The organism is Kitasatospora sp. NPDC029367, from assembly GCF_055569135.1.
This window is the reverse complement of sequence record NZ_JBVHYH010000026.1, coordinates 1-105,077: the sequence shown is the minus strand read 5'-3', so window position 1 is coordinate 105,077 and position 105,077 is coordinate 1. Positions and strand designations below refer to the sequence as shown.

The following is a 105,077-nucleotide window of genomic DNA, read 5'->3' as shown; positions in this document are numbered from 1 at the left end:
AGCAGGGACGTAGGGAACCCCCCCCCCCCCCCCCCCCACCCCCCCTCCCCCCCCCCCCCCCCCCCCCCCCCCCCCCCCCCCCCCCCCCCCCCCCCACAGCCGTTCTCGGCGCCGCCCGGAGGACTCGGCTGTCGGACCTGCTCTCCGGCCGTCGAACTGATCCGTCCCTGGCTGAACCAGTCCTGGCGGCCCGGGGGAGGTTGCGGCGGAGTACCGTGGGAGACAACCAAGGACATTCCGCACACCGGCATCAGCGCCGACGTCGCCCTGGGTCGTGACGGGTCCCTCGTGGACCGGACGGGCGGCTTCGCATGATGCCGATCGCTTTCCCCACCTCTTCTTCTCCCGGGCCGTGGTCGGTGCCCGGCATTCCGCTGTTGCCACGGCTGGAACTCGAGCCGACGATGTCGCGGGAAGGCGTTTTCGACGGGGCTTGGTGGCCCCGCTCGAACCACGTGCTCGCCGAACTGCCGGACCTGATCACCGCACTCGGCGCCCACTTCGGGCGCATCGTTCGGGTCGGCCTCGACACCACGGCCTGGGACGGCGTGCCCCGGTCCATCGAGGCGAACGGCGTGACGATCAAGATCAACTGGTTCACCGGCAGCGACGCGACGATCAGCGTCACTCGGGGTCTCCAGGACCACTTCCTGCTGCTGGTGGTGCCGCCCGGCACCGCCCCGGCGACGGCGGCCTCGGCGATGGCCGGCGCCTCGGCGACCGGGAACCACACCCCGGCCGCGGAACTCCTGTTCGGCTGACCGACGGCCGTCCGGCCCGCAGGTCGAGGTGCCGTCGAAAAGAATTTCCGCGGAGGGCGATGAGTTCTCGACGCGACTCCGGTCTACCCCTGTGAAAGCGGCGACGCGACCACGGAGGAGACACCGAGATGACCGAGACGACCACGAACCTGGGCGAGCTGACCATCACCCGCGAACTGCCGGGGACGCCGGCGGAGGTGTTCCGGGCGTACGTCGAGCCGGAGCAGTTCGTGCGGTTCTGGGGCCCGGTGGGCACCCACGTGCCGCTGGAGACGGTGACCATCGAGCCGGTGGTGGGCGGGCGTTACGACAGCACCATGGTGATCGAGGCGACCGGTGACCGGTACCCGTTGAAGGCGCGGATCACCGAGATCCGGCCGGACGAGTCGTTCACGATGGCGGTGGACGGAACGGGCATGCGCTCCACCCTGACCTTCGCCGACCTGGGGGGCGGCCGGACCAGGGTGGTGCTGCACCAGACCGACGTGCCGGCGATGTTCCTCGGGCCGCAGGCGGAGGCGGGGCTCAACTCCAGCTTCGACCGGCTGGTCGAGCACCTGGCCGACCTGGGCTGAGGGGGTCGTTCCACGGGTGCCGACCCGGTCCTCCCCCGAGGGGCCGGGGCGGCACCCTGGTCTTTCAGCTGGTGGCGTCCTGCGGGTACCAGCGGAGTTCGACGGTGTTGCCGTCCGGGTCCTGGACGTAGAGGGAGGTGGCGGTGCCGCGGGCGCCGTAGCGGGGGCCGGGGCCGTCGAGGACGGTGAAGACGCCGGAGTCGACGACCTCCTGCCAGTCGAGGGGTTCGACGGTGAGGCAGATGTGGTCGACGTTGGACTCGTGGCGGGGGCGGTGGAAGAGGTCGATGATCGTCGCGCCGTTGACCCGGACGGAGGGGAAGGAGACCTTGCCGGCCCGCCATTCGTCGACCCGGACGGGCTCCAGACCGAGCAGGCCGGTGTAGAAGGCGAGCGACCGCTCGATGTCGGCGACGTTGAGGACCAGGTGGTCGAGGGCGACGACGCGCATGGTGATCGGCTCCGGTGGTGTGGGTTCTCGTTCGGTGACGGGTTCAACGATCCTCCGGCCGGGGGTGATCATCAATGGCGGATCACCGTACGATCGTTGAGTCGGACTAAACGATGCTGGGTGCGGAGGGGCGGGGCGGCATGCTGGAGCGGCTGGAGACCGAGGTCTTCCTCGCCCTCGCGGAGGAACTGCACTTCGGCCGGACCGGCGAGCTGCTGGGCCTGACCACCGGGCGGGTCAGCCAGGTGGTGCGGAAGCTGGAACGGCGGATCGGCGCGCCGCTGTTCGAGCGGACCAGCCGATCCGTCCGGCTCACCCCGGTCGGGCGGCAACTGGCCGCGGACCTCGGGCCGGTGGTGGCCGCGATGGAGGAGGCGGTGCGCCGGGCGGTGGACGCCGGGCGCGGGGTGACGGGCGAGCTGCGGGTGGCGTTCCTCGGGGAGTCGACGGCGCCGGTGCTGCTCAGGGCGGTCGCGCTGTTCGGCGAGCGGCACCCGGACTGCTGGGTCGACGTCCGGGAGGTGCAGCTCTCCAACTCCCGTTCCAGCCTGGAGGACGGCTCGATCGACATCCTGGTCGCCTCCTACCCCTTCGACGGCATGTCGCTCGGGCCCGTCCTGCTCAGGGAGCAGCGCGTCCTGGCGGTGTCGGCCGGGCACCCGCTGGCCGCCGAGGCCTCGGTGTCGCTGGAGGTCCTCGGGGACCACCCGGTGGTGCAGTACCCGGCGGTCACCTCGGTCGGCTTCAAGCGCGACCGCACCCCCGACCGCACCCCGTCCGGCCGCCCCGTCCCCAAGGGCCCGTCCGGCAGCACCTTCTCCGAGATGCTCAGCCTGGTCGCGATGGGCCGCGGCGTCCTGCCGGTCGGCCAGTACTGCCGCCAGTACTACCCGCGCCCCGACCTCGCCTACGTCCCGATCCACGACGCCCCGCCGATCGAGCGCGGACCGGTCTGGCTGCCGGCCAACACCACCGAACGCGTCCGTGAGTTCATCCGGGCGACGGCCGAGGTGGCCGCCGCGGCCGGGAGTTAGGGCGCCCGGCGTCAGGAGGCAGGGCGCTCGGCGTCAGGAGATCGCGCGGAGGCGGGCCGGGGCCGGCTGGGTCAGTTGCTGGAGGTGGGCGGCGGTCCCGGGGTCGGCGGGGTGAAGGACGAGGAGCTGCTGGGCGTCGGCGGGGAGCTCCAGGGTCTCGCGGTGGAGGCGGAGTTCGGGGCCGGCCGGGTGCTGGAGGCGGAGCGGGCCGCGGCGGGGGACGAGCTGGTTGCCGAGGCGGCGGGTGAACTCGGGGCCGGCGACGGGGGCGAGTTCGGTGCTGAGCCACTCGGAGTTCTCGACGGTGGGGCCGAGCCAGAGGTCGAAGGCCTGCTCGTCGGCGACGTCGTCCCAGTCGGGGAAGAGGGTGCGGGCGCGGGGGTCGGTGAAGACGTAGCGGGTGAGGTTGGGGGCGGGGTGGTCGAGGAGGCCGGCGGCGCCGAGGACGGCGGCGTAGCCGGGGGTGTGGGCGAGGATGTCGCCGAGGCGGTTGGTGACGGCGGCGATGCCCGGTTCGAGGAGGCGGAGGGTCTCGCGGACGGTGGGGCGGACCTCGCGGCTGGGCGGCGCGGGGCGGACGTGGCCGCGGCAGGCGCCGCCGGTGATCTTGGCGAGGTAGCGCAGGTGGGTGCGTTCGGCCGGGTCGAGGCTGAGGGCGTCGGCGAGGGTGTTGACCACGGCGGTGGAGGGGTTGCGGTCCCGGCCCTGTTCGAGTCGGGTCAGGTACTCGACGCTGATGCCCGCGCGGAGGGCGAGGTCGGAGCGGCGCAGTCCGGGTGAGCGGCGGCGGCCGTGGTCGGGCAGACCGAAGGTCTCCGGTTGGATGCTGTCGCGCTTGGCGCGGATGAAGTCCCCCAGTGGTGTGCCCATATGACGAGCCTACGGGCGAGCGAGGTGCGGAGGGTGGCCCTGCGGGGGCCAGCCTGGGCACGGCCTGGCTGGGTCTGCCGGACGGGCGGATGGTGGTGGGCATGGAGAACGACAGCATGGAGTACCGGAGGCTCGGCGGCACCGAACTGGTGGTCAGCCGGATCGCGCTCGGCTGCATGGGCTTCGGCGGCAGCGGCCGCGGCCACAGCCCCTGGGCGCTGGACGAGGACGCGGCGGCGCCGATCTTCCGGCGGGCCGTGGAGCTCGGCATCACCCTCTGGGACACCGCCAACGTGTACGGCGGCGGCGCCTCGGAGGAGCTGGTCGGCCGCGCGGTGCGGCGCTACACCCGGCGCGAGGACGTCGTCCTGGCGACCAAGGCGGGGCTGCCGATGCACGACGGCCCGGGCGGTTCGGGGCTGTCCCGGCGGGCGATCCTGGAGCAGGTCGACGGTTCGCTCGCCCGGCTGGGCACCGACCACCTGGACCTGTTCCAACTGCACCGCTTCGATCCGGCGACCCCGGTGGAGGAGACGGTGGCAGCGCTGGCCGAGGTGGTGGCGGCGGGGAAGGTCCGGTACGTGGGCGCCTCCTCGATGTGGGCGTGGCGGTTCGCGAAGCTCCAGCACGCGGCGGCCCGGGCGGGCGGCCCGGCCTTCGTGTCGATGCAGCACCAGTACAGCCTGGTGCAGCGGGAGGAGGAGCGGGAGATGTTCCCGCTGCTCGCCGACCAGGGGGTGGGCAGCCTGGTGTGGTGCCCGCTGGCCTCGGGGCGGCTGGCCCGACCGTACGGGCTGGCGACGGCCCGTTCGGCGGGGGACGCGGTGGCCGGGCGGTTCTTCGGGGACGTGGACCGGCCGATCGTGGACGCGGTGGAGTCGGTGGCCGCCGCGCGCGGGGTGCCGATGGCGCGGGTCGCGCTGGCCTGGGTGCTGGGCAATCCGCTGGTCACCGCCCCGGTCGTGGGCGCGACCCGGCCGGGGCACCTGGACGACGCGGTGGCCGCGCTGGGCGTGCGGCTCGACGCGGCCGAACGCGCGGCGCTGGAGGGCTCGTACACGCCGCGGCTGCCGACCGGCTTCTGAGCGTGGTCAGCCGACCTCGTCCGGTCCGGTGAAGTCCGGCGGGGTGTAGCCAGGGCCGGTGAAGTCGGGCGGGGTGAAGGCGGCCGGGCGGGGGCTCCGGCCCTGGGGGTCGGTGATGCCGTCGGGGCCGGGGCTGGTGAAGGCCGGCGGGCTGTAGCCGGGGCTGGTGAAGTCGGGGCGGGTGGGTTCCCGGCCGGTCGAGTCGGGGCCGGTGGAGTCCGGGCCGGTGAAATCGGGGCTGGTGAAGTCCGGGCTGGTGTAGCCGGGGGCCGGGCGGCCCGCGACGGCGGGCAGGTGGTCGTGGAGGTAGGGCAGCAGGCCGCGTTCGCGCAGGGCGGTGCGCCACTCCGCGCGGGCGGCGCCGAGTTCGGCGGCCAGCTCGGGGTCGGTGCCGGCCGGGACGGCGGCGGCGCCGTCCCGCAAGGCGGTGAGCAGCAGGCCTATGATGCCGACGGCCATGGCGGCGACCCCGGCGGCGAGCGCGACCCAGCCGGCGGTGACCATCGCGCGGGCGAGCGCGAGGCCGGAGTCGGCGGCGCGCATCAGGTAGCCGACGAGCAGCAGGACGAGTGCGGCGGCCCAGGCGAGGATCGGGGTGAGCACGGTGAGCACGGGGAACAGCCCGGCGCCGCCGTCGCCGGAGCGCAGCTGGCTGAGCAGGCCGGGGGCGTACGGTTCGACGTCGGCCGGCGGCGGGGGCGTGGCGCGCAGGGTCTCGCGCAGCGCGGTGTAGTGGGCGTACTCGGTGGCGGCGGCGGTGTTGATGGCGTCGGCGTCGCGCAGGGCGAGGACGCGGAGCTGGTCGGTGCCGAGGGCGCCGGGGGCGCGCAGGGCGGTGAGGACGGTGCGGTCGCGCAGGGCTTCGGCGAGGAGGCGCTCGTACTCCGGGCGGTCCTCGGCTAGCAGCGGCGGGGGGTTGGACATGGGGACCCCGTTCATGCGGACCCCCGGCCCGGTGGCGAGGACGCGGGACCGCATCGAGGACGCGGGACACCCTCAGGGCGCCGGGGCGGGCGCGGAGGCGGGCCGCCGGACGGGCGGCCGGGTGTGGTGTGCCTCATGGTAGGGGCGGGTGTGCCCGTGCTGACAGTCGGTTTCCGGAATTTCGCGCCCCGGCCTGCGCGCGCGTGGGGGCGCGAGCGCTGGGAACAACTGTTCCAGTGGGGCCGACGATTGTCAGGTCGTCAGGTCGTCAGGTCCTCAGGCCATCAGAGCGTCACGTCGTCAGGGTCGTCGGAGTCGTCAGATCGGCAGCCGTGCGACCAGCAGCCGGCCCTCCATGGTGACCCCGCCGTCCATCGCCACCGCCAGGTCGTCCGCGTACACGTACGGCCCCGGGATGTGCGGCGGCTGCCCGTCGTCCGCGTGCACGGCGCCGGTGAGGTACGGGATCGGGCTGTGCCCGTGCACGACCCGGGTGCCGCCGAAGGTGTCCAGCAGCTCATGGACGGCCGTCGGCCCGGCGTCGCCGCGGAAGGCGAAGCGCTTGGTGAAGCGGCGGAAGCAGTCCCACCACTCGTCCACGCCGCCGTCGGCGAGCAGGCTGTGCACCGCGTCGTTGACGTCCGGGATGGACTCGCCGTACTCCAGGTACGCCGTGGTGTCGGAGTGCAGCAGCAGGTGGCCGTCCTCCAGGCCCATGGCGGGCAGCCGGGAGAGCCAGCTGATGTGGTGGGCCTCCAGCCGGTCCAGGTCGCTCTGCTGGCCGCCGTTGAGCCGCCAGGCGGCGAGGAAGGAGGCGGTGCCGGCGGTGGACTGGACGGGCTCGTCGCCGTACTTGGCGGCGCCGAGGAAGAGCAGTTCGTGATTGCCCATCAGGGCGCGGCAGTAGCCGCCGGCCGCGGCGGCCTCCGCGGCGAGCTGCATGACCAGGTCGATGACGCCGATGCCGTCCGGGCCGCGGTCGGTGAAGTCGCCGAGGAACCAGATCCGGGCGCGGCCGGCGGACCAGTGGCCGCCGTCGTCGATCAGGCCCTGGTGGTGGAGTTCGGCGCGCAGCTCCTCGAGGTAGCCGTGCACGTCGCCGACGACGTAGACCGGGCCGGGGGGCTCGCCGGGGCCGGGGGCCGGGTACGGGTAGGTCGGCGCGGCGGGGTCGGGCAGCGGCGGGCCGAGCTCGATCGTCGGCGGGTCGTCGCGGTCGGTGAGCTGGTCGCCGAACTGGTCGCCGAGTTGGTCGCCGAGTTGGTCGCCGAGCTGGTCCGTGAGCTGGAGGGCCGGGGAGGGCTGGTCGGGCAGGGTGGGCTCGTAGCCGCCGTGGTCCTGCGGCTCGTAACCGCCGTGGTCCTGGGGCTCGTAGCCGGTCCGGTCCTGCTGGTCGTAGCCGCCTTCGTAGCCGACCTGGCCGTGGTGCCGGCCCTGGTCGTGGTGCTGCTCCTGGCTGTGGTGCTGCTCCTGGCCGGGCCCCTGGGCGTGCACGGTGTGGCCGTGCCCCTGGCCGTCGTGCCAGTGCTGTTCCAGGTAGCGGGCCCCGCCGTAGCCGCTGTAGGTCTCCGCTTCGTACGGGGTGCCCTGGTAGCCCGGGGCGGGTTCGGGTTCGTAGTAGGTGCCGTACGGCAGCACGTCGAGGTCCGGCTGGTGGCGGGGGCCTGAGTGGGGGTGCTCAGGTCCGGGGAAGCGGTCCTCGGGTGTCATTCGCCCATCATAGGAAGACCACTCTCCCGCCGTCGTCACCTGGTGGGTATCCAATCCTCCGGAGCGTCAGCCGGGCGGTCCCGCAGGGTCCGTTTTGCCCCGGCTCGGTAGGGTCTCGTGGGTTTTTCGTGGGCGTACCGGCGGTTGTTCGTCGCCCTCCCGCCCACTGCGCTACACCTCGCCCGGGGGGCGCGGCGGGCTGACGGTGGTGCGCGGACTCCGGCGCTGGGAGGAGGCGCGGACGATCAGCTCGGTCGGCATCAGGGTGCCGGGGGGCGGGCCGTTTCCGGCGGTGCGGAAGCGCGGCGGGAAGAGCCGGGCGATGTCCACGCCCGTCCCGGAGTCGACCCCTTCGATGGCGTCGATGAGGAGGTTGACCACGGTGGTGCCGATCTTGCGCGGCTTGAGCGAGAGGGTGGTGATCGGCGGCTCGGTGGCCGCGTAGACGTCGCTCTCGCTGCAGGTGACCAGCAGCAGGTCGTCCGGCACCCGCAGGCCGTACCGGCGGGCGGCGGCCAGCAGGTCGGTGCCGTTGGGGTCGAACAGGCCGTACACCGCGTCCGGGCGGTCCGGCCGGGCGAGCAGCCGGTCGGCGGCTACGGCGCCGGCGGCCGGGTCGTGCGCGGGGTAGGCCTCGTACACCGGCTCCTGGCCGACCTTGGCGCACCAGCCGAGGTAGGCCTCGGTGGAGAGCCGGGTGTAGGTGTCGGTGCTGGTGCCGGTGAGCAGGCCGATCCGGCGGGCGCCGGCCTCGGAGAGGTGGTCGAGGATGCCGAGCACGGCGGCCTCGTGGTCGTTGTCGACCCAGGCGGTGACCGGGCAGTTGCCGGGCTTGCCGTCGCTGACCACCGGCACGCCGGACCGGTACAGCTCGCTGACCAGCGGGTCCTGGTCGGGCGGGTCGATCACCACGGTGCCGTCCAGGGCGATGTTGCCCCAGACGTCGTGGCGGGAGGAGGCGGGCAGCACGACCAGCGCGTAGCCGCGGCCGAGGGCGGCGCTGGTGGCGGCCCGGGCCATCTCGGCGAAGTAGGCGAACTCGGTGAAGGTGAAGGGTTCTTCGCCGTACGTCGTGACGGTCAGCCCGATCAGGCCGGACCGTCCGGTGCGCAGGGTGCGGGCTGCGGCCGAGGGGCGGTAGCCGAGGCGCTCGGCGACCTCGCGCACCCGGCTGCGGGTCTCGTCGGGCAGGCGGCCCTTTCCGTTCAGCGCATCGGAGACGGTGGTGATCGACACTCCGGCGGCTGCTGCCACATCCCGGATGCCGGCCCGCTCCAGACGCCGTGAGGTGGTGGGACGCCGACCGCTCTGGTTGGCTGCTGCTGTCATGGCGGACCGATCGTATGGCTCCTGACAAGGGTCTGTGACCGGCGCATCGGGAGCCTTTGGAGATACGTTTCTCCATGAGTGAGCCGGGGTGCGCCCCTTCGATCCCCTCCCGAATCCAGCCGTCTTACCTCTGACATGTGCCAAAGGAACCGGGCAGAATGGCTGATCTGCGCCTGTAACCCGTCCGGGCATCTCACTCCTACGGGTGAGGGCGGTCGGTATCGTGCAAGGCACCCGACCGGGGTTGGTCCGGGCGCGCTCCGGGATTCCCGGGGGCGCGGCCAGGTTCCGCGGTACGGCGGCGATCCCGACCGTGCGAGGGCGGGCGGACCGGCAGAGAAGACGAAGGAGTACGACCGTGAGCAGTGGTACCTCAGCGCCGGGCCCGCGCCTGCGCCCGAGCCTGGACGGCATCCCCACCTACAAGCCCGGCAAGCCGGCCGGCGCCGACGCCTACAAGCTGTCCTCGAACGAGAACCCGAACAACCCGCTGCCCGGCGTCCTGGAGGCGGCGGTCGCGGCGGCCGGCTCCTTCAACCGCTACCCGGACATGGGCGTCAGCGAGCTGACCGCCGTCCTCGCCGAGCGCTTCGGCGTGCCCGCCGAGCACATCGCCCTCGGCACCGGCTCGGTCGGCGTCGCCCAGTCGCTGGTGCTCGCCACGGCCGGCCCGGGCGACGAGGTGATCTTCGCCTGGCGCTCCTTCGAGGCCTACCCGATCATCACCCAGATCGCCGGCGCGACGCCCGTCCCGGTCCCGCTCAAGGACAACGGCGACCACGACCTGGACGCGATGCTCGCCGCCGTCACCCCGGCCACCCGGCTGGTCTTCGTCTGCAACCCCAACAACCCCACCGGCAACGTGATCCACCGCGCCGAGCTGGAGCGTTTCCTGGACGCCGTCCCCGGTGACGTCCTGGTCGTCGTCGACGAGGCGTACATCGAGTTCATCCGCGACGCCGAGGTGCCCAACGGCATCGACCTCTACCGCGACCGCCCCAACGTCTGCGTGCTGCGCACCTTCTCCAAGGCGTACGGTCTGGCGGGCCTGCGGGTCGGCTTCGCGATCGCCCACGAGCCGGTCGCCAACGCGCTGCGCAAGACCGCCGTCCCGTTCGGCGTCAGCCAGCTCGCCCAGGACGCCGCGGTCGCCTCGCTGCGCGCCGAGGAGGCGCTGCTGGAGCGGGTCGAGGCGCTGGTCGCCGAGCGCACCCGGGTCGTCGCCGGGCTGCGCGCCCAGGGCTGGGACGTCCCGGACTCGCAGGCCAACTTCGTCTGGCTCGGGCTCGGCGAGCGCTCGCAGGACTTCGCGGCGGCCTGCGCCGCGGCCGGGGTGATCGTCCGGCCGTTCCCGGAGGGCGTGCGGATCTCGATCGGCGAGACCGAGGGCAACTCGATCTTCCTGACGGTGGCGGAGGCCTTCCGCAAGGAGATCGACGGCTGAGGTCGGGTCGGGGCGGGTCGGGGCGGGTCGGGGCCCGGCCGAGGTCGGGCTGCGGTTCTGCCGGTCCGCTTTCGGTCCTCATCCGGTCCGCTGCCGGTCCTCTTCCGGTCCGCGGGGGCGCGCTCCGGGCGGGGTGCGCCCCCGCGGCGTCTGTGTGGGGGGAGTCCCGGGGCGAGGCGGGTGCGGTGCCGGCCTGAGGGCTGTCTGAGGAAGCCCTCCCGGATGGCCGGGGATTGCTGGGAGGGCGCTGGGAGTTCGGCCAACGATCGCCCACGCCCCCGCCAAGCCGTCCGCGCGGGCCGGGGGATATGGCAGATATGTCCGGATCCGGCCGGTCAGTCTTCTCCCAGCCGCCGCCCAGGGCAGCGCAAGAGCACCCGGCGAAGCTGTCCGCCATGAAGGTGCTCCCACGGCGGCGCGGTGCCGTCCTCGTCAACTCCGCGCTCGGCGTGGCCCTGCTGGGCGGTGTGGCCCTGGTGTACGCCACGCTCGACGGCAGCGGCGGCACGGCCGCCGCCAAGCCGGTCGCCCGTACCGCGACTGTCACCAAGGGAACGGTCCTGGCCACGGTGTCCGGAACCGGCACCCTGGCCTCCCCGACCGACGCCGCCCAGGACTTCGCCACGGGCGGGCGGCTCACCGCGGTCAAGGTCGCGGTCGGCGACGCCGTCAAGAAGGGCCAGGTGCTGGCGACGGTCGACACCACGGCGGCCCAGCAGCAGGTGGACGCCGCCCAGGCCGCGCTCACCACGGCGAACGCCAACCTCACCAAGGCCCAGGCAGGCGTCACCACGACGACCACCGAGCCGCTGCCCGGGGCCACACCCCCGGCGAGCGGCGGCAGCGGTTCCGGTGGGGGCCGCGGGGCGGGCGGGAGCAGTACGCCCGCCCCGCAGACCACCACCATCACCACCACCAAGGTCGACGACGCGGCCGTCGCCCAGGCCCAGCAGCAGGTCGCCACCGCGCAGACCACCCTCACCAACGCCCAGGCGGCGCTGGCCGGGACAACGCTCACCGCCTCGGTGGACGGCACGGTCGCCTCAATCTCGGCGAAGGTCGGGGACGCGGTGGGCGCCACGGCCTCCGGCTCGTCCTCCTCCTCCACCGCCAAGTCCACCGGCAGCAGCGCGAGTTCGGGATCGCCCAGCGGCTTCATCGTGCTGACCAACCCGACCGGGATGCAGGTCACCGCCAACTTCTCCGAGCTGGACTCGCTCAAGTTGAAGAAGGGCGAGGCCGCCACCGTCACGCTGAACGCCCAGTCCGACACCAAGCTCAACGCGACCGTCCTGTCGGTCAGTTCGCTGCCGTCGAGCTCCTCCTCCGGGGGCGCGGCCGGTGGCTCCGCCGTCCAGTACGCGGCCACCCTGCAGCTCAACGGGGACACCAGCACGCTGCGCACCGGTCTCAGCGCGACCGTCCAGGTGATCACCGGCGAGGCGGACAACGCGCTCTCGCTGCCGACCTCGGCGCTGTCCGGCACCGGCAGCTCGCGGACCGCCACGGTGGTGCACGAGGGCGGGGCCACCGAGCGGGTCGACGTCGGCGTGGGCGTCGAGGGGGACAGCACCGTGCAGGTGGTCTCCGGCCTCAAGGAGGGCGACAAGGTCCAACTCCCCACCACCAGCGGCAACAACGGCTTCCCGAACGGCTCCTTCCCGGGCCTGGGCGGCGGCGGTGGCGGCGGTGGCCGGGGTGGCAACGGCGGCGCGGTCGGCATCCCGGGCGGGACCGGCGGCGGTGCCGGCGGTGCGGGTGGCGCCGGCCGCGGCGGTAAGGGCTGAGCATGCAGCACGTCATCGACAGGCGCGTCCCCGCGAAACCCGTGCCGGTGATCCGGATCAGCCGGCTCACCAAGTCGTACGGGCACGGCGACGCCACCGTGCACGCCCTGCGCGGCCCGTCCCGGCCCGGGACGGACGAACCGGCCGGCGTCGACCTGGACATCGAACAGGGCGACTACGTCGCCGTGATGGGCAGTTCGGGCTCCGGCAAGTCCACCCTGATGAACATCCTCGGCTGCCTCGATATCCCCACCTCCGGCCGCTACCTGCTGGACGGCACCGACGTCGGCCACCTCGACGAGCAGCAGCTCGCACTGGTCCGCAACCGCAAGATCGGCTTCGTCTTCCAGTCCTTCAACCTGGTGCCGCGCACCACCGCCCTCGCCCAGGTCGAGCTGCCGCTCGCCTACGCGGGCGTCCGGGCGGCGGAGCGCCGCCGGCGGGCGATGGCCGCGCTGTCCCTGGTCGGCCTCGGCGAGCGGGCCGGGCACAAGCCCAACCAGCTCTCCGGCGGCCAGCAGCAGCGCGTCGCGGTGGCCCGGGCGCTGGTCACGGCGCCCGCGATGCTGCTCGCCGACGAACCCACCGGCAACCTGGACAGCCGCTCCACGGAGGAGGTGCTGGGCCTGATCGACGGGCTCAACGCCACCGGCCGTACGGTCGTCCTGATCACCCACGAGGACGAGGTCGCCCAGCACGCCAAGCGGGTGCTGCGCCTGGTCGACGGGCAGATCGTCAGCGACGTCCGGCAGGCGCCGGTCGACGGGCCCCCGCCCGCGCTGCGCCGGACGGGAGTACCGGCGTGATCCTCTGGCAAACGCTCCGCTTCGCGGTCGGCGGCCTGGCCGCCAACAAGGTGCGCTCCGCGCTCACCATGCTCGGGGTGCTGATCGGTGTCGCCTCGGTGATCCTGCTGCTGGCGGTCGGCAACGGCTCCTCCCAGGCGGTGAAGGACTCGATCACTTCGCTCGGCACCAACTCCCTTACGGTCAGCGCCGGTTCGGCGGCCGGCGGGTCGCGGGCCACCTCCTCGGTGAAGAAGCTGACGGTCGCCGACGCCAAGGCGCTGGCGAGCGCCACGGACTCGTCGGCGATCAAGTCCGTCGCTCCGGTGGTCACGACGAGCGCGACGGCGCTGTACGGGAACATCTCGTACAGCCCGGGCTCGGTCGTCGGCACGTACCCCGCGTACTTCGAGACCTCCAACCAGAAGGTCGCGCACGGCGACTACTTCACCGCCGACGACGTGCTCGGCTCGCGCAAGGTCGCGGTGCTCGGCGCCACGACGGCCAAGCAGCTGTTCGACACCGAGGACCCGGTCGGGAAGAAGATCGTGCTCGGCGGGACGCCGTTCACGGTGGTGGGCGTGCTGGCCGCCAAGGGCGGCAGCGGGTTCACCGACCCGGACGACGTGGTGATCGCTCCGCTGCCGACCGTGCAGAACGCCTTCACCGGATTCGGGGCGGTCAACCAGATCCTGGTGCAGGCGTCGTCCGCCGACACCACGACGGCGGCGCAGTCGGAGATCACCCGGGTGCTGCTCGGGACGCACGCGATCACCGACCCGACCAAGGCCGACTTCCGGATCACCAACCAGGCGTCGCTGCTCACCGCGCGGGAGAGCACGACCAAGACCTTCACCGTGCTGCTCGGCGCGGTGGCGGCGATCTCGCTGCTGGTCGGCGGGATCGGCATCACCAACATCATGCTGGTGACGGTGACCGAGCGGACCAGGGAGATCGGCATCCGCAAGGCGCTCGGCGCGCCCCGGGCCGTCATCCTCGGGCAGTTCCTGACCGAATCGACGCTGCTGTCGGTGATCGGGGCCGGGTTGGGCGTGGCGGCGGGGATCGTCGGCTCGCACTTCAGCATCGTCGGCATCAAGCCGGTGGTCATCCCCGAGTCCGTACTGGGCGCCTTCGGCATCGCCGTCGCCATCGGACTGTTCTTCGGCAGCTACCCCGCCAACCGGGCCGCCTCGCTGCGGCCGATCGACGCCCTCCGGCACGAGTAGGAGCACTTCTTCGATGGAGCACGACGAACAGGTCGCCCTGCTGGCCACCCCGCCGGACGCGCGGGACGTCTTCGCGGAGCTGGCGGCGCCGCCGAGGCGGAAGCTGCCGTGGCTGTCGCTCGTCCTCGCGGGCGGCGTGATCGCCACGGGGGCGTTCGCGGGCGGGGTCTGGTACCAGCAGGGGCAGGGCGGTTCCAGCGGTGCCAAGCCCTCGGCGCGGGCCGCTTCGGCGGCCGGGCCGGGCGCTGGCTCGGCGGCGGGCGGCTACGGGCAGGGCGGCTACGGACAGGGCGGCGGGCGCCGGGGCGGGCAGGGGCAGGGTCAGGGTCAGGGTCAGGGCGGTGGTCAGGGCGGTGGTCAGGGCGGCTTCGCGCGCGGCACCGTCAAGGCCGTCGACGGCTCGACGGTGTACCTGACCGACGCCAACGGCAACACGATCAAGGTGACGACGGGGGACTCGACCAAGGTCCAGCTCAACAAGCAGGGCAAGGTCGCCGACCTCCAGCCCGGCCAGAGCGTGACCGTGGTCGGGACGCCCGACTCCAGCGGCGGGTACAACGCCACCCAGCTCGTCGAGGGCGCCGCTACCGGCGGCTTCGGCGGCGGCGGAGGTGGCGGTGGTGGCGGCGGCTTCGGTGGAGGCGCGCCCAAGAGCCCGTCCGGCGGCTGACCCGGAAACCGTCGGACGACCGCTTCGCCCCGCTGGCCCCATCCAGCGGGGCGAAGCCCTGCCGGGGCCTGACCCGCAGGAGCAGCACCCGCGAGGCCCTCGCCCTGGGGCCTGGGGGTGGGTCCAGCCCCACCCCAGGTGTGGGGCCAGACCCGTGTTGTGTCTTCCGCCGTCTCCGTAGATTCGTTCTCACCACGACACGGAGGACAGAACAATGGCGACCACGGCGACCGCGAACCTCGGCAACTCCGGTACCGACGAGGCCTTTTCGACCGCGAAGAAGTGCCTCACGCTCTTCGGCGCGATCGGTGTGATCACCCTCGCGACCGTTGCCGTGATGGCGTCCACCGGGCACGCGACCACCCCGTTCATGTGGATCCGCGGGATCATCTTCCCCGCCCTCGCCCCGGTGCTCCTGCGGATCACCGCCCGCGCCGCCGGCGGCGACTACAAGGCCTTCGACCGGATCCGGACCATCTCCACCGTGATGCCGCTCGCCGTCCTCGGCGTCGACCTCATCCCCGGGATCTGCCCGGCCTGGTACGCCGTCCTCCAGGGCCTCTCCGCCCTGGCGGTCCTCCCCATCGCCTTCCTCACCCGCACCAAGGCCATGGCCACCGCCTTCCCCAAGCCGTGACCCCCGAGCCCCGCGCGGGGACCCCGCTGCCCCTCGGTGGACGAGCTCACCACCCAGGGGCTGCCCTTCCAGCGCCGCTTCGGTTTCACCGACGCAGGCCACAAGCACGGCCGTTGGATCGACACCGTCCTGATGCAACGCCCCGTCGGCTGATCCGAACCCGGGGTGTCAGAGCTCCGATCAGGACTCGCCGGTGCCGGACTCACGAACGGCCCGCTCCCAGAGGTCCAGCCCGGCCCGGAGCAGTTCGCGCACGGCCGCGGTCTCCTCGTCCGTCCAGGCGCCCCCGTCGTTGTCCTCGCCCCCGCCCTGGCCGGCGGTCGGATCGAGGGCGTCACCAGGTCAGCCATGCAGGGTCTCCCGTGGTTTCGCGACTCCACCCGCCGCCTTGCACAGGAAGTCGGCCCGGCCGACTTCCTGTGTCGACTCTTCGCTCGATGCTCGAACGCTTCGACCGCTGGGGAAGATCCTCAATTCCAGGTCGGGAATATCTGCGGTGCGGCGTGGACAGGGGTCGGCGGGCCGCCCTAGCGTCGTCGGCAGCAGATGGGGAAGTGCCCGACCTGAGAAGGGGTCAGCATGGCCGAGCAACCGCAACTGACAAGGCTCACCGGCAAGTTCGACGGTCCGACCTGTGATGACGACGACTGCCCCAATGTGTATGCCACCGACCGTGAGACCTTCGTGGTCCAGGGTGACCACTTCGCGGGCCTGAAGGTGCCGGCCGGGGAGTCTGCCGTCGAGATCCCGCGGCAGGTCCTGGAGGAGGCCGTCCGTGCTCTTGGATGGTGAGCAGTGGAGGGCGCACTTCGACCGGTACCGGCGTGAAGCGTTCCGCCTCGAAGTACAGCCCACCTACACGATGCCCAAGGAGGCCGAGAGCCTTTCCCGCTTCCTTCGCGGGGAGCCGAAGCCGGTCGATCACAACACCGCGTGGCACCAACGCGTGCGTGGCTTCGTCGCTTCGGGGCGTGCGATCGGGCGGGTCCGGGTGGTCCGTCGGCCCCTGACGGATTACCAGCGGTACCAGTTCGCTTGGGGGATCCCCGGGAACATCGAGGCAGGTGAGGACATTCGAATCCTGGATGCGACGGACCGGGATTTCGGGCTGCCGGACCGGGACTGGTGGCTGTTCGACGAGTCCTCGGCGGTCCACCTCAATTTTCGCCCGGACGGGACCCAGATCAATCGGGAGCTGGTCACCGGCGACATGCGACAGTACCAGGAGTGGAAGGGAATCGCCCTCGATCATTCCGTGCCCTTCGCCGAGTACCTGAAAGAGCATGGGTGATCCTCGATCCCGACCAGCTCGGCAGATCGAAGTCGGATCTGGCCGAAACGCTGAGAAGGCTCCGCCTGGAGGCCGGTCTCACAGGAGACCGGCTTTCGGTGCGTTGTGGCATGTCCCAGAGCAAGATCAGCAAGATCGAGACCGGAAGGGTGACTCCGAGCCTGGTCGACGTGGAGCTCATCCTCAGGGCGCTCGACGTGCCTGTCGCCGTCCTCCAGGAGGTTTCCGCGCTGGCGCGAACCGCGAACACCGAATGGCAGGGCAAGCGCGCTTCCTGGCGGCGAGGCGTCGAGAAGCGTCAGGCCGAACTGCTGTCGCTGGAGAGAGACGCGACAGAGCTGCGGTACTTCCTGCCGGCGATGATCACCGGCCTGCTGGCGACGCCCGAGTACATCCGGGCGAGCCTGAGTCATTCTCCGGGCGACAGGGCGGTCGTCACGAGCCGGAAGCTGGAGCGCCAAATGGTGCTCCATGACGAATCGAAGTCGTTCACTTTCCTGCTGACGGAACAGGCGGTGAACTGGGCTCTGGTTCCTCCCCTGGAAATGGCTGTTCAAATAGACCGCCTGGTGTCACTTTCCCGTCTTCGGGCGGTTCGGATCGGCGTGATCCCGTACGGAACACCTCTCGCCCGTGGTCCGATGAACACCTTCACGATGTACGACGACCGCCTCGTCACCATGGAGTCGTTCACTGGGCGGATGGTGTTCCGGGATTCGCGAGACCTACTGCACTATCGTGAGATCTTCGCGGCGTTCGAGGCCTGTGCGCTATTCGGTGACCCCGCCCGGGTCCAGCTGTGCGAATGGGCGGGGCGTTATCGGGAGGAATCCAGAGATCTTTAGTCAGTATCGGGAATATTGGTGAACGGCTGCCCGGAATTCTCGTAACGTGCTCCTTGCTGGTCGGAGAATTCATTCGCTGGAGGGAATGCAGATGGGAAAGCACGGCGGAGGATCGGGCGGGGACGGCCCGGGTAAGGCCGGTGGGGGCAGCGGCGGCGGGCACTCCGGCAAGCCGGACACCGCGCCGCACGACGGACAGCGGGACGCCCCGCCCAAGAATCTGCCCAAGCCGTCGAAGCCGTAGGGGACGTCATGACGTGGGACGAACTGACCGACGCGCTCCGGGAGTCCGGAGCGCTGTCGTCCGCCTGGGAGAAGACGTTCCGCACCACCCCGCGTGAGCTGTTCACGCCGGACCGGGTGCTGCACGGGGGAAGGTGGGTCGATCGCGCCGAACAGCCCGATCAGTGGGTTGAGTTGGTTGCCTCGGATCTGGCTCTCGTGACGCAGGTCTACGACGGGACGGACACTCCGTCGTCGTCCAGTTCCATGCCCACCGTGGTCGCGCAGATGCTCCGGCACCTGGACGTGGACGAGGGCATGCGGGTCCTGGAGGTGGGCACCGGCACCGGCTGGACAGCGGGCCTGCTGTCCCGCCAGGTCGGCGCGGAGAACGTGACCAGCGTCGAGCTGGATCCGGACCTCGCACGCCGGGCCCGGCACCGGCTGCATGCCGCTGGCCTGCGGTCCACGGTGATCGCCGGTGACGGCACACTCGGCCATCCCGAGGGCGCCCCGTTCGACCGGGTGCACTTCACTGCGGCCGTCCAGCGGCTTCCGTCGGCGATCATCGACCAGACGGCCCCCGGCGGGGTCATCCTGGTGCCGTACGGCACGCCGCTCTGCAACGGCGCGTTGCTGCGGCTCACGGTGGCGGAGGACGGGCGGTCGGCCAGTGGCCAGTTCGTCGAGGACGTCTCGTTCATGTGGGTGCGCGACCAGCGCCCCGACAGCGGCGAGTTCGACATCGGGGACATCCGGCGCGGCGCATCCGGGATCGACCCGGCTGCCGTGGCCGAGCAGACCCATGCCGCGTTCGCCATCGGGCTGCGGATGCCGGACCTGTTCCGCCAGGACGTATGGGCCGGCTACGACCGGTTCGGCACCGGCCGGGCAGAGGTCTGGGACGGCACCTCCTATGCCCACTGCCGCTTCGCCGACTGGGCCGGCCCGCACGCCGTGTCGCAGTCCGGCCCACGGAGCCTGTGGGACGAGGTAACGGCGGCGCACGGCTGGTGGGTCCGTCACGGCAAGCCCGACCTCACCCGGCTGGGCATGACCGTGACCGTGTCCGGCGAACACCACCCGTGGTTGGACGAGCCGGGCAACGTCCTCCACTGACCCCGATCGGGCGGGCCGACTGCTCACGGATGAGGGGGTTCACGGGCCGGCCGCGCGCGCTGCGGCCGGCCCGCTGGATGAAGGGTGAGTGCATGTAGAAGATCTCATCGGGGCTCTGGCGGGTGATCAGGGGACGATGCAGTGGCGGAGGTTCTGGTTCTGGCACTCGAGTTCATGGTCGGCGTGACCGGCATCGTCCGTCACGAGGACGGGCGGGCATGACGGACGGCCGGGGTGCGGCCGCCTCCCCTGGCAGGGGGAGGGGGCCGGGCCGTGGGGACGATGTGTCGGGCGCCCGCGTGCCGGGACCGTGGAGGCATGAAGACGACCGTCCTCCGCCCCGCCGCTTACGCCGCCGCCGTCTGGGCCGCCGCGTTCTCCCTCGTCCACCTCTACTGGTTGTTCGGCGGTCGGATCGGCCTGCCGTCCGGGCTGTCGGTCACCGGGAACACCCCGCTGCTGATCATCGACATTCTTGCCATCCCGGGGTGTGCCGTCGCGGCGGTGGTCGCGCTGGCGATCGTCCGGCCGTGGGGCGGGCGGCTGTCGGCCCGACTGCTCGGGGCCGTGCTCTGGGGCATCACGGCCGTCCTGCTGGTGCACTCGCTGCCGTCCGTGCCGGACTGGCTGGCGCTCGCCACCAGCTCCCGGACGACGGCCGACTTCGACGCGATGGGCCGGTTCGCGACGCTGCTCTACGAGCCCTTCTTCCTGGCCGGCGGGCTGCTGTTCGGCCTCGCCACCCTCGGCCGTCGCCGGGGCTGAGGGGGCACGCGCAGCTGGTGATCACTCATGGGGCCACGTCGGCTGGGTCCGCCGGCCGGGTGCCTGCGCCATGGGACCAGTCTTGGCCCCTTGGTTTCTGACGTAGGAAAAGCTACGTTGCGTTCATTCCTCTGCTCGCGGTCTCGCGGCAGGAGAATCCTATTTTCGCAGCTAGATTGCCGAGGATCATTGCCATAGACCTGCCGGGGATGCAACGAGCTGGGCCGCCTTTCGTTGCAATGGAATGACGGTGGACGCTATCTTGAGCGCAGAGACCACCGATCCCCGAAGGAGGCCGCGATGCCGGGCGGCAGGCTCACCCAGCAGGAACGCCAGCAGATCGCGCTGGGACTGGCCGACGGCCTCGCGTACGCGGAGATCGCCAGGCGGCTCGACCGGCCGACCTCGACCGTCACCCGTGAGGTGATGCGCAACGGCGGCCCCGGCACCTACCGCGCCGACCTGGCCCACCGCGCCACCGGGCACCGCGCCCAGCGCCGGCGGCAGGCCGCGCCCCAGGGGCCGAGCACCACCCCGCAGCCGCACGGCCGGGACGCCGAGGCGGTGCACGCCTACGAGGAGGTGTTCACCTCCGTCCTGATGCAGTCCGGCATGCCACGGATGACGTCCCGGGTGCTGGCCTGCCTCTACATCACCGACGCGGGCAGCCTCACCGCCGCCGAGCTGGTCGAGCGCCTCCAGGTCAGCCCGGCGACCATCTCCAAGTCGATCGCCTTCCTGGAGAGCCAGGGCATGGTGACCCGGGAGCGCGACGAACGGCGCCGCGAGCGCTACTTCGTGGACGACGACATCTGGTACCGCTCGATGATGGTCAGCGCCCAGGCCACCGCCCAGCTCGTCGACACCGCCCGGGAGGGCGTCGGCATCCTCGGCAGCGGGACCCCGGCGGGCAACCGGCTGGAGAACATCGCCCGCTTCCTGGACTTCGTCTCCGAGTCGATCGCCCGCGCCGCCGAGCAGGGTCGCGAGGTGCTGCACGCGAAGCCGTTGGGCGGGGAGGCGGCGGAGAACGCCGAGTGAGCGGCGGCCCCGGCCCGGGCCTCAGTACCCGATGGCCTCGCGCAGCAGCAGCACGGTGCCCCGGGAGAAGAGGGTCGGCGCGTTGAGGACCAGCAGCTGGTTGACGGCGCTCGGTTGGCCGTAGGCGGCCCGCGAGCGGGTGTCCTCCAGTGGGAGCACGTGCTCCTCCAACCGCCGCAGGGCGGTCGGCAGGTCGGGGACCACCTTCTGGGCGCCGACGACCCAGATCGCCTCCCCCGCGCCGCCGGCGTTGCCGGGCAGCTGGCTGCCGCTGGCCGAGGCGATCACCAGGGAGCCGGTCTCGGTGAGCGCGGCGACGCTGCCGACCGCGACGTCGGGGGCGGCGAGCAGGTGCCGGATGCCGTCCGCCTCGGTGGTCCGGTCCATCGCCGTCACCCGGGACCTGACGGACCGGCAGCGACTGCCGTCGTTGAGGTCCTCGTCGATGCCGGACAGCCGGAGCGTCTCGCTGGCCGCGGTGAGGACGGTGGCGTCCGGCCGGACCAGCTCCCGGACCCGGGCCCGGGCCGCGGCGGCGTCGTCCAGGAGCTCGACGGCGAAGCCCCGCGCCGCGAGGGCGGCGGCAGCCCGCTCCAGGCGTTCCGTGTCCGCGGGGGCGTCGAAGCCCGCACCCGCCGCCGCGCCCCCGGCCGGTCGGTGGCCGTCGCGCATCGTCACCGCATCGGTGAACTCGGCTTGCGGGGCCTGGATCTCGACCAGGTCGGTGGTGCTCCGGAAGTCGTTCACGGTGGTTCTCCTTCGTACCGTTCGGTTGCGTCTGCCGGGTACGACCGAACGGCACGCCGGAACGTGAGGTGGCGGGGCGGCTGTCACATTCCGCTGCGCTGTGCAGTCGTAGGAGTGACGGAACGGACCGGAGGCGGGTGGGGCCATGGACGTGGACATGGACGTGAACGGGGACGGGGACGTGAACGTGAACGGGGACGTGGACGGGGACGTGGACGGGGACGTGGACGTGGACGTGAACGGGGACGTGGACGCGGGCGGGGAGATGGACGACGACGACCTGAGCGTGATCATGAGCGAGCGGCGGCGGCTGACCAACCTGGCGTACCGGATGCTCGGCTCCCTCGCCGACGCCGAGGACGTCGTGCAGGAGACCTGCGCCCGCTGGTACGCGATGCCGACGGAGCGGCGGCAGGCCGTCGCCTCGCCCGCCGGCTGGCTGACCACCGTCGCCAGCCGGATCTGCCTCACCCAGCTCGGCTCCGCCCGCGCCCGGCGGGAGCGCTACGTGGGCGAGTGGCTGCCCGAGCCGCTGCCCGGACACCGGGAGGGGGCCGACGGCGCGGCGGCGGACCCGGCGAACCCGGCGGACCCGGCGGACCGGATCACCCTCGACGAGTCGGTGAACATGGCCTTCCTCGTCGTCCTGGAGACCATGACGCCCGCCGAGCGGGTGGCGTTCATCCTCCACGACGTCTTCCAGTACCCGTTCGCCGAGGTGGCCGCCGTCGTCGGCCGCTCGGCGGCGGCCTGCCGACAGCTGGCCGCCTCGGCCCGCCGCCGGATCCGCGCGGCGCAGGCGCCGGTGGCGCCGACGGGCGTGCAGGCGGGCCTCGTCCGGGAGTTCAAGCGGGCCTGGGAGGCGAAGGACGTCAGGTCGCTGATGGACCTGCTCGACCCGGAGGCCACCGTGATCGCCGACGGCGGGGGCCTGGCCGGCGCCCTGTTGGAGCCGCTCCTCGGCAGTGAGCGGATCGCCCGCGCCTACGCCGGCTCCGCCGGGCTCGTCGGCGGCCGGACGCTGCGGGAGCGCACCGTCAACGGCCTGCCGGGCCTGGTCGTCGAGCAGGACGGCGTCACCGACACGGTGATCGCCTTCCGGACCACCGGGCACCGGATCTCCCACATCTGGGTGGTGCGCAACCCGGAGAAGCTCCGCCCGTGGCAGGGGTGACGCGGGTCACGTCCGGGGGTGTCACACGGCGCCCGGCTACCTGGTCCTAGAGAACGACAACGGCAAGGAAGCACCGAAACCGAGGGAGCACACCGTGGAAGCCCGACTGAACCCCTTCGCCAACCCGGTGATGACCAAGTTCTCCAAGCACCTGATCGCCGCGAACAAGCAGCTCGCCGACACGTCGCTGCCGTACGCGACCCAGGAGTTGGTGCGGCTGCGCGCCAGCCAGATCAACGGCTGCGGGTTCTGCGTCGACATGCACTTCAAGGACGCCGTGCACGCGGGGGAGGAGGCGACCAGGCTGAACCTGGTGGCGGCCTGGCGCGAGGCCACCGTCTTCACCGACGCCGAGCGGGCCGCCCTGGAGCTGGCGGAGCAGGGCAGCCGGCTCGCCGACGGGGGCGGGGTGACGGACGAGGCGTGGGAGAACGCGGCGAAGCACTACGACGAGGAGCAGCTCGCGGCGCTGGTCTGCGTCATCGCGCTGATCAACGCCTTCAACCGGGGCAACGTCATGATCCGCCAGCCCGCCGGCGACTACCGGCCGGGCCAGTTCGGCCAGCACTGAGCGGGGCCCGCGCGGGCGGTCGGACGGCACTCCGTCCGGCCGCCCGGCGTCCTTCGGGGCCGCTGGGGCCGCTGGGGCCGCTGGGGGGCGGGCGAGGGCGGGCGGGGCGTGGCCGGCCCGTACGCACACCACCGAGCCCCGTCCCTGGGGGCTTGTCGCCGCAAAACCGACCGTTAAGGTGTTAATCCAACATTCATCCATGCCGCGTAGCCTCCGGGGGCTAGCCTCATGCTGAACGTCATCGTCCGACCGGGAGGCGAAACCCCCGTGCAAGGCACTGTCACCACACCGGGCGGCCCCGCCGTGGCCGGGGGCCAGGGCGAGGCCTTCCTCCTCGTCGTGGACGACGAGCCGAACATCCGCGAACTGCTCGCAGCCTCGCTGCGGTTCTCCGGATTCCGGGTCGCCTCCGCCGCGAGCGGGACGGAAGCGCTGGAGCTGATCGCCGTCGAACGTCCGGACCTGGTGGTCCTCGACGTGATGCTGCCCGACCTCGACGGCTTCACCGTCGTCGAGAAGCTGCGCGAGCGCACCAACCGGGGCCAGATAGCCGGGCCCGCGCACGGGCACCCGGGCGACCACCTGCCGGTGCTGTTCCTCACCGCCAAGGACGGCGTCGGCGACAAGGTGCAGGGCCTGGCCGCGGGCGCGGACGACTACGTCACCAAGCCGTTCAGCCTGGAGGAGCTGATCGCCCGGATCCGGGCGATCCTGCGCCGGGCCGGCGGCCCCGCCGAGGACGGGCGCCTGCTGGTGGCCGACCTCAGCCTCGACCCGGTCGCCCACGAGGTGACCAGGGCCGGCACCCCGGTCGCGCTCTCCCCGACCGAGTTCAAGCTGCTGCACTACCTGATGGCCAACGTCGGCCGGGTGGTGTCCAAGGCGCAGATCCTCGACCACGTCTGGGCCTACGACTTCGGCGGCGACCTCTCCATCGTCGAGTCGTACATCTCCTACCTGCGCCGCAAGCTCGACTCCGGCCCGGCGCACGGCCCCAAGCTGATCCACACCGTGCGCGGCATCGGCTACGCGCTGCGCCGCCCCCCGCAGGGCTGACCGGTCCCGGCCGTGTTCACCCGCTTCACCTCCCGGTTGTCCCTGCGCGCCCGGCTCCTGGTCCTCGCCCTCGTGCTGGTGACCACCGGGCTCGTGGTCAGCGACACCTTCGTGCTGGGCGCCGTCCGGGCCCAGCTGGTGGAGCAGCTGGACGAGCAACTCCAGCGCTACGGCGTGCCGTTGTCCCGCAAGGCGCCGATGCAGGTGAGCACCCCGGGCAGCAGCAAGCCGGTCCTCTCGGGGCGCCGGATCAGCCTGCCCAGCCAGTACCTGGTGCAGTGGCTGTCCGCGGACGGCAAGGTCCAGAACTCGCTCCGCCAGCCCGTCTCGGACAGCGACCCGGCTCCCCAACTCGGCGGCCTGGACCCGACCCGGACCGCCCCGGACTCCCCCTTCGACCTGCCCGACCAGCGCGGCCACCACAGCTGGCGGGTCCTGGTGCTGCCGATCCAGGCCCCGCGCACGCCGACCCCCGGGCCCGGCGTGTTCGCCTCCCCGGTCGGCACCCCGACCTACGTCATGGTCGCCGTCTCCCGCGAGGACGTCGACGCCACCACGGCCCGCCTCGGCACCTCCTTCCTGGCCATCGGTGGCGGCGTCCTGCTGCTCATCGCCGCGCTCGGCTTCTTCGCCGTCCGGGCCGGACTGCGGCCGCTGCGGCGGATCGAGGAGGGCGCCGCCCGGATCGCGGCCGGCGAACTGTCGCACCGGATGCCGGAACTCTCCCCCGGCACCGAGGTCGGACGGCTGTCCGTCGCGCTCAACGGCATGCTCACCCAGATCGAGGCGGCCTTCGCGGCCCGCGCCGAGTCCGAGGCCCGGATGCGGCGCTTCGTCGCCGACGCCTCGCACGAACTGCGCACCCCGCTGGCCGGCATCCGCGGCTTCGCCGAGCTGTACCGGATGGGCGCGCTGCCCACCGGGGCGGACGTCACCCGGACCATGAGCCGGATCGAGAGCGAGGCCGTCCGGATGGGCACCCTGGTCGAGGACCTGCTGGTGCTCGCCCGGCTCGACGAGGAACGCCCGCTCGACCTCGCCCCGATGGACCTGCGCACCCTCGCCGCCGACGCCCTGCACGACCTCACCGCGCTCGACCCCAGCCGCCCGGTCGCCCTCACCGGCCCGGCCGGCAGCGGCGCGCCCGGCGCGGCGCCCGTCCTCGGCGACGAGGCGCGGCTGCGGCAGGTGGTCACCAACCTGGTCGGCAACGCCGTCAAGCACACCCCGCCCGGCACCCCGGTGCGGATCGGGGTCGGCGGCGGCGCCGACGGGGTCTGCCTGCTGGAGGTCGCCGACGCCGGGCCGGGCCTCACCGAGGAGCAGGCCCAGCGGGTCTTCGACCGCTTCTACCGGGTCGACGCCTCCCGCAGCCGCGACAACGGCGGCGGCGGCGGACTCGGCCTCGCCATCGCCACCGCCCTCACCCGCGCCCACGGCGGCACCCTCACCCTGGACACCGCCCCGGGCGCGGGCGCCACCTTCCGGGTCGAACTGCCCGCCGACGGCGACCGCGCTTCCTGAGTCCTCGTCGGCTCGTCGCCTCGTCGGCTCGTCGATTCCGCTGCGAACCCAGCCGGCATGGAGAGTAAAGAATCCGTATGCCTATGATCGGCGCTGTCCGAGCGTCAGAAGGCGCCCGGACAAGGGCATTTGCCGTCCTTTCCGACCCGAAAGGGGTCATTGTGCATTTCCGCCGTTCGCTGGTTTCGGCCGCCCTCGTAGCAGCCGTGATCTCGCCCGCAGCCATGCTCCCCGCGGCACCCGCGTTCGCGGAGTCGGCTCCGACGGCGCAGACCCAGAACGACACCGGTTCGATCGCGGCCCTGGAGAAGGCCGCCGCCGACGCGGCCAAGGCCTACCAGCAGGCCAAGGCGACCCAGGCCGACATCGCCGCCAAGCTCGAGACCTTCGACCCGGCGCCCTACCTCGCCAAGCACCGCGAGGCGCAGGCCGCCGCCAAGAAGGCCACCGAGGCCCGGACCGCTGCCGAGGACGACCTCCACAAGGCCATGTCCGTCTACGACAAGGCCTCGGCCGCCGAGCGCGAGAAGGCCCGGCAGGACCTGCTGAAGGCGATGGACAAGGCCAACGCCGCCATCGCCGCCGAGCAGCAGGCCCAGACTGCCGCCGCGGCCGCCGGCACGGCCGCGGACGACGCCAGGGTCGACCTCTTCCGCAGGATCAACGAGGCCAACAAGGCGGTCGACGCCGCCCTCGCCGCGAAGAACGACGCCGACAAGGCCCTCGCCGACGCCAGGGCCGCGGCCGAGAAGCCGACCGACAAGCCTACGGAGAAGCCGGCCGAGAAGCCGACGGACAAGCCGGCTGAGAAGCCGACCGACAAGCCCGCCGAGAAGCCCGCCGGGAAGCCCGCCGACCAGGGCGCCCAGCAGCCCGGCACCGTCACCCCGGCCACCGACACCACCTCGACCACCGACAAGTCGGCCGCGGCGTCCACCACTTCGACCACTTCGACCACTTCGGCCACGCAGACGACGACCGCCAACACCGGTACGACGCCCGCCGCCACCACCGGCTCGGCCACCGAGCTCGCCGAGACCGGCTCCAACCCGGCCACCCCGTACCTCGCCCTCGGCGCGGCCACCGCCATCAGCCTCGGCGCCGCCGCCCTCTACGTCTCGCGCCGCAAGGGCACCCGCCCCACCTCCTGACCCACCCGGTTCGCGCCCGCTCGGGAGGAGGCCGCGAACTCGCCGCACCCCGAACCGCAGGGCAGGCCCTCTCCCGGCCCGCCCTGCGGTTTCGCGTTTCCACACCCCAAACGCCCCGTTCGGGTGAACCGGGAACCATTCACCCACTCGGCCCTCCGGTCGTGTGCGACCGTGCAGCCGTCGCTTGTGCGGGCTCGCACGGGCTGATCACACTGGACGGGAAAAGAGGTGTCTCGTGAGCGCGTTAGTTACCGAGGTGGCCGTCGTGAACCTGGACCAGGTGCTGTGGCAAGCGTGGAAGTCCATGGATGTGCCCGAGGGCTTCCGCGCGGAGATCATCGAGGGGACGATCACCTTGTCACCCACTGGCGGAGCTCGTCATTTCACTGTCAACAGGCGGCTGGGCAGGGCTCTCCACGACTTTCTGAGCGGCACCGGCTACGGGCCGGCGCAGGACGGCAACGTGATTGCCGATCTGAAGGTGTTCATCCCGGACGTCTTCGTGGCGCCCGAGGACGTCGACGAGATCGAGCATCCGGAGGGCTTGGGGGTGCTGGCTTCGGGTGTGCCGATGGTGGTCGAGACCGTTTCGCCGGGCGCCGAGGCACGCAAGCGCGACCACGTCCTCAAACGTCGCGCGTACGCCCGTGCCGGTATTCCGGTGTACGTGATCATCGACGACTACGACGAGGGCGGCGTCGTGACCGTCCTGACCAGCCCTGACCCCGGCCGCCGGGAGTACGCCTCGTCGGTCCGTGTCCCGTACGGCAAGGAGGCCGTGATCCCCGAGGGCCCCGCCAAGGGCTTCGTGATCGGCCCCGACATCACCGGAGAGCCCCGTGGTTGACCAGACGTCCGTCTCCTTCAAGCGGGACCTCTCCGAGTGGCGGATCGCCCTCGTCGCCTGGCGGTTGCTGATCCTCCAGGCGGCGGATCCGGCGGTGGGGGCGGGGATGCACGAGCACTCCACCTACCGGGCGCACCCGTGGCGGCGGATCGAGCACACCCTGGGGAGCGGGCGACGGCTGTTCTACCAGGACGCGGACACCCTGCGCCGCGAGGTCGCCCGGCTGAACCGGGCGCACAAGCGGATCCGCGGCACGCTGCCGGACGGCCGGGCGTACGACGCCCGGGACCCGGCGACCAGGGTGTGGGTGCTGCTGACGCTGTTCGAGTGCGTGGCCGCCATGCGGCGGCTCGGCGGCGACCCGTACGACGCCGACCAACTGGAGCTGGCCTACCGGGAGTTCAGGGAGGCGATCGCGGCCTTCGAGCTGCCGGAGGAGGAACTCCCGAAGACCGCCGCCGACCTGCCTGGCTACTTCGCCCGGTACACCGCCGAGAAGCTGGAGTTCACCGAGGCCGCCCGCTACCTCCTGGAGGACGTCCTGCGCGAGGCGCCCCGCCCGCGCCGGCTGTGGTTCCTCGGGGACGCCGGGTGGCGGGTGCTGCGGGTCGTCGTCGCCGCGGCGATCCGGGAGCTCACGGTGGCCGACCTGCCGCCGACCGTGCGGGAGCGGCTCGGCCTGGTCCGGACCCGGCGGGGCGCCCTGCTGTCGGTGCTGCTGCACCGTGGCGCCGGGATCGTCGTGCCGCGCCTCCCGGAGCGGATGCGCTACCGCTCCCCGGAGGAGCGGGTGGCCCCGCCGCGCCGGCTTCGGCCGCAGCGCCGGGACGCGCGCGGCTCCCGGGTGGACCGGTTCTTCCGCGAGGTGCTCGACCAGACCGGGGACGGCGTGATCACCGTGCACGACCTGCGGGCGATGGCCCACAACGTGTGCTGGCAGCTGGAGTTGGACGAGGCCGCGGAGGCCCGGGTGTACGCGGCCTTCGACGGGTGGTGGGAGCAGCTGCGGGCGGCGATGGACGCCGACGGGGACGGCGAGGTGAGCCGGGAGGAGTTCGTGGCGGCGACCCTGGCGGGCTGCGACCGGGACGACGCGTACCTGGAGCGGGGGCTGCTGCCCGCCCTGCGGGCGGTGTTCACCGCGGCCGACACCGACGGCAGCGGCTTCCTGGAGTTCGACGAGTACCGCGCGGTGTTCGGCGGCCCACGGGTGCACCCGGCCGAGCTGTCGCACGGGTTCCGCCAGTTGGACACGGACGGGGACGGGCGGATCACGGTGGAGGAATTCGTGGGGGGCTTCACCGAGTTCTTCACCGCCCGGGCCGACTCCACCTCGGGCGCCCAGCTCCTCGGCCGCCCGTAGCCGGCCGCCCGTAGCCGGCCGGGGGCCGAGAGGCAGCGCCCCGCACGCCCAACACGCCCCGCTCGCGATGGCGAGCGGGGCGTACCGCTGTCAAGCGCCGGTTCGGCCAAGAGCGACGCGCCGTCCGCCCACTCGTTCGTTGCCCCGGCCCCGGCCGGTCCGCAGACTGTGCGCACCGCCTTCGCAAACCGTGACGCACCGCACAGGAGTGTCAACCCCACCCCACCTGCCGTTCGCCCGTAAGGATGGTGGATACTGTGCTTGTGAACGTGTTCACGTTCACAAGCGGACAAGCTTGCACGGGTGTGCGACGGTCTACGGCTATAGATGAGGTTTGTCCGGAACATGCCCTGGAAAAGGGCCGGTTGGGAGAGAGGGCGACGTGGAACTGGCAATCGCTCACGAGACGATCGCGCGATGGCAATTCGGAGTCACCACCGTCTACCACTTCCTCTTCGTACCGCTCACCATCAGCCTGGCCGCGATCGTGGCCGGGCTGGAGACCGCCTGGGTGCGTACGAACAAGGAGAAGTACTTCCACGCGACGAAGTTCTGGGGAAAGCTCTTCCTCATCAACATCGCGATGGGCGTCGTCACCGGAATCGTCCAGGAATTCCAGTTCGGCATGAACTGGTCCGACTACTCCCGCTTCGTCGGTGACGTCTTCGGCGCCCCGCTCGCGATGGAGGCGCTGATCGCCTTCTTCTTCGAGTCCACCTTCATCGGCCTGTGGATCTTCGGCTGGGACAAGCTGCCGAAGAAGATCCACTGCGCCTGCATGTGGATGGTCGCCCTGGGCACCGTGCTCTCCGCCTACTTCATCCTGGCCGCCAACTCCTGGATGCAGCACCCGGTCGGCTACTCGATCGACCCGGTCACCGGCAAGGCGCAGCTCACCGACATCGCCAAGGTGCTGTTCCAGAACACCACCCTCACCGTCGTCTTCCATACCCTGACCGCCGCCTTCCTCACCGGCGCCGCCTTCATGGTCGGCATCTCCTCCTTCCACCTCTGGAAGGCCAAGCGCAAGCCAGAGGGCGTCGACCCCAAGAAGACCGCCGTGATGCGCACCTCGCTGCGGCTCGGCCTGGTCCTCGCCGTGGTCTTCGGCGCCGGCACCGCGCTCAGCGGCGACACCCTCGGCAAGGTCATGTTCGAGCAGCAGCCGATGAAGATGGCCGCCGCCGAGGCGCTCTGGGACACCCAGTCGCCCGCGCCGTTCTCGATCTTCGCGGTCGGCGACGTCAGCAAGGGCCACAACTCGGTCGCACTGGAGGTCCCCGGGATACTCTCCTTCCTCGCCCACAACGACTTCAGCTCCTCCGTGCCCGGCATCAACGACACCGCGGCCGCCGAGGCCGCCGCGCACGGCGGCGACCCCAAGAGCTACATCCCGAGCGTCTTCGTGACGTACTGGGGCTTCCGGTTCATGATCGGCTTCGGGATGACCTCCTTCGTGGCCGCCCTGATCGGCCTCTGGACCACCCGCCGGAAGTTCCTGCTGCGCCCCGAGTTCCGCACCGGCGACACCGAGGTGCCCCGGCTGATGCTCACCCCGTCCCGGGAGATGGGCCCGCTGCTCACCAGGTGGAGCTGGCGGATCGGCATCCTGACCATGGGCTTCCCGCTGATCGCCAACAGCTTCGGCTGGATCTTCACCGAGATGGGCCGCCAGCCCTGGGCCGTCTTCGGCCTGATGACCACCGCGAGCGCCGTCTCCCCGAACGTGAGTGTCGGCACCCAGATCGGCGCGCTGGCCACCTTCACCACGCTGTACGCGATCCTCGCCGTCGTCGAGGTCCGGCTGCTGGTCAAGTACGCCAAGGCAGGCCCGGTGGTGACCGAGCAGCCCCCGGCCAAGGACCCGACGCTGCGCGGCCCGTCCGCGGACGAGGACGCCGACAAGCCGCTCGCCTTCGCGTACTGACGTGCACCCCAGGGGATTTGAGGATCTGACATGCAACTCCACGACGTCTGGTTCGTGCTGATCGCGGTCCTGTGGATCGGCTACTTCTTCCTGGAGGGCTTCGACTTCGGGATCGGCGTCCTCACCAAGCCGCTCGCCCGCGACACCGCCGAGCGGCGGGTGCTGATCAACACCATCGGTCCGGTCTGGGACGGCAACGAGGTCTGGCTGCTGACCGCCGGCGGCGCCACCTTCGCCGCCTTCCCGGACTGGTACGCGACCCTGTTCAGCGGCTTCTACATCCCGCTGCTGGCCATCCTGGTCTGCCTGATCGTCCGCGGCGTGGCCTTCGAGTACCGGGCCAAGCGCGACGGCGCCCGGTGGCAGCGCAACTGGGAGGAGGCCATCTTCTGGACCTCCCTCCTCCCCGCCTTCCTGTGGGGCGTGGTCTTCGCCAACATCGTCCGCGGCGTGGACATCGACGCGCAGAAGAACTACGTCGGCGGCCTCGCCGACCTGCTCAGCCCGTACGCGCTGCTCGGCGGGCTGGTGACGCTCACCCTGTTCACCTTCCACGGCGCGGTGTTCGCGGCGCTCAAGACCGTCGGCGAGATCCGCGAGCGGGCCCGCCGGGCCGCCCGGTACGCGGGCCTGGCCGCCGCCGTCCTCGCCCTCGCCTTCCTGGTCTGGACCCAGGCGGACAGCGGCAACGGACGCAGCCTGGCCGCCCTGGTGGTCGCCGTGCTCGCCCTGGTCGGCGCCCTGGCGGCCAACCAACTCGGCCGCGAGGGCTGGGCGTTCGTCCTCTCCGGGGCGACCATCGTGGCCGCTGTGGCGATGCTCTTCCTGGCGCTCTTCCCGAACGTCATGCCGTCCACGCTCAACCCGGACTGGAGCCTGACCGTGACCAACGCGGCCTCCTCGCCGTACACGCTCAAGCTGATGACCATCGTGGCCGCCGTGTTCACCCCGCTGGTGCTGCTCTACCAGGGCTGGACCTACTGGGTGTTCCGCAAGCGGATCGGGGTCCAGCACATCCCCGGCCACCAGGCCGGCCACCAGCCCGCCGCCCCGCTCGACCAGGCCTGACGCCGTGCAGCCGGTCGACCCGCGCCTGCTCGCGCACGCCCGTACCACCCGGGCCTTCCTCGCCGGATCCGTGCTCCTCGGCGGGGCCGGCGCGGCCCTGGTGGTCGCCCAGGCGGGCCTGATCGCCGAGATCGTGGTCCGTGCCTTCCAGCGCGGGGCCGGCCTCGGCGAACTGACCACCTCGCTGGTCCTGCTCGCCCTGACCGCCGTCGGCCGCGGGCTGGTCGGCTGGCTCACCGAACTCACCGCGCACCGGTCCGTCGCCCGGGTGAAGTCCACCCTGCGGCGCCGGCTGCTCGACCACGCCACCGCGCTCGGCCCGTCCTACCTGGCGGGCCGGCGCACCGGCGAACTCACCACCCTCGCCACCCGCGGCATCGACGCCCTCGACGACTACTTCGCCCGCTACCTGCCGCAGCTCGCGCTCGCCGTGGTCGTGCCGGTGATCGTGCTGCTGCGGATCGTCGGCGCCGACCTCACCTCCGCCGCGATCATCGCCGGGACACTGCCGCTCATCCCGCTGTTCATGGTGCTCATCGGGATGGCCACCCAGTCCCGGATGGACCGGCAGTGGAACACCCTGGCCCGGCTCTCCCACCACTTCCTGGACGTGGTCGCCGGCCTGCCCACCCTCAAGGTGTTCAACCGGGCCCGCACCCAGGCCGCCACCATCGCCCGGATCACCGCCGACTACCGCAGGGCCACCCTGCGCACCCTGCGGATCGCCTTCATCTCCTCCTTCGCCCTGGAACTGCTCTCCACCCTGTCCGTCGCCCTGGTCGCGGTCACCGTCGGCTTCCGGCTGGTCGACGGCACCCTGGACCTGGAGACCGGGCTGCTGATCCTGGTCCTCGCCCCCGAGGTGTACTTCCCGATCCGCCAGGTCGGCGCGCTCTACCACTCCAGCGTCGAGGGGCTCACCGCCGCCGACGAGATCTTCCGGGTGCTGGAGACCCCGCTGCCCGCCGCCGGCACCCGCCCCGCCCCCGACCTCAGCGGCGCCGTGATCACCGCCGAGGGCCTGACCGTACGCCACCCCGGCCGCGCCCGGCCCGCCCTGGACGGCGCCGCACTCACCCTGCGCCCCGGCTCCAGCACCGCCCTCACCGGGCCCAGCGGAGCCGGCAAGTCCACCCTGCTGGCCGTCCTGCTCGGCCTCACCACCCCCGAGGCCGGCCGCGTCCGGATCACCGCCGCCGACGGCAGCACCCACGACCTCGCCGAACTGGAGCCGGACAGCTGGCGGCGGCAGATCGCCTGGGTGCCCCAGCGCCCCCACCTGTTCGCCGGGACGATCGCCGACAACCTGCGGCTGCACCGGCCCGAGGCCCCCGACGAGCAGCTGTGGACGGCGCTGCGGGCCGCCCACGCGCTCGACTTCGTCACCGACCTGGACGCCGAACTGGGGGAGGACGGCGCCGGGCTCTCGGCCGGCCAGCGCCAGCGCCTCGCCCTCGCCCGGGTGCTGCTCGCCGACGACCGGCCGCTGGTGCTCCTCGACGAGCCCACCGCCCACCTGGACGGCGACTCCGAGGCGGCCGTCGTGGCCGCCGTCCGGACCCTCGCCGAGGACCCGGCGCGCACCGTGCTGGTGGTCGCCCACCGGCCGGCGCTGCTGGCCGTCGCCGAGCAGCGGATCCGGCTGGCCGGCCCCGCCGCCGTCGAGGCCGAGCTCCCGGGCCCGGTCGAGCCGCTCACCCACACCGGCCGGCCCACCCCCGCCCCCGCCGTGCCCGAGGAGCCCGAGGCCGAGCCCGCCGCCCCCCGGCTGGCGCTGTCCGTGCTGCTCGGCGCGCTCGCCCTGGGCAGCGCCGTCGCCCTGATGGCCACCTCCGGCTACCTCATCTCCCGGGCCTCCCAACTGCCCCCGGTGCTCCACCTGATGATGGCCGTCACCTCCGTCCGGGCCTTCGGCATCGGCCGCAGCGTCTTCCGCTACGCCGAACGGCTGGTCTCCCACGACGCGGTGCTGCGCACCCTCGGCACCCTGCGGGCCGCCGTGTACCGCCGGCTGACCGTGCTCGCCCCCGCCGGGCTGCCCGCCTTCCGGCGCGGCGACCTGCTCTCCCGGCTGGTCGCCGACGTCGACGCGATCCAGGACCACCACCTGCGCTGGCGGCTGCCCGCCGCCGTCGCGGCCGTGGTCGCGCTCGCCTCGGCCGTCGCGATGGGCGCCTTCCTGCCCGCCGCCGGGCTGGTGCTCGGCCTCGGGCTGCTGCTCGCCGGGGTGCTGGTGCCCGCGCTGACCGCCCGCTGGTCGGCCGGTGCCGAGCGGCGCCAGGCCCCCGCCCGGGGGCGCCTGGCCACCGCCGTGGTGGACGGGCTCACCGGCACCGCCGAACTCACCGTGGCCGGCGCGCTGCCCGCCCGGCTGGCCGCCGTCCGCAGCGCCGACGCGGCCCTGACCGGCCTCGCCGCCCGCTCCGCCGCCACCACCGCGCTCGGCACCGGGCTGATCGCCCTGCTCACCGGACTGACCGTGGTCGCCGCGGCCGCCGTCGGCATCCAGGGGGTGCGCGACGGCGCGCTGGCCCCGGTCTGCCTGGCCGTCGTGGTGCTCACCCCGCTGGCCGCCTTCGAGGCCGTCACCGGGATGCCGCTCGCCGTCCAGGCCCGCCAGCGCAGCCGCGCCGCCCGGGCCCGGCTGGACGAGGTGCTGACCGCGCCGCCGGTGGTGGCGGAACCCGCCGAACCGGCCGCGCTGCCCGAGCGGCCGCTGCCCGTCGCGGTGCGCGGGCTGACCGTACGGCACCCCGGACAGGCCGTGGACGCGCTCACCGGCGTCGACCTCGACCTCACGCCCGGCCGCCGGATCGCCGTGGTCGGCCCCTCCGGCTCCGGCAAGACCACCCTCGCCCAGGCGCTGCTGCGCTTCCTGGAGCCCGGTGCCGGGTCCGTCACCTTCGCCGCCGGTCGTCCACAGGCTGTGGACAGCCGTGCGCTCGCGGGCGAGGACGTCCGCCGGGTGATCGGCCTCTGTGCCCAGGACGCCCACGTCTTCGACAGCTCGCTGCGCGAGAACCTGCGGCTCGCCCGCCCCGACGCGGAGGAGGCGGAGCTGCGCGCCGCCCTCGCCGCCGCCCGCCTGCTGGACTGGACCGAGGGCCTGCCGGAGGGCCTGGACACCATGGTCGGCGAGCACGGCGCCCGCCTCTCCGGCGGCCAGCGCCAGCGCCTCGCGCTCGCCCGGGCGCTGCTCGCCGACTTCCCCGTGCTGGTCCTGGACGAGCCCGCCGAGCACCTCGACCTGCCCACCGCCGACGCCCTCACCGCCGACCTGCTGGCCGCCACCGCGGGCCGCACCACCGTGCTGATCACCCACCGGCTGGCCGGGCTGGACGACGCCACCGTGGACGAGGTGCTGGTGCTGGAGGCCGGCCGGGTGGCCGAGCGCGGCCGCTGGTCCGAGCTGCTCGCCGATCCGGACGGGCGGCTGCGCGCGCTGTGGCGCCGGGAGCGGGAGGCGGACGGGCTGCTGGAGCCGGTGGGGCCGCTGGAGACGGTGGCGCCGCTGGAGGCCGTGGGGCACTGATGGCCGCATCGTCCCTCGGCTGAAAACCGTACAAAAGTAGGCTTTCTCCATGGACCCCACGCCGGATCTCCCCGAGGCCGCCCCCGAGCCCACCCCCCACCGGGTGCCCGAGATCGCCTCGCTCGGGCTGGACACCCTGGTCACCGAGGTCGCGGAACGGCTGCAGTCCGCCGCCGCCGTCACCGACCGGATGCAGCGCCTGCTGGAGGCGGTGGTCTCCATCGGGGCCGGACTCGACCTGCACGCCACCCTGCACCGGATCGCCACCGGCGCCGCCGAACTCGTCGACGCCCGGTACGCGGCCCTCGGCGTGATCGCCCCCGGCGGGCACGGCCTGGCCGACTTCATCCACGTCGGCATCGACGACGGCACCGCCGCCGAGATCGGCGAACTGCCCACCGGCCGCGGCATCCTCGGCGCGCTCATCGACCGCCCCGAACCGCTGCGGCTCGCCGACCTCGGCGCCGACCCGCGCTCCTCCGGCTTCCCGCCGCACCACCCGCAGATGAAGACCTTCCTGGGCGTGCCGATCCGGGTCCGCGAGGAGGTCTTCGGCAACCTCTACCTCACCGAGAAGAAGGGCGGCGGCGCCTTCACCCCCGAGGACGAACAGGTCGTGCACGCGCTCGCCGCGGCCGCCGGGGTCGCCATCGAGAACTCCCGGCTGTACGAGGAGGGCCGCCGCCGGGAACGCTGGATCGCCGGTGCCGCGGCCGTCACCACCGCGCTGCTCTCCACCGAGCAGGCCGAGGGCGCGCTCACCGTCGCCGCCGAACAGGTACGGGAGTTGGCGGGCGCCGCGCTCGGCATGATCCTGCTGCCCACCGGTCCGGCCGGCCCGCCCGGCTCCTCGGCGGACGGGGACGGGCAGATGCGGGTCGCCCACGCCTCCGGCGAGGCCGCCGAGTTCGTCCGCGGCGAACTGCTGCCCAAGGACAGCTTCGCCGCCCAGCTGCTGGAGGGCGACAGCGTCCACCTCGACGACATGTCCAGCGACCCCACCGTGGTGATGCGGCTCGCCCGCAGCTTCGGCCCGTCCCTGGCCGTGCCCATGGTCGCCGCCGGGCGGGTGCTCGGCGGGCTCTGCGTCTGGCGCTCGCGCGGCGCCCTGCCCTTCACCGACTCCGAGAAGCAGCTCGCCGAGACCTTCGCCTCCCAGGCCGCGCTCGCCCTGCGGCTCGCCGAGGGCCAGCGCGACCAGCAGCGGCTGGCCGTCTTCCAGGACCGCGACCGGATCGCCCGCGACCTCCACGACCTCGTCATCCAGCGGCTGTTCGCCACCGGGATGATGCTGGAGAGCGCCGCCCGCCGGTCCGTCGTCCCCGAGGTCAAGGTGGGCATCGGCAGGGCGGTCGACGAACTGGACGCCACCATTCAGGAGGTCCGCACCACCATCTACGCGCTCCAGCACGACAACCACGGCGACGCCCCCGACACCCTGCGCACCCGGGTCCTGCGCGAGGCCAGCCAGGCCGCCGCCGCCCTCGGCTTCAAGCCCTCGGTGAGTTTCGTCGGCCCGGTCGAGAGCCTGGTCGGCGAGAACACCGGCCGTCAACTCCTCGCGGCCCTGCGGGAGATGCTCTCCAACACGGCCCGGCACGCCCGTGCCTCCCGGGTCGGCGTCGAGGTCGACGCGACCGTCCACCTGGACGACGCCGGACGGCCCGTCGGCGGTGACCCCGAGTCGCTGGACCGGGGCGGGCGGCCCGGCGTGCTGCTGACCGTCACCGACGACGGCGTCGGCATCCCCCAGGGCGGCCGGCGCAGCGGACTGCTCAACCTCACCCGGCGCGCCGAGGCCCTCGGCGGCGCCGCCTGGCACGAGCGCGGCCCCTACCGGAAGGGCGCCGTGGTCCGCTGGACGGCCCGGCTCTGACCGCCGTTCCGGTACCAACCGGTGAAAGCTGAACGAGGGAGAACTTCCCGACCAACGGCGCAAGTTGTGAACGTTCTGGGCTTTCGGCGGTTCCGTGTGCACACATAGCTTGGCACCGTCCCGGAGGGGAAACCGGACGGAGGGGGCAGTGGACGGTTCCGGCCGCGGTCACACCGCAGCAGGGGCGAGCCGAGGGGGGTTCCGGACCGAGCGTGCAGCGGACGGGCGCTACCGCTGGCAGCTGAAGGCACCCAACGGCCGGGTGGTGGCGATCACCGCCGCGCTCTTCGAGACGCCCGGCGAGGCCGAGCGGGGCTTCGACGGACTGCGGGCCGGCGCCGAGGGACTGACCGCGCGGATCACCCATGTCCGCGACGGACTCGGCTGGATCTGGGTCGTCCCCGGCACGCGCAGCCTGCCCGAGGTGCGCTCCAGTCGCGCGTACGAACGGTACGCGACGTGCCAGAACGCCTTCCGTCGCTTCGTCGTGCTGCTCGCCAAGCAGCCCCCGCGCGAGGCGGCCGTCCACGAGCCGCCCGTCCGCCAGGCGCCCGGCCGCGAGGGAACCGTCCGTGACGCGCCCGGCCGTGACGGGTCCGCGCGTAAACTCCCCGGGAGAGCAGTGTCGTTGAGACGCCCCGATGGCAGCTGAGCGGCGCGGGCCGCGACTGCTGATCGTGCCCGCGGCCGACCGCTGCGTGGGCTGGGCGCTGCGCTCCGCCAACGGGCGGCCGCTCGGCGTCGGCGTGCGGACGTACCGCAGCGAGGAGGAACTCGCCGACGCGGTGCGCGAACTGATCATCGAACGGGCCGCGCTGCGCTGCTCGACCGTCCAGGCCGAGGGCCGCCAGTGGGTCTGGTCCGCCCACCTGCCGGTGCGCACCACCCGGCCGGGCGCGGCCCCCGCCGTCCCGGTCGCCCGCAGCGCCCGCGGCTACCTGCGGCGCGACCAGTGCCAGGCGGGTGTCGAGGGCTTCCTGGCCGGACTCCAGTGGGTCGGGCAGGAGTGGCGACGGTCCGGCCGTGACGGCCGCTGGCCGCTGTAGCCTCCGGTCTGCTCCGTTCCAGGCAGTTCCGTTTCAGGCCGTTCCGCTTCGTGCTGTCCCGGTGAAGCGCAGGTTTCCGGCAACACCCCGAGCCGCCTCCTGGAGAAGAACGTCGACCGGGTTCGTAGCCCCTGTTCCGCCCCTGTCACAGCGGCGTTGACCAGTGCCTAAACCTCGTCGAACCGATGAGTCGACATTCCCCGCCCGGCCCCGACGGCCCTTCCGACGGAACCTCCCGGCCGGACAGGATCGGCACTGCCGGAGCGGCCGCAGCAGACACGGCCCCCGGCCCCGGACTCCCCCCGGAGCACGGGTTCACGCGATGGACGTCTCTCCCTCGGAGGAAGAGGAACATGCGTAAGACCGCTGCCAAGCTGCTCACCGTCGCCGCCCTGGCGACCTCCCTGGTCACCGTCGTCAGCGGCTCGGCCCTGGCCGACCCGACCGTCACCCCGGCCGCCCAGGACATCGTCGGCGTCGGCTCGGACACCACCCAGGCCGTGCTGAACCAGTTCTCCACCGACTACAACGCCCACCTGGGCGCCGGCTCCACCCAGCCGCACCTGTACAGCTGGGACGCGACCGGTTCCTCGCCGATCACCACCAAGACCGGCGCGACCTCGATCGCCCGCCCGAACGGCTCCGGCGCCGGCATCTCGGCCCTCAAGAACAACACCAGCGCGACCGTGGACTTCGCCCGTTCCTCGCGCGGCCCGCAGTCGACCGACCCGAACACCTTCGACTTCGTCGCCTACGCGACGGACGCGGTGTCCTGGGCCGCGCCGAACAACGGCGACGCGCCGGCCAACCTGACGACGCAGAACCTCAAGGACATCTTCAACTGCAACATCACCACCTGGGACCAGATCGACCCCAGCCTGCCCAGCAACACCATCAAGCCCTACCTGCCGCAGGCCAACTCCGGCACCCGGTCGTTCTTCCTCTCCGCGCTCGGCATCACCACCATCAAGCCGTGCGTCACCGAGGGCGTCCAGGAGAACCAGGGCAGCGACACCGCCCTGTCCGACCCCGACGCGCTGGTCCCCTATTCCGTCGCCCACTACATCGGCCAGGTGTACTACGGCCGGGGCAGCGGCTCCGACGTCCAGGGCCCGCTGACCGTCCGCAGCATCGACAACACCGCGCCGGTCGACACCACCAACAAGGTGATCAGCAGCGACTTCGCCGCCACCTCCTACGCCCGCACCGTCTACAACGTGGTCCGTGACGCGGAGTGGAAGGCGACCGACGCCCACGGCGCCGCGCTGCGCAACATCTTCGGCACCACCGGCTGGGTCTGCACCAACGCCACCGCGAAGGCGGACCTCAAGAGCTTCGGCTTCCTGCCGCTCAACGCCGGTGCCTGCGGCAGCACCATCCACTCCTGATCACACCCCGCACGATCCGACGGCCACGGGCCCGCCGCCCGTGGCCGTCGGCCGTCGGTCGTCAGGAGCCGGCGGCGTGCCCGTCGCTTGACCACCGGTCACCACCGCACCGTCCCACCTCTCCCAGGGAGTTCGACATGGCAAGAACCGGCGTCCGTCTCGCCGCCACCGGGACCGCCGTGGTCCTCGCGATCACCGGATTCTGCGGTGTGGCCGCGGCCGACACCACGGCCACCACCACCGCGCCCACCGGCAGCGCCGTGGTCACGGTCGACCAGCAGTTCCTGGCCAAGAGCCTGCTCGGCGGCATCGCCGTCGTCCCGTTGACGCCGGCCACGGCGGACGTCACGAACAACGTCGTGACCAGTACCTTCCCGGTGACGGGCGGCGTCGCCAACATCCCGTCGTTCTCCGGCCAGGTGCAGCTCGGCGGCGGACTGCTCTTCGTCAACCTGACCAACGGCAAGACCGTCACCTTCAAGCAGCTCGGCTTCAAGGTCCGTGACTGGCACGTCTCGGCGGTCCCGAACGGCGCCACCGCGCCGGTGGCCCTGCTGGACCCGCTGGGCGACACCCAGGTCGGCCGCACCGGCACCACCCAGACGCTCTCGGCGTCCGACCTGCAGCTGGACGCGGCCGGCGCCCAGTACCTCGACGGCGCGCTGGGCACCACGTACTTCACGGGCGGCCAGTCGCTCGGCTCCTTCACGCTGACCTACACCCCCGGCAGCTGATCCGGCTCCTCGCCGGACGACCCGGACGCCCCCGGTGATGCCGGACGATCTCGGTGATCCCGGACGCCCCCGGTGATCCCGGGTGCCCAGCGGGCCCGCTCCTCGGCGCGGGCCCGCTCCTGTGCAAGGGGAGCGCCCAACTCCGTTCCAGCGGAGCCGCGTTGTGTTCTCGTACATCCTGTCGACCGGATCCGGACACGTCCGGCTGGCCGAATGGGTGGGTACTGGGGGTGCCCGGCCGTCGGCATGCCCGATCCCACCTTGCGCCGCGTGCTGGGCGGCGCGGATCCGCACGGAGGTGCCCGCCATGAGAATCCGATTGCCCGACCGGAGGGATCCGGGGAGATGGCGCCGCCGACTTCCGGCGATCGCGCTGGTGTGGTCGGTGGTGGTGGCGCTGGGCGTGGTGCCGATCGGCCTGGGCGCCGGACCGCAGGCGGTGGCGGAGTCCTCCACCGTGACCGTACCGGGGCCCAAGGTGCTCGACCCGGTGACCGGGACGCGCGGCAGGGCCGGCAAGATCACGGTCTCGCAGACGAAGAACCTGGTCAACCAGGTGGTGCAGGTCTCCTGGAGCGGCTTCACCCCCACCAGGACCACCAGCGGCCAACAGGTCACCCTGGCGCGGGTCGGCGAGGCCAAGTACCTCTACCCCGTGCGGATCTACGAGTGCCGCGGCACCACTCCGAAGGTGACCGACTGCTACAACAGCTCGCTGTACGGCGGTGACGCGAAGGCGGGCTTCCAACAGACCCTGCCGCCCGGGTCGAGCACCGCGCCCGACTTCCCGAGCAACATGGCGATCGCACCGACCGGTGCGGACGGCACCGGTGCCGCGAACATCGAGCTCTACACCCAGGCCCAGGCCCCGACGCTCGGCTGCGACGACACCCACCCGTGCTCCCTCGTGGTGGAGGCGAACTACGGCGGCGACAGCCTCGGCCGGACCACCCCGACGGCCTCCGTCGACTGCCTCAACCACTCGTTGGACAGCTCGAGTTCGCTCGCGAGCGACGCGGCGCTGTTCAGCTACGCGGCCAACGGCATGTCGAGCGGTGAGCAGTGCGCGTGGGAGAACGGCATCGTGATCCCGCTGTCCTTCGCTCCGGTGGCCCAGGCCTGTGCGTCGCAGAACGGTTCGTTCGACGCGGAGGGCCTGGAGATGTTCAACCGGGCCATGCAGCAGTGGCGTGCGGGCCTGTGCCTGAGCGATTCGCCGCTGGCGGTCCGGTACGTGTCGGCCGGCGGTGAGCCGCAGGCCCGTTCGCGCTTCCTCGGCGGGTCGACGGACGTGGCGCTGACCGCACGGGCGGACGGTTCGCCACCGGCCCGGCCCTATGTGTACGCGCCGCTGGCGACCTCGGGCATCTCGGTGGTGTTCTCGGTGGACGACCAGGACACCGGCCGGCAGATCCGCGACATGAAGCTCGACGCGCGGCTGATGGCCAAGCTGCTCACCCAGTCCTACGCGCCCCGCGGCGGCGTGGTCACCTCGGTGAAGGGCAATCCGACCTGCCTGTTCGCGGATCCCGAGTTCCTCCAGCTGAACCAGCTGCCGGCGACCTCGGGGCTCAAGTGGCCCAGGTTCTGCGACATGTTCGACTTCAGCCCGACCGTGGTGGGCGGGACGACCGACCTGACGTACCAGCTGACCTCGTGGATCGCCTCGGACCCGGACGCCGCCCGCTTCCTGGACGGCGAGTCCGACCCGTGGGGCATGCACGTGAACACCTACTACCTCCGGCCGGCCTTCTCCGGCTACCCGGTCGACTCCTTCTCCCGGCAGGACTCCTCCGGGATCGTCGGCAGCAAGGTCGACGCCTACCAGCACCTGATGCAGTACGAGTGGAACCCGGTCACCAGCGGACTGGGCCAGGTCGCGCGAGGGTTCCTCCAGAACAAGGCGACCTGCGTCAACCCGGGCCTCAACGGCACCGGCGGGCACGACCAGTGCGCGCCGGTGGACGTCGGGCAGCGGATGCTGATCGCGATCATGGACACCGGCCAGGCCAAGGCCTACTCCCTCCCCGAGGCCCAGTTGCTCAACCCGGCCGGCGCCTTCGTCTCCCCGGGGACCACCGGCTTCCAGGCCGCCGTCGCCGACATGACCGTCGACGCCTCGACGGGCGTGCAGTCGCTGCCGTACGGAATCGCCGACACGGCGTACTCCCGCGACCAGCGGGCCTACCCGCTGACCACCGTGCAGTACGCGATGGTGCCGACCCAGGGCGTCCCGGCCGGCAAGGCCGCCGCGATCACCACCTTCCTGCGGACCACCACGACCAGCGGCCAGGTCTACGGCACCGAGCCGGGCCACCTGGCGCCGGGCTTCCTGGCGCTCACCAGCGCCCAGCGGGCCCAGGCGGCCGACGCCGCCACCCACGTGGAGGCGCAGGACGCCAAGCTGCCCGGCAACCAGGCCGCGCCGCCGAACCCGCCGGCCGTCACCCCCGGCGACGGGGGCACCGGTGGGGGAACCCCGGCGGAGGGCCCGGGCTCGGGCTCGGCGGGCGGCACCACCCCGGTCAGCGCCGGAACCGACAACGGCACGAGCGGTGGCGGCCTCGGTGGGGCCTCGACCGGCGGCCTCGGGGAGGGCGCCGCGACCACCGGGGGCACCGCCGCGGCCGCGGCCGCCGCCGGGGGCAAGACCCCGGGCGCCTCGCCGAGCACGCCCGGCAAGTCGCTGAGCGCCGCGCCCGTCGCGGCCGGGACGCCGGCGGCGGACCGCTCCGGCACCGCCCGCCTGCTGCTTCCGATCGCGCTGATCGGCGGCCTGGTGCTGCTGGTCGGCGGGCCGGCGGCGCTGATCCTGGGCGGGACACCGGCCGGGGAGCGGACGCTGGCGGGGCTGCGGAGCGGCTGGTCGCGGCTTCGCCGTCGGCCCTGACGGCCGGGGCGCGCTCCAGCGGCCGTCGCTCCAGCCGTCGTCCCACCAGCCGCCGTCGCGCCCCGCGTTGATCGTCGCCGCCCAGGGTGGCCGGAACGGATCCGGCCACCTTGGGGGGGTCAACTCCGGCACGGAACTGGCTCGTTGGGGCCTCGTACACGCGTCCGACCCGGGGTGGACACCTCCGGATGGCCGAATGGGTACGCACCGGAACCGTGGCCAACTGGCCCTCCCCGCAACGACTTCGCGCCGCCGGGCGCCACCACAGTCACTACAGCCACGTCGCGCCACCGTCCAGTCCGGGCGTCGCCCGGCCATCCGCACCCGAGCACGGAGAGCAGAGCATGACAGCCGCCGCCGAGCCCGCGGCCTCGTCCGCCGGGGCCCCGGGCAGACCCGACCGCGGAGCCGACACCGACGTTCCGCGCACCATCACCGCCCCCGCGACCCCCGGCGACCGGGTGTTCCGCGGGGTACTGCGGGTGGCCGGGCTCTCGGTGTTCGCGATCATGGGCCTGATCGCGTTCTTCCTGCTGCTGCGCGGCTCGGACGCGCTGCGCGCCGTGGGCTGGTCCTTCCTGACCGAGCAGAAGTGGCAGACCGCCGCGCACACCTTCGGCATCGCCGCCGTCCTGCCGAACGGCCTGCTGATCGCCGTGATCGCCCTGGTCATCGCCGTCCCGGTGGCGCTCTCGACGGCGATCTTCATCTCCGAGTACGCGCCGGTCCGGCTGCGCGCCTCGCTGGTCTCGCTGATCGACCTGATGGCGGCGATCCCGAGCATCATCTACGGCCTGTGGGGGCTGTTCTTCCTCCAGCCGCGGATCATCGGTTTCAGCCGCTGGCTCTCCAACCACCTCGGGGACACGATCCCCTTCCTCAAGGTGCGCACCGGCGACATCGGGACCTCCTACACCTCTTCCACGTTCATCGCGGGCGTCGTCGTCTCGCTGATGATCATCCCGATCGTCACCTCGCTCAGCCGGGAGGTCTTCTCCCAGGCCCCGCAGGGCGAGCGGGAGGGCGCCTACGCGCTCGGCTCGACCCGGTGGGGGATGGTGCGCACGGTGGTGCTGCCGTTCGGCCGTGGCGGCGTGATCGGCGCGGTCATGCTGGGCTTCGGCCGGGCGATGGGCGAGACGATCGCGGTCGCGCTGATCATCTCCCCGAACTTCAAGGCCATCAGCCACATCCTGGAGAACGGCGCCAACTCGATCTCGGCGCTCATCGCGCTGCGCTTCGGCGAGTCGGACGCGCTCTCGCTCTCCGCGCTGATGGCGGCCGGCCTGGTGCTGTTCGCGCTGACCCTGCTGGTCAACGTGGCGGCCGGCTTCGTGATCAACCGGTCCCGCTCCGGGGCCTCGACCGCGGACTGAGGCGGCGCACGGACATGACCGGTCCCGCTGAGACCCCTGCCGCACTCCAGGCGGCGACGCCTGCCGCACCCCGGGCTGCGACCCCCGCCGGGCCCCCGGCCGAGACCCTGTCGAAGGGAACGACCCGATGACCACGCTCGACCTGCCTCCGGCCGCCGCCGCGCCGGGGCCCGCCGTCCCGGGGCCCGCCGTTGCCGGGCCCGCCGCGCCCGCGGCCGGTCCGGTGGAGCCGCGCCCGGAGAAGCGGGTGAAGCTCGGCGGCGCCACCCGCGAGGACGTGTTCACCGTGGCCGGCTCGTCGATCGGCTCGCTGGCCCTGAACTGGACGCTGTACGAGCGGGTGCTGCCGTTCAGCGGCGCCTTCGGCTTCCTGGTCTGCTGGTACCTGCTCTTCCTGGCCGCCTACTTCACGCTCGGCCGGCTCCAGTGGGGCCCGTTGCTGGTGCGCGAGCGCCTGGTCTCCGTGGTGGCGTGGAGCGCCGGCCTGCTGGTGCTGGCGCTCATCGTCGACCAGGTCGGCTACCTGGCGGTGCGCGGCTTCGAGGCCGCCCAGCACCTCAACTTCTTCACCGAGTCGATGGAGCGCACCGCCGCGCTCTCCCCGATCACCTCCGGCGGCGCGCTGAACGCGATCGTCGGCTCGCTCGAACAGGTCGGCCTGGCCACCCTGTTCGCCGTACCGCTGGGCATCGCCGCGGCGATCTTCATGTCCGAGGTCGGCGGCCGGATGGCCAAGCCGGTGCGGACCCTGGTGGAGGCGATGACGGCACTGCCGTCGATCGTCGCCGGCCTGTTCGTGCTCGGCATCGTGATCCTGACGCTCGGCTTCGACAAGAGCGGCTTCGCGGCCTCGCTCGCCCTCACGGTGATGATGATGCCGATCGTCACCCGGGCCGCCGAGGTGGTCATCCGGCTGGTGCCCGGCACCCTGCGCGAGGCCTCGTACGCGCTGGGCGGCAGCCAGTGGCGGACGGTGTGGAACGTCGTCCTGCCGACCGCCCGGCCCGGTCTGGTCACGGCGGTCGTGCTCGGGGTGGCGCGCGGCATCGGGGAGACCTCGCCGGTGCTGCTGACCTCGGGCTTCACCCCGCAGTTCAACGCCGACCCGTTCCACGAGCACCAGGTGTCGCTGCCCCTGTACGTCTGGAACTACGTCAAGCAGCCCTACCCCGAGATGGTCGCCCGGGCCTTCGCGGCGGGGCTGACCCTGATGGCGCTGGTGCTGGTCCTCTTCGTCACGGCGCGGGTGCTCGGCGGCCGTCGCCCCGGTGAGCTGACCCGTGGTCAGCGGCGCCGGATCGACCGGGAGGCGCGGCGGTCCGAGAGCGCCGCCCGGGCCGCCCGGGCCGGGGCCCAACCGCTCGTCGTCCAACCGCCCGTCGTCCAACTGCCCGTGGCCCAACCGCCCGCTGCCCACCCTCCCGTCGCACTGCCCGGGAACAGCTGATGAACCGTCCGACCACCCTCCGTACCAGAGGAGTTCTCATGTCATGGGAGGCCGCAAGGCGCTCCGTGGCCCGTGTCCTGGCGTGCCTGTCCGCGCTGCTGCTCGCCGCGGGCACCCTGTTGTTCGGGCAGGCCGCACCGGCCTTCGCCGCCTCGGTCGCGCTGAGTGCCGACGGCTCCAGCTGGGCCGGCCCGGCCATCGACCAGTGGCGCCAGGACGTCGGGCCGCAGGGCATCCAGATCAGCTTCAACCCGGTGGGGTCGGCGGCCGGCCGGACCGCCTGGAGCAACGGGCAGGACGACTTCACCGCCTCGGACGTGCCGTTCCGCAGCACCGAGGACACCGGCCTCAACTCCGGTGCCCGCACCAGCGGTCAGGGCACCAGGGAGAACCCGGTCTACGGCTTCTCGTACGTGCCGATCACCGCGGGCGGCACGACCTTCATGTACAACCTGGTGGTCGGCGGCAAGCAGGTCCGCGACCTGCGGCTGTCCCCGCAGACCATCGTGGACATCTTCACCAACAAGATCACCAACTGGAACGACCAGAAGATCACCGCCGACTACGGCAAGCCGCTGCCCAACCTGCCGATCACCCCGGTGGTCCGCTCGGACGGCTCCGGCGCCACCGCGCAGTTCACCCGCTGGATGGAGCACACCCACAAGGACCAGTGGGACGCCTACTGCTCCTCGGTCAACGGCACCACCTGCGGTGACTACACCGAGTTCTTCCCGCCGTCCGGCCGGATGGTCGCCCAGAACGGCTCCGACGTCGTCGCCGGCTACATCAAGGCCGCGGCCGGCCTGGGCACCATCGGCTACGACGAGTACGCCTTCGCCAAGCGCAGCAACTGGCCGGTCGTGAAGGTGCTCAACCAGGCCGGCTACTACTCGCTGCCGACCGCCTCCAATGTGGCCATCGCGCTCACCGCCGCCAAGATCCGCGGCGTGGACGACGACACCCCGGCGTCCGACCCGAACTACCTCCAGCAGAACCTCGACGGCGTCTACACCATGGACGACCCGCGCTCGTACCCGATCTCCAGCTACAGCTACGTGATCGTGCCGCGGGCCGGCGCCGCGCTGCCCCCGCCGGGCCGGTTCAACAACGACAAGGGCGCCGCGCTCAGCCGCTTCCTCGCCTACGTGCTCTGCGAGGGCCAGGGCGAGGCCGACGGCCTCGGCTACTCGCCGATCCCGCGCGGCCTGGTCAAGGGCGGGCTGCTGCAGACCAAGTCGATCCCCGGCAACGCCAGCCCGGTCAACCCGGACACCCTGGCCAACTGCGCCAACCCGACCTTCAACTCGGCCGGTGAGCTGACCGTCCTCAAGAACGCCCCGCAGCCGAGCCCCTGCGACAAGCAGGGCGCCCCGCTGGACTGCACCGTCCAGAACGGCCAGGCGGTCAAGGCCGGTTCGGGCGGCTCCGGTGGTTCCGGCGGTTCCGGTGGCACCGGCGGCGCGGCCGGCGGCTCCGGTGGAACGGGCGGCTCCGGCCACGGCACCGGCGGGAACGGCGGCACCGGTGGCAGCGGTGACGCGGCCGGCACCGGCGGCGCCGCGGCCGCGGGCGGCGACCCGAACGCCGCCGCGGTCGGCGACCCCGCCGCGGGCGACGGCTCCGCCGACGTGGTCGACCCGCAGACCGGCCAGGTGGTCGCGCGCGGCCGGGGCGGCGCCACCGAGGTCGCGGCCAACGTGGTCGAGGTGAGCGGCCGGCCCGAGGACTGGACGCTGTCCTCGCTGACCGCCGTCGAGCTGCTCGCCGTCGTCCTCGTCCCGCCGCTGCTCGGCCGCCGGCTGCTGCGCCGGCGCAAGGGCTCGGGCGGTGCCTCGTGACGGCACCGGTCCTGGAGAAGCCGCTCGTCCTGCCGCCGCCCGCGGTCGGGGCGCCCCCGGCCCGGCCCGCCGCCGTCACCCCCGCCCGGCGCCGCTTCCTCCAGGGCGCCTGGGCGGCCAGTCTGGCGGCCGCGCTGGTGCTGGGCTTCGTCGGCTTCCTGTTCACGCTCTCGCACGTCCAGGAGCGGCACTACCAGTCGACGGCGTACAAGACCTTCCAGGACCAGCTGGCCCGGGCCGTCGCCCCGACCGGCGCGGCCGCCGACGGCGACCCGGTGGCGCTGGTGGACATCCCGGCGATCGGCCTGCACCAGGCCGTGGTGGTCGAGGGCACCACCGGCCGGGACCTGATGCGCGGCCCCGGCCACCGCCGGGACACTGCACTGCCCGGCCAGAGCGGGGTGGCGGTGCTGTTCGGGCGCGGCGCGACCTTCGGCGCGCCGTTCGCCCGGCTGGCCGGGCTGCGGGTCGGCGACCGGATCGAAACCACCACCGGGCAGGGCAAGTTCACCTACGTGGTCAACGTGTACGGCGACGGCGACCACCCGATCACCGACCCGGCCCGCAACCGGCTGGTCCTGGTCACCGGTGACTCCGACTGGATCCCCGGCTCCACCGTGATGGTCGGCGCCCGGCTGGAGGGCGATCCGCAGCAGAACCCCGGCGGCCGCTCCGCCACCGTCGCCTACGACAAGGCGCTGGCCGCGGACAAGGGCGCGCTGGCCACGCTCCAGCTCTGGTCGCTCGCACTGCTCTGCGCGGCGACCGGGGCGCTGCTGCTGGCCCGGTACTGGCGCCGCTCGACCGCCTACCTGAGCGCCGCGCCGGTGGTCGGCGCCCTGCTCTGGGCGGTCTACGAGAACGCCGCCGCCCTGCTGCCCAACCTCTACTGACGCGCGCCCGGAGGACGTACCGATGACCGACACCGCCGACATCGCCGACAGCACGCACCAGCCGCACGACGCGGCGGTCGACCCGGCCGCCGACACCCTCACCCTCCCGCCGGTCCCGGCCCCTTTGGTCGGCCCGGCCCAGGGCCCCGGCGGGGTGCTCGCCGGGCTGGAGACCCGGGATGTCTCCGCCTGGTTCGGCAGCCGCAAGGTGCTGGAGCGGGTCTCCCTGGCGATGCCGGCCGGCGAGGTCACCGCGCTGATCGGCCCGTCCGGCTGCGGCAAGTCCACCTACCTGCGGATCCTCAACCGGATGCACGAGATGGTGCGCGGCGCCGCCCTGGCCGGCGAGGTGCTGCTGGACGGGGACGACGTCTACCGGCCCGGCCGGCGCCCCGCCGAGGTGCGGCGCCGGATCGGCATGGTGTTCCAGCGGCCCAACCCGTTCCCGGCGATGTCCATCCAGGACAACGTCTCCAGCGGGCTCAAGCTGGCCGGGATCAAGGTCTCCAAGGAGGAGCGCCGGGACCTGGTGGAGACCAGCCTGCGCCGCGCCGGACTGTGGGACGAGGTGGCCACCCGGCTGCACGCCCCCGGCGGCTCCCTCTCCGGCGGCCAGCAGCAACGCCTGTGCATCGCACGGTCGTTGGCCGTCTCGCCGGACATCCTGCTGATGGACGAGCCGTGCTCCGCGCTCGACCCGACCTCCACCCGCCGGGTCGAGGAGACCATCGCCGAACTGCGCGGGCGGCTCACCATCGTGATCGTCACCCACAACATGCAGCAGGCCCAGCGGGTCTCCCAGCGCTGCGCGTTCTTCCTCGCCACCCACGACACCCCGGGCCGGATCGTCGAGGCCGGGCCGACCGAGCAGCTCTTCGGCAGCCCGCGCGACCAGCGGACCTCCGACTACGTCAACGGCCGCTTCGGATAGGTCAGTTACCGGCCGGAGTCGGCGATCAGCCGCTCCAGCACCGCCGCGACGCCGTCCTCCTCGTTGCTCACCGTGTGCAGCGGCACCGCCGCCAGCACCTGCGGGTGCGCGTTGGCGACGGCGTACGCGGTGCCGGCCCAGGCCAGCATCTCCAGGTCGTTCGGCATGTCGCCGAAGGCCACCACCTCGGCCCGGTCGATGCCGTGCTCGGCGCACCAACGGGCCAGCGTGCTGGCCTTGGTGATGCCGGGCGCGCTGATCTCCAGCAGGGAGATCGGCGCGGAGCGGGTGATCTCCGCCAGGTGCCCGGCGGCCGTCCGGGCCTCGGCGAGGAAGGTGTCCGGGTCGAGGTCGGGGTGCTTGGCCAGCAGCTTGAACAGGCCCCGCACCGGGCCGCCGTCCGCCAGCAGTTCCTCGGCCGGGCCGACCGCCCGCACCTCGTCGTCGCCCCACATCAGCACCTCGTACCCGGGCTCCCGGGCCCAGCCGTCCGCGTACTCGAAGGCGAAGGCGGTGCCGGGCAGCTTGGCCCGCAGCGCCTCGACCACGGCCAGCGAGGTCGGCGCCGAGATGGGGAAGTACTCGATCAGCTCGCCGCCGCGCCGTACGTCCACGATCGCGCCGCCGTTGGAGCAGATCGCCACCCCGTGACCGCCGATGTGCGGGCTCACCTGCTGCATCCAGCGCGGCGGCCGGCCGGTCACGAACACCACCTGCACCCCGGCCGCCTCGGCCGCCGCCAGGGCCGCGGCGGTGCGATCGCTGACGGTACCGCCGGAGCACAGCAGGGTGCCGTCCAGGTCGGTGGCGATGAGGCGGGGAGCGGTGCGGGGTTCGGTCACCGGTCCATCTTCGCCCATCGCCGCCGCCCGGTCACCGCCGCGGGGCCACCGCCGCCGGCCCCGGTGGCCCTGACCGTAAGGACGGGTTCCGGCCCTTCCTGCGCCGCTTTCCGGCCGATCCGCCCCCGCCCGGGGTGTCGCGGCGGGCCGACGGGCAGGAACCCCCTGGTCACCCCGTCGGCAGGAAGAGCCATGCCCACTCGCCAGCTCCGTGACGAGCCGCCCCCGACCCTCCCTTCCCCGGATCCCCCCGCCGCCTCCCGCGAGCCGGTGCTGCTCGGCGAAGTGCTGTTCCACACCCTCGCCGAGCTCGCCCGCCGCACCCCGGACCAGGCCCCGGCCTTCCCGGCCCAACGCACCCGCCCCCACCCCTGACCGCCTCCCACCGTCACGTGGGTCTCGATGCCGGTCCGCCAGTGACCTGTCGGCCACTGGCGGACGGATTGCTCCACGTGGGTCGGCGGCGCGAACCACGGGGAGGGCGGTCCGACTCAGCGGAGCTGGGCGAGGCCCTCGGTGGCGATCTTCTCGAAGACGGCGAGGTCGTTGGCGAAGATCGAGTCCGGGACGGGCCAGTGGATCACCAGCTCGGTGATGCCCAGCTCCTGGTAGGTGCCGGCGAAGTCCACGAAGGCGTCCAGCGACTGGAGCGGCTTCTCCGCGGTCGAGCCCTGGAGCAGCATCTTCTCCAGCGTGGCGACGTCGCGGCCGGTCGCCTCGCAGGCCGCCGTCAGCTTTCCGATCTGCTGCGTGATGACGGCGGGGGCCTGCTCGACCGGCACGTCCGCCGGGCCCTTCGGGTCCCCGTACGTCACCCAGCCTTGTCCGTACTCGGCCGCCAGCCGCATCCCGCGCGGGCCGGCGGCGGCCACGTAGAACGGGACCCGCGGGGTCTGCACGCAGCCGGGGATGTTCCGCGCCTCGACCGCCGAGTAGTACGTGCCCTCGCGGGTGGTGGCGTCCTCGCGCAGCAGCTCGTCCAGCAGCGGCAGGAACTCGCCGAACCGGTCCGCCCGCTCCTTCGGCGACCACGCCTCCTGCCCCATCGCCGTCGCGTCGAACCCGACCCCGCCGGCCCCGATCCCCAGCGTGATCCGCCCGCCGGACACGTCGTCCAGCGTGATCAACTCCTTCGCCAGCGTCACAGGGTGGCGAAAGTTCGGCGAGGTTACGAGCGTGCCGAGCCGCAGGCGCTCGGTAGCGGTCGCGGCGGCTGTCAGCGTCGGGATCGACCCGAACCACGGCTCGTCCCGGAAGGACCGCCAGGAGAGGTGGTCGTAGGTGTACGCAGCGTGGAATCCGAGGTCCTCGGCCCGCCGCCAGATCTTCTGCCCCTCGGCCCACCGGTGGATGGGGAGGATAACGGTACTCAAGCGCATGCAACGACGATACGCGCGCATTTCGGCGGACCTTCGGACCGCTCGCGCAACGGTAAAGGGGAGATCGGCTAGCGTGGCGCCGTGGGCACGATGAGCAGGCGAGAACTGGCCGCGCTGGTCGAGGAGGCGACGGTCGACACCTACGACGAGCACGAGGAGGTGTCGGCTCTGTTCGCCGCCGTCGAGGAGAACCTGGCGGTGCCGTTCAGCACCTCGGTGCTGGGCGTCGAGGTGACCGTGAGCGGCGTCGACCTCTCGCGGGACGGAAGAGTCGTCGCCCTGTGCACCCGCGGTGGATTCCGGCAGGCGATCGGACTCCTGGATCTTCCGTTGCCGGACCTGGCGCCGGACGGAGCGGAGTGGGTCGAGGCATATCGCCATTACTGGGCGCAGTGAGCGTCGGAACCTTCAAGACCGAGAGAGCTCTCATGACTGTCGCTGTACGGAGCGAGGACGAGGCGTCGTTGCGGCGCCTGATCGAGCGAAGTTCCGAACTGAAGGGCGAACTCGTCGCCTTCGCCCAGAGCGCGCGGTTCGACCGGTGGTTGACGCCCCTCCTCCTGGAGGCCGCCGGGCCTCAGCGGCAGTTGGGGGAAGGCGATGCGATCCGGATCGTCGACAACTTCATTCTGCGGTACCGCTTGCCGGACGGTTCTACCGTGGTGGACCGGTTCGTGGCCGGACGACGGGGCTTGACCGAGGCAGATCGGGAGATGCTGCTCGGCTGGCGTGACCCGGTCGAGGGCGTCTTCGAGATCCGGCGCAAGGACGGGGACGCCGTCGTTCTGCTGAACCTGGTCGACGACCTGGAGTACCGCACCTACTCGAACGTCGGGCGGGCGGCCTTCCGCGGAGTGTCCAAGGGAGGCTTCCTCCTCGCCTGCGTGGTGCCCGTGCACTCGGCGGACGGGGCGTGGCTGATCTCCGGGGCGATGTCGTCCTACCCGAAGTCCAGCGTCACCGAGATCGCCCGGGCGGCACTCCAACTGGCCACCAGCCAACCTGAACTGGTCTTCCGCAACCCCGAGAAGATCGAGCAGGGATGGGAGTCGATGCGGGAGGACCGGGCCGCGTTCGTCGAGTTCTGTGGCAGCGACGAACTGGCCCTTCCCCCTGCCGAAGTCGAGGACCGGCTCAACGCCTACTACCGGCACCGGCAGGAGGCCGCCGTCGCCGAGCATCCCGACCGGGCCCGGGGCAGGCGGCTCCCCGGCCTGGCCTTCCCGGCCTTCGAACTGCCGCGAGGGCTCGCCGAATCGGACACGGTCGGCGTCATCTACGACGAAGTGGACGGGCTCAACTTCTACCCGGACTACGGGATGCTGCGGGACCTCTTCGCCGATCCGGCCCTCCCTGGCCGCAGGCAGCACCAGGACCTGCTGCGCGTGTACCTGCGCGAGGAGTCGATTGCACCGCTGCCGCTCCGCCGCCTGGCCGCCGCCCACCCGGAGACCGTCGACGAGGTGTTCCGGAAGCTGCTGCGGAAGCCCGGATTCACCTGGGACGAGCACGGCGAGGAGCTGCTGCGCCGGCGCAAGCCCTGGTACTACGAGCAGGAGCTCCGCCCGGGCGTTTCCGTGATCGGCGAGCGCCTCAGCGAACTCGCCGCCGGCACCGGACGGCAGAAGTTCACCAGAGCACGGCGCGTGGCCTCCGATCACTCGTAGGGATGAATTAGTGACTCATCAGGGGCTATTTGCATAAGGTGCAAGATGCTGTGCGGCTTATGCAAACTCCTCCGCCGGCACTGCTGCCGCTCCTGCGCACCCCGTTCCAGGGGGAGATGCTGGCCTGGCTGTATCTGCATCCGCAGGAAGAGACCTCACTTGCCGACATTGCCGCACGCTTCGGGGTCTCGACCGCAACCGCCAGCCGCGAGGCGGACCGGCTGGTTGAGGCCGAACTGATCACAGAGCGACGGCTCGGAAACCTCCGGCTGCTGCGGGCCAACGCCACCGGGCGGCTGGCAGGCCCACTGACCGAGCTGTTCGCCCTCACCTACGGTCCGATCGCCGTGCTCGGAGATCTGCTGCTACCGCTCGCCGGCGTAGAGGAAGCCCACATCTACGGCTCCTGGGCCGCCCGTTACACCGGGGAGGGCGGCGGGGTACCCAACGACGTCGATGTCCTTGTGGTGGGTACCCCCGACGAGGACGAGCTGTACGAGGCTGCACGCAAGGCGGAACGTCTGCTCGACCGAGACGTCAACGTTCACCGGATCTCGTCGGCCCGCTGGCACGAGCCGGGCACGGACCCGTTCCTCACGGGCGTCAGAAGTCGGCCGACGGTTCAGCTCGAAGCGTTCGAAAGGAAGCACAAGGGATGAAGTGGCAGCAGGGCCGCGCCGCAGTCGAAAGCATGTTGGCGCGCAAGGAACTGGAGCGCGTACCCGCGAGCCGGGAGCAGGCCGACAACCTGCTGGCCCAAGCGTCGAACCACCTCAAGGCAGCAGAGGCGGTCGCTTCCTTCGATGCGATCGGCGCCTACCAACTGCTGTACGACGCAGCGCGGAAGGCGCTGGTCGCGGTCTTGGAGAACCAGGGGTTGCGACCGACCAGCCGAGGGGGCACATCGCGGTCCTGGAAGCGGTCAGTGCACAGCTCGATCCACCTCTTGGGGCGACTCTCAGGCCCTTCGACCGCATGCGCCGACGTCGGAACCAGGCGGAGTACGCGGATCTGGACGCACCCGAGATCGAAGCCCAGGACGTGGCCAACGATGTCCCGAAGGTGAAGGCGATCACCGAGCTTGCTCAGCGCGTCCTGGACGAGATGAGCCCTTTCTGACGCACTGCGGTCACCGATCGAGTCGATCAGATCCGAGTTCCTCGGCCTGCCGCCAGATCTTCTGCCCCTCGGCCCACCGGTGGATGGGGAGGATCACTGTGCTGAGACGCATGGCATCGACCCTAGCCGGATGACATCCCGTTCGTCCCAGTCGCGAGGCTGAGCCGAACGCCGTGCGACGTGCCCAGCGGGTGGGGCGGGTGGGGCGGGTCGAGGGCGGCGAGGCGGGAGAGCGGGACGGGGAGCGAACGCTCCTCGCACCAGGCGAGCAGGATGGCGATCGGCACGCCCCGTTCACGTCGGGCGCGCCACACCAGCTGCGGCAGGTCGTCCGGCCGGGTGTCCGAGGCGCGCCGGAGGAACCAGCGCCGGCCGGTCGCCAGACCGGCCCGCAGGGCCACGACCTCGCGGTGGACCAGGGCCAGCGCGTCGGCCGGGAGCGGAGCGAGCCCGAGCGGGGCGCGGACCGCGGCGTCCGCGAGCGCGGCGGCGGTGACCAGGCCCTCGGGGCGGCCGCCGGCCAGCAGGACCTCGGTGGCCGCGCGTCGGACGAGTCGGCGCACGACGTGGGAGGCACCGCGCGGCCCGGGAGCGATGCCGCCGCCGAGGAGCAGCGCCACCGTGCAGAGATGGTCGGCGACGACCTCGACGGCGGCCCGACCGCGCGGTCCCGCGGACAGCTCCGGGAAGGCGCCGTCGATGCCGTCCACCAGGGGCCGCAGCGCCGGGAGTTGGAGCGACGACCGGACGCCGGCCAGGACGCAGCCGACCGCGGGCTCCAGCAGCACCGCTTCGAAGACCGCGCGTCCCGGCCGTGCGGCGGACCGCCCCCGCCCGGACTCCTCGTCACCGGACCGCCCAGCGCCGGACCGCCCAGCGCCGAAGCGGCCATAGCCGAGCAGTACGTAGCGGCCGCAGGAGCAGCCGGGCCGGCAGTGCGCGGAACAGCCCGGCCCGACCGGGGATTCCAGGGTGAAGCAGGGCCCCGACCGGGCGCCCAGCCGCCGCGGCGTCCCCGGCGGCAGCCGGTCGACGACGGCTCGCTCGCGGATGCCGACTTCGCTCAGGGCGCCCGGTAGCGGCTCGGCGCCGCCCTCGTCCGGCGGGCCCGGCAGGATCCCGGCGGCGAGCGAGCCGCGGTCCACGCCGCATTCCTCCAGCGCACCGAGCACCTCGTCGAGGCGCCACGCCCGCGACCGTCCCTCCGTGTGGACCGCACCGACGACGCGCTGCGCGGACGGGGGCGAGGCGATCGGCAGGGCGTCGATCCGGCTGGTGTCGAAGCACCAGGCGAGGGTGGCCGCGCCGCCTCCCTGCCGGGGCACTGCGGAGAGCAGGTGCTCCGGCCAGTCGGGCGCGGACGGAGTGTCGAACGGGGCGCCGCCACGGCGGAGCGGCGGCGTCGCCCGCGGAACGGCGCGGCGATACCCGCGCCGGGCCAGCCCGTGCATCAGGGACTGAGCCACCCACGGCGTCTCCGACTCGCTCGCCGACATCCCACCCCCACCTTGTGACTACTTTATTGACAATGCTGACTAACTACATGACTAGCTGTCAAGTTTTCTCTCGCCGCACACCCAAAACGCCACCGACCTGCACAGATCACCCAATCATCCGTCGCGACCGGGGTGGCAAAACAGGACAAGCAGACCGAAAGCAGAACCAATCACCGCTTGACCCAGACTCTTGACAGCTCTTGTCGAGTGCTGTCAATATCACCCCAAGCTAAATCCGGCTGGTGGAAATTCTTTCATTTTGCAAGTGGGGAAAAGATCGTGCGCAAGGCTCTTTCGACTGTTCTTCTGGTGATTGCGGCCTTCGTGGCGGTGACGGTGGTGCCGGCCGAGGCGGCCGGGACGCACCCGGCGGCGGGCACCGTCGTCTCCGCCGCCGGCGTCGCCGACATTCCGCTCTGCTGCTGAGCGGCGGCGGACGCACGGACTGACGTCCGGGGATGGGAAAAGCCGCAGGGGCGGACCGTCGGAGGACGGTCCGCCCCTGCGGTGGCGGTTCCAGCGGGTGGCCAGCGGGTGGTGGGCAGCGGTCGCGGGTCAGCGGTCGTCGGCCGGTCAGGCCCGGGGCAGCAGGCTCCCGGCCGGGAGGATCCGGCCGTGCTGGCCCAGGCACCGCATGCCCTGTCGGTACGCCCAGATCGCGCGCTCCGGCTGCCCGGCGGCCTCCAGGATCTCGGCCAGCTCGGACCAGGCGGCGGCCGCCTGCCGACCCGCTGACGAGGCCTCCAGCATCAGCGCGCTGCGCTCGTACGCCTCCCGGGCCGCGACCTGGTCGCCCTGGGAGAGCCGGGCGGCGGCCAGCACCAGGAGAGTCCTCGCGCTCTGCAACCGGTGCAGCGGACCGAGCAGGCCGAGCGCCTTCTCGGCGTGTTCGACGGAGGCCGCCGGATCGCCGCTGCGCAGCTTCACCCGGGCCATCGCGGTCTCGCAGTAGGCGAGGTCGATGTCGCTGCCCACGTCGGACAGCGCGCTCGCGCTCTGCGTCAACAGGCCCTCGGCCAGCGCGATGTCCGGCTCCTCGAACTCCAGCAGGACCGCGGCGTAGGCGTTGCGCAGCCGGGCCAGCGCCCGGGTGTCGTCACCCTCCGAGTAGATCGCCAGGGCCTGCTCGATGAGTTCCACCGCGTCCGCCGTCCGGCCGTTGCGGTGCATCGCGACGCTGGCGTTCCACAGCGCGGCGCCGAGCGCCTTCCGGTCGGAGACCTGGCCGGCCTTCTCGATCGCCCGGGCGGCCAGGTAGCTCGCCCGGTGCAGGTCGCCGCGCTCGCAGTGCAGGCCGACCAGCGTCGACAGCAGTTCGATCCCCGGGCGGGTGGGCGCGAGGTTCAGCCGCTCGATCTCCGTCACCGCCTCCTCGGCGATGGTGATCGCGTGGGAGAGGTCGCCCAGCTCGCGGTAGCAGCGGCAGAGCGCGACGGTGACGGGAAGCCCGGTGACGAAGTCACGGGACCGTTCCGAGGCCGTCCGCAGTCCCTCGTACCGTGCGGCGGCCTCCTCCAGGCGCCCGACCCGTTCGAGTGACTGCGCGATCCCGGTCTCGGCGGCGAGCCAGAGGGCCGGCTGGTCGTCGCGGTCGATGGTGTCCTGGATGCGCTCGTACTCGGCCAGGGCGGCTTCCGGCTCGCCGTTGAGCGCCGTCATCTCGGCGTACTTGAGCGCGAGGTCGATCTCCTCGGCCCGGGACTCGGTGACGCCGACCAGGTCGGCGACCTCGCAGTTCAGCCGGCCGGCCAGGTACTGCACGACGTCGGCGGAGGGCGTCCGCTTGCCGGCTTCGAGCAACGAGACGTAACTCGGTGAAAGCTTGGGGCCGGCGAGTTCGGCCTGGGACATGCGGGCGGCCCGCCGCAGCCGCGCCACGCGTACGCCCAGGTCTTTGTCGTTCACGATTCACTCCTCGGCTCCGAGCACTGCGAAGGCAGGTCGTGGAAGAATTGTGGATTCTTTTCGCGAATCCGGGTCGGATTCCCGGGAAACGGGCGGCGGCAGTGGCTTGGCATTCCGGGGGCCGGGCCGTTTCGGCGGGTGGCGGTTCGAGCGGCGGCGGTTCGCGCCGGGACCGCCGCAGTGACGGGCCCCCGAACGCCCGATGGGGTGAACGGGCCACCGGCCACCGGTGGTTCAGGGGATGATGCGCCGGTCGACGAGTCGGTCCGAAGCGGCGCCGGGCTCGCTGATAAGCACCCTGGTTTCGCCTGCATGATGACCGCCCACGCCTTCCCTGACCGTGCAGCCCCCGCATTCGCCTGAGATTCGAAGCATAAAGATACCAGCTAGTCAAGAAAGCTGTCAAGCTACCCCGGATCCCACCGAATTAATGGCCGGGGCGGCCTCGGCGATTTCCGGTGCCGGCGCATTGGCGACCAGTTCGGCGAGCGTTTCGACATACGGATCGGCGAAGACGTCGCGCAGGCTGATGACCAGGCCGAACTCCGTCTCCAGCCATGCCGTGAGTCCCAGGGCGCTCTTCGAGGTCAGCCCCAGGTCGAAGAGGTCGGCCCGGGCGAGCTCCCGGTCGGCCAGGGTGTCGGGCAGGTCCAGCATGCGCCGGACCTGGCGGGCGATCCGCTGTTCGACGGCGTCGTGGGTGTGGTCCATGAGGTCGGGCTCCTTGCAGGGGACGGGGTGGGAGGGGTCGGTTCCCGCGGTGCGGGGAGGGGTCTTCGGCCCGGCCACGGCTCAGGCACCGACCGGGAGCGCGCCGATCCCGGCCCGGGCGGCCCGGCGCAGCGCGCGGGCGTCGCCGGCGGCCGCCACCGGAACGGCGGGCCGGACGGCGGTGACCCCGGGGGAAGAGGACTCGGCCAGCGCCTCGGCCAGTCGGCGGACCGTCGAGTGCTGGAAGACCATCAACGGCGAGACGTCCGCGCCGAGTTCGGTCCTGATCAGGGCGTGCAGCCGGACGGCCGCGAGCGAGCTGCCCCCGAGGTCGAAGAAGTTGTCGTCGAGGCCGACCCGCTCCGTCTCCAGGACGCGGCACCAGAGCCGGACCAGTTCCTGCCGCAGGCTGTTGCGGTCGGCGGCGGACGGGCCGCTGCCGAGCGCCGGAGCCGCCGGTACGACCGCCGCGGCCGGGACGGCGGCCGGGACGGCGGACGCGACGGCGGACGCGACGGCCGGGACCGCGGCCTGCGCGGCGCTCGCCCGCAGGTCGACCTTTCCGTTGGGCGTCAGCCGCAGCGCCGGGACGATCCGGACCTCCTCCGGCAGGTGGCCGGCCGGCAGCCGCTGCGCGAGTTCCGCCGCGACGGCGTCCTCAGTCAGCGCGGCCCCCGGCGCCGGGACGACGCAGGCGACCAGCCGGGAGAGCCCCGACGCATCGGTCAGCGCGCCCGCCGCCGCCTGGTCGACGCCGGGCACCAGTCGCAGCTCGTGGGCGACCTGCGCCGGTGAGACCCGGTTGCCCCGGACCTTCACGATCGCCGCACTGCGGGCGACGAACGCGACCGTGCCGTCCCAGCGGAGCCGGCCGAGGTCGCCGGTCCGGAACAGCGCGTGGCCGGGTTCGCCCCACGGATCCGGCCGGTAGGCCCGGGCGGTGGCGGCCGGTTCGTCCAGGTAGCCCAGGGTGAGCAGCGGCCCGCGGACCGCGATCTCTCCGATCCGGCCGGGCTGCACGGGGTTGCCGTCCCGGTCCAGCACCAGCAGCTGGGCCTCGACCGCGCCGGCGCCGAGCAGTGGCTCCGGGCCGCTCGGCCGGCCGGGCTCCCGCTCGTGGCAGCTCGCCACCTGGGGCGTCTCGGTGGTGCCGTAGACCGTCAGCACGCGGGAGGAGGGCGCGGCCGCCCGCCAGGCCTCGACCGTGGCGTCGGTCAGCAGGTCGCCACCGAAGCAGGCCAGCCGGACGTCGGGCACGCTCAGGCCGTGGGCCCGGGCGGCGCCCGCGACCATCGCGCCGACCAGCGGGGTCGCGTGCACCACGGTGATCCGCTCGTCGGCCAGCCAGCGGACCAGTCGGTCCGCGTCGAGCCGGGTCCGCGCGGGCGGGACGACGGCGGTGCCGCCGTTCCACAGCGGCAGCAGCAGGTCGCGCAGCAGCGGGTCGTGGGAACGCCCGGAGAGCACGCTGAAGCGGTCCCCGGCCGTGATCCCGTGGTGGGCGGACCACCGGTCGAGGAAGGCGAGCAGCGGGGCGTCGGTGCCCAGCACCAGCCGCGACCGGCCGGTGGAACCCGAGGTCGGCAGGACGTAGCAGGGCTCGCCGCCCGCCCGACCGGCCTCCGGCACGCGCCGGACGGGCAGTTCGGTGGTGCGGTCGACCGGGACGACCCGGGGGCCGTCCGACTCGCAGTGGACGGCCCAGTGCGGGCGCGCCAGCGCGGTGAGGTCCTCCCGCCAGGCCCGCGGGTGCTCCGGGTCGACCGGCAGCACCACGCCGCCGGCCCGCCAGACGCCGAGCAGACCGACCGCGAGGTCGCGCCCGTGCGCCTCCCGCAGCTCGACCAGCTCGCCGGGGCCCAGCCCGGCCCCGCGCAGCAGATCCGCGAGGGCGTCGACCCGGTCGGCCAACTCGCCGTAGCTGCACGCACCCCGCTCGTCCCGCAGGGCGACGGCGTCCCGGGGGTGACCGAGGACGCGCTCCAGCAGGGCGCCCCGCGCTCCCCCGGGGCCGGGGCGGACCGGCTCCGGCAGGCTCCGGCGCGGGACGGCCGGAGCGGGCAGCTGCCGCGCCGTCCAGCCGGCCACCGTCCGCACCACCTGGTCGAGCAGTTCGCCGGCCCACGGCCGTTCCAGGCGGGCCGCGTCGAAGGCGAGGTCGAGGGTCAGGCCGCCGGCCCGCTGGTCGACGTAGAGCGACAGGTCGAACGGGAGGCCCGGCAGCGGCGCGCGCCGCCGCTCGGCGGCCACGGCGTCCAGTCGCAGGCCGCGCACCGGGAAGCTCAGCGCGTTGAACCACACCGAGAAGAGCGGCCGGGCGGGCCCGCCGCGCTCGGCGGCCAGCGCCGCGACCACCTCGTCGTACGGGAGGTCCTGGTGCAACTGGGCCTCGGTCAGGGCCTGGTGCGCGCTACGCACCAGGTCGGCCGGGGAGCCGTCCGCGGACACGTCGAGCCGCAGCGCGACAGTGGCGTTGAAGAAGCCGACCGTGTCGGTGGTGTCGGCGGTGGTGCGCCCGCTGAGCGGGGCGCCGACCACCAGCTCCGAGCGGTCGCCCCACCGGCCGAGCACTGAGCCGAAGGCGGCCAGCAGCACCGTGGCGGGCGTCGTGCGCAGGCTGCGGGCCAGCTCGCCGACCGCCGCCGCCAGATCGTCGTCCAGGGTGGCCGAACGGCGCTCGACCCGCGGCTCGCCGCCCGGCGGTGCGAGCGGCAGCCGGGGAGCGGGCGGGGCGTCGCGCAGGACGCGCCGCCAGTACCCGGCCTGCTCGGCGGGCACCGGCCGGGCCGCCTCGCGGGCACTGAACTCCGCGTAGTCGAGGGCGACCGGCGCGAGCTCGGGGGCGCGGCCCGCCGCGCGGGCGGCGTAGCACTGCGACAGCTCCGCCCAGAAGACCTCGACCGACCAGCCGTCCAGGACCAGGTGGTGCGCGACCAGGACCAGCTGGTGAGCGTCCCGGCCGGTGGGCAGCAGGACGCACCTGACCAGCGGGCCGGACCTGAGGTCGAACCGGGTCCGGGCCAGGCGCTCCGCGCTCTCGCGGGCGGCCTCCTCGTCCAGCGGGCCGGGGAGCACCTCCAGGCCGGCCATCGGACGGGGGTGGACGACCTGGACCGGGCCGTGCGGGCCGTCCCGGAAGGTGGTGCGCAGCGCGTCGTGGCGCCCCAGCACGTCGGTGACGGCACGACCCAGGGCCGCCCGGTCGAGCGGGCCGGTCAGCGACCACAGGTCCACGACGTTGTAGTCCACCTGGCCCGGAGCCAGCTGTTCCATCAGCCACAGCCGGCGCTGGGTCGGCGCGAGCGGCGCCTCCCGGACGGGCGCCGCACCGGGCTCGGGCCGGTCGGGGCGCGCGGGCCGACCGGGCGCATCGGGCGCATTGGGCGCATCGAGCGCGTCGGGCCCGGCGCCGAGCGCGTCGATCCGCGCCGCGAGGGCGCGCGCGGTCGGCCCGGCCAGCAGGTCGGCGATCCTGATCTCGGCGCCCAGCCGCTCCTTGACGCGGACGAGCATGCGCGCCGCGACGAGCGAGTGGCCGCCGCGGGTGAAGAAGTCGTCGTCCGGCCCGACCGCCGGGTCGTCCAGCAGTTCGCGCCAGATCTCCACCACGGCGCGCCCGGTCGGCGTGTCCGGCGCCGAGGCCGGAGCCTGCGCCGGCACCCCGGGCTCCGGAGCCGCCCGGTCGGCCAGCCGGGCGAGCAGCGCCGCCCGGTCGAGCTTGCCGGACGGCGCCAGCGGCAGCCGCTCCACCGGCACGATCCGCGCCGGCACCATGGCCGGCGGCATCCGCTCGGCCAGCGCCGCACGGATCTGCGCCACCCGCGGCAACGCCCCGGCGGGGTCGGCGAGGAACGCCGCCAGCTGGGTCGCCCCGGCCGCGTCCCGGAACGGGAGGACGGCCACCGGCCCGCCGCCGAGCGCCGCCGCGAGCTGTGACCGGACCTCCTCCGGCTCGATCCGCTGGCCGCGGATCTTCACCTGGTCGTCGATCCGGCCGTGGTACTCCAGTTCGCCGTCCGGGCGCAGCCGGACCAGGTCACCGGTCCGGTAGCGGCGCCCGCCGGGCCGGGCCGGGTCGGGCAGGAACGAGCGCGCCGTCAGGTCGGGCCGGCCGAGGTAGCCGCGGCCCACCCCCGGGCCGCCGATCCACAGCTCGCCCACCGTGCCGGGCACGACCGGGCGGCCCTCCTCGTCCATCACCTCGATCGTCGTGCCGGCCACCGCCGGGCCGATGCTGACCGGCCCGAGCGGGTCACCGGCCCGGGTGATCGCGCAGCTGGCGAAGACCGAGCACTCCGCGGGGCCGTAGAGGTCGACGACGTCCGCGGTGCACCAGCCGCGCAGGTCGGCCAGCAGCGCGGGCGGCAGCGCCTCGCCGCCGACGACCAGGATCCGCAGGCCGTCGAGGGCGCGGAAGTCCCGCTGCTCCATCAGCACGGCCAGCATCGACGGCACGAACTGCGCCACCGTCACGTTCGCGGCGCGCATCTCCCGCACCAGGTGGAGCGGGTCCGCGTGCAGTCCCGAGGGCACCACCCGCAGCCGGGCGCCGCAGGCCAGCGGCCAGAACACCTCGGCGACGGAGTAGTCGAAGGCGTACGCGGTCTTGTGCAGGGCCACGTCCCCGCCGTCCAGCGGCAGGTGCTCGGCCAGCCAGCGGATCTTGTCGACGATCGCGCCGTGTTCGTTCAGCACGCCCTTGGGGCGGCCGGTGGAGCCGGAGGTGAACACCGCGTAGGCGGCGTCCCCGGCGCCGGCCTCCGGCAGCCGGACGGCGCCCGCCGGGGTGGCGGCGAGCGCGTCGAGGTCCGGCGCGGGCAGGCCGGGCGGGACCGCGGCCATGGGCACCGCGCGGTCGACGACGACCAGGCGGGCCCGGGAGTCCTCCAGCATGCCGCGCAGCCGCGCGGCCGGCTGGTCCGGGTCGAGCGCGAGGTAGGCGCCGCCGGCCCGCAGCACGGCGAGCACGGCGACCAGCACGTTCTCACCGCGCGGCATCAGGACGGCGACGACATCGCCGGGGCGCACCCCGTGCGCGACCAGAGAGCGGGCCGCCCGGCCGCTCTCCGACCAGAGTTGACGGTACGTCAGGCTGCGGTCGGCGCCTTCCAGCGCGACGGCGTCCGGGGTCCGGGCGACCTGCTCCGCCACCAGGGCGTGCAGGGTCCGGGCCGGGCCGGGCGACGGCTCGCCCGGCACGAACGGCTTCGGCACGGCGGTCACCCCCTGCTCCCCACGGCGGCCACCAGCTCGGACAGCGTGGGGTGGTCGAACAGGGCGGAGATGGGGAGTTCCACGTCGAGTTCGCCGCGGATCCGGTCCACCAGCTGGACGGCGGCCAGGCTGTCGCCGCCGGACTCGAAGAAGTCGTCGTCCGGACCGCCCTCGGTGCCCAGGATCTCGGCCCACAGGCCGGTGATCCGCTCGTCGAGGCCGCCCCGGCCCGAGCCGGCGGCCGGTGCGCCGGCCTGAACCGCCGCGTCCGCCGTCCCCGTGCCCGCCGCCCCAGTGCCCTGTGCCGCCGAGTCGGGTGCCGCCGTTCCGCCGCCCGCCGAACGGACGGCGGCTGCGGTGAACCGACTGGTCCGGCGCAGCTTCTCGCGCAGCCCCTCCGGTGCGACGACCACCTGCGGGCCGAGGTCGGTCGCCAGGAACGCCTCCAGCAGGGCCGCCCCCGCCGCGACGCCCAGGAAGGAGTCCTGGGTGACTCCCGAGGAGCTGAGCGGGGCGCTGCGCGCCGCGTCGCCCGCCGAGCGGATGTTGCCCGCCACGGTCGCCCGGTCGACGTGCCACAGCGTGAACCCGGTGACGGTGACCACCTCGCGGCCGCCCTCGTCGATCAGGGCGATGTCGCGGACGACCGCCCCCTTGGGCTGCTCGGCCCACGGCCGCACCAGCGCCGTCACCCGGGCCGGCAGCGGGCCCCGGACCACCAGCTCGCGGTAGCTGAACGGCAGCGCGTTGACGCCCTCCGGCAGCGGCAGCAGGAAGGAGGTGGCGCAGTCGAGCAGGGCCGGGTGCAGCAGGTTGGCCGCCGTGTCGCCGCGGTGGGCGGCGGGCAGGGCCAGTTCGGCCAGCACGGTGTCCGTGCCGCCGCTGACCCGCTCGACGCAGTGCCAGCGCGCGCCGACCGTCATCAGTCCGGAGCCGTCGTTGAGCCGGGGCCCGGCCAGCGGCACGGTGTGCGCGGCGCGCAGCGCCACCAGGTCGTGCCGCGGCGCCGTGTCCTCGTACGGCGTGACCGTGCCGCCGGCGTGCTGGACGGCGGTGCGGGCACCGTCCGCCCGGGACTGCACGCGGAACCGCCAGCCCGCGCGGGCGGGTTCGAAGGCGATGGTCAGGTCGAGCGGCTCGGCGATCGCCAGCGGCGCGGTGAAGGCGACGTCGGCCAGCTGCACCGGGCCGGGGTGGAAGGTGCGGACCGCGCGGAGTACCAGTTCCAGGTACCCGGTGCCGGGGAGCACCGGGGTCTCGCCCATGCGGTGCTCGTCGACCATCCAGACGTCCGGGGCGAGCCGGACGGTGAAGGCGCGGCCCTCGCCCTCGGCCGGGGCGGCGGCCAGCTCCGGCTCCCGGTTCGGGCGGTCGACGTGGAAGCGGGAGTGCCGGGCGGCGGCCTCCACCGCCATGCCGGCCCCGTCCCAGGACGGCCAGTTGACCGACAGGGTGCGGCCCGGCCGGCGGCGCGAGCGGTCGTGGGCGAACGCGTCCAGGAAGGCGTTGGCGGCGCCGTAGTCGGACAGGCCGAACTGGCCGGTGACGGCGGCGACCGAGGAGTACAGGACGAAGGTCCGCGGCTCGTCGCCCAGCACCTCGTCCAGCAGCAGGGTGCCGTTGACCTTGGGCCGCAGGACCTGCTCGGCCGCGCCGGCGTCCTTGACGGCGAGCATGCCGCCGCCCGCGAGCCCGGCGGCGTGGATCACCCCGCGGATCGGGCCGAGGGCGCTCCTGGCCTGCTCGACGGCGGCGGTCAGCGAGGCCCGGTCGGCCACGTCGGCGGCCAGCGGCAGCACCCGGCAACCGGTCGCCTCGATCCGGCGCACGGCGTCGACGGCGGCCCGCTGACCCTCGGTCAGCGCCCCGGCGTCGGTCCACTGCGCGCGGTCCGGCAGGCCGGAGCGGCCGAGCAGGGCGATCCCGCCGGCGCCGCGGGCGGCCAGCCGCTCGGCGGCGACCAGTCCGAGGGCGCCGAAGCCGCCGGTGATCAGCCAGGCGCCGTCGCCGACGTCCGCGAGAGCGGTCCCGCCGGCGGGCGCGGCGGGCTCGGGCACGCTGTGGAAGGCCGGGTGCCAGAGGCGCCGCCCGCGCAGCGCGACCCGGGTGAACTCGGTGCCGTCGTCGCCGTCCAACAGCGCCCGCAGCGCCTCGGCCGCCACGCGGTCCTCGCCGCTCAGCGCCTCGGCGGGCGCGTCGACCACCCGCGCGCGCAGCTGCTCGTGCTCCCGGACGGCGCTGTGCAGCAGGGCCGCGACGGGCGCCTTGCCCGGTTCGACCGGTTCGGTGCCGGAGACGTCCCAGAGCTGGTCGGCGAGCACGGTGATCCGGACCGGGCGGTCCGGGCAGTGCCGGGCGACGTCCTGGACGATCCGCTGGGTCGCCCGGAAGCCCCGGTCGAGCCAGTGCCGGGCGGCCCCGCCCGCGCCGGCGCCCTCCGGGGCCGGGCCGGTGAGCCAGAGGTGCAGGATCTCCAGCGGCTCCCGGTGGTCGCGCAGGTGCGGCCGGAGCGCGGCGCTGAGCCGCTTGGGCTCCACGTCGTCGGCCTTGACCAGGTCGGCGGTGATCCCGGCCGCGGCCAGCCGGTCGAGCACCGGCGCGGCCTGCCCGGCGTCGTCGGCCAGCACCAGCCAGCGGCGGTCCGCCGGCAGCGGCCGCGCCTCGGCGGGCTGCGCCTGGACCCAGCCGGGGACGGTGATCCGGTCGTTCTCGGCCGGCGCCTCCTCGGCGGTCCGCGGCCCGGCGTTCGGGGCCGGGGCCTGGGCGGCGGGCTTCGGGTCGGGGGAGATCCAGTACCGTCCGCGGTCGAAGACGTAGCCGGGCACGGCGACCGGGGTGATCTCCTCGTGCTCCAGCAGGGCGCGCCAGTCGACGTCGAGTCCGGCCTGCCAGAGGGCGGCGACCGCCCGGTAGAGGACGGAGGCGGCCGGGACGTCCTCGCCGCTCGGCGGCAGCGAGGCCAGCGGGCGGTGCCCGGCGGCCGTCCGGACCCGGCGCACCAGCTGGGTGAGCGCCTGGCCGGGGCCGACCTCCAGCAGCACGGCGCCCTCGACGGCGGCGGCGCGCTCGGCGCCCTCGCGGAACCGGACGGGGCTGCGCAGCTGCTCGGCCCAGTACTGCGGGTCGGTGGCCTGCTCGTCGTCGATCCAGTCCCCGGTGACGTTGGAGACCCAGCGGACGGTGGGCCGGTTGCGGGTCAACTGCCCGACGAACGCTGCCAGTTCCTCGGCCGCGCGGTCGGTGGCGGGGGTGTGGAAGGCCCGTTCGACGTCGAGGGCCACCCAGCGCCGGCCGAGCGCGGTGAGCAGGGCGGTCAGCTCCTCGACGGCCTCGACCGAACCGCCCACGGTGCAGCTGCGCTCGCCGTTGTCGGCGCTGAGCCAGACGTCACGGCCCTCCAGCAGCGGCGCGGCCTCGGCGGCGGGCATCGCCAGCGCGACCATCCGGCCGGCCGGCGCGGCCGCGAGCAGCTCGCCGCGGCGCACCACCAGGCGGGCGGCGTCGGCGAGTTCGAAGACCCCGGCGAGCGCGGCCGCGGTGATCTCGCCGACGCTGTGGCCGATCATCGCGACCGGCTGCACGCCCCAGGAGGCCCACAGTCGGGCCAGCGACCACTCCACCGCGAACAGCGCGGGCTGGGTCAGCGCGGTGTCGCGCAGCCGGGCCGCGGCGTCGGGCGCGCCCTCCAGCAGCACGGCACGCAGCGCGTCGGCGACCGCCGGTCCGAAGTGCTCCAGGCAGCGGTCGAACTCGGCCCGGAAGACCGGCTCGTGGGCGTACAGCTCGGCGGCCATGGCGGGGTGCTGGGTGCCCTGCCCGGGGAACATGAAGACCGCGCCGGTGGCCGGGGTGCCCGGCTCCTGGCCGCGGGTCGCGAGCTCGGCGAGGGCGTCGGCGAGGGTGGCGCCGTCCTCGCCGACCACGGCGAGGCGGTGGCGGTGGCGCAGCGGACGGCGCTGCAGGGTCCGGGCCACCCGGTGCAGGTCGGCCTCCTCCTCGGCCAGGTGGGCCGACAGCCGCTCCGCCATGCCGCGCAGCGAGGCGGTGGAGGCGGCGGCCAGCGGGAGCACCACGGTGCGCCGGCGCTGCGGGCGCGGTGCGACGGGCACGGCCGCGGGCGGCTGCTCGATCAGGACGTGGGCGTTGGTGCCGCCGATGCCGAAGGAACTGACGCCGGCGATCCGGGGGCCCTCGATCGGCCACGGTCCGGCCTGGGCGCGGACGGTGAACGGCGTCCGCTCCAGCTCCATCAGGGGGTTGGCCTCGGTGAAGTTGGCGGTGCCGGGGGCGATGCCGCGGTTGACGGCGAGCACGGCCTTGATGAACCCGGCGATGCCCGAAGCCGGGCCGAGGTGGCCGATGTTGCCCTTGGCCGAGGAGAGCAGGCAGTAGCCGGTGCGGTCGGTGTGCGCGCGGTAGGCGCGGCTCAGGGCCTGGACCTCGATCGGGTCGCCGATGGCCGTGCCGGTGCCGTGCGCCTCCAGGTAGCCGACCTGGTCGGCGGCGACGCCGGAGACGGCCAGCGCCTCGTACACGGCGGCGAACTGGCCCTCGGCGCTGGGCGCGGCGAAGCCGGCCTTGCGGTTGCCGTCGTTGTTGACGGCGGAGCCGCGGATGGTGGCGAGCACCCGGTCACCGTCGCGCAGCGCGTCGGCGAGCGGCTTGAGCACGACCGCGCCGGCGCCGTCGCCGAAGATCGTGCCGTCGGCCGCCGCGTCGAAGGGGCGGCACCGGCCGTCCCGGGAGAAGATCCCGCCGTCCACCCAGCGGTGCCCGCCGCCGTGCGGCAGTTCGAGCTGGACGCCGCCCGCGACGGCGACGTCGCACTCGCCGTTGCGCAACGCCTGGCAGGCCAGGTGCAGCGCGACGAGGGAGGTGGAGCAGGCGGTGGCGACGGTGAACGCGGGGCCGCGCAGGTCGAGCTTGTAGGAGACGATCGTGGCGATGTAGTCGTTGTGGTTGCCCGCCTGGATGCCGACCTCGCCGTAGTTGCGCACGGCGGCGGCGTTGCGCCGGACGTTCAGCTCGGCGTAGCGGTTGGTCGCGCCGCCGGCGAAGACGCCCACCGAGGTCGGGCCGTCGGTGCGCACGCCCGCGTCCTCCAGGGCGCCGTAGGCCACTTCGAGGAAGATCCGCTGCTGCGGGTCGCGCAGTTCGGCCTCCCGGGGGGTGAAGCCGAACAGGCCGGCGTCGAAGCCCGCGACGTCGTCCAGCAGCGGGGCCCGCTTGACGTAGTTCGGGTCCGCGATGGCGGACTCCGGGACGCCCGCGTTGCGCAGGGTGTCGTCGGACAGCTCGGTGAGGCTGACGGTGTTGGTGAGCAGGTTGGACCAGTAGCTCTCGACGTCCGGTGCGCCGGGGAGGCGACAGGCCATCCCGATCACGGCAATGCGGTCGTCGTCCGCGACGCGGTTCATCGGATACCTCCAGGACTGGGTGCCGCCGTGGGCGGCGGGCAGGAGCGATCGGCGGGGGCGGGCGCGAGGTCGTCCGCCAGCTGCCGGGCGATCGCGGCGAGCAGGGGTTCGGTGGCGTGGCCGAGCAGGTGGTGCGGCCCGGGGAGGGTGTCGCGGCGGTGGCCGCCGGTGGTCCAGCCGGACCACCCGGGCCCGTTCGGGTCGAGGACGCGGTCGCGGTCGCCGCGCAGTTCCAGGACGGGTGCGGCCACCGGGCGGGCGGCCGGCTCGGGCACGGTCCAGGTCTCCAGGGCCCGGAAGTCGGCGCGGATCGCCGGTTCGGCGAGCGCGAACAGGGACCGGGCGGTCGGGGTGTCCTGGACGGCGCCGTAGCGGACCAGGTCGGCGAACAGGGCGGCGTCGTCCAGCAGGTGGGTGGTGCCGCCGACGGTGGCGTCCGGGGTCGGCGCGGCGGCGACGATCAGGCGCCGCACGTCCGTCCGGCCGTCCGCCTCCAGGAGCCGGGCGGTGCGGTAGGCGGCCACCGCGCCGAAGCAGTGCCCGAACAGGACCACCGGGCCGGGCAGCTCGGCGACCTCCCGGGCGGCGGCCGCGGCGATGGCGTCGACCGAGGTGAGCGGCGCCTCGCGCAGCCGGCTCTCGCGGCCCGGCAGGCGGACGGCGCTGACCGCCGTCCACTCCGGGAGCAGGCCGGGCCAGCCGGCGAACGGGGCGGCTCCGGCGCCGGCGTGGGCGAAGCAGACCAGGTTCACCGAAGCCGTCGCGGCGGCCGGGAAGCGGACCAGCGCGGGGCGGACCGGACGGGCGGTCGCGGCGGTGGCGGTGGCGGTGGCGGCGGCGCTCATGCCGACAGCTCGATCGTGCCGCGGCGCCGCTCGCCGGCCACCGCCTGCTTGAGCAGCACGACGCCGAGGACGGTCCAGGCCAGGCCGACCAGCACCTCGCAGCCGAGGCCGCCGAGCACGGTCGGCGCCGACGCGCCCGCGAGCAGGTCGCGCAGCGCCTGTAGGCCGTGGGTGAGCGGCAGCAGCTGGGCCGCCGCGGCGACCGGCGCGGGCCAGTAGTCGACCGGTACGTTCACCCCGCAGAAGGTCATCAGGGACATGTAGCCGGTGTTGAGCGCCAGCCACTGGAGCCCGGGGCGGCGCAGCACGAGGGCGCCGACCGCGGTGCCCAGCCCGTAGGCCGAGCAGCCGGCCACGGCGAGGAACAGCGGGACGAGCAGCACCTCGGGGAAGGGCATGGACAGCCGGAAGACCAGCGCCGCGACGGCGAACACGCCGGTGCTGCTGACGATTCCGACCACCAGGCAGTAGGCGCCGCGCGCCAGGTAGCTGAGCGCGAAGTCGGCGGGCGCGGCGACCTGGAGCGCCAGGGTGCCCTGGCCGCGCTCGCGGACCGTGGTGGTGATGACCACCATGGCCTCGATGCAGACCACCACGGCCGCGTTGCCGACGGCGAGGTAGCGCACCCGGTCGTCCGAGCCGGAGAGCATGCCGATGGTGCCGAAGAACAGGACCTGGGCGATCAGTCGCAGGAACCAGCCGAACAGCCAGGTTCGCCAGGTGTAGAAGGTGGTCAGCTCACGGAAGCCGATCCGGGAAGCGGTGGTGACGACGGAGCCCCACCGGGTGAGCGCGTTCACGACAGCCCCACCGTGCCCTCCGACTTGAGACGGGTGATCATCCGGTCCACCAGGACGGTGCCGGCGGCGTAGGCGACGGCGCCCAGGAGCAGCAGCGCCGCGAGCCGCCAGCCGAAGTCCGCGACCGGCTCGGGCCGGGTGGCCGCCCGCAGCAGGTCCGCGGCCCAGGAGAGGTAGACGACCTTGCTGAGCGGCTGCAGCCAGCCGGGCAGCAGGCTGACCGGCACCAGGACGCCGCCGAGGACGTAGCACGGGTAGCCGAGCGCGTTGGCGTAGCGCCGGGCGGAGCCGGCGGTGACGAAGACGGCGGCCAGGACGGTCGCGGTGCCGAGGGTGGCGAGCGCGGTGGCCGCCACGGTGCAGACCAGGAGCCAGGGGTGGTGCACCGGCAGCGAGACGCCGAAGAAGGCGGTCGCGGTGAACCAGGACTCCGCGAAGGTCACCACGCCGAGGACGGCGATGGTGGCGACCCGGCCGGTGACCAGCCGGGTGAGCCCGGCCGGCGACCCGAGGAACAGCTCCAGGGTGCCGCCGCGCTTCTCGTCGTCGACCACCGAGCCGGCCAGGTCGAGCGAGACCAGCCACAGGCCCATCAGGGCCGGCGCCAGGACGGCGTAGGCCTCCAGGTCGGGCCGGTCGGCCTGCCGGACGGAGGACAGGAAGATCGCGGTGAAGAACGGGATGGTGGCGAAGACCAGCAGGTGGCCGGCGTTGCGGCGGAACAGCCGCAGTTGCAGCCGGGCGCCGGTGAGGATCTCGGTCATACCGTCAGCCCCCGGTCCCCGATGACGTGCAGGTAGACGTCCTCCAGGGTCGGCAGCGAGGTGCGGACCGTGGTGACGTCGGCCTCGACCAGGGCGCGCAGCACCGGCTGGACGGCGCCGGCGGCGCTGGTGGCGATCCGGATCCAGCCGTCGGGCAGATCCTCGATGCCGGCCACGCCGTCGAGTTCGGCGATGGCCCGGCGCAGCCCGGCGGGCACGTCGCGGGCGTCGACCCGCTCGTGGGCGGTGATCCACCGGCCGACCTCGGCGGGGGCCTCGGTGCCGATCACCTGGCCGCGGTCGACCAGGGTGACCCGGTCGCAGACCGCCTCGGCCTCGTGCATGTCGTGGGTGGTCAGCAGGATGGTGCGGCCCTCGGCGCGCAGTTCCCCGACCAGGCTGCGGAACTCCCGCGCGGCCACCGGGTCCATGCCGACGGTGGGCTCGTCGAGGAAGAGCAGTTCGGGGTCGCCGACCAGGCCGCGGGCCAGGTGGAGGCGCTGCTTCATGCCGCGGGACATCCGGTCCACCTGGGTGTCGGCGCGGTCGCCGAGGCCGACCCGCTCCAGCAGCGCGGTGACCTTCGCGGCGCGGTCGCGGCCGGCCACCCCGTAGAGGGCCGCCCAGTAGTCCAGGTTCTCGCGCGCGGTGAGCCGGCCGTAGAGGCCGCGTTCGCCGCCGAACACGATGCCGATCCGCCGGCGCAGGGCGCGGGCGTCGGCGGCGACGTCCAGTCCGAGCACGGTGGCCGTGCCGGCGGTGGGCAGCAGCACCGTGGAGAGGATCTTGACCAGGGTGGTCTTCCCGGCGCCGTTGGGGCCGAGCAGCCCGCGGATCTCACCGCGCTCCACGTCGAGGTCCAGGCCGCGCAGCGCGGTGACGACCTGGCCGGCCTCGCCGCGGCGGCGGCCCTTCGGGTAGGTCCGGGTCAGTCCCCGGACCTCGATCGCCCTACTCACTCTTGGTCGTCTCCTCGTGCTGTCGCGGGGTCGCCGCGGCGTGGTCGAAGTTCAGGTCCCCGCTGGGCAGGGGGAGGGAGATGCCGCCGTCCACCGGGAGGTTCACCCCGGTGATGTGCCCGGCTGCGTCGGAGCAGAGGAACAGCGCGGCGGAGGCGGAGTCCTCGGGGGTGGCGAGCCGCCGCAGCGGGGTGCGCAGCCGCTGGCGCTCGAAGGACGGCGGGTGGTCGGGCCGGCCGACCGCCATGCCGCCGACCGCGTTCTCGGTGGGCGTCGGGCCGGGGCCGAGGGCGTTCACCCGGATGCCGTACCGGCCCCACTCCGCGGCCCAGGTGGCGGTGAGGGCCACGACACCGGACTTGGCGGCGGCGGCGTGGGCGAAGTAGGGCAGGCCGCGCTGCGGGTCGGTGATCGCCACGTTGAGGATCGCGCCGCCGCTCTGCTCGATCATGTGCGGGACGACGGCGCGGGTGGTGTGGAAGGTGCCGTAGAGGTCGATCTCCACGACCGTCCGGAACGAGCGGGCGGACATCGTCTCGGCGGGCGACCAGAAGTTGGCCGCGGCGTTGTTGACCAGGACGTCGATGGTCCCGAACCGGGACACCGCGCGTGCCACGGCCGCCTTGACCGCCGCCTCGTCCCGGACGTCGCACACCACCGTGTCGTTCTCGATCCCGAGGGCGGTGAGCCGCCCGGCCGCCGCGGCGAGCCGCTCGGCGTTGCGGGAGGCGAGGACGACCTGGGCGCCGTGCAGGCCGAAGGCCCGGGCCATGGCGAAGCCGATTCCGGTGGCTCCCCCGGTGATGAGCACGGTCTGCGAGTCGTACAGGCCGGCAGTGAAATGAGGCATGACGCAGGCCCACTTCCGATCAGTTCATGACGGGTAGACATTACAAACGGTCATATTGACCAGTCAATATCTTCGGTCAAGGCGTTCCGGGCTGATTTCCGGGACGGCCGGGCGCCGCGTGGCGCCCGGCGGGCTCAGGCCGCGCCGGACCGGACCGCCCGGCCGAGGTCGCGCACGATCAGGTTCTCCAGCCGGCTGCCGCTGCCGCCCGGGGGCACCACGCTGCTGGAGAGGAAGGACACCGTCAGGTCCTGGTCGAGGTCGGCGACGACCATGCCGCAGCCGTAGGCGGTGTGCCCGGCGACCCGGGCGCCGGCCGGGGCGGAGTACCAGGCGCGGTCGGTGCACATGCCCAGGCCCCAGGCGAGGTCGAGGTCGCCGAAGTTGCGGTCGGGCAGCCCGGAGCGGTGGTCGGCGGCGAGCACGTCCACCGTCGCGCGGTCCAGGCCGAGGTCCGGCCACCGCTCGGGCGCCGCGAGGCAGTCGACCAGACGGGCCAGCTCGTTGGCCGGGCCCCAGGCGCCGGTGCCGGGCAGGTGCGGCGCGAGCACCTTCGCCGAGACCCGCCCGGTGGGCGCCTGCCGGCCGTCGACCTGCTCGAACAGGCCCACCGCGCGCGGCGGTTCGGCCGCCGGGGTGCCGGCCGCGGCGAACACCGTGCGGGTCATGCCCAGCGGCCGCAGCACCCGCTCGGCCACGTACTCGGCGTAGTCCCGGCCGGTCAGCCGCTGGACGATCTCGGCGAGCACGACCCAGGACTCCATGGCGCTGTACCAGCCGCCGCTGCCGGGTTCGCCGGTCAGCTCGACGGCGCAGGCCGCCTCGAAGGCCTCCCGGTGGCTCAGGCCCGAGTACGGGCGGTCGACGCTCTCCGGCCGGAACGGCAGCGCGTGCGACATCAGGTGGGCCAGCGTCGCCCGCTCCTTGCCGGCCACCGCGTACTCGGGGACCAGCTCGGCCAGCGGGGTGTCGGGGGCGACGGCTCCCGCCCGCAGCTGCTGCCCGATCGCGAGCGCGCCCAGCAGCTTGGTGCAGCAGATCCACGGCAGCAGGTCGTCCGTGGTCAGCGGGACGCCGGGCTCGACCTCGCCGTACGCCTCGTCCAGCAGCACCTCGCCGCGCCATGACACCTGGAGCTGGATGCCCAGGTGGGTGCCCTCCTGGATCGCCGCCAGGGCTCGGTCGCGCACATTCCCGATCGCCTTCAAAGCCTGTCCTCTCGTGGCTGTCGAATGCCTTGCGGGCGTTCACGATGCCAGCCCGGAAGAGTCTTCTCAAGGAGCTTGACAGAGTTTATTGACCATCGAGTCACATTCTGCGTATCGTTCCGGCCTGCCGGGTCGCGGAGCCGGGGCGGCCCCGCCGCAGGTTCCGCGCGGCAGGCCCCGCGCCGCACGCCCCGCGCCGCACGCCCCGACGCCATCCATCCGCTCCGACTGCGAGGACCGACATGGCCGAGTCACCCACCGACCACACCGTTCCGCTCGGCCGTACCGGCTGGCGCCTGTGGCGGGACGCGGTGCTGCGCAGTGCGGGCTTCTCGGCCGGCCGGATCCGGGCGCTGGCCGACCCCGAGCTGGCGGCCGCCGCCGACCGGGCCCTCGCCGGCACGATCGGCCCGGACGAGTACCGGCAGACCTACCGGGAGGCGACGGCGCGGCTGTCCGCGGCGGTGCGCGCCACGGCGGGCGAGCCGCGCTTCCGCGAGGCCGTCACCTGGCAGAACCGGCGCCTGGTCGCCGACTGCCTGGACAAGGCCGCCGCCGGTGAGCCGCGCAACGCGCGCGGCCGCTCCCACGAACTCACCGTCACCAGCTACCTGCAGCGGTACGCGCTGAAGAACGACACCATCGGCTTCTTCGGACCGGTCGGCTGGGCGCGCTGGGACGACCGGCCGCAGGCCATCGCCGTCGAGACCGGCGGCGGGACCGGCGGCGGGCCGGGCAACGGGGCCGGGATGCTCACCCACCGCACCGTCTACTTCGAGTCCTGGGCGATCGACACGCTCGCCCGGGCCCTCGCCGCCGACCCGGACCTCGCCCCCTGGCTGACGCCGCGCCGCTCGGCCGCCGACCGCCTCGGCGACGGCGTGCTGCACCGCGCGGGCAAGGGCGAGCAACCGCTCACCGCACGGGAGCACGCGGTGCTCGCCCGGTGCGACGGCCGCCGCACCGCCCGCGAGGTGCACGCCGCGCTGTCCGCCGAGGCGGCCGGCGCCGAGGCGGACACCCTGGCCCTGCTCGCGGACCTGCGCGAACGCGAGCTGATCACCCTCGACCTGGAGGGCCCGATCGAGGCCCGGCCGGAGCTGACCCTGCGGGCCAAGCTCGACCGGATCGACGACCCGGCGGTGCGCGCACGCGCGCTGGCCGTCCTGGACGGTCTCTGCCGCGCCCGCGACGCCGTCGCCGCGGCGGCCGGGGACGCGCAGGCGCTCGCCACCGCCATGGACGGGCTCAACGCCGCCTTCCTGAACGCCACCGGCGCGGCCGCCGAACGCCACCACGGACGCAACTACGCCGGCCGGACGCTGGTCTACGAGGACTGCGTACGGGACGTCGAGGTCCGGCTCGGCACCGAGCTGCGCGACGAACTCGCCGCCCCGCTCGGGCTGGTGCTGGACAGCGCGCGCTGGCTGGTGGGCCGGATCGCCGCCGAGTACCGCACGCTGTTCCTGGGCATGTACGACCGCTGGTCGGCCCGCAGCGGCGAGACCGCCATGCCGCTCGCCCGACTGCTGGCCGCCGCCACGCCGCACCTCTTCTACTCCGCCCGGGCACTGCCCGCCCCCGTCCGGACCGCCGTCGCCCAGCTCCAGGAGCGGTGGGCCCAGGTGCTCGGCGAGGCGGACGATCCGGGGCCGCGGCTCTTCACCAGCGAGCAGTTGGCCGAGCGGTTCGCGCGCGAGTTCCCGGCGGCGCCGCTGCCCTGGGCCGCCGCCGTCCACCACTCTCCCGACCTGATGCTCGCGGCGCCGAGTGCGGCGGACGTCGCCGAGGGGCGCTGGCTGGCCGTGCTCGGCGAACTGCACACCGCGCTCAACACCCTGGAGAGCCGGGTGTTCGTCGAGCAGCATCCCGACCCGGACCGGCTGCGCGCCGCGGACGCGGCCGACCACGCCGGCCGGCGGGTCTACCTGGTGCCGCCCAAGGACTGGCCGACCGTCACCTCCCGGCTGGCGCCGCCGTCCGCGCTGCTGTCGCCCGACTACACGTACTGGACGCTGCGTTCGCCCAGCGTCGAGCCGGCCGGCCCGGTCCTGGCGCTCGCCGACCTGTCCGTCCACCGGGAGGACGGCGCCCTGGTCGTCCGGTCGGCCGACGGCGGATTCCGCTGCGACCTGCTGGAGATGTTGGGCGAGGTCCTGTCCGGGGTGACGGTCAACAGCTTCAAGCCGTTCGCCGCGGCCGCGCACCGGCCGAGGGTGGTCGTCGACCGGCTGGTGGTCGCCCGGGAGTCCTGGGCCTTCGCGGCGGCGGATTTGACCTGGACGTCCGTGAAGGACGAGTCCGAACGATTCCTGGCCGCCCGGGCCTGGCGCGCCTCGGCAGAATTGCCGGAACGGGTTTTCTACCGTTCGCCCACCGAGGACAAGCCGGCGTTCCTCGATTTCGAGAGCCTCCCACTCGTCAACCTGTTCGCCCGCACCGTCCGCAGCGCTGCCGAACTCACCTCCGGCACCATCGGGTTGACGGAACTGCTGCCCGACCTGCCGGACACCTGGCTGCGCGACGCGGACGGCGACGGATACACCGCTGAATTCCGTGTCGTGGCCGTCGACAAGACTTTGTGACTAATCCGTTGACCATTGAGTCAAATTCTGAGTACTGTTCCCGCAACCTCACCTGAAAGGTGCCTCAGGAATGAAGCCCACTGCCGCGGTGACCGACCCGGACCGTTTCCTCAAGATCCTCGACGACCCGGCCATGCAGCTCCTGGTCCGCCTGCAGGACCAACTCCTCCACACGACGGCCGAGTTCTGGAAGGAGCGCCGCACGCTCAACCTGCACCTGCCGATCACCACCGGCTCGGTCTCCAGCCCGATGGGCCTGGGCAGCGACAGCCTGCCGGTCCAGATCGACCTGTTCGGCGAGAAGGTGTACCTGGCCGACTCGATGCAGTTCCTGCTCGAGTACGGCTGTCGAATCGCCCCCGAGGGCGCCTGGTACCTGATGCCGAGCTTCCGCGGCGAGGAGGCCGACAAGACCCACCTCAACCAGTTCTTCCACAGCGAGGCCGAGATCATCGGCGGCCTCACCGACGTCCAGGAGGTCGTCGGCCAGTACACCCGCACCCTGGCCCGCGCCGCGCTGCGCGAGTTCGAGAGCGAGCTGGCCGCGGTGGCCGGCACCGTCGACCACATCGTCCGGATGGCCGAGACCGAGGTCATCCCGCAGCTCACCGTCGACGAGGCCGTCGAGCACCTGGGCAACGACCCGGAGTGCGTGCGCCACGACCCGGCCGGCTTCCGCACCATCACCCGGGCCGGCGAGCGCCGGCTCATGGACGAGATCAGCCCGGTGCTGTGGCTGAGCCACTTCGACCACCTGTCCGTCCCCTTCTACCAGGCCTACGAGCCCGGCACGGACAAGGCCCGCTGCGCCGACCTGCTGCTCGGCATCGGCGAGGTCGTCGGCGCCGGCGAGCGGCACGTCGACGGCGAGCAGACCCGCAAGGCGCTCGCCCACCACGAGGTCGCCGAGGAGGAGTACGACTGGTACGTCCGGATGAAGTCCGAGCGCCCGATGCTCACCTCCGGCTTCGGCCTCGGCGTCGAGCGCTGGCTGATGTGGCTGCTGCGCCACGACGACATCCGCGACCTCCAGCTGGTGCCCCGCCTCAACGGCCTCACCCTGGCTCCCTAGTCGTGGCCGGGTCCGTTCTCGTGGCCCCCGCCCGCAGAGCGGGGGCCGACGGCGACACCGCGTCCACCACGGCGCTGCGGCGGCGGATCGCGGACGGCTTCGTGGCCGCCCACCCGCAGGCCCGGCAGGTTCCGGCGGTGCGCATCACCTCCGGCGCGGACCGCTCGGTCCACCTCGTCGGATCGTCGATCAGCGCGTTGAAGCCCTGGATCCCCGGGGGCATTCCGGACGGCGGGATCCTGGCGGTCCAGCCCGCCGTCCGGACGCAGAACCTCAGGACGCTCGGCGACTGCGTCACCCCGTTCGGCTGGGGCGGCCACTTCACCAACTTCTCGATCGTGCTCCCGGCCGGTTCCGGCACGGCCCCGGCCGAGCGCACGCTGGCCTTCTTCCTCGACCACTGCGGGTTCGCCCCCGCGGACGTGCTGGTCCGGGCCAGCCGGGAACACGCCGGCCTGTTCCCGGCGGTCGGGGTGTTCGCGGAGCACGTCCGGGTGGAGTGGGACAGCCGGGAGCCGCGCTACTACACGCACACCGTCGGCATCCCCGGCGTCCACGGCGTGAACTTCAACGTCGCGCTGCGCCACCCGGTGACCGGCGAGTACGACGACGTCGGCAACTACATCGACTTCGTGCCCGCCGGCACACCGGACACCGCACCGGACACCGCACCGATCACCGAGCCGTTCACCGAGGTCGGCTTCGGCGACACCACCATCCTGCGGGCCCAGCTCGGCCTCGACCACGTCCTGGACGCCTTCCCGTTCCCGGCCGGGCCGACCGACGACCGCTGGACCAACCGCCACCTCCAGGACGCCTTCCTGGTCTCGGCGGTGCTCTGGAACGAGGGACTGCGGCCGTGCAACCGGGACGCCAGGACCAAGCTCCTGCGCAAGTACCTGGAGGCCTGCCGCGCCGCCGTGACCCGGTCCGGCCTGGGCCGGTCGGAGCTCCGCGCCTGGCTGGCCGGCCTCTACGCGGCGGAGGGCTTCGCGCCGGCCGACCTCGACGGCATCTGGTCAGAACACCTGGAGGACAACCTGTGGACCTGAAGCACGACACCCCGACGCACGACACCCAGACCCACGACGCCGCGCCGAACGACGCCGCGCCGAACGACACCGCCGCGCGGTCCCGCACGTACAAGAACGTCGCGGCCGTCTACGACCTCGTCTACGAGACCCGCACCGAGGACGTGGAGTTCTACGTCGAGCAGGTCGTCAAGGCCGCACCGCGCCGGCTGGCGGAGTTCGGCTGCGGGACCGGACGGGTCACCCTGAAGCTGGCCGAGCGCCTGCCCGACACCCGGATCGTCGCGGTGGACATGGACGCCGACGAGGTCGAGGTCCTGGCGGACAGCCTGCGCGCCCGGGGCATCGACACGGTCGAGACCCACTGCGGGCTGATCCAGGACTTCGAGGCCGAAGGCCTGGACATGGCGATCGCCCCCTTCCGGGTGTTCCAGCACGTCACCGACCCGGCCGAGTTCGAGGCCTGCCTGACCCGGGTCGCGCGCAGCCTGCGGCCGGGCGGCGTCTTCGTCTTCGACCTGTTCAACCCCTCGGTTCCGCTGCTCGCCAAGACCGGCCGGATCGTCTCCCAGGTCTTCGAGGACGGCGACGGCAACCGGATCGAGCGCGTGGTCGACGTCAACGAGCGCGACCACTTCCGGCAGACCCAGTTCGTCGAGGAGGACTACACGGTCACCACGCCCGAGGGCGAGTCCTACGACCTGCACTGGCACTACCACACCCGCTACTACTTCCTCGGCGAAGTGGTTCCGCTCGTCGAGCGCGCGGGCTTCGAGGTGGTCCGGATCGACTCGGACTACCGGGGCACCCCCTTCGGCGAGGGCGAGTACCCGGGCGACCTCGTGTTCCACCTCGTCCGCAAGTAGCGGCGAGCAGCGGCGAGCCCGCACCCAACGACAAGTCAAGCCACCGCGACGGAGTCACAGAACAATGGCTGAAGCACCGGTCCTGGAGCAGGACCCCCACCTCCCCCTCTCCGTGGAAGCCGACGCTTCCCCCTTCGCCCTGCTCCAGGGCGAGGCTCGCACCGTCGGCCGTCCGGGCACGGTCGTCGCGGTCGAAGCGGCCGGCCGGACCGAGCCGCTGCGGCAGCCGTTCGCCGAGGCGGGCGAGGCCCGGGTGCTGACCGCCGGGAGCGCGGCCGGCCTGCGGGTGCTGCGGGCCACCGCGGCCCTGGTCCTGGCGATGGCCGTCCGGGAGGAGTTCCCGGACGCGCTGCCGGCCGGCTCGGGCCTGACCGAGGACGGCTTCCACGTCGACTTCGCCGACCTGGCGCCGGTCACCCCCGAGGTGCTCAAGCGGCTCGACAAGCGGATGCGCCGGATCACCAGGCGCCGTCTGCCGATCGACGCGCTCCGGCTCGCCTCCGCCGAGGAGGCCGCCGGGGCCGCCGACGGCAACCGCTTCCTGCGGGAGATCGCCGAGGAGGCGTTCGGCCAGGACGAGCCCGGCCGGGACGCCCCGGGCGCGTTCCGCCAGTCGGTCGGCCCGCAGGGCGCCGAGCCGCTGTGGACCGGGATCGGCACCGAGGTGACCGCCCCCGACACCGGCTACCTGACCGCCTTCGAGCTGGAGTCCTCGTCCGCCGTCTACTGGCGGGGCGACGAGGCCAACGAGAGCCTCCAGCGGATCAAGGGCACCGCCTGGGCGGACGAGGAGGCCCTGGCCCGTCACCGCGCCTTCCTGGAGGAGGCCGCGCGCCGGGACCACCGCCGGCTCGGCTCCGAGATGGAGCTGTTCACCTTCGCCGACGAGATCGGCCCGGGCCTGCCGATCCTGCTGCCGAACGGCGCCGCGATCCGCGACGAGATGCAGCGCTACTCGCTCGACAAGCACCGCCGGTCCGGCTACACGCTGATCAACACCCCGTTCATCGCCAAGGAGGAGCTGTTCCTGCGCTCCGGGCACCTGCCGTACTACGCCGACGGCATGTTCCCCGGCATGGCGGTGGACGGCAGCGAGTACTACCTCAAGGCCATGAACTGCCCGATGCACGCGGTGGTGTTCAAGAACCGCGGCCGCTCCTACAAGGAACTGCCGCTGCGGCTCTTCGAGTTCGGCTCGGTGCACCGGTACGAGCGCTCGGGCACCCTGCACGGCCTCACCCGGGTGCGGAACATGACCCAGGACGACGCCCACATCTTCTGCACCCAGGAGCAGATCCAGGAGGAGCTGAAGACGGTCCTCGCCTTCGTGCTCGACCTGCTGCGCGACTTCGGCCTGCGCGACTTCTACCTGGAGCTCTCCACCCGCGACGACTCGGACAAGTTCATCGGCAGCGAGGAGGACTGGGCGAACGCCACCGCCGCCCTGGTCGCCGCCGCCGACTCGACCGGTCTGGAGCTCGTGCCGGACCCGGGCGGCGCGGCGTTCTACGGCCCCAAGATCAGCGTCCAGGTGCGCGACTCCCTGGGCCGCAACTGGCAGATGTCGACCATTCAGCTGGACTTCCAGACCCCGGCCCGGTTCGAGCTGTCCTACCAGGCCGCGGACGGCTCCCGGGTCCGCCCGGTGATGATCCACCGCGCCCTGTTCGGCTCCCTCGAGCGCTTCCTCGGCGTGCTCATCGAGCACTACGGCGGCCAGTTCCCGGCCTGGATGGCCCCCGTCCACGTGGCAGGCGTGCCGGTGCGCGCCGACGCCGAGGCAGGCCACACCCAGTACCTGGCGGACTTCCTCGACGGCCTGCGGGACGCCGGCGTCCGCTCCCAGCTGGACGCGTCCAGCGACCGCCTGCCGAAGAAGATCCTCAACGCCCAGCGCCTGCGGGCCCCCTTCGTCGTGGTCGCCGGCGACCGGGACGTGGCCGCCGGGACGGCGTCGCTGCGGTTCCGGGACGGCTCGCAGGAGTCGGACGTCCCGCTCGCGGAGATCGCGGACCGGATCCTCGCCACCATCGCCTCCCGGGAGACCGACAGCCCCACCGCCGTCGTGCGGCCGAGCAGCGACGGGTGACATGCGGGACGTCACCTTTCCACCGCCGTTGGCGCGCGGCGACCGGATCCTGGTGGTGTCGCTGTCCTCCAACACGGCGTCCCGGTTCGGCCAACGGCTGCGCCGGGGCGTCCGGGAGCTGGAGCGCAGCGGGTTCGAGGTCCGGCTGGGCGCCCACGTCAGTGACAGCCGCCAGCCCGGCCTGGAGACCGTCGCCACCCGGCTCGCCGACCTCCACCACGGGTTCGCCGACCCGGGCGTCACCGCGATCGTGTCGGCGATCGGCGGCTGGGCCTCGCACCAACTGCTGGACTCCGTCGACCTGGAGCTGGTCCGGGCCAACCCGAAGTGGTTCATCGGCTACAGCGACACCAGCTCCTTCCACCTGCTGCTGAGCGAACGGGCCGGGCTGGCCAGCGTCTACGGTCCGGCCGTGCTCCCGCAGTTCGGCGAGTTCGGGGGCGTGCGCCAGTACGCGCTGGACTCGCTGCTGCAGGCGACCAGGCGTGAGGCGTACGAGGCGTCCTGGGCCGACACCCGGGTCGACGAACGGCTGCGCTGGGAGACCGAGGACGGCGTGCGGCGGGCCGAGGTGCGGGCCCCTGCCCCCGTCGTGATCAGGGAGGGGGTCGGGCGCGGCGAGGTCCTGGCGCTCAACCTGGAGACGCTGATGTCGCACGCCGGGACGCGGTACTGGCCCCGGCTCTCCGGGCGCATCCTGCTGGTCGAGATCTCCGACAGCGCTCTCGAATGGCAGGCCCTGCGGCTGGTGCACCAGTTGAGCCAGCAGGAGGAGTTCGGCCACCTCCGCGGCCTCGCCCTCGGGCGGATCCCGCGGGGCATCGGGATCGACGCCGGGACGATCCTCAAGCGGCTGCGCGAGGTGACCGGCCCGCTGGCGATCCCGGTGGTGGCCGACCTCCCGTTCGGCCACGTCGACCCCATCATGTCGATCGCCCTGCGCCGGACCGCCGAACTGACGGCGGAGGCCGGCGGCCGGGTGTCCCTGCGCTTCGACGCCCTCGGGGACCCGCTCGCGGACTCCCCCGCCGACCGTCCCGCCGACCGTCCCGGGGACGGCGCCCGGGGCGTCCCCGCGGCCCGGCCGGAAGCAGCAGCACAGCCAGAAAGGTTCGCCCACCCCATGTCCGGAACCCCGCGCCCGCCCGCCCACGGGCACGGCCCCGCCCCGGCGGAGCCCGCCGAGGCCCGCTGCCCCGCCCACGGCGACGTCGACGGCCTGCTCACCACCGACCCGTACCGGGCCTACTCGATGCTGTGGGCCGCCGGCGAGGCCGCCACCTGGCACGAGCCGACCCGCTCCTGGTACGTCACCGATCCGGTGCACGTGCGGGAGATGCTGACCGACCGCCGCTTCGTCGCCCGCGGCGCCTCCCCGCTGGAGCCCGCGCTGGTCGGCGCCCCGGGGGCGGAGGCCGTCGAGGAGTTGGAGGCCTTCCTCGGCTGCTGGCCGGTGTTCTCGGACGCACCCGTCCAGCGCACCGCCAGCCAGGCGCTGCGCCGGTCCTTCTCCCGGGCCCGCGCCGAGCAGCTGCGGCCGGCCTTCCGCACCGCCTTCGCCGGGATCGTCGAGCGGGCCGACCGCCACCGGCCGGTCGCCACCTTCGCCCGGCCGGTGAGCGAGGCGATGCTCTCGCTGCTGCTCGGGCTGACCGCCGACGAGGTCGACCTGCTCCGCTCGATGACCGCGGCGACCATCGGCTACCTCTCCAACGACGGCCAGGACGTCGCAATGGCCCGCGCCGCCCTGGACCGGATCGGCGAACTGGAGGAGTGGCTGGCCGAGCGCGGCAGCCGGGGCGGGCAGGACTGGCTGCTGACCGAGCTGGACGCGGCCGGGGTGGAGCTGTCCCGGCGCGAACTGGCCGCCGTCTACATGCAGGTCGTCACCGGCGCCCTCGATCCCACCTCGCACGCGCTGATCGGCGCGCTGCGGTTCGTCCGGCACTCGCCGCAGGCCCGGGCGCTGGCCGCCGCCGGGGACTTCGCCGCCCTGGTCGAGCTGTGCCTGGGCCACGACACCGGTTTCCACTTCGCGCCCCGCCGTTCCGGCTGCCCGATCGCCTTCCACGGGCGGGAGATCGGGGCGGGGGAACGCGTGGTGGGCGTCCTGGCCTGGGCCGCCTCGGTCGAAGCCGGCAACGACGGCGGGACGGCGCCCGGCACCCCGCGCGGCTCCGGCACCTCGCTGGCCTTCGGCCACGGGCGGCACTTCTGCCTCGGGGCCGGCATCGCCCAGGTGGCCATGGAGGAGGCACTGCGGGCCGCCCTCGCCCTCCCCGCCGCGGCCGGGTTCGACGTCGACGCCGTCGAACGGCTCCCCGCGCTCGGCGCCTCCCTCTACCGCGACCCGGCGGCGGAGGTGTCGCCGGAGGCGTGACGGCCCCGGCGGGCGACCGCCCCGGGAGCTGTGGGACCGTGGTCGGATGCAACCTGATCCGATCGACCAAGCGCGGCGCCTCGTCCGGGACCGCTTCCCCGGGGCGCTCGCCGTGGTCCTGGCGGGATCCACCGTCTCGGGCCGGGCGGGCGCGACCAGCGACCTGGACCTCGCGGTCCTGGTGCCCAGCGGCGGCGAGACCTACCGGGAGACGCTCCGCTTCGAGGGCCGGGTCGTGGAACTGTTCGTCCACACCCGGGCCGGCCTGCGCGACCTCTTCGCGGTGGACGTCGCCACCCGCCGGGCCGTCCTGCAGAGCATGTACGCCACCGGCCTGGTGCTGGTCGACGTGGACGGGGAGGCGGGCCGGGCCCGCGCGCTGGCGGAGGAGGACCTGCGCCAGGGCCCGCCCGCGCTCGAACCGGACACCGTGGAGACCAAGCGCTACGGCCTGACGGACGCGCTGGACGACCTGTGCGACGCCACCGACCCGGCCGAACTGCTGTTCATCGCAGGCGTGGTGGTCAACACCGCCGCCGACCTGCTGTGCGACCACCACCGGGCCTGGACGGGCAGCGGCAAGTGGCTGCCCCGGCGCCTCCTGGAGGCCGACCCGGTGCGCGGCGCCGCCCTGCTCGACGCCTACACCCGGCTGGCCGCCACCCGGGATCCGGCAGCCCTGGTCGAGGCCGGCACGGAGGTCCTGGACCTCGCCGGCGGCCCGCTCCGCGAGGGCTACCACCGCGCCTGGCAGGGCGTCATCGATTCCGTCGCCGTGGGCGTCGGCCGCTGAGCACCCACGTCCCCCGAAGCACGACGAAGGGCGTCCTCCCCTGTGGGAGGGCGCCCTTCGTCGTGATCGGAGACTTCGCCCGGGGTGGGCCACGGCGGCCGTCAGGACGGGTGCGGTCGGGGGAGGCGCTAATCTGTGCGCCGCACCTTTATCTGATCATGCGTTAAACGGGGGTTCTTTCGTCATGTCTGCATCCAGGAGTCTGCTCGTCGCCGCTCTGGTCGCCACCGCCGCGCTGGGCCTTGCCGCCTGCGGCCCGGACGACCCGTCGACCCAGGGGGCCGGCGCCGCCGCCACGACCGCCCCGGCCACCGGTGGGGAGGGCTCGCCCACCGCGGCCCCGGCGACCGGGACGGGCAAGCCCGCCCCGACCGGCAAGCCCACCGACGGCGGCCCGGAGGGCTTCTGCACCAGCGCCCCGCTGCCCGCCGGGCAGAAGTGGGTCGACGTGGCGAAGGGCACCACCGCGACGGCCCTGGTCTACAAGGAGACCAAGGACGCCTGCGGTGTGAACGACGTCGCCCACGAGCCCGTCGGCGCCGACAGGACCGCGCAGTTCGCGCCCAACGCCAAGGGCCACCTCAAGTCGGTCGTGGCCGCGCCGAAGGACGTCAACGCGGCCGACCTGGCCAAGCACATCAACGAGTGCATCGCCACGCCGGGCAACCAGAAGGGCTCCTACCCCTGTTCGAGCGGCGACTACAAGGTCGCCTTCGACGCCTCCGGCAAGGTCGTCGAGATGTGGGAGCGTCCCAGCTCCTGAGGTGACGCCGTGCACGGCGCCGGGCCGCTCACTTGATGGTGAACGACTCGGCGCCGTTGGCGCATCCGAGCTTCCCGGCCGCCTTCCGGGCGAAGCCGGTCAGCAACGCGTCGCGGCGGTCCGGGGCGGGGAGGTCGGCCTGGGGGAACTGCCTGTCGGGCCGGAGGGCGGCCCAGTACAGCTCGGCCTTGCCGTTCAGGGTGCAGGTGAAGGTGGCTTCCCCGGGGGCGGTCACGGTGGCCTCATCGGTGTTGAACGCGTAGGCGAGCACCCGCCGTTCACCCTGCCCCTGGACCGAGCAGCGCAGGCGCGGCTTGAGGTCCGTGGTCCCGGTGCGGAAGTCGGTGTCGACGAAGACCCGGGGGGTGGCGCCCAGCAGCGCGGCGAGACCCGGGTCGTCGAGGGTGCCCTCGCACTCCCCGTGCGACAGGGAGACGGCCGGCGGCCGGTACTCCGTGCGGTCGAGGTACACGTGCCAGCCGAGCAGCCCGCCGCCGAGCACTACCAGCGTCGTCGCGCCCACGGTCAGGGTCCTGATGTGCTTCACCGGCAGACTCCCTTCGACTGGCTCGCAAACGCGGCCAGGGCGACCTGTTCGAGATCGACCTGCCGGTTTCCGTCGGTGCGGGCGGCCTCACCGGCGGTGAGCGACAGCACGACGTAGCCGAACGCGGGCGGCTCGGTGGGCGGACAGGTCCGGGCCAGGGTGGCGGTGCCGGTCCAGGACGCGGACGGGCCGTCCTGGGTGAAGGCGTGCGCGTCCGGGTGCTGGGCCGCTTCGGGCGGGAGCACGGGTGATCCGCCGAAGTGGGCGGCAGTGACGGTGAGGGCGGCGCGTCCGTCCACCCTGACCGTGCACGACACCGGGCCGTCCGGGGGGCCGTCGGTCGTCTCCTCCACGTCCTGCCTGCCCTCCGGCAGCAGCCGCCCCAGCGGGGTGTCCTTCCCGGTGGGCGCCCCGCACAGGTGCGCTGCCCGACCGGGCTTCTCGACCGGCTGGTGCCCGCGCCAGTCCAGGTAGCCGACCGTCCCGGCGGCCGCCACCAGCACCGCGAGCGCGGCGGGCAGCGGCCATCGGCGGCCCGTGGACCGGTTCACGAGCTGCCCTTCGAGTTGACGTTGCTGTTGTTCGAGACACCGGCGGCGTAACCCGTGAGCAGGTTGTCGGTGGCGTCCGCCGAGATGCGGTCGAGGTCCGCCTTGCTGAGCCCGGAGGTCTGGCTGGCGTCCGCGATCGCCTGCTGAATGCTCTGTGCCGCGTACTGCTGGGCTTCGGAGGAGTAGTTGCGGGCCTCCTGGCGGCCGTCCTCGGTGGTGTCCCGCTGGTTGGCCTCGATCACGCTGTCGGCGATCGAGTCGACCAACTGGCCCGACAGCTCGCTGCCGAGCGGAATCTTCTCCGTCACCTTGCCGATGGTGGCGTTGAAGGCTTCCTTGGCATAGCCGACGTTCTTCTCCAGGGCGTCGTTGTACGCCTTGTCGTCGGCCGCGTGCTGGTTGTGGACCTCGTCGATCCGGGCCTCGTTGAGGATGCCGTTGACGATCCCGCCGGCGAAGGCGTCGTGCCTGATGTCCGCATCCAGCCGGGGGAAGTCGGTCGAGCCGTCCAGGTGGCCGCGGACGAGGGCGGTGGTGTACGCCTGGTCGGCGTTGACCACCGAGCCGTATGCCTCCGGGTCCCGCCCGAGGGCGTCCAGCAGCCCGTGCACCGCAGCGCCGTTGAGGTGCGCCGGGGCGCCGTTGACGGGCAGGACATCGCTGTGCACCACCGAGTTCTGCACGTCGCCGATGTACTCGGCGGTCATGTGGCCCAGGCTCGTCCGCATGGTGGAGAACTTGCCGTCGCCCTTGATGTCGTCCAGCGCCCCGTTGTCGCCGTGGGTGCCGAAGGTGTCCACCACCCGCTGCATCAGGTTGGCCTGGTCGGCGGTGTGCGGCTTCGGCGGGACGTCCGCCGGGACGTCGTACGGGTGGCCGGTGGTGGCCGCCTCCAGGGCGTGGCCGAAGGCGGTGGGCCCGGCGTGCCTGCTCTGGTCCAGGGCGTTCGGGTCGCGCAGGGAGTTGGTGTCCGGGAGCCAGTCCTTGTCGTGCGAGTAGTAGGTGAGGTAGTCGGCGGGCTTGGCCTTGCCGCCCGGGTTGACCGTGCCGTCCTCGTTGTACGCGGTGGGCTGTTCGGTGAAGAACTGGGTCGCCGCGGCCGGGCTGTGGGCGAGGGCCTGCATCACCGCGGTGGTGGGCTGGAAGCCGAGGCCGCCGTCACCGCCGAGCAGGTTGAAGCCGTGCACCCGGTCGGCGACCGCCTGCGGCGGGGCGGGCCAGTACTTCTCCCGGTTGGTGTCGAGCTGGGTGACGTGCTGGGCGATCGGGTCGATGAAGTGCGGGTCGTAGTTGCCGCTCATCAGGATGCCGGAGAGGACCTGGTAGCCGTACGGCTGGTAGTCCAGGCCGGAGGCCCGGTAGGGCTTGTCCCAGACCGGCTGGGCGCCGGCCTTGCGCAGGGCGGCGGCCCATTCGTCGGACAGGTGCGGCTGGTTGCTCTGCCGGGTGGCGGTGGCCAGGTTGAGCCCGAGGTTCTTCTGGAGGTCCTGGTAGGCCTTCCAGCGCGGGTCCTTGGGGTCGCGGTAGTGGCCCGGGTCGCCGACCATGCTGTTCCAGGACTTGATCAGGCCGTCCGGGCCGATGTCCTGGTAGAACTTGGTGGCGAACTTCGGGTCGTCCTGGTGCGAGGACAGCAGCGAGTTGAGCTCGGTGAGCTCGGCGTCGCTGATGTCGCCGCCCTTGCGGGCGAGTTGGGCGGCGCGGGTGCCGTCGGCCTCGGGGCCGCCGCCGATGGCCTTGCCGTTGAAGGAGTGGTCCTTGTCGGTGCCGGAGTCGGAGGTCAGCGCGTAGGCGATCCGCTCGTCGGCGGCGGTGGCCTCGGCGACGGCGGCGTCGATCGCGGCGCGGGCGGCGTCGGCCTTGCCGCGCCACTCCTTCTGGTAGTCCTTGAGGCCGTCCGGGTCGTGCCGGGTGGCGGAGTCGGCCGGGGGCCAGGAGACGGTGCCGTCGGAGCCGACGGTGAGTCCGGCGGTCCGGGCGTCCTGGACGGCCTTGTCCAGCTTGGTCCTGGCGGCCTTGAACTCGGTCGCGGCGTCGCCGAAGATCGAGGCCAGCGCGTTCGCCTCGGTGGTGGCGTCGGTCAACTGGTCGTTGGTGCGCTTGAGCCCGGGTCTCGCCTGGTCGGCCGCGTTGCCGACCCAGCATTCGGAGTTGACCTGGGCGATCACCGTGTTGTTCCAGTCGTCGTCCATCGACTTGAGCTTCTGGGCGACGGTGGTCCAGGCGGTCGCGGCGGCGTCGAGGGAGCCGAAGTCGGCGGTGCTGAGTTCGTGGAAGTCGACCATGTCCCGGTCCTCCTCAGGCGCCCAGGTCGTGCTGGACGGTCTGCTCGTGCTGCTGGTAGGTGGTGGCGCTGGTGCGCAGCGCCTGGGTGGTCTGTCCGATGGTCTGGCCGAGGGCGGCCACGCACTGGTCCCAGGTGTCGGCGGCGCTCTTGGCGGCCTTGCCGGTGCTCCAGTTGGCGAGCGAGGTGCTGACCTTGGCGGTGGCCTCGTCGGCGCCGCGCCCGTCGGTGTTCAGCCGGGCGTGGATCTGGTCGGAGTTGGTGGCGGCGGTGCCCAGCGCGTTGGCGTCGACGGTGAAGCCGCCGCCTCCGCCGCCGTCCCCGGCCTGCGACTTCGCCGAGTTGAGCTGGGTGCGGGCGGCCTCCTGCGCACGGGCCCGGTCGGTCAGGTTGCCGTCGGCGTCGTAGGCCCACGGATTCATCATCCGGTCGAACTCGGTTGCCCGGTCGGACATCTGGTCCGTCCTCCTTCGGTGTCCACGCGGTGCGCGGCACCTTCGCTGGTGACGCTGCTCGCTAAGAATCCGACAAGATTACAAGTGACCTCCAAGGGCCGTCCTTTACCCGACCCTTAGGGGAGAGCGGTCCCGGCGTCATACCGCAGCAGCAGAAGGCCCCGCGAAGCCTCGTCATTCCAGCTCATGCCCCCTGCGGCGCGGGAACGTTACGTTGAGGGCGTGTCCACTGCTGTCATCAAGACCGAGGGCCTCACCAAGAGGTTCCCCCGGGTCACCGCGCTCGACCAGCTGACCGTCGAGGTGCGGCCCGGGGTCGTCGGGCTGGTCGGGGCCAACGGGGCGGGCAAGTCCACCCTGATCAAGATCCTGCTCGGGCTCGCCCCGGCGACGTCCGGCCGCGGCGAGGTGCTCGGCCTGGACATCGCCACTCGGGGCTCGGAGATCCGCGAGCAGGTCGGCTACATGCCCGAGCACGACTGCCTGCCACCGGACGTCTCGGCGACGGAGTTCGTGGTGCACATGGCGCGGATGGCGGGGCTGCCCGCGACCGCCGCGCGGGAGCGCACCGCGGACACGCTGCGGCACGTGGGCCTGTACGAGGAGCGGTACCGCCCGATGGGCGGCTACTCGACCGGCATGAAGCAGCGGGTGAAGCTGGCCCAGGCGCTGGTGCACGACCCGAAGCTGGTGCTGCTGGACGAGCCGACGAACGGTCTGGACCCGGCCGGCCGGGACGAGATGCTCGCCCTGATCCGCCGGGTGCACACCGACTTCGGCATCTCGGTGCTGGTCACCACCCACCTGCTCGGCGAGCTGGAGCGGACCTGCGACCACCTGGTGGTGATCGACGGCGGCAAGCTGCTGCGCTCCTCCTCCACGGCCTCCTTCACCGAGGCGACCGCCGTCCTCGCGGTGGAGGTCACCGACTTCCCGCAGGACGCCGCCGCCGAGCCCGGCGCCACCGTCCGGGAGCGGCTCGCCGCCGGCGGGCTGGACGTCCGGGCGGAGGGCTCGCACCTGCTGCTGGTCCGGCTGGACGGCGAGTCCACCTACGACACCATCCGCGACACGGTCGCCGAACTCGGCCTCGGCCTGGTCCGCCTGGAGCAGCGCCGGCACCGGGTCGCGGAACTCTTCACCGACCACGACGAAGCCGACGCCCCGGAGTACGACGCGTACCACGGCGGCGCCGACCGGAGCACCAGGGGAGGGACGGACGATGCCGCAGCCTCCTGACACCAGGCCCGCCGACACCGGTGTCATCCACGACATCGGCTACCGCGGCTACACCGGTCCGCGCCTCGGCCGCGCCTACGCCACCCGCTCGCTCTTCGCCCAGAGCCTGCGCGCCGCCTACGGCCTGGGCCGTTCCGGCAAGTCCAAGGTGCTGCCGATGCTGCTGCTGGGCGTGGTCACCGTCCCGGCGATGATCTTCGTCGCGGGCGCGGTCTACCTCAAGCGGGACGAACTCCCGGTCGAGTACGCCGGCTACCTCTCCAGCCTCGGCCTGGTGGTGTCGATCTTCCTCGCCGCCCAGACGCCGGTGCTGCTCTCCCGGGACCTCCGCCACCACACCGTCCCGCTGTACTTCTCCCGACCGATCACCCGCGCCGACTACGTCCGGGCCAAGTTCGGCGCCATGGCCTGCGCCCAGTTCCTGCTGATGGCAGCCCCGTTGCTGGTGCTGTACGCGGGCGCGCTGCTCGCCGGGATGGACTTCGGGCACAACACCGGCCAGTTCCTCTACGGCCTGGTGGCGGCCGTGCTCTACGCCCTGGTGCCGACCTCGGTGGCCCTGGTGATCGCCGCCAGCACCCCGCGCCGGGGCTTCGGGGTGGCCGCCATCATGGGCTACCTGGTGGTGAGTTCGACCCTCGCCGCGGTCGTGGTCGGCATCAGCAACCCCGGCCCGGGCGGCTCGGACGCGGCCCAGTGGACCTCGCTGATCTCGCCGAACGGCCTGGTGGAGGCGCTGGTCAACGAGGTGTTCGACCTCGGGTCCGGGATCGACCGCCGGCACGCCCCGGGGGCGCTCGGCACCCTGGTGTTCGCACTCGTCGCCGTCGCGATGGTGGCCGGCTCCTACCGCCTCCTGCTGCGCCGCTACGAGAAGGTCTGAGAGGGCGGCATGGCCACCATCACCATCGACAAGGTCTCCCGCTGGTTCGGGAACGTGGTCGCGGTCAACGACATCTCGATGTCGATCGGCCCCGGCGTCACCGGCCTGCTCGGGCCGAACGGCGCGGGCAAGTCCACCCTCATCCACATGATGAGCGGCTTCCTCGCCCCCTCCAGCGGCGCGGTCACCCTGGACGGCGCGCAGATCTGGCGCAACCAGCAGGTGTACCGGCAGATCGGCCTGGTGCCCGAGCGGGAGTCGATGTACGACTACCTGACCGGTTGGGAGTTCGTCCTCGCCAACGCCGAACTGCACGGCCTGCCCCAGCCCGGCGCCGCCGCCCGGCGCGCCCTCGACCTGGTCGAGATGGCGCCCGCCAAGGACCGCCGCACCGGGACGTACTCCAAGGGCATGAAGCAGCGGGTCAAGATGGCCTCGGCGCTGGTCCACGACCCGGCCGTGCTGCTGCTGGACGAGCCCTTCAACGGCATGGACCCGCGCCAGCGGCTCCAGCTGATGGAGCTGCTGCGCCGCTTCGGCGCGGACGGCCGGACGGTGCTGTTCTCCTCCCACATCCTGGAGGAGGTCGAGCAACTGGCCCGGCACATCGAGGTGGTGGTGGCCGGACGGCACGCCGCCTCGGGCGACTTCCGGCGGATCCGGCGGCTGATGACCGACCGGCCGCACCGCTACCTGGTCCGCTCCAGCGACGACCGCCGGCTCGCCGCCGCACTGATCGCCGACGGCTCGACCACCGGCATCGAGGTGGACGAGCGGGAACGGGCGCTGCGGATCGAGGCGGTGAACTTCCAGGGCTTCACCACCCTGCTGCCCAGGGTCGCCCGGGAGGCCGGCATCCGGCTGTACACCGTGTCCCCGGCGGACGAGTCGCTGGAGAGCGTCTTCTCCTACCTGGTCTCGGCATGACCCCCGGCCCCACCCGCGCCACCCACCGGACCCAGGAAGGGGTCGACCGACCATGAACCCGACCGTTGCCAGGCTGACCCTGCGCGGCCTGCTCGGCCGCCGCCGCGGCGCGCTGCTGCTGGTGGCCCCGGCGCTGCTGCTGATCGTCGCGGCGATCGCCGCCGGGTCGAGCGGCGACGCGCACGGCCTGACCGTCAAGATCCTCGGCCAGCTGGACCTCGGCACCCTGCTGCCGATCCTCGGCCTGGTGATCGGCACCGGGGTGATCGCCACCGAGATCGACGACGGCTCGATCGTCTACCTGCTGGCCAAGCCGCTGCCGCGCCGGCAGATCATCACCACCAAGCTGGCCGTCGCGATCGGCACCACCTGGGTGTTCTCGGCCGTCCCGACGCTGCTCGCCGGGCTGCTGCTGTACGGGACGAAGGACGGCGTGGCGCTCGGCTACACCGTCGCGGTGCTGGTCGCCGGGGCCGTGTACAGCGCGCTGTTCCTGCTGCTCGGCGTGGTCACCCGGCACGCGGTGGTGGCCGGGCTGGCCTACGCGCTGATCTGGGAGTCGCTGATCGGCAACTTCGTCGAGGGCGCCCGCACGCTGAGCGTCCAGCAGTGGGGCCGGGCGGTCGCCGAGGCGGTCGCGGGGGACAACGCGATCGGCGCCGACGTGTCGCTCGGGGCGGCCGTCCCGCTGCTGCTGGTGGTCGCCGTCGGGGCGACCGTGCTGGCCTCGGTGAAGCTGGCCGGGCTGACCCTGGCCGCCGAGGAGTAGGCCGCGCCCCGCGCAGCAGGGCCCGGACTCCCACGGAGTCCGGGCCCGGCCGGCGTTCCGCGGCCGTCCTACAGCGTCCGGTTCCGTCCGGCGCCGAAGCCGGCCGCGCCGACCACCAGGACCAGCACCAGCATCAGCACCAGGGTGGCCTCCCAGCCGCCGGTGAGCTGGTGCAGCGCCCCGGCGCCGACCGGGCCGGCCGCCGCGACCAGGTAGCCGATCGCCTGGGACATGCCGCCCAGCTGGGCGGCGCCGGCCGCGGTGCCGGTGCGCAGCACGATGAAGGCCAGGCCGAGGCCGAGCGAGCCGCCCTGGGCCAGGCCGAGGATGGTCGCCGACACCCAGGCGCCGGAGACCGGGGCGACCAGCAGCAGGGCGATGCCGAGCCCGTTCAGGGCGGCCATGGTGACGGCGAGGGCGCGCTGGCTCGTCATCCGGCCGGCCATCAGCGGCACCAGGAAGGCACCGGCCACCTGCACCAGGTTGGAGAAGGCGAAGACCAGGCTGGCCTGGCCGCGGTCCATGCCGTGGTCGAACAGGATGGTCGGCATCCAGGCGACCAGGGTGTAGACCAGCAGCGAGGAGATGCCCATGAAGAGGCTGATCTGCCAGGCCAGCGGGGACTTCCAGATGCCCTCGATCGGCCTGTCGGCCGGGGCGGGCCGGGAGTCCCGGGCGGGGGCGGCGGCCACCGCGGCCTGCTCCTGCCGGGAGCGCAGCACCTGCGGCAGCCAGGCCACCGCGGCGATCAGCGCCAGCAGCGACCAGGCGCCGAGCGAGGCCCGCCAGCCGCCGCCGAGCGCGTGCTCCAGCGGGACGGAGGAGCCGGCCGCGAGGGTGGCGCCGACCAGCATGGTGGTGGAGTAGACGCCGGTCATGGTGGCCGCGCGGTCCGGGAACTCCCGCTTGACCAGGCCGGGCATCGACACGTTCAGCACCGCGATGGCGACGCCGATCACCACGCAGCCCGCGTACAGCGCGTACACCGAGGGCAGCACCCGCAGCAGCACGCCCGCGCCCAGCACCAGCACCGCGCCGAGCACCACCCGCTCGGCGCCGAACCGCCTGGTCAGCCGGGGGGTGAGCGGGGCGCCGACGCCCTGGAACAGCACCGGGACGGTGGTGATCAGCCCGCCCGCGGTGGCGGACAGCCCGAAGGTGCGCTGGATCTCGCCGACCATCGGGGAGATCGCGGCCAGGCAGGCGCGCATGTTCAGCGCGACCAGCAGGATGCCGGTCAGCAGCAGCGCGGGGTGGGCCAGCCGGCTGCGGACGGTGAGCGGGGCGGCGGTGGTGACAACCGGCTGCGGGGCACGGGTGACGGCCATGGGTGTGCTGTTCTTTCCAGGCTCGGGGTGGCGCGGGCACGGCGGGAGGAGGCCTCCACCGGCCGCGGGCAGGACGGGACAGGACGGGGGGTGGGCAAGCAGCGGGGCTGCGTGCGGAAGCGGGGCCTGCGCCGTCCTACTTCCGGGCCGCGATGGCCGCGAGGAGCTGCTCGACGGCCGCGGTGGGCTCGGCGAGCAGCGCCCGACACGCCGTCTCGGCGCGGTCCGGGTCGCCGCTCTCGATGGCGTCCACCAGCGCCTCGTGGGTGGCCACGACCGCCTCGGGCATCTCGTGGTCGCCGAAGGCGGCCGTCATCGACTCGCGCACGGAGGCGCCGAAGTAGCGGTAGACCTCGGCCAGCGCCGGGTTGTGCGCGGCCTCGACGACGGCGGTGTGGAACTCCAGGTCGTGCTCGACGGTGGCCTCGCGGCCGGCCCGCTCGGGGTGCCGGGCGAAGACCTCGGCCTCCCGGGCCAGCGCGGCCCGCATCCGCCGGACGTCCTCGGGGGTGTGCCGCAGCGCGGCCAGCCGGGCGGCCTCGGTCTCCAGTGCGGCGCGGACCTCCAGGACGTCCCGGATGCCCGAGCGCTGGACGCCGCGGAGCACCGCCGCCGGGTCGCTGGTGGACCGTACGAAGGTGCCCTCGCCCTGCCGGGAGACCAGCATCCCGGCGTGCACCAACACCCGGAGGGCCTCCCGCACGGTGTTGCGGCCGACCCCCAGCTGCTCGGCCAGCTCGTGCTCGGTGGGGATCTGCGATCCCACCGGCCAGGCCCCGCCGGCCAGTTGCTCGCGCAGCCGGTCGATCGCGGTGTCCACCAGGGAACGCCGTCCGGCCGCCTGCAGGCCGTTTCCGTCGCCGCTCATGCCGGGCCTCCCTTCGCACACCGCTCATCGGTCATAGGTCATCCTACAACCGCTTGCCCGGTCATCCTACAACTGGGTGTGAACCGTTCGTGAACGAGTCCCGGGGCGCTCAGCGCGCCGGGTAGAGGCGCTCCAGGACGACCGCGACGCCGTCCTCGTCGTTGCCCGCGGTGACCTCGTCGGCGACGGCGAGCAGTTCCTCGTGGGCGTTGGCCATGGCCACGCCGTGCGCCGCCCAGCCGAACATCGGCACGTCGTTGGGCATGTCGCCGAAGGCGATGGTGTCGGCGGCGCGCACGCCCAGGCGGCGGGCGGCGACGGCCAGGCCGGTGGCCTTGGACAGGCCCAGCGGCAGCAGTTCGACCACGCCCGGGCCGGCCATCACCACGCCGACCAGGTCGCCGGCGGCGCGCCGGGCGGCCTCGGCGAGGCCGTCGTCGGTCAGCCCGGGGTGCTGGATGTAGAGCTTGCTGAGCGGGGCGGCGAGGAGTTCGCCGCGCTCGGCCCGGACGACCGGGAGGTCGGAGCCGATCAGCAGTTCGTAGCCGGGGCCGGCCAGCACCTGGCCGTCCAGGCCGTCCTGGTTGGCGGCCACGGCCAGCGGGCCGGTCTCGGCCTCGATCTTCTCGATCGCGACGGCGGCGAGCCGGCGGTCCAGGGTGAGCGAGGTGAGCAGCTTGTGGGCGCCGGCGTCGTAGACCTGGGCGCCCTGGCCGCAGACCGCTATCCCGGTGTAGCCGATCTCGTCGAAGACCGGGCGGGCCCAGACGGCCGAACGGCCGGTCACCACGATGTGCAGCGCGCCCGCGCCGGTGGCCGCGGCCAGCGCGGCGCGGGTGCGCTCGGAGACGGTTTCCGCGCTGGTGAGCAGGGTTCCGTCGAGGTCGGTGGCGACCAGCCGGTAGGGCAGGTCGCCACCGATCGGGTGGGTCGAGGAGGTCACTTGACCGGCTCGAGGACGGTCCGTCCGCCGAGGTACGGACGCAGCGCCTCGGGCACGACGACCGAGCCGTCGGCCTGCTGGTGGTTCTCCAGGATCGCCACGATGGTGCGCGGCACGGCGACCAGGGTGCCGTTCAGGGTGGCGAGCGGGCGGGTCTTGCCCTCCTCGCGCATCCGGATCGACAGCCGGCGGGCCTGGTACTCGGTGGTGTTGGAGGTCGAGGTGACCTCGCGGTACTTGCCCTGGGTCGGGATCCAGGCCTCGATGTCGAACTTGCGCGCGGCCGAGGAGCCGAGGTCGCCGGAGGCGACGTCGATCACCCGGTACGGCAGCTCCAGCGCGTTGAGGAAGTCCTTCTCCCACTGGAGCAGGCGGCGGTGCTCGTTCTCCGCGTCCTCGGGCGTGGTGAAGACGAACATCTCCACCTTCTCGAACTGGTGGACCCGGATGATGCCGCGGGTGTCCTTGCCGTAGGTGCCGGCCTCGCGGCGGAAGCAGGACGAGTAGCCGGCGTAGCGCAGCGGCAGCTTGTCGGCCTCGATGATCTCGTCCATGTGGTACGCCGCCAGCGGGACCTCGCTGGTGCCGACCAGGTACTTGTCCTCCTCGGGGAGGTGGTACACGTTCTCGGCGGCCTGGCCGAGGAAGCCGGTGCCGTCCATGGCGGCCGGGCGGACCAGGGCCGGGGTGATCATCGGGATGAAGCCGGCCGCGGTGGCCTGGGCGATCGCCATGTTGACCAGGGCGAGCTCCAGCAGCGCGCCGGGACCGGTCAGGTAGTAGGAGCGGGCACCGGCGACCTTGGCGCCGCGCTCGGTGTCGATCGCGCCCAGCAGCTGGCCCAGCTCGACGTGGTCGCGGGGCTCGAAGCCCTCGGCGGCGAAGTCGCGCGGGGTGCCGATCTCCTCCAGGGTGACGAAGTCCTCCTCGCCGCCGACCGGGGCGGCCGGGTCGATGAGGTTCGACAGGGAGCGGAGCAGGCGGTCCGCCTCCTCCTTGGCCGCGCTCTGCTCGGCGTCCGCGGCCTTGACCTCGGCGGCCAGCTCCTTGGTGCGCTGCAGCAGGGCGGTCTTCTCGTCGCCCTTGGCCTGGGCGACCTGCTTGCCGAGCACCCGCTGCTCGTTGCGCAGTTCGTCGAAGCGGCTGCCCGAGGACCGGCGCCGCTCGTCGGCGGAGAGGAGGGCGTCGACGATGTCGACGTCCTCGCCACGGACGCGCTGCGAGGCGCGCACTCGGTCAGGGTCCTCACGAAGCAGGCGAAGGTCAATCACAGGCCCAAGCGTACCGGGCGGCCGTTCCTCCACCGGTACCGGTTTTCCCCTGGGGATAACTCGGCGGATCCTGTGGATAACTCCTGTGGGGAACTCTCCGCCCCCAGCCCGCGGGCGGGTTATCCACAGGGCCCGCCCCGGGCCTGTGGATGAGGGGCACGGCGGGGGAGCCGTTGATCAAAACCAGGGAATTGAGGTTTCAAACCCCAATGAACCTTCTCGGGTGAGGGAATTGAAGCACTCGCACGGGTGATTTGCAGGCAAGCGGGTGACTCTGGTCCGATTAGTCATCTCTATGACGCAAACCGATGGTCCGACCAGTTCTGGGCAATGGCTATACCGGTTTGTCGACTCATCCCCAGGCCTGTGGATAACTTTCGGCTGTGGACAGCGATGAGGCCTGTGGACAGCGGCCCCCGGAGTCCGGGGTTCCTGTGGATGACGGTGCGGTCACCCGCCGCGTTCGGTCGGGTCGGTCGATAACGGTCGGAAAAGGTCAGAAAGACACGAGATGACGCTCAGCTGTCCGGGGCCGGGTCCACTTCGGGGAGCAGGCTCGGGGATCGGACTCGGGATCGGACTCGGGGATCAGGCGCGGGGATCAGATGTCCCCGCGCCCGTCGAGCGCCCGGGAGAGCCAGTCCGCCGCCGCGGCGAAATCCTCGTCCGAAGTCCCCGGCCGCCGGTGCGTGGACACCTGCCGGTCCGCGCGCGGATAGGAGCCGAGGAACCGGACCTGCGGACTGATCCGCCTGAGCCCCATCATCGCCTCGGCCACCCGCCGCTCCGACAGGTGCCCCTCGCAGTCGATCAGGAAGCAGTAGTTGCCCAGCCCCTCACCGGTCGGCCGGGACTCGATCCGCATCAGGTTCACCCCGCGCACCGCGAACTCCTGCAGCAGCTCCAGCAGCGCGCCCGGGTGGTCGTCCGGCAGCCAGACCACCATCGAGGTCTTGTCCGCCCCGGTCGGCGAGGAGACCCGCCCCGGTCGGCCGACCAGCACGAACCGGGTGGTCGCGCTCTGCGCGTCGGCGATCTCCTTGACCAGCGGGTCCAGCCCGTAGATCGGCGCCGCGAACTCGCCCGCGAACGCCCCGTCGTACCGGCCCTCGGCGACCAGCCGGGCGCCGTCCGCGTTGGAGGCGGCCGACTCCCAGACCGCGTCCGGCAGGTTGGCCGCCAGCCACTTGCGCACCTGCGGCTGGGCCACCGGGTGGCTGGTCACCGTCTTGACCTCGGACAGCTCGGTGCCCGGCCGCACCAGCAGCGCGAAGGTGATCGGCAGCAGCACCTCGCGGTAGATCATCAGCGGGGCGCCGGCGGCCAGTTCGTCGTTGGTCGCGGTGACCGCGCCCTCCACCGAGTTCTCGATCGGCACGAACGCCCCGGCAGCCTCCCCGGCGCGCACCGCCTCCAGCGCCAGCGCCACCGAGGACAGCGGCACCAGCTCCCGGGTCGCCGCCTCGGGCAGGGTGTGCAGCGCCGCCTCGGTGAAGGTGCCGGCCGGGCCGAGGTAGGTGTAGCGGGTGGCCGACATGACGCCTCCGTTGCCAGGGGGGTGGTGCCCGAGCCGGGTGCTGCCCGAGCGGTGGTGCCGAAGCAGTCACCATAACGATTCCGCGGCCCCGGCAGGACCGCGTTCCAGTGGCCGGGACCGCTCCTTCCGCGCGGGCGCTACCCGTCCAGCAGCTGCTGCCCGAGGTAGCCCCCGGCCGGCACCCCCGGAAGGACGGCGTACAGCCCGCCGGCCTCGTGCCGGAGGAAGCGGGACAGCCCGTCGCCCCGGGAGAGCTTGCGCTGCACCGGGGTGAAGCCCTTGCGCGGGTCGGCCTGGAAGGCGAGGAAGAGCAGCCCGGCGTCCGGCGATCCGTCCGGCAGCGCCCCGTCGTGGTACGAGAAGCCGCGCCGCAGCATCGTCGCCCCGCCGTTGCCCGCCGGGGCGGCGACCCGTACGTGGGCGTCGGCGGGGATGGCGAGTCCGCCGTCCGGGCCCTGGGCGGCGAGGTCCACCGGGGTGCCCTCGCCCGAGCCGGCCGGCGCGCTCAGCGGCGAACCGTCCGACTTGCGCCGGCCGATCACCCGTTCCTGGCGGTCCACCGGCAGCTCCTCCCAGTGGTCCAGCAGCATCCGGATCCGCCGGAACACCAGGTACGAGCCCCCGGCCAGCCAGGCCGGCTGGTCCCCGCCGGGGGTGCAGAACACCTTGGCGGCGAAGCCGTCCTCGCCGGGCCTGGGGTTGTTGGTGCCGTCGATCTGGCCCATCAGGTTGCGCCCGGTCACCGGGCGGGCGGCCGCGCCGGGGGTCCGGGAGAAGCCGGCCGACTGCCAGCGCAGGGCCGCCGTGCCGGCCGCCAGCTTCTGCAGGGTCCGCAGGGCGTGCACCGTCACCAGCGCGTCGTCGGCGCCGATCTGGACGAACAGGTCGCCGTCGCCGCGCGCCGGGTCCAGCGCGTCGCCGGGGAAGGCGGGCAGCGGTTCGAGGGCGGCCGGGCGGCGGTCCGCCAGCCCGGTCTTGTCGAACAACGCGGCGCCGAAGCCGAGCGTGACGGTGAGCGAGCAGGGCCCGGCGTCCAGGGCGACCTGGTTGTCGAACTCGGCGGCCGGCTCCCCGGCGGTCAGCCGCTCGACCGCCCCGGTCCAGCGTTGCAACAGGGCGCGCAGCCCGTCCCGGCCGGCCCCGTCGACCAGGTCGAAGGCGGCCAACTGGACGCGGGCCTGGGCGGGTTCGAGGATGCCGGCCTGGTGCTCGGCGCGGAACGGCACCCGGCCCGCGCCGAGCGCGCCGGCCGCGCCGCCGGACGCCTTCGGGTCGGCGCCCGGCCGGTCCTCGTAGGCGACCGCCCCGGCCACGCCCGCCCCGGCGCCGACCAGCAGTCCGGCGCCGGCCGTGCCGAGCAGGGCCCGGCGGGTGAAGCCCGCCGGGCTCGTCGTCTGGTCGTGCTCCACCGCGCTCATCCGATCTTGAACTGCTGGGTCGGGGTGGTCTGGTCGATGTCCGAGGAGCGGATCTGCACCGAGACCACCCAGGTGCCGGCCAGCGGGAGCTGGGTGGTGCCGCTCCAGCGGCCGGTGCCCGCCGCGGTGAGCGCGACCGGCAGTGGGCCGAGGTCGCGGTCCGGCAGGGTGAAGGCCAGCTGCACCTCGGGGACGTCCACCGGCTTGCCGTCCGCGCCGTCCAGCGCGAGCTGGACCTCGTTCGGGCCGGTCCGGGCCGGGTTGAGGGTGACGGTCGCGGTGCCCTTGGCGTTCGGCGTCCGGCCCTTGGTGTCGTACGGCAGCCTGAGCTCCACCGTGCGGCCGGGCTCGGTCTGCGGGGCCGCCGGGGCGGAGTTCCCGGCGCCCGGGGCGGCCGCGCCGCTCCCGGCCGCCCTGACCTCGCCCGCGACCCGCCCGGGCGGGGAGTTGGTGAGCATCGTGGTGACCACCAGCACCGCCACCGCGACCAGCGCCTCCACCAGCACCGAGCGGCGCAGCCCGGCCCGGGTCGGGGTCAGCCCGCGCTCGCGGCCGGCGGTGCGCGCGGCGGCCCGCTGCCGCTCCAACTGGGCCCGCCGGACCGGGTCCTCGCTGTGCGCGACAGCGCCGACCGGCTCGGGCACCTCGGCCCGTTCGACCTCCGCCGCCTCGGCCGGGGCCGAGCGCAGCCGGGCCAGCCAGCTGCGGGAGATCCAGGCGACGCCCAGCATCACGACCACGCAGCCGCTCTTCACCAGCAGCAGCTTCCCGTACTCGGTGCCGGTCAGCGCGCTCCAACTGCCCAGGCCCCGCCAGGACTGGTAGACCCCGGTGACGGCCAGCACGGCCACCGAGCCGAAGGCGATCCGGGAGAAGCGGTCCACCACCTCGGCGCCGACGCCCTCGCGCAGCGCGACCAGCAGCGAGGCCAGCCCGCCCAGCCAGAGCGCCATCGCGATCAGGTGCAGGATGCCGAACGGCAGGGCCAGCCAGACCTGGATGCCCACCGAGGCGTGGTCGGCGCCGACCCAGGTCGCGGAGAGCGCCACCGCGAGCACCAGCCCGGCCACGCCCAGGCCGATCCGGGCCTCGCGTTGCGGCCGTTCGGCGGCCCGCTGCTCCAGCTCGCGCAGTTCGGCGGCCTCGGTGTCGTCGTCGTGCGGTTCCGCGCTCGGGTCCGAGCCGGTGCCCGCGGCCGGTTTCGGCGGCTGCCCCAACTGCCCGACCAGCAGCGACAGGAAGATCCCGGCCGCCGCGAGCAGCAGCAGCCGGGCCGCCAGCGCGGTGCCGATCCGCTCGTCCAGGGTGGCGCGCACCAGCGACAGGTCGAGGGCCTGGCCGATGCCGGAGCCGCGCTCGTACGGGCCGCGCAGCATCAGCACCGCGACGGTGGAGGCCAGCAGCGCCGTCCAGCCGGTCATCAGCAGCCGTTGCACCGGGCGCCGGGCGGCGCCGGCCGGCCAGCAGACCAGCACGAAGGCGGCGACCCCGGCGAGCAGCGCGAAGGCGGCGTACGCGACGGTGCGGCCCGTTCCGTACAGGGCGGCGACCAGGTCGTCGGCCTTGGCGCCCTGCAGTGCGGTGGCGGACACCGAGGTGTCCGAGGGTGCGCCGATGGAGAAGGTGAACGCCCCGCCGACCGGGTGGGAGTCCTCCGAGACGGCCCGCCAGGCGACGGTGTACGTGCCGTTGGCGAGCCCGCTGTTCAGGCCGACCCGGGCGGTGTTGCCCTTGCCGTCGGCGTGCCCCGGGTTGCCGGTGTCCACCGCCCTGCCGGCCGGGTCGAGCACCCGGACGGAGTCGCTCGACAGCGACACCGTCTCGCTGAACGTCAGGGTCACCGCCGGCGGGGCGGTGGCGACCACCGAGTTCTGCGCCGGGTCGGTGGAGTCCAGGGTGGCGTGCGCGGACGCCGGGGCGGCACCGGCGAGCATCAGCGCGAGCAGCGCGCCGAGCGTGCCCAGCGCCGCGGCGATGCGCGGCGCGACGCTGCGGCGGCGCGCGGTCGGCGGCCGGGACGCGCTGCGGGGGTGGGCGGCCTTCTCCATGCTGGCGGGTCCCCTAACTCTGGCCGGGGCGGTAGGTGAGCTCCTTGACCGGAACCTTGACCGAGATGGTCCCGGACTTGGCGAAGGTCAGGTCGAGCTCCAGCTCGTCGCCGAGGGAGGGGGCCTTCTGCCAGTCCATGATCATCAGGTGGGTGCCGCCGCGGGCGAGCTGCAGCGCGCCGTGCGCGGGCACGTCCAGGCTGTTCACCTGCTCCATGGTCGAGGCGGTCGAGCGGTGCATGGTGACCGACCCGGCGGCCGGGCTGGTCACCTTGACCAGCTGGTCCGGCCCGCCGTCGTTGCGGACGGTCAGGTAGCCGGCGCCCATCCCGCCCGCCGGGGGCAGCGGGATGTAGGAGTCGGCCACGCTCAGCTTCGCCGGACCGGCGTCCGCCGAGCCGCCGTCCGCGCCGCCCGTCCCGCAGGCGGCGAGTATCGCCCCGCCGCCGAGGACCGTCGCCAGCACCGCCCCGGCCAGGGCCGAGCGGCGGAACCGTCGGTTCGCCGACATCACGCCGCGACCCCCTTGGCGAGCAGCGGCAGGTCGTGCTCGTAGGTCTTCTCCTCGGTGCCGCTCATGTAGAGCACGTGCGCCTTGTCGTCCGAGGGGAGGAAGGCCAGCACCTGCGCGCCGTGGGTGGAGGTCACGGTGCCGTCCGCGTTGACCACCGGGTCCTCGATCATGATGCCGAGCGACTTGGCGGCGGTCTTCACCTTCGCCAGGTCGCCGGTGAGGCCTATGAAGTCGGTGCCCATCGAGTCCAGCCAGGTGCGCAGCACCTTGGGGGTGTCGCGCTGCGGGTCGGTGGAGACGAAGACGACGTTGACCTTCTTGCGGTCCTCCGGGGAGAGGGCCTTCATCGCGACCCCGATGTCGCCCATGGTGGTCGGGCAGACGTCCGGGCAGCTGGTGTAGCCGAAGAACAGCAGGGTGGTCCTGCCGTTGGTCTGCTGCCGCAGGTCGTACGGCTGGCCGGAGGTGTCGGTCAGCTGGAGGTCCGGCTTCTCGAAGTTCTTGGCCAGCTTGGTGCCCTGGTACGGGGTGTCCTCCTTCTGCTGGGTCACCTTGGCGGCGGAGGAACCACCGCCGCCGGAGGAGCCGCAGGCGGACAGGGTCAGCGCGGCGGCCAGGGCGAGGGCGGCGGCGCCGGCCAGTCGGGTGGAACGGGCGGTGCGGGGCATGGTGGATCCGATCGGACGCGGTGGACCGGGGGGGGGGGGGGGGGGGGGGGGGGGGGGGGGGGGGGGGGGGGGGGGGGGGGGGGGGGGGGGGGGGGGGGGGGGGGGGGGGGGGGGGGGGG

At 73.3% G+C, this 105,077-nt stretch carries 87 protein-coding genes; 55 read left to right on the top strand and 32 right to left on the bottom strand.

Going from position 1 to position 105,077, the window contains the following annotated elements; translation table 11 throughout:
- Window positions 1-311: 311 nt before the first annotated feature.
- Together ACZ4W5_RS17040 and ACZ4W5_RS17035 are read left to right on the top strand one after the other, a co-directional pair.
- Window positions 312-761: a DUF5994 family protein gene (locus tag ACZ4W5_RS17040; protein ID WP_465655257.1), complete on the top strand. Its 450-nt coding sequence runs from the start codon at window positions 312-314 to the stop codon at window positions 759-761.
- A gap of 128 nt (window positions 762-889) precedes the next feature.
- Window positions 890-1,336: an SRPBCC family protein gene (locus ACZ4W5_RS17035; protein WP_465655256.1), complete on the top strand. Its 447-nt coding sequence runs from the start codon at window positions 890-892 to the stop codon at window positions 1,334-1,336.
- A 64-nt stretch (window positions 1,337-1,400) separates the two neighbouring features.
- Here the strand turns inward: ACZ4W5_RS17035 and ACZ4W5_RS17030 are convergent, their stop codons facing one another.
- On the bottom strand, window positions 1,401-1,787 hold the full coding sequence (locus ACZ4W5_RS17030; protein ID WP_360242999.1) for a VOC family protein: 387 nt from the start codon (window positions 1,785-1,787) through the stop codon (window positions 1,401-1,403).
- Window positions 1,788-1,900: 113 nt separating this feature from the next.
- On the opposite strand from ACZ4W5_RS17030, the gene ACZ4W5_RS17025 reads away from it, so the two are divergent.
- Window positions 1,901-2,821 (top strand): LysR family transcriptional regulator, encoded by a 921-nt coding sequence (locus ACZ4W5_RS17025; RefSeq protein ID WP_360243002.1) that lies wholly within the window; start codon window positions 1,901-1,903, stop codon window positions 2,819-2,821.
- A gap of 33 nt (window positions 2,822-2,854) precedes the next feature.
- Here ACZ4W5_RS17025 and ACZ4W5_RS17020 read toward each other — a convergent pair whose 3' ends face one another.
- Window positions 2,855-3,691 (bottom strand): helix-turn-helix domain-containing protein, encoded by an 837-nt coding sequence (locus ACZ4W5_RS17020; protein WP_402481897.1) that lies wholly within the window; start codon window positions 3,689-3,691, stop codon window positions 2,855-2,857.
- A gap of 116 nt (window positions 3,692-3,807) precedes the next feature.
- Here ACZ4W5_RS17020 and ACZ4W5_RS17015 point away from each other — a divergent pair, with 116 nt between their 5' ends.
- On the top strand, window positions 3,808-4,776 hold the full coding sequence (locus ACZ4W5_RS17015; RefSeq protein ID WP_465655261.1) for an aldo/keto reductase: 969 nt from the start codon (window positions 3,808-3,810) through the stop codon (window positions 4,774-4,776).
- A gap of 6 nt (window positions 4,777-4,782) precedes the next feature.
- Here ACZ4W5_RS17015 and ACZ4W5_RS17010 read toward each other — a convergent pair whose 3' ends face one another.
- From ACZ4W5_RS17010 to ACZ4W5_RS17000, 3 genes are all read right to left on the bottom strand, one after another.
- Window positions 4,783-5,700, bottom strand: a complete 918-nt coding sequence (locus tag ACZ4W5_RS17010) for a hypothetical protein (RefSeq protein ID WP_465655253.1) — start codon at window positions 5,698-5,700, stop codon at window positions 4,783-4,785.
- A gap of 318 nt (window positions 5,701-6,018) precedes the next feature.
- Entirely contained in the window at window positions 6,019-7,410 is a 1,392-nt protein-coding gene (locus ACZ4W5_RS17005; protein WP_465655251.1) for a metallophosphoesterase, read from the bottom strand.
- A gap of 171 nt (window positions 7,411-7,581) precedes the next feature.
- The gene (locus ACZ4W5_RS17000; protein ID WP_360243017.1) at window positions 7,582-8,739 is read right to left on the bottom strand and encodes a LacI family DNA-binding transcriptional regulator; all 1,158 of its coding nucleotides are present in this window, start codon (window positions 8,737-8,739) and stop codon (window positions 7,582-7,584) included.
- Between the two features lie 358 nt (window positions 8,740-9,097).
- On the opposite strand from ACZ4W5_RS17000, the gene hisC reads away from it, so the two are divergent.
- The 12 genes from hisC to ACZ4W5_RS16940 all read left to right on the top strand — a co-directional run bounded on the left by hisC (window position 9,098) and on the right by ACZ4W5_RS16940 (window position 20,574).
- Entirely contained in the window at window positions 9,098-10,183 is a 1,086-nt protein-coding gene (gene hisC, locus ACZ4W5_RS16995; RefSeq protein WP_360243020.1) for a histidinol-phosphate transaminase, read from the top strand.
- Between the two features lie 395 nt (window positions 10,184-10,578).
- On the top strand, window positions 10,579-11,970 hold the full coding sequence (locus ACZ4W5_RS16990; RefSeq protein WP_465655249.1) for an efflux RND transporter periplasmic adaptor subunit: 1,392 nt from the start codon (window positions 10,579-10,581) through the stop codon (window positions 11,968-11,970).
- A 2-nt stretch (window positions 11,971-11,972) separates the two neighbouring features.
- On the top strand, window positions 11,973-12,776 hold the full coding sequence (locus ACZ4W5_RS16985; protein WP_360243026.1) for an ABC transporter ATP-binding protein: 804 nt from the start codon (window positions 11,973-11,975) through the stop codon (window positions 12,774-12,776).
- Window positions 12,773-13,984 (top strand): ABC transporter permease, encoded by a 1,212-nt coding sequence (locus ACZ4W5_RS16980; protein WP_465655247.1) that lies wholly within the window; start codon window positions 12,773-12,775, stop codon window positions 13,982-13,984. The genes ACZ4W5_RS16985 and ACZ4W5_RS16980 overlap by 4 nt, the downstream gene beginning before the upstream one ends.
- 13 nt (window positions 13,985-13,997) lie before the next feature.
- Window positions 13,998-14,654: a hypothetical protein gene (locus ACZ4W5_RS16975; RefSeq protein WP_465655246.1), complete on the top strand. Its 657-nt coding sequence runs from the start codon at window positions 13,998-14,000 to the stop codon at window positions 14,652-14,654.
- Window positions 14,655-14,868: 214 nt separating this feature from the next.
- Complete coding sequence (locus tag ACZ4W5_RS16970; protein WP_465655244.1) at window positions 14,869-15,291, top strand: hypothetical protein; 423 nt, start codon at window positions 14,869-14,871, stop codon at window positions 15,289-15,291.
- Window positions 15,292-15,870: 579 nt separating this feature from the next.
- A complete protein-coding gene (locus ACZ4W5_RS16965; protein WP_402481878.1) occupies window positions 15,871-16,083 on the top strand; it encodes a hypothetical protein in 213 nt (70 codons plus the stop codon).
- Window positions 16,067-16,582 carry a DUF6879 family protein gene (locus tag ACZ4W5_RS16960; RefSeq protein ID WP_402481877.1) on the top strand — a complete coding sequence of 172 codons (516 nt, stop codon included), beginning with the start codon at window positions 16,067-16,069 and terminating at the stop codon, window positions 16,580-16,582. The genes ACZ4W5_RS16965 and ACZ4W5_RS16960 overlap by 17 nt, the downstream gene beginning before the upstream one ends.
- Window positions 16,579-17,427, top strand: coding sequence for a Scr1 family TA system antitoxin-like transcriptional regulator (locus ACZ4W5_RS16955; protein WP_402481875.1), 849 nt, complete (start codon window positions 16,579-16,581; stop codon window positions 17,425-17,427). The genes ACZ4W5_RS16960 and ACZ4W5_RS16955 overlap by 4 nt, the downstream gene beginning before the upstream one ends.
- 252 nt (window positions 17,428-17,679) lie before the next feature.
- Window positions 17,680-18,768: a protein-L-isoaspartate O-methyltransferase family protein gene (locus tag ACZ4W5_RS16950; RefSeq protein ID WP_465655241.1), complete on the top strand. Its 1,089-nt coding sequence runs from the start codon at window positions 17,680-17,682 to the stop codon at window positions 18,766-18,768.
- Window positions 18,769-19,086: 318 nt separating this feature from the next.
- A complete protein-coding gene (locus tag ACZ4W5_RS16945; protein WP_465655239.1) occupies window positions 19,087-19,533 on the top strand; it encodes a DUF3995 domain-containing protein in 447 nt (148 codons plus the stop codon).
- 300 nt (window positions 19,534-19,833) lie between these two features.
- Window positions 19,834-20,574, top strand: coding sequence for a GbsR/MarR family transcriptional regulator (locus ACZ4W5_RS16940; protein WP_465655237.1), 741 nt, complete (start codon window positions 19,834-19,836; stop codon window positions 20,572-20,574).
- A 21-nt stretch (window positions 20,575-20,595) separates the two neighbouring features.
- Here the strand turns inward: ACZ4W5_RS16940 and ACZ4W5_RS16935 are convergent, their stop codons facing one another.
- A complete protein-coding gene (locus ACZ4W5_RS16935) occupies window positions 20,596-21,321 on the bottom strand; it encodes an LUD domain-containing protein (protein ID WP_465655235.1) in 726 nt (241 codons plus the stop codon).
- 265 nt (window positions 21,322-21,586) lie between these two features.
- Here ACZ4W5_RS16935 and sigJ point away from each other — a divergent pair, with 265 nt between their 5' ends.
- The 21 genes from sigJ to ACZ4W5_RS16830 all read left to right on the top strand — a co-directional run bounded on the left by sigJ (window position 21,587) and on the right by ACZ4W5_RS16830 (window position 49,953).
- Window positions 21,587-22,495 (top strand): RNA polymerase sigma factor SigJ, encoded by a 909-nt coding sequence (gene sigJ, locus ACZ4W5_RS16930; protein WP_465655259.1) that lies wholly within the window; start codon window positions 21,587-21,589, stop codon window positions 22,493-22,495.
- Window positions 22,496-22,589: 94 nt separating this feature from the next.
- Window positions 22,590-23,066 (top strand): carboxymuconolactone decarboxylase family protein, encoded by a 477-nt coding sequence (locus ACZ4W5_RS16925; RefSeq protein WP_465655229.1) that lies wholly within the window; start codon window positions 22,590-22,592, stop codon window positions 23,064-23,066.
- Window positions 23,067-23,333: 267 nt separating this feature from the next.
- On the top strand, window positions 23,334-24,122 hold the full coding sequence (locus ACZ4W5_RS16920; protein ID WP_375895337.1) for a response regulator transcription factor: 789 nt from the start codon (window positions 23,334-23,336) through the stop codon (window positions 24,120-24,122).
- 12 nt (window positions 24,123-24,134) lie between these two features.
- Entirely contained in the window at window positions 24,135-25,646 is a 1,512-nt protein-coding gene (locus tag ACZ4W5_RS16915) for a sensor histidine kinase (RefSeq protein WP_402481864.1), read from the top strand.
- Window positions 25,647-25,852: 206 nt separating this feature from the next.
- Window positions 25,853-26,797, top strand: coding sequence for an LAETG motif-containing sortase-dependent surface protein (locus ACZ4W5_RS16910; protein WP_465655227.1), 945 nt, complete (start codon window positions 25,853-25,855; stop codon window positions 26,795-26,797).
- A 265-nt stretch (window positions 26,798-27,062) separates the two neighbouring features.
- On the top strand, window positions 27,063-27,644 hold the full coding sequence (locus ACZ4W5_RS16905) for a Uma2 family endonuclease (RefSeq protein ID WP_360239420.1): 582 nt from the start codon (window positions 27,063-27,065) through the stop codon (window positions 27,642-27,644).
- On the top strand, window positions 27,637-29,007 hold the full coding sequence (locus ACZ4W5_RS16900) for an oxygenase MpaB family protein (protein WP_465655225.1): 1,371 nt from the start codon (window positions 27,637-27,639) through the stop codon (window positions 29,005-29,007). Before ACZ4W5_RS16905 ends, ACZ4W5_RS16900 begins: the two co-directional genes overlap by 8 nt.
- Before the next feature lie 382 nt (window positions 29,008-29,389).
- On the top strand, window positions 29,390-30,934 hold the full coding sequence (locus ACZ4W5_RS16895) for a cytochrome ubiquinol oxidase subunit I (protein WP_465655223.1): 1,545 nt from the start codon (window positions 29,390-29,392) through the stop codon (window positions 30,932-30,934).
- Between the two features lie 30 nt (window positions 30,935-30,964).
- Window positions 30,965-32,002, top strand: a complete 1,038-nt coding sequence (gene cydB / locus ACZ4W5_RS16890; protein WP_465655221.1) for a cytochrome d ubiquinol oxidase subunit II — start codon at window positions 30,965-30,967, stop codon at window positions 32,000-32,002.
- Window positions 32,003-32,006: 4 nt separating this feature from the next.
- Window positions 32,007-35,534, top strand: coding sequence for a thiol reductant ABC exporter subunit CydD (cydD, locus tag ACZ4W5_RS16885; RefSeq protein ID WP_465655220.1), 3,528 nt, complete (start codon window positions 32,007-32,009; stop codon window positions 35,532-35,534).
- A 49-nt stretch (window positions 35,535-35,583) separates the two neighbouring features.
- Window positions 35,584-37,410, top strand: coding sequence for a sensor histidine kinase (locus ACZ4W5_RS16880; protein WP_402481851.1), 1,827 nt, complete (start codon window positions 35,584-35,586; stop codon window positions 37,408-37,410).
- A gap of 148 nt (window positions 37,411-37,558) precedes the next feature.
- Window positions 37,559-38,062: a YegP family protein gene (locus tag ACZ4W5_RS16875; RefSeq protein WP_465655219.1), complete on the top strand. Its 504-nt coding sequence runs from the start codon at window positions 37,559-37,561 to the stop codon at window positions 38,060-38,062.
- The gene (locus tag ACZ4W5_RS16870) at window positions 38,052-38,456 is read left to right on the top strand and encodes a hypothetical protein (protein WP_360239438.1); all 405 of its coding nucleotides are present in this window, start codon (window positions 38,052-38,054) and stop codon (window positions 38,454-38,456) included. The genes ACZ4W5_RS16875 and ACZ4W5_RS16870 overlap by 11 nt, the downstream gene beginning before the upstream one ends.
- Window positions 38,457-38,809: 353 nt before the next feature.
- Window positions 38,810-39,844, top strand: coding sequence for a PstS family phosphate ABC transporter substrate-binding protein (locus ACZ4W5_RS16865; RefSeq protein ID WP_465655217.1), 1,035 nt, complete (start codon window positions 38,810-38,812; stop codon window positions 39,842-39,844).
- A gap of 137 nt (window positions 39,845-39,981) precedes the next feature.
- Window positions 39,982-40,578, top strand: a complete 597-nt coding sequence (locus ACZ4W5_RS16860; protein ID WP_465655216.1) for a hypothetical protein — start codon at window positions 39,982-39,984, stop codon at window positions 40,576-40,578.
- A gap of 307 nt (window positions 40,579-40,885) precedes the next feature.
- The gene (locus ACZ4W5_RS16855) at window positions 40,886-43,468 is read left to right on the top strand and encodes a hypothetical protein (protein ID WP_465655214.1); all 2,583 of its coding nucleotides are present in this window, start codon (window positions 40,886-40,888) and stop codon (window positions 43,466-43,468) included.
- 344 nt (window positions 43,469-43,812) lie between these two features.
- Complete coding sequence (gene pstC / locus ACZ4W5_RS16850; protein WP_465655212.1) at window positions 43,813-44,844, top strand: phosphate ABC transporter permease subunit PstC; 1,032 nt, start codon at window positions 43,813-43,815, stop codon at window positions 44,842-44,844.
- Window positions 44,845-44,971: 127 nt separating this feature from the next.
- Entirely contained in the window at window positions 44,972-46,291 is a 1,320-nt protein-coding gene (gene pstA / locus ACZ4W5_RS16845; protein WP_465655210.1) for a phosphate ABC transporter permease PstA, read from the top strand.
- A gap of 65 nt (window positions 46,292-46,356) precedes the next feature.
- Window positions 46,357-48,129 (top strand): substrate-binding domain-containing protein, encoded by a 1,773-nt coding sequence (locus ACZ4W5_RS16840; protein ID WP_465655208.1) that lies wholly within the window; start codon window positions 46,357-46,359, stop codon window positions 48,127-48,129.
- The gene (locus tag ACZ4W5_RS16835; RefSeq protein ID WP_465655207.1) at window positions 48,126-49,022 is read left to right on the top strand and encodes a sortase; all 897 of its coding nucleotides are present in this window, start codon (window positions 48,126-48,128) and stop codon (window positions 49,020-49,022) included. The genes ACZ4W5_RS16840 and ACZ4W5_RS16835 overlap by 4 nt, the downstream gene beginning before the upstream one ends.
- A 154-nt stretch (window positions 49,023-49,176) precedes the next feature.
- The gene (locus ACZ4W5_RS16830; RefSeq protein WP_360239629.1) at window positions 49,177-49,953 is read left to right on the top strand and encodes a phosphate ABC transporter ATP-binding protein; all 777 of its coding nucleotides are present in this window, start codon (window positions 49,177-49,179) and stop codon (window positions 49,951-49,953) included.
- A 5-nt stretch (window positions 49,954-49,958) separates the two neighbouring features.
- Here the strand turns inward: ACZ4W5_RS16830 and ACZ4W5_RS16825 are convergent, their stop codons facing one another.
- Complete coding sequence (locus tag ACZ4W5_RS16825; protein WP_465655205.1) at window positions 49,959-50,813, bottom strand: HAD family hydrolase; 855 nt, start codon at window positions 50,811-50,813, stop codon at window positions 49,959-49,961.
- A 174-nt stretch (window positions 50,814-50,987) separates the two neighbouring features.
- Between ACZ4W5_RS16825 and ACZ4W5_RS16820 the strand changes: the two genes are divergently transcribed.
- Window positions 50,988-51,170 (top strand): hypothetical protein, encoded by a 183-nt coding sequence (locus tag ACZ4W5_RS16820; protein WP_360239464.1) that lies wholly within the window; start codon window positions 50,988-50,990, stop codon window positions 51,168-51,170.
- Window positions 51,171-51,286: 116 nt separating this feature from the next.
- Here ACZ4W5_RS16820 and ACZ4W5_RS16815 read toward each other — a convergent pair whose 3' ends face one another.
- On the bottom strand, window positions 51,287-52,174 hold the full coding sequence (locus tag ACZ4W5_RS16815; protein WP_465655204.1) for an LLM class flavin-dependent oxidoreductase: 888 nt from the start codon (window positions 52,172-52,174) through the stop codon (window positions 51,287-51,289).
- A 90-nt stretch (window positions 52,175-52,264) separates the two neighbouring features.
- Between ACZ4W5_RS16815 and ACZ4W5_RS16810 the strand changes: the two genes are divergently transcribed.
- From ACZ4W5_RS16810 to ACZ4W5_RS16795, 4 genes are all read left to right on the top strand, one after another.
- Window positions 52,265-52,570 (top strand): hypothetical protein, encoded by a 306-nt coding sequence (locus ACZ4W5_RS16810; protein ID WP_465655202.1) that lies wholly within the window; start codon window positions 52,265-52,267, stop codon window positions 52,568-52,570.
- 32 nt (window positions 52,571-52,602) lie between these two features.
- On the top strand, window positions 52,603-53,841 hold the full coding sequence (locus tag ACZ4W5_RS16805; protein WP_465655200.1) for a hypothetical protein: 1,239 nt from the start codon (window positions 52,603-52,605) through the stop codon (window positions 53,839-53,841).
- Window positions 53,842-53,957: 116 nt separating this feature from the next.
- On the top strand, window positions 53,958-54,500 hold the full coding sequence (locus ACZ4W5_RS16800; RefSeq protein ID WP_465655198.1) for a MarR family transcriptional regulator: 543 nt from the start codon (window positions 53,958-53,960) through the stop codon (window positions 54,498-54,500).
- 316 nt (window positions 54,501-54,816) lie between these two features.
- Window positions 54,817-54,960: a hypothetical protein gene (locus ACZ4W5_RS16795; RefSeq protein ID WP_465655196.1), complete on the top strand. Its 144-nt coding sequence runs from the start codon at window positions 54,817-54,819 to the stop codon at window positions 54,958-54,960.
- Between the two features lie 122 nt (window positions 54,961-55,082).
- Here ACZ4W5_RS16795 and ACZ4W5_RS16790 read toward each other — a convergent pair whose 3' ends face one another.
- Window positions 55,083-56,426: a hypothetical protein gene (locus tag ACZ4W5_RS16790; protein WP_465655194.1), complete on the bottom strand. Its 1,344-nt coding sequence runs from the start codon at window positions 56,424-56,426 to the stop codon at window positions 55,083-55,085.
- 162 nt (window positions 56,427-56,588) lie between these two features.
- Between ACZ4W5_RS16790 and ACZ4W5_RS16785 the strand changes: the two genes are divergently transcribed.
- Window positions 56,589-56,882: a hypothetical protein gene (locus ACZ4W5_RS16785; protein WP_465655192.1), complete on the top strand. Its 294-nt coding sequence runs from the start codon at window positions 56,589-56,591 to the stop codon at window positions 56,880-56,882.
- A 147-nt stretch (window positions 56,883-57,029) separates the two neighbouring features.
- On the opposite strand, the gene ACZ4W5_RS16780 is transcribed toward ACZ4W5_RS16785, so the two are convergent.
- From ACZ4W5_RS16780 to ACZ4W5_RS16735, 10 genes are all read right to left on the bottom strand, one after another.
- Window positions 57,030-58,361, bottom strand: a complete 1,332-nt coding sequence (locus ACZ4W5_RS16780; protein WP_465655190.1) for a helix-turn-helix domain-containing protein — start codon at window positions 58,359-58,361, stop codon at window positions 57,030-57,032.
- A gap of 402 nt (window positions 58,362-58,763) precedes the next feature.
- The gene (locus ACZ4W5_RS16775) at window positions 58,764-59,072 is read right to left on the bottom strand and encodes an acyl carrier protein (RefSeq protein WP_465655188.1); all 309 of its coding nucleotides are present in this window, start codon (window positions 59,070-59,072) and stop codon (window positions 58,764-58,766) included.
- Between the two features lie 81 nt (window positions 59,073-59,153).
- Window positions 59,154-64,295, bottom strand: coding sequence for an amino acid adenylation domain-containing protein (locus tag ACZ4W5_RS16770; RefSeq protein ID WP_465655186.1), 5,142 nt, complete (start codon window positions 64,293-64,295; stop codon window positions 59,154-59,156).
- Window positions 64,292-69,703, bottom strand: a complete 5,412-nt coding sequence (locus ACZ4W5_RS16765; RefSeq protein WP_465655184.1) for an SDR family NAD(P)-dependent oxidoreductase — start codon at window positions 69,701-69,703, stop codon at window positions 64,292-64,294. The genes ACZ4W5_RS16770 and ACZ4W5_RS16765 overlap by 4 nt, the downstream gene beginning before the upstream one ends.
- Window positions 69,700-70,548, bottom strand: a complete 849-nt coding sequence (locus ACZ4W5_RS16760) for a thioesterase II family protein (RefSeq protein WP_465655182.1) — start codon at window positions 70,546-70,548, stop codon at window positions 69,700-69,702. The genes ACZ4W5_RS16765 and ACZ4W5_RS16760 overlap by 4 nt, the downstream gene beginning before the upstream one ends.
- Window positions 70,545-71,348 carry an ABC transporter permease gene (locus tag ACZ4W5_RS16755; protein ID WP_402481782.1) on the bottom strand — a complete coding sequence of 268 codons (804 nt, stop codon included), beginning with the start codon at window positions 71,346-71,348 and terminating at the stop codon, window positions 70,545-70,547. The genes ACZ4W5_RS16760 and ACZ4W5_RS16755 overlap by 4 nt, the downstream gene beginning before the upstream one ends.
- Entirely contained in the window at window positions 71,345-72,112 is a 768-nt protein-coding gene (locus ACZ4W5_RS16750) for an ABC transporter permease (protein WP_360239499.1), read from the bottom strand. Before ACZ4W5_RS16750 ends, ACZ4W5_RS16755 begins: the two co-directional genes overlap by 4 nt.
- On the bottom strand, window positions 72,109-73,071 hold the full coding sequence (locus ACZ4W5_RS16745) for an ABC transporter ATP-binding protein (RefSeq protein WP_465655180.1): 963 nt from the start codon (window positions 73,069-73,071) through the stop codon (window positions 72,109-72,111). The genes ACZ4W5_RS16750 and ACZ4W5_RS16745 overlap by 4 nt, the downstream gene beginning before the upstream one ends.
- A complete protein-coding gene (locus ACZ4W5_RS16740; protein WP_465655178.1) occupies window positions 73,064-73,921 on the bottom strand; it encodes an SDR family oxidoreductase in 858 nt (285 codons plus the stop codon). The genes ACZ4W5_RS16745 and ACZ4W5_RS16740 overlap by 8 nt, the downstream gene beginning before the upstream one ends.
- Window positions 73,922-74,055: 134 nt before the next feature.
- Entirely contained in the window at window positions 74,056-75,111 is a 1,056-nt protein-coding gene (locus ACZ4W5_RS16735; RefSeq protein ID WP_465655176.1) for a serine hydrolase domain-containing protein, read from the bottom strand.
- 260 nt (window positions 75,112-75,371) lie between these two features.
- On the opposite strand from ACZ4W5_RS16735, the gene ACZ4W5_RS16730 reads away from it, so the two are divergent.
- The 8 genes from ACZ4W5_RS16730 (at window position 75,372) to ACZ4W5_RS16695 (ending at window position 86,708) form a co-directional block, all read left to right on the top strand.
- Window positions 75,372-77,714: a lantibiotic dehydratase gene (locus ACZ4W5_RS16730; protein WP_465655174.1), complete on the top strand. Its 2,343-nt coding sequence runs from the start codon at window positions 75,372-75,374 to the stop codon at window positions 77,712-77,714.
- 70 nt (window positions 77,715-77,784) lie between these two features.
- Window positions 77,785-78,786: an amino acid--tRNA ligase-related protein gene (locus tag ACZ4W5_RS16725; RefSeq protein ID WP_360239511.1), complete on the top strand. Its 1,002-nt coding sequence runs from the start codon at window positions 77,785-77,787 to the stop codon at window positions 78,784-78,786.
- A 2-nt stretch (window positions 78,787-78,788) separates the two neighbouring features.
- Window positions 78,789-79,838 carry a hypothetical protein gene (locus tag ACZ4W5_RS16720; RefSeq protein WP_465655172.1) on the top strand — a complete coding sequence of 350 codons (1,050 nt, stop codon included), beginning with the start codon at window positions 78,789-78,791 and terminating at the stop codon, window positions 79,836-79,838.
- Entirely contained in the window at window positions 79,829-80,683 is an 855-nt protein-coding gene (locus ACZ4W5_RS16715) for a class I SAM-dependent methyltransferase (protein ID WP_465655170.1), read from the top strand. Before ACZ4W5_RS16720 ends, ACZ4W5_RS16715 begins: the two co-directional genes overlap by 10 nt.
- Window positions 80,684-80,747: 64 nt before the next feature.
- Window positions 80,748-82,772, top strand: coding sequence for a threonine--tRNA ligase (gene thrS / locus ACZ4W5_RS16710; protein ID WP_465655169.1), 2,025 nt, complete (start codon window positions 80,748-80,750; stop codon window positions 82,770-82,772).
- Between the two features lies 1 nt (window position 82,773).
- Window positions 82,774-85,152 (top strand): LD-carboxypeptidase, encoded by a 2,379-nt coding sequence (locus ACZ4W5_RS16705; protein WP_465655167.1) that lies wholly within the window; start codon window positions 82,774-82,776, stop codon window positions 85,150-85,152.
- 46 nt (window positions 85,153-85,198) lie between these two features.
- Window positions 85,199-85,945: a nucleotidyltransferase domain-containing protein gene (locus ACZ4W5_RS16700; RefSeq protein WP_465655166.1), complete on the top strand. Its 747-nt coding sequence runs from the start codon at window positions 85,199-85,201 to the stop codon at window positions 85,943-85,945.
- Between the two features lie 184 nt (window positions 85,946-86,129).
- The gene (locus tag ACZ4W5_RS16695; RefSeq protein ID WP_465655164.1) at window positions 86,130-86,708 is read left to right on the top strand and encodes a hypothetical protein; all 579 of its coding nucleotides are present in this window, start codon (window positions 86,130-86,132) and stop codon (window positions 86,706-86,708) included.
- 28 nt (window positions 86,709-86,736) lie between these two features.
- On the opposite strand, the gene ACZ4W5_RS16690 is transcribed toward ACZ4W5_RS16695, so the two are convergent.
- Genes ACZ4W5_RS16690 through ACZ4W5_RS16675 form a run of 4 tightly spaced genes read right to left on the bottom strand, consistent with a single transcriptional unit; the run spans window position 86,737 to window position 90,545 of the window.
- Window positions 86,737-87,255 carry a hypothetical protein gene (locus ACZ4W5_RS16690; RefSeq protein ID WP_465655162.1) on the bottom strand — a complete coding sequence of 173 codons (519 nt, stop codon included), beginning with the start codon at window positions 87,253-87,255 and terminating at the stop codon, window positions 86,737-86,739.
- Complete coding sequence (locus tag ACZ4W5_RS16685) at window positions 87,252-87,806, bottom strand: hypothetical protein (protein WP_465655160.1); 555 nt, start codon at window positions 87,804-87,806, stop codon at window positions 87,252-87,254. Before ACZ4W5_RS16685 ends, ACZ4W5_RS16690 begins: the two co-directional genes overlap by 4 nt.
- Window positions 87,803-90,091, bottom strand: coding sequence for a hypothetical protein (locus tag ACZ4W5_RS16680; RefSeq protein WP_360239535.1), 2,289 nt, complete (start codon window positions 90,089-90,091; stop codon window positions 87,803-87,805). The genes ACZ4W5_RS16685 and ACZ4W5_RS16680 overlap by 4 nt, the downstream gene beginning before the upstream one ends.
- Window positions 90,092-90,104: 13 nt before the next feature.
- Window positions 90,105-90,545 carry a hypothetical protein gene (locus tag ACZ4W5_RS16675; RefSeq protein WP_360239538.1) on the bottom strand — a complete coding sequence of 147 codons (441 nt, stop codon included), beginning with the start codon at window positions 90,543-90,545 and terminating at the stop codon, window positions 90,105-90,107.
- Window positions 90,546-90,731: 186 nt separating this feature from the next.
- Here ACZ4W5_RS16675 and ACZ4W5_RS16670 point away from each other — a divergent pair, with 186 nt between their 5' ends.
- The 4 genes from ACZ4W5_RS16670 to ACZ4W5_RS16655 are packed head-to-tail and all read left to right on the top strand — an operon-like array spanning window position 90,732 to window position 94,363.
- Entirely contained in the window at window positions 90,732-91,784 is a 1,053-nt protein-coding gene (locus ACZ4W5_RS16670; RefSeq protein WP_465655157.1) for an ABC transporter ATP-binding protein, read from the top strand.
- Window positions 91,768-92,667 (top strand): ABC transporter permease, encoded by a 900-nt coding sequence (locus tag ACZ4W5_RS16665; RefSeq protein WP_402481744.1) that lies wholly within the window; start codon window positions 91,768-91,770, stop codon window positions 92,665-92,667. The genes ACZ4W5_RS16670 and ACZ4W5_RS16665 overlap by 17 nt, the downstream gene beginning before the upstream one ends.
- Before the next feature lie 9 nt (window positions 92,668-92,676).
- Window positions 92,677-93,594, top strand: a complete 918-nt coding sequence (locus ACZ4W5_RS16660; RefSeq protein WP_360239547.1) for an ABC transporter ATP-binding protein — start codon at window positions 92,677-92,679, stop codon at window positions 93,592-93,594.
- A gap of 52 nt (window positions 93,595-93,646) precedes the next feature.
- Window positions 93,647-94,363, top strand: a complete 717-nt coding sequence (locus ACZ4W5_RS16655; protein WP_465655154.1) for an ABC transporter permease — start codon at window positions 93,647-93,649, stop codon at window positions 94,361-94,363.
- Window positions 94,364-94,431: 68 nt separating this feature from the next.
- Here the strand turns inward: ACZ4W5_RS16655 and ACZ4W5_RS16650 are convergent, their stop codons facing one another.
- The 9 genes from ACZ4W5_RS16650 to ACZ4W5_RS16610 all read right to left on the bottom strand — a co-directional run bounded on the left by ACZ4W5_RS16650 (window position 94,432) and on the right by ACZ4W5_RS16610 (window position 104,958).
- A complete protein-coding gene (locus ACZ4W5_RS16650) occupies window positions 94,432-95,691 on the bottom strand; it encodes a CynX/NimT family MFS transporter (RefSeq protein WP_465655152.1) in 1,260 nt (419 codons plus the stop codon).
- 136 nt (window positions 95,692-95,827) lie between these two features.
- Window positions 95,828-96,559 carry a FadR/GntR family transcriptional regulator gene (locus ACZ4W5_RS16645; RefSeq protein ID WP_360239556.1) on the bottom strand — a complete coding sequence of 244 codons (732 nt, stop codon included), beginning with the start codon at window positions 96,557-96,559 and terminating at the stop codon, window positions 95,828-95,830.
- Window positions 96,560-96,668: 109 nt separating this feature from the next.
- Window positions 96,669-97,502 carry an HAD family hydrolase gene (locus ACZ4W5_RS16640; protein ID WP_465655150.1) on the bottom strand — a complete coding sequence of 278 codons (834 nt, stop codon included), beginning with the start codon at window positions 97,500-97,502 and terminating at the stop codon, window positions 96,669-96,671.
- Window positions 97,499-98,773 carry a serine--tRNA ligase gene (gene serS, locus ACZ4W5_RS16635; RefSeq protein WP_465655148.1) on the bottom strand — a complete coding sequence of 425 codons (1,275 nt, stop codon included), beginning with the start codon at window positions 98,771-98,773 and terminating at the stop codon, window positions 97,499-97,501. The genes ACZ4W5_RS16640 and serS overlap by 4 nt, the downstream gene beginning before the upstream one ends.
- A gap of 601 nt (window positions 98,774-99,374) precedes the next feature.
- Window positions 99,375-100,310, bottom strand: coding sequence for a prephenate dehydratase (gene pheA / locus ACZ4W5_RS16630; protein WP_360239564.1), 936 nt, complete (start codon window positions 100,308-100,310; stop codon window positions 99,375-99,377).
- Between the two features lie 137 nt (window positions 100,311-100,447).
- Window positions 100,448-101,728: an iron uptake transporter deferrochelatase/peroxidase subunit gene (efeB, locus tag ACZ4W5_RS16625; RefSeq protein WP_465655145.1), complete on the bottom strand. Its 1,281-nt coding sequence runs from the start codon at window positions 101,726-101,728 to the stop codon at window positions 100,448-100,450.
- On the bottom strand, window positions 101,725-103,776 hold the full coding sequence (locus ACZ4W5_RS16620) for a copper resistance CopC/CopD family protein (protein WP_465655143.1): 2,052 nt from the start codon (window positions 103,774-103,776) through the stop codon (window positions 101,725-101,727). The genes efeB and ACZ4W5_RS16620 overlap by 4 nt, the downstream gene beginning before the upstream one ends.
- Before the next feature lie 13 nt (window positions 103,777-103,789).
- Window positions 103,790-104,287, bottom strand: a complete 498-nt coding sequence (locus tag ACZ4W5_RS16615; protein ID WP_360239572.1) for a copper chaperone PCu(A)C — start codon at window positions 104,285-104,287, stop codon at window positions 103,790-103,792.
- Window positions 104,287-104,958 (bottom strand): SCO family protein, encoded by a 672-nt coding sequence (locus tag ACZ4W5_RS16610; protein WP_465655142.1) that lies wholly within the window; start codon window positions 104,956-104,958, stop codon window positions 104,287-104,289. Before ACZ4W5_RS16610 ends, ACZ4W5_RS16615 begins: the two co-directional genes overlap by 1 nt.
- Between the last annotated feature and the right edge of the window lie 119 nt (window positions 104,959-105,077).

Excerpts from the sequence above, each read along its gene's own strand:
- ACZ4W5_RS17035 (WP_465655256.1), top strand. The coding sequence starts at position 890 with ATGACCGAGACGACCACGAACCTGGGCGAGCTGACCATCACCCGCGAA.
- thrS (WP_465655169.1), top strand. The coding sequence starts at position 80,748 with ATGGCTGAAGCACCGGTCCTGGAGCAGGACCCCCACCTCCCCCTCTCC.
- ACZ4W5_RS16800 (WP_465655198.1), top strand. The coding sequence starts at position 53,958 with ATGCTGGCCTGGCTGTATCTGCATCCGCAGGAAGAGACCTCACTTGCC.
- ACZ4W5_RS16805 (WP_465655200.1), top strand. The coding sequence starts at position 52,603 with ATGACTGTCGCTGTACGGAGCGAGGACGAGGCGTCGTTGCGGCGCCTG.
- ACZ4W5_RS17015 (WP_465655261.1), top strand. The coding sequence starts at position 3,808 with ATGGAGTACCGGAGGCTCGGCGGCACCGAACTGGTGGTCAGCCGGATC.
- ACZ4W5_RS16880 (WP_402481851.1), top strand. The coding sequence starts at position 35,584 with ATGGACCCCACGCCGGATCTCCCCGAGGCCGCCCCCGAGCCCACCCCC.
- ACZ4W5_RS16655 (WP_465655154.1), top strand. The coding sequence starts at position 93,647 with ATGAACCCGACCGTTGCCAGGCTGACCCTGCGCGGCCTGCTCGGCCGC.
- ACZ4W5_RS17025 (WP_360243002.1), top strand. The coding sequence starts at position 1,901 with ATGCTGGGTGCGGAGGGGCGGGGCGGCATGCTGGAGCGGCTGGAGACC.
- ACZ4W5_RS16645 (WP_360239556.1), bottom strand. The coding sequence starts at position 96,559 with ATGAGCGGCGACGGAAACGGCCTGCAGGCGGCCGGACGGCGTTCCCTG.
- ACZ4W5_RS16725 (WP_360239511.1), top strand. The coding sequence starts at position 77,785 with ATGAAGCCCACTGCCGCGGTGACCGACCCGGACCGTTTCCTCAAGATC.
- ACZ4W5_RS17010 (WP_465655253.1), bottom strand. The coding sequence starts at position 5,700 with ATGTCCAACCCCCCGCCGCTGCTAGCCGAGGACCGCCCGGAGTACGAG.
- cydB (WP_465655221.1), top strand. The coding sequence starts at position 30,965 with ATGCAACTCCACGACGTCTGGTTCGTGCTGATCGCGGTCCTGTGGATC.
- ACZ4W5_RS16750 (WP_360239499.1), bottom strand. The coding sequence starts at position 72,112 with ATGACCGAGATCCTCACCGGCGCCCGGCTGCAACTGCGGCTGTTCCGC.
- ACZ4W5_RS16985 (WP_360243026.1), top strand. The coding sequence starts at position 11,973 with ATGCAGCACGTCATCGACAGGCGCGTCCCCGCGAAACCCGTGCCGGTG.
- ACZ4W5_RS16650 (WP_465655152.1), bottom strand. The coding sequence starts at position 95,691 with ATGGCCGTCACCCGTGCCCCGCAGCCGGTTGTCACCACCGCCGCCCCG.
- sigJ (WP_465655259.1), top strand. The coding sequence starts at position 21,587 with ATGGACGACGACGACCTGAGCGTGATCATGAGCGAGCGGCGGCGGCTG.
- ACZ4W5_RS17020 (WP_402481897.1), bottom strand. The coding sequence starts at position 3,691 with ATGGGCACACCACTGGGGGACTTCATCCGCGCCAAGCGCGACAGCATC.
- ACZ4W5_RS16740 (WP_465655178.1), bottom strand. The coding sequence starts at position 73,921 with ATGCCTCATTTCACTGCCGGCCTGTACGACTCGCAGACCGTGCTCATC.
- ACZ4W5_RS16670 (WP_465655157.1), top strand. The coding sequence starts at position 90,732 with ATGCCCCCTGCGGCGCGGGAACGTTACGTTGAGGGCGTGTCCACTGCT.
- efeB (WP_465655145.1), bottom strand. The coding sequence starts at position 101,728 with ATGAGCGCGGTGGAGCACGACCAGACGACGAGCCCGGCGGGCTTCACC.
- pheA (WP_360239564.1), bottom strand. The coding sequence starts at position 100,310 with ATGTCGGCCACCCGCTACACCTACCTCGGCCCGGCCGGCACCTTCACC.
- ACZ4W5_RS16815 (WP_465655204.1), bottom strand. The coding sequence starts at position 52,174 with ATGCGCTTGAGTACCGTTATCCTCCCCATCCACCGGTGGGCCGAGGGG.
- ACZ4W5_RS16610 (WP_465655142.1), bottom strand. The coding sequence starts at position 104,958 with ATGCCCCGCACCGCCCGTTCCACCCGACTGGCCGGCGCCGCCGCCCTC.
- ACZ4W5_RS16820 (WP_360239464.1), top strand. The coding sequence starts at position 50,988 with ATGCCCACTCGCCAGCTCCGTGACGAGCCGCCCCCGACCCTCCCTTCC.
- ACZ4W5_RS16975 (WP_465655246.1), top strand. The coding sequence starts at position 13,998 with ATGGAGCACGACGAACAGGTCGCCCTGCTGGCCACCCCGCCGGACGCG.
- ACZ4W5_RS16870 (WP_360239438.1), top strand. The coding sequence starts at position 38,052 with ATGGCAGCTGAGCGGCGCGGGCCGCGACTGCTGATCGTGCCCGCGGCC.
- ACZ4W5_RS16660 (WP_360239547.1), top strand. The coding sequence starts at position 92,677 with ATGGCCACCATCACCATCGACAAGGTCTCCCGCTGGTTCGGGAACGTG.
- ACZ4W5_RS16950 (WP_465655241.1), top strand. The coding sequence starts at position 17,680 with ATGACGTGGGACGAACTGACCGACGCGCTCCGGGAGTCCGGAGCGCTG.
- ACZ4W5_RS16965 (WP_402481878.1), top strand. The coding sequence starts at position 15,871 with ATGGCCGAGCAACCGCAACTGACAAGGCTCACCGGCAAGTTCGACGGT.
- ACZ4W5_RS16810 (WP_465655202.1), top strand. The coding sequence starts at position 52,265 with ATGAGCAGGCGAGAACTGGCCGCGCTGGTCGAGGAGGCGACGGTCGAC.
- ACZ4W5_RS17000 (WP_360243017.1), bottom strand. The coding sequence starts at position 8,739 with ATGACAGCAGCAGCCAACCAGAGCGGTCGGCGTCCCACCACCTCACGG.
- ACZ4W5_RS16940 (WP_465655237.1), top strand. The coding sequence starts at position 19,834 with ATGCCGGGCGGCAGGCTCACCCAGCAGGAACGCCAGCAGATCGCGCTG.
- ACZ4W5_RS16795 (WP_465655196.1), top strand. The coding sequence starts at position 54,817 with ATGCGCCGACGTCGGAACCAGGCGGAGTACGCGGATCTGGACGCACCC.
- pstA (WP_465655210.1), top strand. The coding sequence starts at position 44,972 with ATGACCACGCTCGACCTGCCTCCGGCCGCCGCCGCGCCGGGGCCCGCC.
- ACZ4W5_RS16855 (WP_465655214.1), top strand. The coding sequence starts at position 40,886 with ATGAGAATCCGATTGCCCGACCGGAGGGATCCGGGGAGATGGCGCCGC.
- ACZ4W5_RS16860 (WP_465655216.1), top strand. The coding sequence starts at position 39,982 with ATGGCAAGAACCGGCGTCCGTCTCGCCGCCACCGGGACCGCCGTGGTC.
- pstC (WP_465655212.1), top strand. The coding sequence starts at position 43,813 with ATGACAGCCGCCGCCGAGCCCGCGGCCTCGTCCGCCGGGGCCCCGGGC.
- ACZ4W5_RS16675 (WP_360239538.1), bottom strand. The coding sequence starts at position 90,545 with ATGTCCGACCGGGCAACCGAGTTCGACCGGATGATGAATCCGTGGGCC.
- ACZ4W5_RS16705 (WP_465655167.1), top strand. The coding sequence starts at position 82,774 with ATGCGGGACGTCACCTTTCCACCGCCGTTGGCGCGCGGCGACCGGATC.
- ACZ4W5_RS16825 (WP_465655205.1), bottom strand. The coding sequence starts at position 50,813 with ATGGGCGAAGATGGACCGGTGACCGAACCCCGCACCGCTCCCCGCCTC.
- ACZ4W5_RS16665 (WP_402481744.1), top strand. The coding sequence starts at position 91,768 with ATGCCGCAGCCTCCTGACACCAGGCCCGCCGACACCGGTGTCATCCAC.
- ACZ4W5_RS16775 (WP_465655188.1), bottom strand. The coding sequence starts at position 59,072 with ATGGACCACACCCACGACGCCGTCGAACAGCGGATCGCCCGCCAGGTC.
- ACZ4W5_RS16620 (WP_465655143.1), bottom strand. The coding sequence starts at position 103,776 with ATGGAGAAGGCCGCCCACCCCCGCAGCGCGTCCCGGCCGCCGACCGCG.
- ACZ4W5_RS17005 (WP_465655251.1), bottom strand. The coding sequence starts at position 7,410 with ATGACACCCGAGGACCGCTTCCCCGGACCTGAGCACCCCCACTCAGGC.
- ACZ4W5_RS17040 (WP_465655257.1), top strand. The coding sequence starts at position 312 with ATGATGCCGATCGCTTTCCCCACCTCTTCTTCTCCCGGGCCGTGGTCG.
- ACZ4W5_RS16865 (WP_465655217.1), top strand. The coding sequence starts at position 38,810 with ATGCGTAAGACCGCTGCCAAGCTGCTCACCGTCGCCGCCCTGGCGACC.
- ACZ4W5_RS16970 (WP_465655244.1), top strand. The coding sequence starts at position 14,869 with ATGGCGACCACGGCGACCGCGAACCTCGGCAACTCCGGTACCGACGAG.
- ACZ4W5_RS16700 (WP_465655166.1), top strand. The coding sequence starts at position 85,199 with ATGCAACCTGATCCGATCGACCAAGCGCGGCGCCTCGTCCGGGACCGC.
- ACZ4W5_RS16945 (WP_465655239.1), top strand. The coding sequence starts at position 19,087 with ATGAAGACGACCGTCCTCCGCCCCGCCGCTTACGCCGCCGCCGTCTGG.
- ACZ4W5_RS17030 (WP_360242999.1), bottom strand. The coding sequence starts at position 1,787 with ATGCGCGTCGTCGCCCTCGACCACCTGGTCCTCAACGTCGCCGACATC.
- ACZ4W5_RS16680 (WP_360239535.1), bottom strand. The coding sequence starts at position 90,091 with ATGGTCGACTTCCACGAACTCAGCACCGCCGACTTCGGCTCCCTCGAC.
- ACZ4W5_RS16615 (WP_360239572.1), bottom strand. The coding sequence starts at position 104,287 with ATGTCGGCGAACCGACGGTTCCGCCGCTCGGCCCTGGCCGGGGCGGTG.
- ACZ4W5_RS16730 (WP_465655174.1), top strand. The coding sequence starts at position 75,372 with ATGGCCGAGTCACCCACCGACCACACCGTTCCGCTCGGCCGTACCGGC.
- ACZ4W5_RS16695 (WP_465655164.1), top strand. The coding sequence starts at position 86,130 with ATGTCTGCATCCAGGAGTCTGCTCGTCGCCGCTCTGGTCGCCACCGCC.
- ACZ4W5_RS16760 (WP_465655182.1), bottom strand. The coding sequence starts at position 70,548 with ATGAGCGCCGCCGCCACCGCCACCGCCACCGCCGCGACCGCCCGTCCG.
- ACZ4W5_RS16990 (WP_465655249.1), top strand. The coding sequence starts at position 10,579 with ATGAAGGTGCTCCCACGGCGGCGCGGTGCCGTCCTCGTCAACTCCGCG.
- ACZ4W5_RS16765 (WP_465655184.1), bottom strand. The coding sequence starts at position 69,703 with ATGAACCGCGTCGCGGACGACGACCGCATTGCCGTGATCGGGATGGCC.